General features: G+C 73.3%; 99 protein-coding genes and 4 pseudogenes (1 of these 103 running past the window's edge). 53 read left to right on the top strand and 50 right to left on the bottom strand.

Features of this window, described 5'->3' with window-relative positions; genetic code table 11:
• The 4 genes from IE260_RS12495 to IE260_RS12480 all read left to right on the top strand — a co-directional run.
• Positions 1-926, top strand: the 3' portion of a protein-coding gene (locus tag IE260_RS12495; RefSeq protein WP_189870966.1) for an FAD-binding oxidoreductase. It extends 730 nt beyond the left edge of the window; only the last 926 of its 1,656 coding nucleotides appear in the window; the start codon falls outside the window, past its left edge; it ends in the stop codon at positions 924-926.
• A gap of 73 nt (positions 927-999) precedes the next feature.
• A complete protein-coding gene (locus IE260_RS12490) occupies positions 1,000-2,274 on the top strand; it encodes a GNAT family N-acetyltransferase (RefSeq protein WP_189870963.1) in 1,275 nt (424 codons plus the stop codon).
• 69 nt (positions 2,275-2,343) lie between these two features.
• Entirely contained in the window at positions 2,344-2,940 is a 597-nt protein-coding gene (locus IE260_RS12485; RefSeq protein WP_189870961.1) for a TetR/AcrR family transcriptional regulator, read from the top strand.
• Between the two features lie 126 nt (positions 2,941-3,066).
• Positions 3,067-4,293, top strand: coding sequence for an MFS transporter (locus tag IE260_RS12480; protein ID WP_189870960.1), 1,227 nt, complete (start codon positions 3,067-3,069; stop codon positions 4,291-4,293).
• A 105-nt stretch (positions 4,294-4,398) separates the two neighbouring features.
• On the opposite strand, the gene IE260_RS12475 is transcribed toward IE260_RS12480, so the two are convergent.
• Positions 4,399-5,286, bottom strand: a complete 888-nt coding sequence (locus tag IE260_RS12475) for a ScbA/BarX family gamma-butyrolactone biosynthesis protein (protein WP_189870958.1) — start codon at positions 5,284-5,286, stop codon at positions 4,399-4,401.
• A 164-nt stretch (positions 5,287-5,450) separates the two neighbouring features.
• Here IE260_RS12475 and IE260_RS12470 point away from each other — a divergent pair, with 164 nt between their 5' ends.
• The 3 genes from IE260_RS12470 to IE260_RS12460 all read left to right on the top strand — a co-directional run bounded on the left by IE260_RS12470 (position 5,451) and on the right by IE260_RS12460 (position 7,807).
• Positions 5,451-6,074, top strand: a complete 624-nt coding sequence (locus IE260_RS12470; RefSeq protein WP_189870956.1) for a ScbR family autoregulator-binding transcription factor — start codon at positions 5,451-5,453, stop codon at positions 6,072-6,074.
• The gene (locus tag IE260_RS12465) at positions 6,071-6,925 is read left to right on the top strand and encodes an NAD(P)H-binding protein (protein ID WP_229880682.1); all 855 of its coding nucleotides are present in this window, start codon (positions 6,071-6,073) and stop codon (positions 6,923-6,925) included. Before IE260_RS12470 ends, IE260_RS12465 begins: the two co-directional genes overlap by 4 nt.
• A gap of 123 nt (positions 6,926-7,048) precedes the next feature.
• Positions 7,049-7,807, top strand: a complete 759-nt coding sequence (locus IE260_RS12460) for an SDR family NAD(P)-dependent oxidoreductase (protein ID WP_189870954.1) — start codon at positions 7,049-7,051, stop codon at positions 7,805-7,807.
• 11 nt (positions 7,808-7,818) lie between these two features.
• On the opposite strand, the gene IE260_RS12455 is transcribed toward IE260_RS12460, so the two are convergent.
• On the bottom strand, positions 7,819-9,000 hold the full coding sequence (locus IE260_RS12455; protein WP_189870952.1) for an IS701 family transposase: 1,182 nt from the start codon (positions 8,998-9,000) through the stop codon (positions 7,819-7,821).
• Between the two features lie 255 nt (positions 9,001-9,255).
• On the opposite strand from IE260_RS12455, the gene IE260_RS12450 reads away from it, so the two are divergent.
• The 4 genes from IE260_RS12450 (at position 9,256) to IE260_RS12435 (ending at position 13,862) form a co-directional block, all read left to right on the top strand.
• Positions 9,256-9,864 (top strand): TetR family transcriptional regulator, encoded by a 609-nt coding sequence (locus tag IE260_RS12450; RefSeq protein WP_189870950.1) that lies wholly within the window; start codon positions 9,256-9,258, stop codon positions 9,862-9,864.
• 210 nt (positions 9,865-10,074) lie between these two features.
• The gene (locus IE260_RS12445; protein ID WP_189870948.1) at positions 10,075-11,463 is read left to right on the top strand and encodes a helix-turn-helix domain-containing protein; all 1,389 of its coding nucleotides are present in this window, start codon (positions 10,075-10,077) and stop codon (positions 11,461-11,463) included.
• Positions 11,464-11,996: 533 nt separating this feature from the next.
• Positions 11,997-12,854, top strand: a complete 858-nt coding sequence (locus IE260_RS12440; RefSeq protein WP_189871008.1) for an endonuclease/exonuclease/phosphatase family protein — start codon at positions 11,997-11,999, stop codon at positions 12,852-12,854.
• 258 nt (positions 12,855-13,112) lie between these two features.
• Positions 13,113-13,862, top strand: a complete 750-nt coding sequence (locus IE260_RS12435) for a hypothetical protein (RefSeq protein WP_229880676.1) — start codon at positions 13,113-13,115, stop codon at positions 13,860-13,862.
• Positions 13,863-14,207: 345 nt separating this feature from the next.
• Here the strand turns inward: IE260_RS12435 and IE260_RS12430 are convergent, their stop codons facing one another.
• The 4 genes from IE260_RS12430 to IE260_RS12420 all read right to left on the bottom strand — a co-directional run bounded on the left by IE260_RS12430 (position 14,208) and on the right by IE260_RS12420 (position 21,547).
• Positions 14,208-14,627 (bottom strand): hypothetical protein, encoded by a 420-nt coding sequence (locus tag IE260_RS12430; protein WP_189870946.1) that lies wholly within the window; start codon positions 14,625-14,627, stop codon positions 14,208-14,210.
• A gap of 202 nt (positions 14,628-14,829) precedes the next feature.
• On the bottom strand, positions 14,830-14,961 hold the full coding sequence (locus IE260_RS42575) for a hypothetical protein (RefSeq protein ID WP_268254922.1): 132 nt from the start codon (positions 14,959-14,961) through the stop codon (positions 14,830-14,832).
• Positions 14,962-15,076: 115 nt separating this feature from the next.
• Entirely contained in the window at positions 15,077-19,681 is a 4,605-nt protein-coding gene (locus IE260_RS12425; RefSeq protein ID WP_189870944.1) for a cation-translocating P-type ATPase, read from the bottom strand.
• A gap of 900 nt (positions 19,682-20,581) precedes the next feature.
• Positions 20,582-21,547, bottom strand: coding sequence for a pirin family protein (locus tag IE260_RS12420; RefSeq protein ID WP_189870942.1), 966 nt, complete (start codon positions 21,545-21,547; stop codon positions 20,582-20,584).
• 146 nt (positions 21,548-21,693) lie between these two features.
• Here IE260_RS12420 and IE260_RS12415 point away from each other — a divergent pair, with 146 nt between their 5' ends.
• Positions 21,694-22,041 carry a tetratricopeptide repeat protein gene (locus IE260_RS12415; RefSeq protein WP_189870940.1) on the top strand — a complete coding sequence of 116 codons (348 nt, stop codon included), beginning with the start codon at positions 21,694-21,696 and terminating at the stop codon, positions 22,039-22,041.
• Between the two features lie 88 nt (positions 22,042-22,129).
• Here IE260_RS12415 and IE260_RS12410 read toward each other — a convergent pair whose 3' ends face one another.
• Positions 22,130-23,533: a PepSY-associated TM helix domain-containing protein gene (locus IE260_RS12410; RefSeq protein ID WP_189870938.1), complete on the bottom strand. Its 1,404-nt coding sequence runs from the start codon at positions 23,531-23,533 to the stop codon at positions 22,130-22,132.
• Between the two features lie 136 nt (positions 23,534-23,669).
• Here IE260_RS12410 and IE260_RS12405 point away from each other — a divergent pair, with 136 nt between their 5' ends.
• Positions 23,670-24,314, top strand: coding sequence for a peptide deformylase (locus IE260_RS12405; protein WP_189870936.1), 645 nt, complete (start codon positions 23,670-23,672; stop codon positions 24,312-24,314).
• Positions 24,315-24,523: 209 nt separating this feature from the next.
• On the top strand, positions 24,524-26,110 hold the full coding sequence (locus IE260_RS12400) for an ABC-F family ATP-binding cassette domain-containing protein (protein WP_189870935.1): 1,587 nt from the start codon (positions 24,524-24,526) through the stop codon (positions 26,108-26,110).
• A 21-nt stretch (positions 26,111-26,131) separates the two neighbouring features.
• Here the strand turns inward: IE260_RS12400 and IE260_RS12395 are convergent, their stop codons facing one another.
• A complete protein-coding gene (locus IE260_RS12395) occupies positions 26,132-27,565 on the bottom strand; it encodes a dihydrolipoyl dehydrogenase family protein (protein ID WP_189870933.1) in 1,434 nt (477 codons plus the stop codon).
• A gap of 121 nt (positions 27,566-27,686) precedes the next feature.
• Here IE260_RS12395 and trxA point away from each other — a divergent pair, with 121 nt between their 5' ends.
• Entirely contained in the window at positions 27,687-28,073 is a 387-nt protein-coding gene (gene trxA / locus IE260_RS12390; protein WP_189870931.1) for a thioredoxin, read from the top strand.
• Positions 28,074-28,102: 29 nt separating this feature from the next.
• Here trxA and IE260_RS12385 read toward each other — a convergent pair whose 3' ends face one another.
• Entirely contained in the window at positions 28,103-29,131 is a 1,029-nt protein-coding gene (locus IE260_RS12385) for a LacI family DNA-binding transcriptional regulator (RefSeq protein WP_189870929.1), read from the bottom strand.
• 74 nt (positions 29,132-29,205) lie between these two features.
• Positions 29,206-29,874 carry a TetR/AcrR family transcriptional regulator gene (locus IE260_RS12380; RefSeq protein WP_189870927.1) on the bottom strand — a complete coding sequence of 223 codons (669 nt, stop codon included), beginning with the start codon at positions 29,872-29,874 and terminating at the stop codon, positions 29,206-29,208.
• Positions 29,875-30,022: 148 nt separating this feature from the next.
• Between IE260_RS12380 and IE260_RS12375 the strand changes: the two genes are divergently transcribed.
• Positions 30,023-30,586 (top strand): NADPH-dependent FMN reductase, encoded by a 564-nt coding sequence (locus IE260_RS12375; RefSeq protein ID WP_189870925.1) that lies wholly within the window; start codon positions 30,023-30,025, stop codon positions 30,584-30,586.
• An 80-nt stretch (positions 30,587-30,666) separates the two neighbouring features.
• Here IE260_RS12375 and IE260_RS12370 read toward each other — a convergent pair whose 3' ends face one another.
• The gene (locus IE260_RS12370; RefSeq protein WP_189870923.1) at positions 30,667-31,572 is read right to left on the bottom strand and encodes a LysR family transcriptional regulator; all 906 of its coding nucleotides are present in this window, start codon (positions 31,570-31,572) and stop codon (positions 30,667-30,669) included.
• Between the two features lie 135 nt (positions 31,573-31,707).
• Here IE260_RS12370 and IE260_RS12365 point away from each other — a divergent pair, with 135 nt between their 5' ends.
• From IE260_RS12365 to IE260_RS12350, 4 genes are all read left to right on the top strand, one after another.
• A complete protein-coding gene (locus IE260_RS12365) occupies positions 31,708-31,926 on the top strand; it encodes a hypothetical protein (protein ID WP_189870922.1) in 219 nt (72 codons plus the stop codon).
• A gap of 148 nt (positions 31,927-32,074) precedes the next feature.
• Positions 32,075-32,914: a helix-turn-helix transcriptional regulator gene (locus IE260_RS12360; protein ID WP_189870920.1), complete on the top strand. Its 840-nt coding sequence runs from the start codon at positions 32,075-32,077 to the stop codon at positions 32,912-32,914.
• Between the two features lie 161 nt (positions 32,915-33,075).
• Positions 33,076-34,290: a polysaccharide pyruvyl transferase family protein gene (locus IE260_RS12355; RefSeq protein ID WP_189870918.1), complete on the top strand. Its 1,215-nt coding sequence runs from the start codon at positions 33,076-33,078 to the stop codon at positions 34,288-34,290.
• A gap of 39 nt (positions 34,291-34,329) precedes the next feature.
• Positions 34,330-35,790: an FAD-dependent oxidoreductase gene (locus tag IE260_RS12350; RefSeq protein ID WP_189870916.1), complete on the top strand. Its 1,461-nt coding sequence runs from the start codon at positions 34,330-34,332 to the stop codon at positions 35,788-35,790.
• A gap of 18 nt (positions 35,791-35,808) precedes the next feature.
• Here the strand turns inward: IE260_RS12350 and IE260_RS12345 are convergent, their stop codons facing one another.
• The 5 genes from IE260_RS12345 to IE260_RS12325 form a co-directional block, all read right to left on the bottom strand.
• The gene (locus tag IE260_RS12345) at positions 35,809-36,831 is read right to left on the bottom strand and encodes a sigma-70 family RNA polymerase sigma factor (protein ID WP_189870914.1); all 1,023 of its coding nucleotides are present in this window, start codon (positions 36,829-36,831) and stop codon (positions 35,809-35,811) included.
• Between the two features lie 114 nt (positions 36,832-36,945).
• Positions 36,946-37,290 carry a DUF6343 family protein gene (locus tag IE260_RS12340; RefSeq protein ID WP_189870912.1) on the bottom strand — a complete coding sequence of 115 codons (345 nt, stop codon included), beginning with the start codon at positions 37,288-37,290 and terminating at the stop codon, positions 36,946-36,948.
• Positions 37,291-37,301: 11 nt separating this feature from the next.
• Positions 37,302-37,727 carry a CBS domain-containing protein gene (locus IE260_RS12335; protein WP_189870910.1) on the bottom strand — a complete coding sequence of 142 codons (426 nt, stop codon included), beginning with the start codon at positions 37,725-37,727 and terminating at the stop codon, positions 37,302-37,304.
• Positions 37,728-37,812: 85 nt separating this feature from the next.
• Positions 37,813-38,262, bottom strand: coding sequence for a PPC domain-containing DNA-binding protein (locus IE260_RS12330; protein WP_189870908.1), 450 nt, complete (start codon positions 38,260-38,262; stop codon positions 37,813-37,815).
• A 155-nt stretch (positions 38,263-38,417) separates the two neighbouring features.
• Positions 38,418-39,194, bottom strand: coding sequence for an IclR family transcriptional regulator (locus IE260_RS12325; RefSeq protein WP_189870906.1), 777 nt, complete (start codon positions 39,192-39,194; stop codon positions 38,418-38,420).
• Between the two features lie 75 nt (positions 39,195-39,269).
• On the opposite strand from IE260_RS12325, the gene IE260_RS12320 reads away from it, so the two are divergent.
• Genes IE260_RS12320 through IE260_RS12305 form a run of 4 tightly spaced genes read left to right on the top strand, consistent with a single transcriptional unit; the run spans position 39,270 to position 43,337 of the window.
• Positions 39,270-40,442, top strand: coding sequence for a cupin domain-containing protein (locus tag IE260_RS12320; protein WP_229880669.1), 1,173 nt, complete (start codon positions 39,270-39,272; stop codon positions 40,440-40,442).
• Positions 40,439-41,278, top strand: a complete 840-nt coding sequence (locus IE260_RS12315) for a fumarylacetoacetate hydrolase family protein (protein WP_189870903.1) — start codon at positions 40,439-40,441, stop codon at positions 41,276-41,278. Before IE260_RS12320 ends, IE260_RS12315 begins: the two co-directional genes overlap by 4 nt.
• Positions 41,278-41,985, top strand: coding sequence for a maleylpyruvate isomerase family mycothiol-dependent enzyme (locus tag IE260_RS12310; protein ID WP_189870901.1), 708 nt, complete (start codon positions 41,278-41,280; stop codon positions 41,983-41,985). The genes IE260_RS12315 and IE260_RS12310 overlap by 1 nt, the downstream gene beginning before the upstream one ends.
• A gap of 50 nt (positions 41,986-42,035) precedes the next feature.
• A complete protein-coding gene (locus IE260_RS12305; protein ID WP_189870899.1) occupies positions 42,036-43,337 on the top strand; it encodes an FAD-dependent oxidoreductase in 1,302 nt (433 codons plus the stop codon).
• 133 nt (positions 43,338-43,470) lie between these two features.
• On the opposite strand, the gene IE260_RS12300 is transcribed toward IE260_RS12305, so the two are convergent.
• Positions 43,471-45,435 carry an AfsR/SARP family transcriptional regulator gene (locus tag IE260_RS12300; protein WP_189870897.1) on the bottom strand — a complete coding sequence of 655 codons (1,965 nt, stop codon included), beginning with the start codon at positions 45,433-45,435 and terminating at the stop codon, positions 43,471-43,473.
• Between the two features lie 119 nt (positions 45,436-45,554).
• Here IE260_RS12300 and IE260_RS12295 point away from each other — a divergent pair, with 119 nt between their 5' ends.
• Entirely contained in the window at positions 45,555-46,433 is an 879-nt protein-coding gene (locus IE260_RS12295; RefSeq protein ID WP_189870895.1) for an alpha/beta fold hydrolase, read from the top strand.
• Between the two features lie 20 nt (positions 46,434-46,453).
• On the opposite strand, the gene IE260_RS12290 is transcribed toward IE260_RS12295, so the two are convergent.
• Together IE260_RS12290 and IE260_RS12285 are read right to left on the bottom strand one after the other, a co-directional pair.
• Positions 46,454-47,575, bottom strand: a complete 1,122-nt coding sequence (locus IE260_RS12290; RefSeq protein WP_189870893.1) for a hypothetical protein — start codon at positions 47,573-47,575, stop codon at positions 46,454-46,456.
• Positions 47,576-47,667: 92 nt separating this feature from the next.
• The gene (locus IE260_RS12285; protein ID WP_189870892.1) at positions 47,668-48,096 is read right to left on the bottom strand and encodes a VOC family protein; all 429 of its coding nucleotides are present in this window, start codon (positions 48,094-48,096) and stop codon (positions 47,668-47,670) included.
• A gap of 162 nt (positions 48,097-48,258) precedes the next feature.
• On the opposite strand from IE260_RS12285, the gene IE260_RS12280 reads away from it, so the two are divergent.
• The gene (locus tag IE260_RS12280; RefSeq protein WP_189870890.1) at positions 48,259-48,897 is read left to right on the top strand and encodes a LysE family translocator; all 639 of its coding nucleotides are present in this window, start codon (positions 48,259-48,261) and stop codon (positions 48,895-48,897) included.
• Positions 48,898-48,965: 68 nt separating this feature from the next.
• On the opposite strand, the gene IE260_RS12275 is transcribed toward IE260_RS12280, so the two are convergent.
• Together IE260_RS12275 and IE260_RS12270 are read right to left on the bottom strand one after the other, a co-directional pair.
• Entirely contained in the window at positions 48,966-49,391 is a 426-nt protein-coding gene (locus IE260_RS12275) for a PPOX class F420-dependent oxidoreductase (RefSeq protein ID WP_189870888.1), read from the bottom strand.
• A 52-nt stretch (positions 49,392-49,443) separates the two neighbouring features.
• Positions 49,444-50,334, bottom strand: coding sequence for an NAD(P)-dependent oxidoreductase (locus IE260_RS12270; protein ID WP_189870886.1), 891 nt, complete (start codon positions 50,332-50,334; stop codon positions 49,444-49,446).
• 41 nt (positions 50,335-50,375) lie between these two features.
• Here IE260_RS12270 and IE260_RS12265 point away from each other — a divergent pair.
• The 3 genes and pseudogenes from IE260_RS12265 to IE260_RS12255 form a co-directional block, all read left to right on the top strand.
• A pseudogene (locus IE260_RS12265) lies at positions 50,376-51,195 on the top strand (LysR family transcriptional regulator); the annotation flags it as partial.
• Between the two features lie 82 nt (positions 51,196-51,277).
• Positions 51,278-52,732, top strand: a complete 1,455-nt coding sequence (locus IE260_RS12260; protein WP_189870884.1) for an amidase — start codon at positions 51,278-51,280, stop codon at positions 52,730-52,732.
• A gap of 668 nt (positions 52,733-53,400) precedes the next feature.
• The gene (locus tag IE260_RS12255) at positions 53,401-53,847 is read left to right on the top strand and encodes a type II toxin-antitoxin system PemK/MazF family toxin (RefSeq protein WP_189870882.1); all 447 of its coding nucleotides are present in this window, start codon (positions 53,401-53,403) and stop codon (positions 53,845-53,847) included.
• Here IE260_RS12255 and IE260_RS12250 read toward each other — a convergent pair.
• Positions 53,832-54,656, bottom strand: coding sequence for a TIGR02452 family protein (locus IE260_RS12250; RefSeq protein ID WP_189870880.1), 825 nt, complete (start codon positions 54,654-54,656; stop codon positions 53,832-53,834). The two genes, IE260_RS12255 and IE260_RS12250, sit on opposite strands and share 16 nt — an antisense overlap.
• Positions 54,657-54,944: 288 nt before the next feature.
• On the opposite strand from IE260_RS12250, the gene egtA reads away from it, so the two are divergent.
• The 4 genes from egtA to egtD are packed head-to-tail and all read left to right on the top strand — an operon-like array spanning position 54,945 to position 59,330.
• Positions 54,945-56,246, top strand: a complete 1,302-nt coding sequence (gene egtA / locus IE260_RS12245; RefSeq protein ID WP_189870878.1) for an ergothioneine biosynthesis glutamate--cysteine ligase EgtA — start codon at positions 54,945-54,947, stop codon at positions 56,244-56,246.
• Positions 56,243-57,571, top strand: coding sequence for an ergothioneine biosynthesis protein EgtB (egtB, locus tag IE260_RS12240; protein ID WP_189870876.1), 1,329 nt, complete (start codon positions 56,243-56,245; stop codon positions 57,569-57,571). Before egtA ends, egtB begins: the two co-directional genes overlap by 4 nt.
• The gene (gene egtC / locus IE260_RS12235) at positions 57,571-58,365 is read left to right on the top strand and encodes an ergothioneine biosynthesis protein EgtC (RefSeq protein ID WP_189870874.1); all 795 of its coding nucleotides are present in this window, start codon (positions 57,571-57,573) and stop codon (positions 58,363-58,365) included. The genes egtB and egtC overlap by 1 nt, the downstream gene beginning before the upstream one ends.
• Positions 58,362-59,330, top strand: a complete 969-nt coding sequence (gene egtD / locus IE260_RS12230) for an L-histidine N(alpha)-methyltransferase (protein WP_189870871.1) — start codon at positions 58,362-58,364, stop codon at positions 59,328-59,330. The genes egtC and egtD overlap by 4 nt, the downstream gene beginning before the upstream one ends.
• An 18-nt stretch (positions 59,331-59,348) precedes the next feature.
• Here the strand turns inward: egtD and IE260_RS12225 are convergent, their stop codons facing one another.
• Positions 59,349-60,611: an extracellular solute-binding protein gene (locus IE260_RS12225; RefSeq protein WP_189870869.1), complete on the bottom strand. Its 1,263-nt coding sequence runs from the start codon at positions 60,609-60,611 to the stop codon at positions 59,349-59,351.
• Between the two features lie 247 nt (positions 60,612-60,858).
• On the opposite strand from IE260_RS12225, the gene IE260_RS12220 reads away from it, so the two are divergent.
• Positions 60,859-61,074, top strand: coding sequence for a dodecin (locus tag IE260_RS12220; RefSeq protein ID WP_189870867.1), 216 nt, complete (start codon positions 60,859-60,861; stop codon positions 61,072-61,074).
• A 46-nt stretch (positions 61,075-61,120) separates the two neighbouring features.
• Here the strand turns inward: IE260_RS12220 and IE260_RS12215 are convergent, their stop codons facing one another.
• Positions 61,121-61,612: a phosphatase domain-containing protein gene (locus IE260_RS12215; RefSeq protein ID WP_189870865.1), complete on the bottom strand. Its 492-nt coding sequence runs from the start codon at positions 61,610-61,612 to the stop codon at positions 61,121-61,123.
• 77 nt (positions 61,613-61,689) lie between these two features.
• Here IE260_RS12215 and IE260_RS12210 point away from each other — a divergent pair, with 77 nt between their 5' ends.
• Both IE260_RS12210 and IE260_RS12205 read left to right on the top strand, forming a co-directional pair.
• Entirely contained in the window at positions 61,690-62,727 is a 1,038-nt protein-coding gene (locus IE260_RS12210; protein WP_189870863.1) for an LLM class flavin-dependent oxidoreductase, read from the top strand.
• A 133-nt stretch (positions 62,728-62,860) separates the two neighbouring features.
• Complete coding sequence (locus IE260_RS12205) at positions 62,861-65,206, top strand: ATP-binding cassette domain-containing protein (RefSeq protein WP_189870861.1); 2,346 nt, start codon at positions 62,861-62,863, stop codon at positions 65,204-65,206.
• A 343-nt stretch (positions 65,207-65,549) separates the two neighbouring features.
• Here the strand turns inward: IE260_RS12205 and IE260_RS12200 are convergent, their stop codons facing one another.
• The 5 genes from IE260_RS12200 to IE260_RS12180 form a co-directional block, all read right to left on the bottom strand.
• Positions 65,550-66,428: a lysophospholipid acyltransferase family protein gene (locus IE260_RS12200; protein WP_189870859.1), complete on the bottom strand. Its 879-nt coding sequence runs from the start codon at positions 66,426-66,428 to the stop codon at positions 65,550-65,552.
• On the bottom strand, positions 66,425-67,198 hold the full coding sequence (locus IE260_RS12195) for a GNAT family N-acetyltransferase (RefSeq protein ID WP_189870857.1): 774 nt from the start codon (positions 67,196-67,198) through the stop codon (positions 66,425-66,427). The genes IE260_RS12200 and IE260_RS12195 overlap by 4 nt, the downstream gene beginning before the upstream one ends.
• A 236-nt stretch (positions 67,199-67,434) precedes the next feature.
• Positions 67,435-68,184: a succinate dehydrogenase/fumarate reductase iron-sulfur subunit gene (locus IE260_RS12190; RefSeq protein ID WP_189870855.1), complete on the bottom strand. Its 750-nt coding sequence runs from the start codon at positions 68,182-68,184 to the stop codon at positions 67,435-67,437.
• Positions 68,181-70,130 carry a fumarate reductase/succinate dehydrogenase flavoprotein subunit gene (locus IE260_RS12185; protein WP_189870853.1) on the bottom strand — a complete coding sequence of 650 codons (1,950 nt, stop codon included), beginning with the start codon at positions 70,128-70,130 and terminating at the stop codon, positions 68,181-68,183. Before IE260_RS12185 ends, IE260_RS12190 begins: the two co-directional genes overlap by 4 nt.
• A gap of 1 nt (position 70,131) precedes the next feature.
• On the bottom strand, positions 70,132-70,803 hold the full coding sequence (locus tag IE260_RS12180; protein WP_189871004.1) for a succinate dehydrogenase: 672 nt from the start codon (positions 70,801-70,803) through the stop codon (positions 70,132-70,134).
• Positions 70,804-70,934: 131 nt separating this feature from the next.
• Here IE260_RS12180 and IE260_RS12175 point away from each other — a divergent pair, with 131 nt between their 5' ends.
• Together IE260_RS12175 and IE260_RS12170 are read left to right on the top strand one after the other, a co-directional pair.
• Positions 70,935-71,819 carry a LysR family transcriptional regulator gene (locus tag IE260_RS12175; protein ID WP_189870851.1) on the top strand — a complete coding sequence of 295 codons (885 nt, stop codon included), beginning with the start codon at positions 70,935-70,937 and terminating at the stop codon, positions 71,817-71,819.
• Positions 71,820-72,149: 330 nt separating this feature from the next.
• A complete protein-coding gene (locus IE260_RS12170; protein WP_229880666.1) occupies positions 72,150-72,470 on the top strand; it encodes a hypothetical protein in 321 nt (106 codons plus the stop codon).
• A 28-nt stretch (positions 72,471-72,498) separates the two neighbouring features.
• Here the strand turns inward: IE260_RS12170 and IE260_RS12165 are convergent, their stop codons facing one another.
• From IE260_RS12165 to IE260_RS12155, 3 genes are all read right to left on the bottom strand, one after another.
• Positions 72,499-74,643, bottom strand: coding sequence for a putative bifunctional diguanylate cyclase/phosphodiesterase (locus IE260_RS12165; protein ID WP_189870849.1), 2,145 nt, complete (start codon positions 74,641-74,643; stop codon positions 72,499-72,501).
• Positions 74,640-75,452 (bottom strand): SAM-dependent methyltransferase, encoded by an 813-nt coding sequence (locus IE260_RS12160; protein ID WP_189870848.1) that lies wholly within the window; start codon positions 75,450-75,452, stop codon positions 74,640-74,642. The genes IE260_RS12165 and IE260_RS12160 overlap by 4 nt, the downstream gene beginning before the upstream one ends.
• A gap of 299 nt (positions 75,453-75,751) precedes the next feature.
• Entirely contained in the window at positions 75,752-76,699 is a 948-nt protein-coding gene (locus IE260_RS12155) for an SCO0930 family lipoprotein (RefSeq protein ID WP_189870846.1), read from the bottom strand.
• Between the two features lie 787 nt (positions 76,700-77,486).
• Between IE260_RS12155 and IE260_RS42570 the strand changes: the two genes are divergently transcribed.
• Entirely contained in the window at positions 77,487-77,618 is a 132-nt protein-coding gene (locus tag IE260_RS42570; RefSeq protein WP_268254921.1) for a hypothetical protein, read from the top strand.
• 16 nt (positions 77,619-77,634) lie between these two features.
• Complete coding sequence (locus IE260_RS12145; RefSeq protein ID WP_189870844.1) at positions 77,635-78,399, top strand: bestrophin-like domain; 765 nt, start codon at positions 77,635-77,637, stop codon at positions 78,397-78,399.
• A gap of 122 nt (positions 78,400-78,521) precedes the next feature.
• Here IE260_RS12145 and IE260_RS41630 read toward each other — a convergent pair whose 3' ends face one another.
• Positions 78,522-78,947 carry a hypothetical protein gene (locus IE260_RS41630; RefSeq protein WP_229880698.1) on the bottom strand — a complete coding sequence of 142 codons (426 nt, stop codon included), beginning with the start codon at positions 78,945-78,947 and terminating at the stop codon, positions 78,522-78,524.
• 658 nt (positions 78,948-79,605) lie between these two features.
• Here IE260_RS41630 and IE260_RS12135 point away from each other — a divergent pair.
• Positions 79,606-80,274, top strand: coding sequence for a class F sortase (locus tag IE260_RS12135; protein WP_189870840.1), 669 nt, complete (start codon positions 79,606-79,608; stop codon positions 80,272-80,274).
• Positions 80,275-80,314: 40 nt separating this feature from the next.
• On the opposite strand, the gene IE260_RS12130 is transcribed toward IE260_RS12135, so the two are convergent.
• Entirely contained in the window at positions 80,315-81,151 is an 837-nt protein-coding gene (locus IE260_RS12130) for a polysaccharide deacetylase family protein (RefSeq protein WP_189870838.1), read from the bottom strand.
• 154 nt (positions 81,152-81,305) lie between these two features.
• On the opposite strand from IE260_RS12130, the gene IE260_RS12125 reads away from it, so the two are divergent.
• Together IE260_RS12125 and IE260_RS12120 are read left to right on the top strand one after the other, a co-directional pair.
• Positions 81,306-81,776, top strand: a complete 471-nt coding sequence (locus tag IE260_RS12125; RefSeq protein ID WP_189870836.1) for a universal stress protein — start codon at positions 81,306-81,308, stop codon at positions 81,774-81,776.
• A 102-nt stretch (positions 81,777-81,878) separates the two neighbouring features.
• Positions 81,879-83,294, top strand: coding sequence for an amino acid permease (locus IE260_RS12120; protein ID WP_189870834.1), 1,416 nt, complete (start codon positions 81,879-81,881; stop codon positions 83,292-83,294).
• A 6-nt stretch (positions 83,295-83,300) separates the two neighbouring features.
• On the opposite strand, the gene IE260_RS12115 is transcribed toward IE260_RS12120, so the two are convergent.
• Positions 83,301-84,116, bottom strand: coding sequence for an alpha/beta fold hydrolase (locus IE260_RS12115; protein WP_189870832.1), 816 nt, complete (start codon positions 84,114-84,116; stop codon positions 83,301-83,303).
• A gap of 58 nt (positions 84,117-84,174) precedes the next feature.
• Between IE260_RS12115 and IE260_RS12110 the strand changes: the two genes are divergently transcribed.
• On the top strand, positions 84,175-84,648 hold the full coding sequence (locus tag IE260_RS12110) for a MarR family winged helix-turn-helix transcriptional regulator (RefSeq protein ID WP_189870830.1): 474 nt from the start codon (positions 84,175-84,177) through the stop codon (positions 84,646-84,648).
• A gap of 1 nt (position 84,649) precedes the next feature.
• On the opposite strand, the gene IE260_RS12105 is transcribed toward IE260_RS12110, so the two are convergent.
• Positions 84,650-85,801: a CapA family protein gene (locus tag IE260_RS12105; RefSeq protein WP_189870828.1), complete on the bottom strand. Its 1,152-nt coding sequence runs from the start codon at positions 85,799-85,801 to the stop codon at positions 84,650-84,652.
• A 228-nt stretch (positions 85,802-86,029) separates the two neighbouring features.
• On the opposite strand from IE260_RS12105, the gene IE260_RS12100 reads away from it, so the two are divergent.
• The 3 genes from IE260_RS12100 to IE260_RS12090 all read left to right on the top strand — a co-directional run bounded on the left by IE260_RS12100 (position 86,030) and on the right by IE260_RS12090 (position 88,089).
• Positions 86,030-86,575, top strand: coding sequence for a sigma-70 family RNA polymerase sigma factor (locus IE260_RS12100; RefSeq protein ID WP_189870826.1), 546 nt, complete (start codon positions 86,030-86,032; stop codon positions 86,573-86,575).
• Between the two features lie 142 nt (positions 86,576-86,717).
• Complete coding sequence (locus tag IE260_RS12095) at positions 86,718-87,242, top strand: hypothetical protein (RefSeq protein ID WP_189870824.1); 525 nt, start codon at positions 86,718-86,720, stop codon at positions 87,240-87,242.
• Positions 87,243-87,438: 196 nt separating this feature from the next.
• On the top strand, positions 87,439-88,089 hold the full coding sequence (locus IE260_RS12090; protein WP_189870823.1) for a zf-HC2 domain-containing protein: 651 nt from the start codon (positions 87,439-87,441) through the stop codon (positions 88,087-88,089).
• A 4-nt stretch (positions 88,090-88,093) separates the two neighbouring features.
• Here the strand turns inward: IE260_RS12090 and IE260_RS12085 are convergent, their stop codons facing one another.
• The 3 genes from IE260_RS12085 to IE260_RS12075 all read right to left on the bottom strand — a co-directional run bounded on the left by IE260_RS12085 (position 88,094) and on the right by IE260_RS12075 (position 92,056).
• Positions 88,094-88,912 carry a SigB/SigF/SigG family RNA polymerase sigma factor gene (locus tag IE260_RS12085; RefSeq protein ID WP_189870821.1) on the bottom strand — a complete coding sequence of 273 codons (819 nt, stop codon included), beginning with the start codon at positions 88,910-88,912 and terminating at the stop codon, positions 88,094-88,096.
• Between the two features lie 134 nt (positions 88,913-89,046).
• Positions 89,047-89,910, bottom strand: coding sequence for an Fpg/Nei family DNA glycosylase (locus IE260_RS12080; RefSeq protein ID WP_189870819.1), 864 nt, complete (start codon positions 89,908-89,910; stop codon positions 89,047-89,049).
• A 55-nt stretch (positions 89,911-89,965) separates the two neighbouring features.
• The gene (locus IE260_RS12075) at positions 89,966-92,056 is read right to left on the bottom strand and encodes a SpoIIE family protein phosphatase (RefSeq protein ID WP_189870817.1); all 2,091 of its coding nucleotides are present in this window, start codon (positions 92,054-92,056) and stop codon (positions 89,966-89,968) included.
• Between the two features lie 116 nt (positions 92,057-92,172).
• Here IE260_RS12075 and IE260_RS12070 point away from each other — a divergent pair, with 116 nt between their 5' ends.
• On the top strand, positions 92,173-93,594 hold the full coding sequence (locus IE260_RS12070; protein ID WP_189870815.1) for a lipase maturation factor family protein: 1,422 nt from the start codon (positions 92,173-92,175) through the stop codon (positions 93,592-93,594).
• A gap of 3 nt (positions 93,595-93,597) precedes the next feature.
• Here IE260_RS12070 and IE260_RS41625 read toward each other — a convergent pair.
• Positions 93,598-93,846: pseudogene (locus tag IE260_RS41625) on the bottom strand (aldo/keto reductase); the annotation flags it as partial.
• On the opposite strand from IE260_RS41625, the pseudogene IE260_RS43035 reads away from it, so the two are divergent.
• Positions 93,808-93,891 (top strand): annotated as a pseudogene (locus tag IE260_RS43035) (GntR family transcriptional regulator); the annotation flags it as partial. The pseudogenes IE260_RS41625 and IE260_RS43035 sit on opposite strands and share 39 nt — an antisense overlap.
• Before the next feature lie 19 nt (positions 93,892-93,910).
• Here the strand turns inward: IE260_RS43035 and IE260_RS12065 are convergent.
• Positions 93,911-94,978, bottom strand: a pseudogene (locus IE260_RS12065) (glycoside hydrolase family 38 C-terminal domain-containing protein); the annotation flags it as partial.
• Between the two features lie 406 nt (positions 94,979-95,384).
• On the opposite strand from IE260_RS12065, the gene IE260_RS12060 reads away from it, so the two are divergent.
• Positions 95,385-96,737 (top strand): amidase, encoded by a 1,353-nt coding sequence (locus IE260_RS12060; protein ID WP_189870813.1) that lies wholly within the window; start codon positions 95,385-95,387, stop codon positions 96,735-96,737.
• An 8-nt stretch (positions 96,738-96,745) separates the two neighbouring features.
• Here the strand turns inward: IE260_RS12060 and IE260_RS12055 are convergent, their stop codons facing one another.
• A complete protein-coding gene (locus IE260_RS12055; protein ID WP_189870811.1) occupies positions 96,746-97,228 on the bottom strand; it encodes a GNAT family N-acetyltransferase in 483 nt (160 codons plus the stop codon).
• A gap of 56 nt (positions 97,229-97,284) precedes the next feature.
• Positions 97,285-97,458, bottom strand: a complete 174-nt coding sequence (locus IE260_RS12050) for a hypothetical protein (protein ID WP_189870809.1) — start codon at positions 97,456-97,458, stop codon at positions 97,285-97,287.
• Positions 97,459-97,930: 472 nt separating this feature from the next.
• On the opposite strand from IE260_RS12050, the gene IE260_RS12045 reads away from it, so the two are divergent.
• Positions 97,931-98,371 (top strand): hypothetical protein, encoded by a 441-nt coding sequence (locus IE260_RS12045; protein ID WP_189870808.1) that lies wholly within the window; start codon positions 97,931-97,933, stop codon positions 98,369-98,371.
• A 197-nt stretch (positions 98,372-98,568) separates the two neighbouring features.
• Here the strand turns inward: IE260_RS12045 and IE260_RS12040 are convergent, their stop codons facing one another.
• The 6 genes from IE260_RS12040 to IE260_RS12015 all read right to left on the bottom strand — a co-directional run bounded on the left by IE260_RS12040 (position 98,569) and on the right by IE260_RS12015 (position 107,799).
• Entirely contained in the window at positions 98,569-100,062 is a 1,494-nt protein-coding gene (locus IE260_RS12040; protein WP_189870806.1) for an SDR family NAD(P)-dependent oxidoreductase, read from the bottom strand.
• A gap of 105 nt (positions 100,063-100,167) precedes the next feature.
• Positions 100,168-101,508 (bottom strand): wax ester/triacylglycerol synthase family O-acyltransferase, encoded by a 1,341-nt coding sequence (locus tag IE260_RS12035; protein WP_189870803.1) that lies wholly within the window; start codon positions 101,506-101,508, stop codon positions 100,168-100,170.
• Between the two features lie 258 nt (positions 101,509-101,766).
• Positions 101,767-104,376, bottom strand: coding sequence for a PA14 domain-containing protein (locus tag IE260_RS12030; RefSeq protein ID WP_189870801.1), 2,610 nt, complete (start codon positions 104,374-104,376; stop codon positions 101,767-101,769).
• A 176-nt stretch (positions 104,377-104,552) separates the two neighbouring features.
• Positions 104,553-105,773 carry a glucose-1-phosphate adenylyltransferase gene (gene glgC, locus IE260_RS12025; RefSeq protein ID WP_189870799.1) on the bottom strand — a complete coding sequence of 407 codons (1,221 nt, stop codon included), beginning with the start codon at positions 105,771-105,773 and terminating at the stop codon, positions 104,553-104,555.
• Positions 105,774-105,823: 50 nt separating this feature from the next.
• Positions 105,824-106,975: a glycogen synthase gene (gene glgA / locus IE260_RS12020; RefSeq protein ID WP_189870998.1), complete on the bottom strand. Its 1,152-nt coding sequence runs from the start codon at positions 106,973-106,975 to the stop codon at positions 105,824-105,826.
• Positions 106,976-107,013: 38 nt separating this feature from the next.
• Positions 107,014-107,799 carry a (2Fe-2S)-binding protein gene (locus IE260_RS12015; RefSeq protein WP_229880696.1) on the bottom strand — a complete coding sequence of 262 codons (786 nt, stop codon included), beginning with the start codon at positions 107,797-107,799 and terminating at the stop codon, positions 107,014-107,016.
• A gap of 210 nt (positions 107,800-108,009) precedes the next feature.
• Here IE260_RS12015 and IE260_RS12010 point away from each other — a divergent pair, with 210 nt between their 5' ends.
• Positions 108,010-109,206, top strand: coding sequence for a DMT family transporter (locus IE260_RS12010; protein ID WP_189870797.1), 1,197 nt, complete (start codon positions 108,010-108,012; stop codon positions 109,204-109,206).
• On the opposite strand, the gene IE260_RS12005 is transcribed toward IE260_RS12010, so the two are convergent.
• Complete coding sequence (locus IE260_RS12005) at positions 109,196-110,446, bottom strand: transglycosylase family protein (RefSeq protein WP_189870795.1); 1,251 nt, start codon at positions 110,444-110,446, stop codon at positions 109,196-109,198. The genes IE260_RS12010 and IE260_RS12005 overlap by 11 nt on opposite strands.
• 284 nt (positions 110,447-110,730) lie before the next feature.
• On the opposite strand from IE260_RS12005, the gene gnd reads away from it, so the two are divergent.
• On the top strand, positions 110,731-112,170 hold the full coding sequence (gnd, locus tag IE260_RS12000; protein WP_189870793.1) for an NADP-dependent phosphogluconate dehydrogenase: 1,440 nt from the start codon (positions 110,731-110,733) through the stop codon (positions 112,168-112,170).
• Positions 112,171-113,172 lie beyond the last annotated feature (1,002 nt).

Here is a 113,172-nt window from a genome sequence, read left to right as displayed (position 1 = left end):
GCCGGCCCGGCGACCAACTGGTCAACCCGCCCTCCCGGGTGTGGACCAGCGCCCTCGACTTCCCCTGGGAGCAGCTCGACGAGGCCTCGTTCGGCCGGCTGCTGAAGAACTTCGGCGACTGGCACGAGCGGCACAGCGGCCCGGACGACCGGTACCGCCACCTGAGCAGCCTGTTCAACGTCAACGCCAAGGGGTTCGGCCGGCTGAGCCTGTACACCCAGATCGACGCGACGATCCCCGACGCGCGCGCCCTGCTCGACGCCTATCTGGAGGAGCTGCTCGACGGCACGGGCATCGAGCCGGTGCCGATGGAGTGTCCCAGCGGCGAACTGGCCGCGATGCCCAACCAGTTCCGGCCGACCGAGCTGCCGTGGCTGGCGGCGGCGCGGATGCTCGGTGCCCCCGACCCGGTGGGCGCCAACCCGATCGCGCGGGTGGGGCTGAAGTCGGCTTACTTCCGGCGCAACTTCACCGACCACCAGGTCGCCTCGCTGTACCGGTTCCTGTCCGACCCCGAGCTGGACAACCCGGACACGACCCTGGTGCTGCTGTCCTTCGGCGGCCGGATCAACGGCGTCGAGCCGCAGGCGACGGCGAGCGCCCAGCGCGACTCCGTCTTCAAGGTGATCTTCCAGAACATCTGGTCGGACCCGAAGCACGACGCGCGCTACATGCGCTGGATCCGGGACTGGTACCAGGACGTCTTCGCGGAGACCGGGGGCGTTCCGGAGATCGACGGCGTGACCGACGGCTGCTACATCAACTACCCCGACACGGACATGGCCGATCCGCGCCACAACCGCTCCGACCTGCCCTGGCACACCCTGTTCTACAAGGGCAACTACCGCAGGCTGCAGGCGGTCAAGGACCGCTGGGACCCGTCGAACTACTTCCGCCATTCGCTGTCCGTCACAACGGGGCGCTGACCCTTCGCCGGTGAGGCGCACGGCCCACGGCGGCCGTGCCGTCTCCCCGGCGGCGACCGGAGGTTGAGCAGCAATGACCGATTCAGCGGTGATCGACATACGTTCCGTCACCGAGGACGACCTGCCCGGCTGGACCCGTACGTGGGGCAACGGTTACCTGCGCCCGTACACCGACGGCGGCGTCGACGCCATCCGGTCGACGGCCGCCCGGGACCGGCTCATCGGCGCCTTCGACATGGACAGGTGCGTCGGTACGTACCGCAGCACCGCCCAGGAACTGACCGTGCCCGGTGGCGCCTTCGTTCCCGTTTCGGCGATCTCCAGGGTGAGCGTCGCCGGCACGCACCGCCGCCGCGGGCTGCTGAGCAGGATGGTGGCGATGGATCTCCGCGGTGCCTTCGAGCGCGGTGAGCCCGTCGCCGTCCTCGATGCCGCGCAGTACCCCCTCTACGGCCGTTACGGGTTCGGTCCCGCCACGGCGATGGCCTGGTTCGAGATCGACGTCAACCGGGCCCGGCTGGACCCGCGGCGGACCGCCGACACCTCCGGGGTCCTGCTCGTCGACGCCCGGGAGTACTCGAAGGCCGCCCCCGCGGTCTACGAGCGGCTGCGCGCCGTCCAGCCCGGCACGCTGCGCAGGGACGAGCTGTGGTGGCAGGAGGCCACCGGGCAGCGCGCGGGATCACCGTCCGGCCGGCCCGAGCCGTTCTTCGCCCTGCACCTGGACCCGGTGACGGGCGAGGCAGACGGACTGCTCTGCTTCAGCGCCGAGGAGCGGTGGGGGGCCATGCTGCCCCAGTCGCCCCTGTGGATACGCGATCTGATCGCCGTGTCCCCGCAGGCCGAGGCGGCCCTGATCCGGTTCGCCGTGACGACCGACTGGGTGACCACGGTCCACCTGCCCTACCGCGCACCCGACAGCCTGCTGCCGCTGTGGCTGGGCGATCCACGGTCGGCGCGGGTCAGTGCCCTGAGCGACTACATGTGGCTGCGCGTCCTGGACACGCCCCGCGCCCTGTCGGCCCGTACCTACGGCGTCGAGGCGGAGCTGGTCCTGGAGGTGACCGACGCGGCCGGGTACGCCGCGGGCACCTGGCTGCTGGAGGGCGGTCCGGACGGTGCCTCCTGCACGCGCACCAGGCGCGCCGCGCAGCTGCGCATCGACGTGCGGGACCTCGGTTCGCTGTACCTGGGGGACGACTCGGCCACGCGCCTGTCGGTGCTCGGCGGCACCGAGGAACTGCGGCCCGGGGCCCTCGCCCGGGCGGACGCGATGTTCCGCACCGGACGCCGGCCGTGGTCGCCCCGCGCCGTGCTGGGGCCGCGCTACCAGGCCGGCGCCCCGTGACCACGCGGAGGCCGGCCGGACCCACCCCACTATTGGATAGCACGATCCAAAACATGCTACGCTCGGGACATGGCCCGACCGAGGACCTTCGACGAGGAACGGGCCCTGGACGCGGCGATGCGCACGTTCTGGGAGAAGGGCTACGAAGCCACCTCCACTCAGGACCTGTGCGACGCCACCGGACTGGGGCGCAGCAGCATCTACAACACCTTCAAGAGCAAGCACGACCTCTTCGAGCGTGCGCTGGCCCGCTACATCGACTCGATGACGACCGCTCAGCTGGCCGTCATGGAGGACGTGCGGCTCAGCGCCGCCGACCGCATCCGCACCCTGTTCGCCATGGTGATCGACGGCGAGACGGAACACCGGGCGGACGGACGCGGCCTCGGCTGCCTGACCGTGAACACCACGGTCGAGCTGGTCGCCCGGGACGCCCGGGCGGCTGGCATGCTGGAACGCGACACCACCCGCCGACTGGCGGCGCTCCGGGCGGTGTTCGAGGAGGGCAGGCGGGACGGCAGCATCACCTCGTCCCGCGACCCCGGAGCGCTGGCCCGCTTCGTCAACGCGGCGATCGGCGGTATGCGCATCTCCAGCCAGGGCGGTGCCGACCGGGCCACGCTGGAGTCGATCGCCGAGATCACCATGGACGCGCTCACCGGCTGACGGCGTACGCCGCCCCCGGGCCGGGTCCACGCATGCCCAAGTTTTGTACTGACCAATACATAACCTGACGAGACGCCGTCCCGCCGGACACCGCCGGGCGGCGCGACCCCCGAAGGAGACCGAACCGTGCCTCGTGCCGTATACGTCCTGGCGCTCGGCATCTTCGCCATGGTGACCAGTGAGTTCGTGGTCGCCGGGCTGATGCCGCAGATGGCCGAAGGACTGGACGCGACCATCCCTCAGATCGGTTACCTGATCACCGCGTTCGCGGTGGCCATGGCGGCCGGCGGCCCGTTCCTGACCGTGGCCCTCATGAAGTTCCCGCCGCGTACGGCACTGATGGTGCTGTTCGTCATCTTCCTGGCCGGCAACGTGCTGGCCGCCACCGCGACCGGCTACGGCACGATGATGGCCGCGCGGATCATCACCGGCATCGCCTCCCAGGCGTTCTTCGGCGTGGGCATCTCGATGTGCGCCCAGATCACCCGCCCCGAGATCCGCGGGCGCGCGATCGCCGTGGCGATGAACGGCCTCATGCTCGGCACCCTGCTCGGCCTGCCCATCTCCACCCTGGTCGGCGAGCGCTTCGGCTGGCGCGCGGCGTTCTGGACCATCACCCTGATCACCGTGATCGCCGCCGTGGCCACCCTGTTCGGCGTGCCCCGCATCGACCGCGCGGAGGGCGGCGGCAGCTTCCGCCAGGAGGTCGGCGTCTTCAAGAAGCCCAAGATGTGGCTGGTGCTGTCCAGCAGCACGCTCATCATCGGCGCCACCTTCTCGGCCTTCAGCTACTTCAACCCCATCCTCACCGACGTCACCGGCTTCTCCACGGGCACCGTTCCGCTGCTGCTGATCGCCTACGGTGCCGCCACGGTCATCGGCAACAACGTCGTCGGCCGCTTCGCCGACGGGCACACCGTCCCGGTGCTCACCGTCGGCCTCGTCCTCAACGCGGTGTTCCTGACCGGCTTCGCCCTCCTGGCCGACCTGCCCGCGCTGGCCGTCATCTGCATGATGGGCATCGGCCTGGTCGGCGTCACCATGAACCCGGCCATGGTCACCCGCGTCCAGCGCACCGGCAACGCCGGCCCGCTGGTCAACACGGTGCACTCGTCCTTCATCACCCTCGGCATCATCCTCGGCTCCTCCATCGGCGCCGTGGTGATCGACGCCTGGGGCCTGCGCGCACCGCTCTGGCTCGGCGCGATCATGGCGATCATCGGCCTGGCCACCGTCCTGCCCGACCTCGGCCGCCGCTCGGCCACCGCCGGCTCGACGGCGGCGCCGGAGCCCGCCCCCGTGGCCGCCGCACCGGACGGCGGTGCGCCCGCCAAGCAGACCGAGCAGGTCTGACTCCAGGCAACGCACAGTGGGCGGCCGGCCCCTGCCGGCCGCCCACTGCGGTGTGCGATGCGTTGTCACCTCACCGCTTCAAGGCGGGTGTTCGGGCGCTGGGACCTACGCCTGCTCCGTGAACCCCTCGGCGAGGGTGACCGTGCAGGAGAACAGCCCGTGGCCGTCCTGGCTGCCGGTCACGGAGAACCGCGAACGCCCCAGGGCGTCCTGCCCGGACCGCCGCGCCTCGATCCAGCTCGGGGCGTCCAGTTCCGCGTACCGGTGGAACCGGGTGTCCATTGCCGTCACGCACGCGGCCGGCCTACCCGACAGGGCATGGACCGCCTGCCTGGCCGCTTCGAGCATGAGCATGCCCGGGGCGTGATCGACGGGGTGGTCGAAGAGCACGGGATGCCCGGTGTCGACCCTCAACTGCCAGCGGTGCGGGGCGTCGCCGGGCGCCAGGACGACGTGGCGGGGATCCGTCCGGCCCGTCTCGTGGGCGGGGATGCCGGACGGCACCGGTATGGGCCGCACGGCTGCCGGGTCGCCGTGGTCACCGCGCAGCCGCAGGTAGACCTGCGGAGTCTGGACCGTGAAACGGCTCGTGGCCGCCGCCAGGGGCATCCCGTCGCGCACGACGTCGTAGGTGAGCGAGAGCGCCACGACGCTCCCCCGGCGGCGCACCACCTCGTCCGCCGCCACCCGGAGTTCGAGTTCGGCGGACGCGCCGTCGGCGCGCAGCACCTCGGGGTTCGCGCACCAGGAGTACGTGTCCCAGACCAGGTGGTGACCGAAGGGGACACCGTACGCCTCGTGGCAGAGCAGCGGGAACGTCTGGCGTATGGTCTCGCTGAGCAGCAGCGGGTCGCGGTGGCCGTCGCGCACCGCGTAGAAGAAGTGGTCCCCCGGCCAGCGGGCGGTGACGACGAACCGGTCTTCCGCGGTACACCGCCATCCGGTGAGCAGTACCTCCGCGGCGTTCCTCTTGTGTACGGATTGCTGCGACACCCTGGGCAGGCTCTGAACGACAGGAACGAGGGTCAACGGCCTGGACAACGTCACTCCCAACCGAGCGGAACACGGCAGAAACGGTGGCTGCGCTGGACTGCGTGATCAGTCGGTGCAAACATAAAGGACGTTCTATTTGTTGTCGAGGATGGCTAGGCGGAACGATGACGCGACCGACCCAGGAGAGAGCCCTGCGCACCCGCGAGGCGTTGATGCACGCCGCGGCGGAGGTGTTCGACGAGTACGGCTACGCGGGAGCGGGCATCAACCGCATTCTCGAGCGGGCGGGAGTCACCGCCGGAGCCCTGTACTTCCACTTCAAGTCCAAGGAGGGCCTGGCCGTCGCCATCATGGGCGCACAGCCCCAGCAGATAGAGTCGAAGCTGACCTCCCACGGTCTGCAGCGCCTGGTCGACATCACCTTCGTGTGGGCACACGAACTGCAGGTGAATCCCCTTCTCCGCGCGGGTGTCCGCCTCTCGGTGGAGCAGGGGAGCTTCGGTGTCCACGACGCCTCTTCGTATCTGGGCTGGCGGGAAATAATGGCCGAATGTCTTCAGGTGGCCGAAGACGACGGCGAGTTGCTGCCCGGGGCGCACACCGAGGACATCGCGGAGTTCCTGGTCGGCGCGTGTACGGGCATCCAGCTGTACTCCCAGCTGGTGAGTGCCCGCCGGGACCTGCCGGAGCGGACCGTGCGCATGTGGCGGATGCTCCTGCCCGGGATCGCCCCCTCCGAGACGATCGCCCGCATCGACCTGGACGTCCGCCGAGGTGAGGGGACGTGAGCCTGCGCATCGCCGTCGCCGGGGCAGGTGGCACCGTCGGGCGCCGCCTCACCGCGATCCTGGCCGCCGACCACAACGTCCTGGCCCTGACCAGGTCCCCGGTACGGGCGGCACGGCTCGGTGTCCGGGGCCGCCTCGTCCCCGCGGACTTCGGGGTCCGCGCCGGCCTGAACCGCGCCCTGGACGGGGCGGACGCGCTCTTCGTCGCGACCTTCGACCCGACGGACCCGCGTCACGACGAGCACCTGGCGTCCGCGGCCAGGGCCGCCGGGGTCGCGCACGTGGTGAAGCTGAGCGCCCTCGCCGTCACCGACCCGGACGCACAGGACCTGGTCACCCGCTGGCAACGGGAGTGCGAGCAGCTCTGGCAGGCGTCGGGTCTGACGTGGACGTTCCTGCGGGCCCGCGCCTTCATGTCCAACTGCCTGTCCTGGTCGGGAGCCGTGCGCTCCGGTGCGCCGGTGGCGACCCTCTACGGCGACGCTCCCAACGCCTGTGTCGACCCGGCGGACCTCGCCGAGACCGCGGCCCGCGCGCTCACCGGCCCCGGGCACGCCGGCCGCGCGTACGCCCTGACCGGACCAGCGGCCGTCTCGGCGCGCGAGCAGGTGGCGCACCTCGCGAGGCTGCTCGACCGTCCGGTGCGCCACGAGGAGCTGACCGAGCGACAGGCCCTCGACAGGTGGTGCGCCCGGCATCCGCGGGCGCTCGCCCACGCGCTGCTGGAGAGCGCCCGCCGCCAGGCCGCCGGCGCGAAGGCGTCCGTCGCGCCGGACGTGAAGCTGGTGACCGGCCGCACGCCGGCCACCTTCGACGCCTGGGCCCGTCGGCACCTCGACGCGTTCCGCTGAGCGCGCGGCCGGCGGGGAACGGACCGGGCGCGAACGACCGCCGCACGGCACGAACCGCGCGCGAGCACAGGACATCGGACGACCCCGCCGGGGAGGAACTCCGGCGGGCGGAAGGACACGCACATGTTGCTGGACGGCAAGACCATCATGATCACCGGTTGCTCGAGCGGGATCGGAGCGGCCGCGGCCCGGCTCTTCGCGGCCGAGGGCGCCAACGTGGTGCTGATGGCCCGGCGCGAGGAGCGACTGCGCGCCCTGGCGAAGGAGATCGAGGACGAGGGCGGGGCGGCACTGGTGGCGGCGGGCGACGTGGCGCGCGCGGACGACGTCGACCGTGCCGTGACGACCGCGGTGGAGCGGTTCGGCCGGCTCGACGGGGCGTTCAACAACGCCGGATGGGCGTCGGTCGGCCGTCTGCTGCACGAGACCGACGAGGCGGACTTCGACCGCGTCATGGACGTGAACGTCCGGGGGGTGTGGAACTGCCTGCGCCGCCAGATCCCCGCGATGCTCGCCGACGGGCGCGGCGGATCGATCGTGAACACCTCCAGCGTGGCGGGGGTCCAGGCACCCGGTTCGGGCGCGCCGTACGTCGCCGCGAAGCACGCGGTCCTGGGGCTGACGCGCGCGGCGGCGGGCGAGTACGGCGAGCGGGGCATCAGGGTCAACGCGCTGGTGATGGGCAGCGTCCGGACCGAGCTGATGGACGAAGTCCTCGGCAAGGCACCCGAGTTGGAGCACGCCTTCGTGCACCGCTCCACCCAGAAGCGCATGGCGGCACCGCGTGAGGCCGCCGAGGCCGCGGCCTGGCTGTGCAGCGACCGGGCGTCGTTCGTCACCGGCGCCGCCATGGCGGTGGACGGGGGCTGGACCGCCGCGTGATCCACGGTCCGTCATGCGCTCAGACGGTCCGTCACGGGACGGGACAGCCTGCTGTAGGTGTACGCGGCGGACACCATCGTCATGTGGTGGTGCCAGCCCGGGAAGGACCGCCCCTCGAAGTCCGTCAGTCCGAAGCCCTCACCGAGGACGCGGACGGTGGACCGCACCACCCGCACCCGGCGCATGAGGGACAGCACATATCCCGTGTCCCGCCGGCGCAGGGTGCTGAGCCAGTACTGGGGCTCGTCCGCTCCGCCCGGGTGACCGAGGGAGAACAGCCGGTACAGGGGCGGGGCGGCGCCGGGGACGGCCTGGCGGGCTCCGGGCAGGTGCACCGGCGCGGAGCGCAGCCGCAACGGACCGCCCCCGCCGGCGTACCGCCCCGGCAGGCCCCGGGGCCGTCCGGTGCCGCCCCGGCCGAGCAACTGCTCGGCCGTCGAGACCGCGCCGGGGACGGGCGAGCCCACCCTGCGGGCGGGCGCCACGGGCTGGTCCGGACGGACCCGGGCGAGGATCTCCCGGTTGCCGTACGCCGTGGCGGCGGTGACGTCGGCGAGGTCCCCCGTGGATGTCAGGTCGGCGACGAGCGGCGCCCGCCCCGCGCCCGACAGCGCGTCGGCGGCGTCCGCCATGCCCACGGCCCGCTCCCACGCCGATGCGGCGCCCACCGTGTCGGGAATCCGCGCCCGCCGCCGCAGCGCCGCGTCGTCGCACCACCCCCCGTCCAGTACGAGACTCCAGTCCACGGGAATCGCCTCCTCGTCGGAGGCGAGGAACAGGCCCACGCCCACCTGGCAGTTGACCGTCGCGCCCAGCTCGGGTACGAAGCGGCGGTGGACGCCGACCGACCGGCCTCCTCTTTTCTCGGACACGAAGGTCCCGGTGACCCAGGCGTGGTCCGGCAGACACCGGGCCGCCGCCCGTGCCAGTGCGGCCCGGGGCTCGCGCCAGTCCCACGGACTGGACGTGATGAACTGCTGCAGCGCCTGCCCGGCGGCCTCCACCCCGGACACCTGCAGCGCGATCCGCTTCATCGTCTTGCGGCCCGGCGTGTTCAGCAATCCGGACAAGTACACGCCTGCCCAGCGCCGTTGGTCGGCGCGGGGCAGACTGCCGAATACGTCCTGCGTGAACTCGGCCAACGGCCGCCCGCCGCGATCCGGCAGCGGGCCTGCGATGCAGGGAGTGAGCATGGTGTGCGCGTCCCCCTCGAAGCGGTGATGAGATCCTCGACCGCGAGAAACATAGCAAACATTCTCTTTCTTTTGGGCCCCGTTTCGGTCGACCACCTGGTGGTCCGACCCTTCGGACTTGCTTCGAGCAAGGAAAAGATGAAATGTTTGTCTCAGCATTCGGACTTCCGTCACGGTCCCGTCACCCGCGCCTGCCGCGCCACGAAGGGCCGCGCCGAGCCGTGCATCAGGGCATCCATTGGGGAGAAGGTCGGAGTGAAGCAGGTACGAGCCGTGCGGACGCGTCGCCTGATCCTGCAGGCCGCCGCCGACGAGTTCGACCGCCAGGGGTACGCCGGCACACCGCTGACCTGCGTGACGAAGACCGCCGGCATCTCCATGGGCGCGCTGACCTTCCACTTCCCCGCCAAGCAGGACCTCGCGGACGCCGTCCAGGCGGCGGGCATCGAGATGACCCGGCAGGTCATGGCCCACGTCGCAGAGCTGCCCGTCTCCCCCCTGGCCCGGGCGCGAGCGCTCGTCCTGGCGATCGCCCGGCTCCTGGAGGAGTCCACCGTGGTGCGGGCGGCTGCCCGGCTGACCCGGGAGCGTTCGGTCGAGCGTCCCTGGACGGGCGCGTGGTTGACGTGCATGACCGAGCTGCTGAGCAGGGCACACGAGGAGGGACGGCTGCGCGGCGAGGTCACCCCGCAGGCGTTCGCCGAATCGGTGCAGTTCCTCATCACGGGCATCGAGGAGTACGTGCGGTGTGCCCTGCCGGGCGCGAAGGGGGGCGCCACGGCCGTGTGCCGCGCGGCACGCGCCTGGGACATGCTTCTGTACGGCGCCATGTGTCCCAACCAGGCACGTGAACCCTCGACTTGACCAAGTAGGCACGAGCTGACCGTCCGGCCTTGCGCCGCGGTCCGCCCCGCGTGAACGTTTACTCGGCAACGACGCCGACGTACGGCCTTTCGCACCGCCACCACCTCCTTGTGCGGTGACCGCCCTGGCGCACCCTCGACCGACCAGAGCACTGGCTCTACGGCCCAGTTCTCCTCTCTCCATTCCTTGTCGACAGAAGGTGACTGACACGTGAACACAGTGCTGGAGGCCGGAACACGCCCTCTGCACGGTCGAGCGCCGGAGGTCTCCGCGCTTCGTCATGCGATCCGGTCCGCGCACCGGACGGGGGGCCTGCGGATCTCCTTCGAAGGGACACCCGGCCTGGGCCGGTCCCGCCTGCTCGCCGAGGCGGGCGCCGTGGCGGAGGCGTCCGGTGCGACGGTGATCCGCAGCCTGCACGAGGCGCCGGAGGTCTTCGACCGCCCCCTCGTCGTGCTGCTGGACGACATCCACTGCTCGGACGCGGCGGACGTGCGGGCTCTGGCGCAGGTGCGGCTGAACGCCGCGGACGTACCCGTCGTGTGGTGCACCGCCCGACGCTGGGGCAGGCCCAACAGCCCGCTGGACGTGGCCCTGGGCTCCCTGCCGGACCCCCACCGGCTGTTCCGGCTGCGTCCACTGGACGACCGGGCGGCCCGGGAGATGGCCCACGACCTGCTCGGCGCCGAGCCGGAAGGGGCGCTCGCCCGGATGGTGTCGTGCGTGTCCGGCCACCCACAGGCCCTGCGGGTGCTGCTCGAAGGGCTGCTGGAGGAGGGCCGGGTGGAGGTCGGCACGTACGCACGCCTGACGAGCAGCGGTCTCCCCGAGAAGTTCCGCGGGCTGGTGCGACGGTATCTGCAGGACTGCTCGCCGTCCTGCGATCACATGCTCCTCGTCGCCTCCGTCCTCGGCACCCACCTGGCCTTCGGGGAACTCGCCGAGGTGCTCGGGACGAAGCCGTCGCGTCTGCTGCCCGACCTCCAGGAGGCCGTCGTCTCCGGCCTGCTGAGCCAGGACGGCGACGACGTGCGGTTCGCGAACGGACTGTTCCGCAACGTGATCCTGAGCGCCGTCCCCGCCACCGCGCAGGCGGCCGTGCGGGAGCAGGCGCACCACTACCGTGCGGCGCCCAGGGGCACGGCGGCCGAGCACTCCGGCAGGCGCACCCCGCACGTGGCGTACGACTTCTCCGCCCGGCCGGCGAGGAACCTGATGGCTCTGCCCCCGCTCAACGGGAACACCGCCGCCCCCGCTCCCCGTCGCCTCCCCAAGGTCGTGACCGTCCTGAACGACCACCCCGCGGCCGCCGCCCGGAACGCCTCCGCGGAGGGCCACGCGGCACCGGTCGCGCACGGCATCCCGGGCTGGGACCGGCTGACGGAGAAGCAGGTCGTCATCGCCGGCCTCACGGTGCAGGGACTGACGAACAAGGAGATCGCCGAGCGCCTCTACCTGTCACCGCACACGGTCAACTACCACCTGCGCAAGATCTTCCAGGCCCTGTCGATCCGCTCCCGCACCGACCTGGTGCGCCTCACCCACACCGACTCCGCCGGCCGCGGCCCGGCTCCCGAAACCCGTCCGGCGGCCGGCTAGGCCCTGTCCCCACGCTCCCGTCGTCCGCCCGGAGGGCGGCCCGTGCGGCGTCGGGTGCGTGCCTGGCGTCGCGCGGCGGGGCGCGAGTCCGACGACAGGACCTGGCGGCGCCAGGCACCGGGGACGGTATCGCCGGCGAAGGTGACGGACCGGCATTGGCGACGAGCCCGACAGACGCTGGACCTTCTTCGTCATCGCCCCCTTCGCCGTCCTCGCGGTCAGCCGCCCCCGACGCATCCGCGCCACAGCCGACGGCTCTCTCGAGCGGCTGCGCACCGAACCGACCGCGCCCTGGATGCTCCCCATCCCCTGCCCCGCTTGGAGGACACCTCGCCTCTGCCGACCTCACGCTGTCCTCCGCGGAAGTCGCCGAGATCGACTCCCGCTCCGAGCAGATCACGGTTGAGTGGGCGGGGCCGCAGCGGGAGTGGTTCGTCCGCTCCGCCGGGGGGCCTCGGACCGAACAGCTCCAAGGACCTGCGCTGTTGTCGGCTCCGACCCGTAACCTGGTGCTCGGACACGTCGAGGAGGCGATGGTGCTCAGAAGGAAAACGCGGTTGCTCGCGGGCGCCATGGTCGTGGTCTGCACGGTGCTCGTCGGCTCGAGTGCACCGCGCTGTGCCCCCTCGGGCAGGTCGCTGCCAGCCGGTGCCGTCAGGGAGGTCGTTCCGAACCGGGTCATGACATGGAACCTCTGCAACCCTTGCGAGGTGAGCAACGTCGACCGGGCATCCGAGATCGCCACGCATGCTCCCCAAGTCATCGGCATGCAAGAAGCATGCGTGCGTGACGTCGAAAGGATCCGGGCCTATCTGAAGGATCTGCACGGGCTCACTTACCACGTCGAGTACGGGATGGTTCTCCGGAATCGGAGCCGGTGCGGGGGAGCGCCGTGGAAGCCGGGAGCCTTCGGCCAGGCGATCCTTTCGGCCGCACCGATGAAAGACCGCACACACGTGGAGTACCCCGACGGCGGATCCGAAGACCGTGGGTACATGGCAGTCACCACCGTGGTGGGTGGCCAATCCGTACGGGTTTTCAACACACACCTCGCCCACCGACGCCAAGAAGCAGTCCGCGCACACCAGATCGGTGTACTCGCCCCAGAGGTCGGCCGGCACGCCCGCGCCATCGTTCTCGGCGACTTCAACGCGCTGCCAGACGCTCCCGAACTCGCCCCGATGTGGGCAGTGGCCGCGGATACGGATCCCCGGTGTCGCACCGCGGCCGGCACCTGCCGGCCGACGACCGACTGGCAGAGCAAGTTCGACTACATATTCCTGAGAGGCATGGCCCCCCTCAAGCACCGCGTGCAGCCCACCCCGTACTCGGACCACCACCTGCTTCTCACCGAACTGGACCCGACTCAGAGGTCCAGTGCCCTTTCGTGATCCATCAAGTGGATCCGTCGGCGGTCCGACGTCGGTGGCGGCTGCGTCGGGCCGTTGCCTGGTGGCGTCTGCGCCAGTAGTAGATGGCGAAGGCTGATGACATGGCTCGCCCCCACGGCCGAATGCCCCGGGCCACGACACCGACAAGGGCGGCGACCGCGCCCCTGACAGCGACACCAACGCCCATGGGCTGCGCGGGCGAACGTCCGTGTCCGTCGTCATGTGGGTGGCTCCTTCCGGTCACGGTACGGTCCTGCCATGTCCCGATCAGCCGATGTCGGCCTCTCCCAGCCCCCCGTCACCGCAGATGACGTCGACCTCGCCGTGCAGCTTGCTGTGGCAGTCCTTCGCGAGGCGCCCCCAGCTGCTTGGGAAGGCAAGGCCGGTTCGCTGGAATGGGACTGCTGGGAAACCGTCGAGCACCTCAGCGACGACCTCTTCGCCTACGCCGCGCAACTGGGCCCGAAAATCCCGCCCTTGGATGGTGAGGTGCCCTTCGTATGGGAGAGCCGGCGGCTCGGCGGCCCGGCGAATGCCATTCACGCGAACCGCGAGGCGGGACCCGTCGGCCTGCTGCAGGTCCTGGAAGCGAGCGGCGCGCTGCTGGTCGCCATGGTGCGCACGACGCCTCCGCAGTCCCGCGCTCACCACGTCTTCGGCGTCTCGGACCCCGAGGGTTTCGCCGCGATGGGGATCGTGGAGACGCTGGTGCACACGCACGACCTCGCACAAGGGCTCGACCTCGCATGGAATCCGCCTGCCGATCTGTGCTCGCGGGTGCTCGCCCGGCTGTTTCCGGACGCACCGTCGTCCACGGACCCCTGGTCCACCCTCTTGTGGGCCACCGGACGCACCGAACTACCCGGACACCCTCGTCTGACCACATGGCGCTGGGACGGCACACCCCGGGCACAGGCTCAGGTGGAGGCGCTCGTCCACCCCACCGAGCGAGGCCCCGCTGCGGGGAGCGGCGCCTACCCGCCCCAGCAGAGTGACCTCGATCCCTGAGCGGGCCAGTGCGAGACCGGTCACCGGGCGCGGTCAGCCCTTCGATCTTCCCGTAGTGGCCGATCATCGACAGGTCACGGATCGTCCGGGCGGTGACCGGAGCACGTGCACGGTGGCCGGGGACGCGTAGTACGGCCGCAGCGCGAAGGGCACGAGGACCTGCACGACGGCCGAAGGCCGCCAGGGTCACCGCCGTGGGGCGCACAGTACGACGCAGGAAGAGTCCGGCCGTTGAGCACCCTGTCCGAACGACGGGCCACGGTCCGCCGTCCGGCTGTGACGCCGGAGGATCCCGGTGCCGGACAGTCTCGGGACCCACCGGCGTCCACAGTGTGAATGCACCGGTCACGCCATCGCCGTTTGCCCGGGCTGGGCGGCCTGCGTCCGGACCGGCGGCTCGGTGCCGGGCTGCCGGCCCTGCTCCTTCGCCTGCTCGGCTCGCTTCCGTGCCGCCTGCTCGCGGGTGATCACTTCGGTGGCGACGCCGACAGCCACGGCGATCGGCCACTCCAGCGCTCCGGCGACCGCCATGCCGCCAAGGATCCCGTAGCCGGTCAGCTTGCGGAGCGAAGGGGTCCGCGAGGTGGCCCCGCGGGCTCCCTTGAACATGTCGCCCGGGGTCACGTAGGGAATCGCGACTCGGGGATGGGCAGTGTGCAAGTGCACCACCTTTCCCATCGGGCTCGCCTGGTCCTGCGCCTCCTCCTGGCGGCGCTCGGTAGCCGCCTCGGGGGCCTGCGGCATCGGTTCTGCCGTGGGAGGCATCTGTGCCATCGAGGGCCCGGTCGCCTCCGTCCGGGGTGTCTCACCCGGAGTGGCTGCTGATTCTTGCTGATATCCCGGCCGCATCTCTGGGGAAGTCATCTCGTCCTCCCGCCGTAGGGAGCTTGGTCTCCCTACGGTCACGTTCCATGCTTGGAGGTCGATAAACGACAGAGACCGATGAGAAGGGCCGGACGCGCGCCGATCAGGCGTAAGCCGTCGTCGGCTGCCCGCCGGCGGTGAACGCCTTCCAGATCTGGACGGACAGGCGGAGCAGGGCGGCCTCGAGCAGGGCGACCGCCACCTGGGTCAGAATCGTGGTGAATACGTGCGGCATGACCGGCCGTCTTTCGTGAGGATTGTGCTGTGGACCCCTCCTTTGTCCGCTCCCACGACTTCGGGGAGGCGGCAATGACATGGCCTGCAGGTGAACTCTCCCTTACCGGAATGGGTCACTCCCCGTCCCGCCCCAGCCGACGGGTGACGCCGGTCACCACAGCAGGCAGCACCACGGATCCCGCCGCCGACGTCAGCGCGATCGTCCAGCCCGCGGGGCCCAGGGGCCGACTGCCGAAGAAGTGGCTGAGCCCCGGCACCGTCACCACCATGCCCAGCGCCACCAGAGATCCCGCCACCGCCGCGGCGACCACCGGGTCGCGGCCCGCGTCCTGCAGCGTCTGAAGCAACTGGGACGTCACCAGGGCGACCAGGGCGACGGTGTCGGCGCGCCCCCGGGTGCCGGTCGCCCGGGCGACCACCCAGGCCACGGCGGCCGCCGCTGTGGTGGCGGCGGCACGCAGCCGGATGTGGCGCGTGAGAGCCGTGCCGAGCGAAGCCTCGGGTCCCTCTGCGAGCAGTTTCCCCGCGTGGTCGGCCGGCGGCCGGGCGGCGATGGTCATGGCGGGCAGCATGTCCGTGAGCAGGTTGACCAGGAGGAGCTGGCGGGCGTTCAGCGCACTGCGCCCGGTGAGCAGGCTGGTCGCCAGGGTGAAGGCGATCTCGCCGAGATTGCCGCCGAGCAGGATGCCCAGCGCCTTGCGCACCGAGGCCCACATGGCCCGGCCCTCGACGATGGCGTCGACGATGGTCTCGATACGGTCGTCGGTGACGACCACGTCGGCGGCGGAGCGGGCCGCCGGAGTCGCCCGGGTGCCCAGCGCGATACCGACGTCGGCGATCCGGATGGCGGGCGCGTCGTTGGCGCCGTCGCCGGTGACGGCGACGATCCGGCCGGCCGAGCGCAGCGCGGTGACGATGCGGACCTTGTGCGCCGGGGTCACCCGGGCGAACACCGTGATGTGCGGCAGGGTCCGTACGAGCGCGGCATCGTCGAGAGAGTCCAGTTCCGTTCCCGTCATCAGCCGCGGTTCCTCCTCGGGCCGCAGTTCCCTGGCGATCGCGGCGGCGGTGCTGGGATGGTCGCCGGTGACCATGACGATCCGCACCCCGGCCGCGGCGAGCCGGTTGACGCTCTCGGCCGCGGCGGCCCGTACCGGGTCGGCCAGTCCCAGGAGGCCCAGCAGACACATACCGTCGCGGTTCCCGTCGCTGACGTCCGCGAGACCGGCGAGCGCGGTGTCGTCCTGCGGCGCGTCCGGAGACAGCACCTGCTCGGCGACCGCGAGGACCCGCAGGCCTTGCCGGGCCAGCCGGTCGACCTCCGCCTCGATCTCCTCCTTCCGCCCGTCGTGGAAGGGCTCGCTGCCGGCGCCCCTGCGGATCCGGTCGCAGCGGGCCAGGACGACCTCGGGTGCGCCTTTGACGACGATCCTCGCCCGGTCGCCGGAGCGCCCCAGCACGGCGTGGAAGCCGCGACCGGGCTCGAACGGCAGCTCGGTGATGCGGTCCCACATGGCCGAGGGGAGCCCGGCCGCCCGGGCGGGGGGTGCACCGAGCGACTCGGCCCCGGCCGCGATGGCACGGTCGGTGGGGTGGGCGAGCGTCGCGGCGGCGCCCGGCGGAACCGCCAGGGCCGCTGTGGCGAGGACCAGGCGCAGCGCCGGGGTGAGCCTGTCGGGCGGCCGGCGCTCCAGCCCGTCGGAAACCTGCTGGAGGCTGATCCTGCCCTCGGTGAGCGTGCCGGTCTTGTCGAAGCACAGCACGTCGGTACGGCCGAGCGCCTCGATGGTGGAAGCGCCACGCACGAGGGTGTTCCGGGTGGACAGCCGGCGGGCGGCTCCCAGCTCCGCGACCGTGGCGACGAAGGGCAGTCCCTCGGGCACGGCGGCGACGCACAGGCTGATCGCGGACCCCAGTGCGGCACCCAGGGGCCGCCTGCGCAGCAGGTCTACGGCGAAGAGGGCGACCCCCGCCGCGACGGACAGCGGCAGGAACCATCGGCCCAGGGCCTTCAGCCGCCGCTCCACACCGCTGTCCGGCGGCCCTTCCAGAGGGGCCGCAGCCGCCTCCGCCGCCCCGCACGCCTCGGTGGCGGTCCCCGTCGCGACCACCACGGCGAGCGCCTGACCGGCCGCCACCGTCGTGCCCTGGTAGAGCATGGACGTCCGGTCCGCAACGGCCCGGGCCGCGGACGGTGCCGCGGCCTTCGCGACCGGCACAGACTCTCCGGTGAGGCTGGACTCGTCGGCCTCCACGCCCTGCGCCCGCACCACCCGGCAGTCGGCCGGGACCGCGTCACCGGCCCTCAGCTCGATCACATCACCGCGCACCAGATGCTCGGCGGCCGCCTCGACGGCCTCGGCCCGGCCCGGGCGGCGCACCCGCACCCGCACCGAGGTCGCCTCGACCAGCCGCCCGGCCGCCTGGTCGGCCTTCTGCCGCTGCACCCCGCCCACCAGCGCGTCCACTCCCAGGACCCCGCCGATGAGCACGGCGTCCAGAACAGAGCCGAGCGCGGCCGAGATGCCGCCGCCGATCGCCAGGACGGGGGTGAGCGGGTTGGCCATCTCCTCCGCGAACCTGCCGATCAGCGTGACGGCGCGGTCGGGCCGGTCCCGGCCCTCGAACTGCCGGCGCCGGGCGGCCTCGGCCTCGTCCAGCCCTCGGGAGGAGGTGCCGAGCCGTGCCATGACCTGACGTACCGTCATGGCATGCCAGGGTGTCCGCTCGATGGCCACCGGGGCCGGGCGGCCGCTCAGCTGCCTGGCCGCCCAGAAGCCGGCCACGAGCCCGGCGACGGTCGTCGCGTCGGTCACCAGGCGGGCCCGCGCCCAGGCCCCCGGGCGGGGGGCGAGAAGGGCGAGGGCCGAGCCCACGAGAGCACCGGCGCCCTCGATGCGGGTGCACAGCCCGATGACCCGCCGGGCCTCGGGCAGGGCGGTCAGCAGCAGATGGACGACTTCGGGTGGGGCGGCGACATGGGCCTCCCACGGCACATGCCGCGGGGTGGTGAGCACTCCGATCCCCAGGTCCGCGCACATGAGGGCGCGCCGGGTGCGTGCCGACACCACGGCCACACCGTGGCCCTGCGCCTGCAGGGAGCGGACCAGCGCGGCCGTGCGGCGGTGACCGGTGGGAGCCGCCTCGGGGAGCCCGAGCCGGCGGTGCAGCCCAGGCGGGCCGCCCACCAGCAGCACGCGGTCGCACTCACGCGCCGCGCTCACCAAGTAGTGGGCCAGGCCGTGCAGTTGGGGGATCAGGCCGGCGACGGCGAGCGGCGTGCCGTTCCGCAGGACGAGCAGGACCTGCGCCCCCTCCTCGGCCCAGCGCGCCGCCTGCGCGGCCGTCTCCTCGGGCACCACGACGCCACCGGGGACAGTGTCCGCACCGGTGTACGGCCGCAGCGCCCAGCCCGCCCGCTGAGCCGGCCCCGCGGGGCCGGCGCCGTGCCGGGGCCGCCACCCCGGAGGGCCTCCCGGCTCGATCAGTTCAAGGATGCGTGCGTGGATCTCGTCGTCATCCGGGCCGGCCTCGGCGTCGTAGGGGTGATGCCCGCCGGTCGGTTCGGGCTCCCCCCCGCCCGGCCGCCCGCCGGACGGCGCCAGACGCACCAGGCTCTCGACAGTCCACCCGCCGGTCGCCAGCACCCGGGCGTCGAGGACGACGGTGTCGATCCGGTCGAGGCGGCGGACCGCTTCGGGCCGCAGCACCAGCGCTCCCCCGTCGGAGACCGCCCGCGCCACCGAGCAGGCGAACGACTCCCGACCGAACCGGGGGCCTCTCGGTGTCCCGGCGGTCAGTAGTGCCAGTGCCCGGTCGTGGCTCAGCGTGCCGACCCCGGTGAGCCCGTAGGCGGCGAGGGACACCGGCACGGCCACATTGGCGTACCGCTCGCTCGCCCCGGGTGGCAGCGGGACGGGCCGCTCCCGCGCCGGCACCGTGACGTGTCGGTACGCTCCCTCGAGCACGGCCAGCCTGCGCGACCAGTTCCCCCAGGCCCTGCGGCGGGCCCGCACCTCCGTGTACCGGGCACCGGCCAGCACGGTGGTCACCGCGGCGCCGACCGGCCGGTACGTCAGCGTCGTCAACATCAGGTTCGTCGCGGCCCAGGCCCGCTCCGCGGCCCTCTCGCCGAGCCGGCCGGCGATTCCCTCGCGCAGCCGCGGCGTGGCCTCGGCGAGCTGCACTGCTGAGATCACCACAGGGGGAAGGCCGCGCAACCGCAGCGCGCTGCCGACCGACGCCACTCCGACCGCCACCAGGCCCGCACCGAGGTGAACGGCCGCCTCGACCGCCTGCCCCGCCGCACCGGGGAAGCCGACCGGACGCCGTACCCGCCGTGCGCCGGCACCGGGCTCATCCTCGCCGTGGGTTCCCGCCTCGGGCGCGACGCGGTCCGCCGCCGAGACCACCGCGACGACGCGCTCCAGATCGGCCTCCGGCCGGCAACCGACGTATACGCAGCCCAAGGTGCCGTTCACCTCGGCGCGGCTCACTCCCGGTATCCCCTTCAGCGCGGTCTCCACTTCGCGTGCCGCGCCGGCCGTCCCAGGCCGTCCCAGGCGAAGGACCTCGATCTGTACACCGCCGGGCGTCCGCCAAAGCCGGGGCGCACGGGATCGCAGCCGCGACCCGACCACCGGCAGCGCCGCCGGTACGCCCATCAGCCACGCGGAGGCAGTGCGGACCGGTCCGAACAGCGCGGGACCGGACGGCATGAACCGGGAGGGTGGGGACAGGGAGAGCGCTGGCCAGAACACGTGGCCTCCACCATCGGCGGACAGGGTCCAGGGCCGGCACCCGAAGGACACACGCCCCATACCAGTATGAACCGCTTTTGATCGCATTGTTCCGCCTGGCCCACACCGGACAGGCCCGCGCGATCTCCTGGCGGGGTGCCGACGCGTCCAGACAGACGGGTCCATTTTGCGGCTATCGCCTGATCTTGCGATGCGCTTCTTCCTCATGCCTGCGGCGCCATGACGGTCTTGGACGTCTACGCGTGGACCGTGTTCCGGCGAGTGCAGTGCCGTCGCAGGACGAATGAGAGCAGGAGTTGCCGGTGCCGCAGTGGAGCGGGCTTCCTCTTTCCTGGCTGGGCGTGGTTCTCCGGACGGTTCCGCCGGCGTTCACCGCGCCTGTGGGAACCGCCGCGTCGGCCGCCGGACAGACGCGGGCCGCGTTGGCCGATACGGCGCAGAGGGGGCGCCGTGCGGTGGGCGGCACGGTGCGGCCTTCCACGCCCGGTTCGGCGGCTTCAGGGCCGCCCGCCGCGTCATTCGGCCTTGTCACCTCTCTACCACGCCATGCGGCGAAAGCCTGACGCTCCGCCCTGGCGAAGCCCGGAGGTGCCCGGGGCGGCATTCGCCCACCCGAGGCCCTGAACTGCAGACCACACCACCCGCCAGAATGACGGACAGAGCACATCGACCGCACCCGACCAGGCGTCAGCAAAGTCAGCATGAGGTCAGCAAGTGTCCTGCCACAGCTGCCCACGGATGGCCACACTCCGGAATCGCCCTCCACGCGGATTCAGCCCTACGATCCACCGAGGCGCCCCAGGGCGACACCGGAGCACATACCGCTCACCAGCTGCCGAGCTCAGGCATTTCTGCAGGTCAACGGACTCTGCCACGAGGCTTCAGCGGGACTGCCGGTAGCTCGGGGGCAGGCAGCGGAGCACCGTCGTACCCCTTGACCTCCCCGAACCTCGACCCTTCCATCCAGTCCCGGCGGGCCTGTGCGATCTCCTCCTGCGACCGTCCGATCCAGTTCCAGAACATGATCAGTTCCTCCTCGAACGGCTCGCCGCCCAGGAGCATCAGGCCCGCGTCGGACTCGGCGCGCAGGGGGAGTTCGTCGCGGCCGCAGCCGAGGTAGAGCATCGAGCCCGGCAGCAGCGGTACCCCGTCCACGTGGGCCTCGCCGGACATGGACAGGACGGCGTACTCGAAGTCCGGCTCCAGCGGCACGCGTACGTCCGCGCCCCGGGCGAGAGTCAGGTCGGCGCCGACGATGGGGGTGTACGTCGTGCCGGGCGAGGTCGTGCCGTCGAGGGTGCCGAGGAGCAGCGTGGCGGTCAGGCCCGGGGCCGTGACGACCGGCAGTTCGGCGTGGAACTCGAAGTGCGGGTCGGTGTGGCGGTGGGTGTCCGGGAGGGCGACCCACAGCTGGGCGCCGTGCAGGAAGCGGGCGTGCGGCCTCGGGCTCTCCTCGGAGTGGCTGATCGCGCGGCCCGAGGTCATCAGGCCCAGCTGACGTGGCCGGATGGTCTGCAGGCTGCCGGTCGAGTCGCGGTGGAGCACCTCGCCCTCGTGCAGCCAGCTCACCGTCTGCAGCCCCATGTGCGGGTGCGGGGGCACCTGCATGCCTGGCTCGTCGGCGACGTCGTCGGGACCGTAGTGATCGACGAAGCACCAGGCGCCCACCATGCGCCGGCCCAGATTGGGCAGGAGCCGGCGCACCTCGGTGGACTCGCCGAGCTTGACCTGGCGAGGACTGAGGAGCTCGCGCACGGGCTCCGTCACCACGAAGCCGCGGCCGCCGCACACGGCGGGAACCGCCTCGCGATCAAGATTGCTCATGACGCCCAACCTAGACCCGGACGGACCATTCCGTCAGTCCGTCGGACGGGTGTCCACTCCGACCGGGGACGGCAAGCCCCCGGGGACACAGGTCGTGGAATTTTCAACCAGGTGTGCTGGTTGCAGTGCGGCGAAGGAGGTCGGAAGTGGAGACGACGTACTACGACCACGGAAGTCCGGCGGAGCGCTGGGAGCGGGCCCGGATGTTCTTCGACGCCAAGGACTACGCCGCCGCGGCGCGCGTCCTGGGTGGCCTGGTCGAGGAGGTGCCCGAGCAGACCGGGCCGCGGCTGTTGCTGGCGCGCGCCTACTACCACTCGGCCCAGCTGCAACGCGCGGAGGCCGAACTGCGCGTCATCGTGGAGCGTGACCCCGTGGAGCACTACGCCCGGCTGATGCTGGGCCGCACCCTGGAACGGCAGGGGCGGAACGAGGAGGCCGAGTCGCACCTGCGCATCGCCTCCGCGCTCGCCGGCGACTTCGCGGAGGTCTGAGCGGCCGTCCGTCAGTGCCCGGTCCCCGACGGGGGCCGGGCACTGTGCTGCCCGGCCCCGCCGTCCTGCCGCGGCCGCGCTCACCGTTTCACGTCCGCCCCGCTCCGTACGTCCGCTGCCCCCGTCGGTGGGCGATCTCCCCGAGGACGACGTCGACCACGACGAAGGCGGCGAGCGGGATGCCGAGCAGCGGGACGAAGTAGCCGAGGACGGCGATCGCGGCGAGCAGGGGTACAAGGATCTGGGGAGGCACCTGCTGCCAGGCGCCGCGTGGGATCGGTCGTCCGAAGGCGTTGCCTCGGCCGCGCTGCCACCACATGCGGTAGCCCCAGACGATGAGCAGGATCAGACAGAGCGCGAGCAGCATCAGGGCGATCTGGTTGACCAGGCCGAACAGGGTGCCGGTGTGCAGGTCGATGCCCCAGCGGGTGAGCTTGGCGAGCAACGGGTGGTCGGCGAACCGGAGCACGTCGGTGACCTCGCCCGTGGCGGGGTCGACGGCGACCGAGTCCTGCTTCTCGGGCCAGCTGCGCTGCACCTGCTTGACGACGTAGGCGGAGGACGCGTCGGCGGGCGGCACGATCTCGACGGGGTCGCCCAGCCCCTCGGCGCGCGCGGCGGCGAGGACCTTGTCGAGGCCGACCCCGTGTCCGGCGTCGCCGCCCGAGGACGCGGCCGGGCCGTGGCCCGCGTGGTCGCCGCCCGCGTCGGCGGACACCGACGGGGTGGACTGGCCGAGCGAGGTCCGCAGTTCGTCGATGTTCGCGCCGGCGTACGTCGACCAGGTCAGTCCGGTGGCCGACAGGAAGACGAACCCGGCCGCGGCCCAGGCGCCGACCGTGCCGTGCAGGCCGAGCGTGCGGCGCCGGCCGGCGGTGCCCCGCACCGTCCGCCGGGCCCGGCGGCGGGAGAACCACAGCACCAGGCCGCCGCCGGCGATGACCCACAGCCAGCTGGCGGCGAACTCGCTGTAGAGGCGGCCCGGTTCACCGAGGTGCAGATCCCGGTGGAACTCGTCGATCCAGGTGCGCAGCGGCAGCGCACCGGTCGAGCCGTACTGTTCGAGGGCGCCGCGCACCTTGCCGGTGTAGGGGTCGACGAACACGGCCAGCGTGTGGTCCGCGTCGACCCCCTCTACGCCGGACAGCAGCACCCTGGTGGTGGCGTCGGCCTCGGGCGAGGGACGCACGGCCGACACCGTGCCCTCGGGGTGGGCCTCCCGGGCGGCGCTCACCTGCGCGGAGACCGGCAGCTTGCGGTCGCCGACGGGGACGGTCAGCTCGTGGGCGTACACGATCTTCTCGGCCTGGAACGAGGCGGCGTACAGCAGACCGGTGACCGCGGCGACGAGCAGGAAGGGGGCGACGAACAACCCCGCGTAGAAGTGCAGGCGCAGGATCAGGGGGCGCAGTGTTGCCCATCCTCGGGACGGGGGTGGTGGGGTTGCCGGTTGCGGGGCCTCGTCCGTGGTGGCCGGGGAGGTCGTGGTCATCGGTGGGCTTCTCCGGGCGTCGTGGGGTGTGGCGGTGCAGTGGTCGGTGCCGGAGGGCGCGGAGTTCCCCCGCATCCATGTGGCGTGCGTCACATGACGGGCCGGTGGGTGCGGGGGCGCGTGACATGCTGGCGCGATGGGAACTCCGAGTGATCGCACTCCGCTGGCCGAGCGGGTCGAGGAACTTCTCGCCGGCGGCGGGCCTCTGCCGATCGTCGCGGCAGGCGATCCGGTCCTGCGGCGCGCCGCGGAACCCTTCGACGGTCAGCTGGAGCCCGCGCTGCTGGCGCGGTTCGTCGAGGCACTGCGCCTCACCATGCACGCGGCGCCGGGTGTCGGCCTGGCCGCGCCGCAGGTCGGTGTGGGACTCAGGATCGCGGTGATCGAGGACCCGGCGCCGGTGCCGGAGGAGGTGCGGGTGGCGCGCGGACGGGTGCCGCAGCCGTTCCGGGTGCTGGTGAATCCGGCGTACGAGCCCGTCGGCACCGTTCGGGCCGCCTTCTTCGAGGGGTGCCTGAGCGTGCCGGGCTGGCAGGCCGTGGTGGCGCGGCACGCGACGGTACGCCTGACGGGCCGGGACGAGCACGGCGGCCCGCTGGACGAGGTGTTCACCGGCTGGCCCGCACGGATCGTTCAGCACGAGACGGATCACCTGAACGGCACCCTGTATGTGGACCGGGCCGAGCCGCGGTCACTGGCGTCCAACCGGGCGATGGCGGAGCGCTGGACGCAGCCGACCCCCGCCGAGGCCGCGGCGGAGCTGGGCTTCGACCTGCCCTGAGACCCTGAGATCCGTCTCGAAACCCGTCCCGAGATCCGTCTCGAGACCCGCCCTCAGCCCCTTCCCGGGCTCCCTCTGACGGAAAACGGGAGGCGGCCGGCGCGCCGCCTCGTCTAGCCTGACCGCATGTCTACGCCCCGAATCTCTTAGCCGAAGGACCCGCTTCCACGCCACCCGTGTGTCCTTCTGCTTGTTCGGAGCGTTTTCTCATGATCACCGTGCGTGACGTCGACGTGCGTGCCGGCGCCCGTCTGCTGCTGTCCGGCATCTCCTTCCACGTCTCCCCCGGCGACCGCATCGGCCTGGTGGGCCGCAACGGCGCCGGCAAGACGACCCTGCTCAACACCCTGGCGGGCACGCTGCGACCCGCCGCCGGCACCGTCACCCGCACCGGCGACGTCGGCCATCTCCCGCAGGACTCGCGCGCCGCCGACCAGTCGGCGACCGTCGCCGACCGCGTCCTGTCCGCCCGGGGCCTGGACCGGGCCGTACGGGCTCTGCGCCGGGCCGAGGCGGCGATGGCCGACGGGTCGGAGCGGGCGATGAACGCCTATGTGCGCGCCGAGGCCGAGTTCCAGGCACGCGGCGGATACGCCGCCGAGGCGGAGGCCGCCCGGGTCGCCGCGGGCCTGGGCGTGCCGGCCCGGCTCATGGACCGTCCGCTCGGCGCCCTGTCGGGCGGTCAGCGCAGGCGGGTGGAGCTGGCCCGCATCCTGTTCGCGGGCCATGACACCCTGCTGCTGGACGAGCCGACGAACCACCTGGACGCGGACTCGATCGCCTGGCTGCGCACCTTCCTGACGGGCCATCAGGGCGGACTGGTGCTGATCAGCCACGACGTCTCACTGGTCGCGCAGACCGTGAACCGGGTCTTCCACCTGGATCCCCGGCGGGCCGCGCTGGACGTCCACAACACCGGCTGGGACGCCTTTCTCGCCCGGCGGGAGGCCGACGACCGGCGCCGGGCACGCGAACGCGCGAACGCCGAGCGCAAGGCGGCGACGCTGCGCGCCCAGGCCGACAGGATGCGGGCGCGGGTGTCGACGGCGGTCGCGGCACGGAACATGGCCCGCCGGGCCGACCGTCTGCTGGCGGGGCTGGAACCGGCACGGCGCGCCGAACGTGCCGCCCGGATCCGGCTGCCGGAGCCCGCGCCCTGCGGACGGGTCCCGCTGGGCGCGGTCGCCCTGAGCCGGTCCTACGGCGGTCACCGCGTGCTGCACGGGATCGACCTGGCCGTCGACCGGGGCAGCAGACTGGTGGTGCTCGGACCCAACGGCGCCGGCAAGACGACCCTGCTGCGCCTCCTCGCCGGACACGACACGCCCGACGGGGGCCGGGTGGTCCACGGACACGGCCTGCGGCTCGGCTACTTCGCGCAGGAACACGACACGCTGGACACCGATCTGACGGTACGTCAGCACCTGGCGTCGGTCGCCCCGCACCTGACCGACGGTGAGGTGCGGCACGTGCTGGGCTCGTTCCTGTTCACCGGGGACGACGCCGGCAAACGGGTCGGTGTGCTGTCCGGCGGTGAGAAGACCCGCCTGGCACTGGCGGGGCTCGTCCACTGCGGCGCCAACGTCCTGCTGCTGGACGAGCCCACCAACAACCTGGACCCCGCGTCCCGCGCCGAGGTGCTGGCCGCGGTGGGCACCTACCCCGGCGCGATCGTCATGGTCACCCACGACGCCGGCGCCGTCGAGGCCCTGCGCCCGGACCGGGTGCTGCTGCTGCCGGAGGCGGACGAGGACCTGTGGAGCGAGGAGTACCTGGAGCTGGTGTCCCCCGCGTGACCAGGCCGGGCGGCGGGCCGGTCAGCTGTCCCGGTACGCCTCCAGCAGCCGCAGCCACGCCTCACTGATCGTCGGGTAGGACGGCACCGCGTGCCACAGGCGGCTGAGCGGGACCTGCCCGGCGACGGCGATCGTCGCGGAGTGGATCAGCTCGCCGACGCCGGGACCGACGAACGTCACGCCGCGGACGATCTCGTCCTCCAGGTCGACGACCATGCGGGCGCGGCCCTTGTACCCGTCGCCGTACAGGCTCGCGCCGGCGACCGTCGACAGGTCGACGTCGACGGCGCGGACGCGGTGGCCGGCCTGTTCCGCCTCGGCCAGGGACAGGCCCACGGACGCCGCCTCCGGGTCGGCGAACACGACTTGGGGGACGGCGGCGTGGTCGGCGGTCGCGGCGTGCGCGCCCCACGGGTCGGACTCCAGGATCGGTACGCCGGAGGCCCGGGCGGCGATGGCGGCGCCCGCGATCCGCGCCTGGTACTTGCCCTGGTGGGTGAGCAGGGCCCGATGGTTGACGTCGCCGACGGCGTACAGCCAGTCGTGGCCGGTGACGCGCAGGCTGTCGTCGACCGGCAGCCAGGAGCCCGGCTCCAGGCCGACGGTCTCCAGGCCGATGTCGTCGGTGCGCGGTGCGCGGCCGGTGGCGAAGAGGATCTCGTCGGCCTCGATGCGGTCGCCGGCGTCGGTGACGGCGACGACGGTGCCGTTCTCCCGGGTGACGGACTCGACGGAGGTGCCGGTGCGGATGTCGGCGCCGGCCTCGGTGAGGGCCTCGGCGACCAGTTCACCGGCGAACGGCTCCATGCGGGCGAGCAGTCCCTTGCCGCGGACCAGCATCGTGACCCTCGCGCCGAAGGCCTGCCAGGCCGTGGCCATCTCGACGGCGACCACGCCGCCGCCGACCACGATCAGCCGGCCGGGCACGTCCTTGGCGCTGGTGGCCTCGCGGCTGGTCCAGGGGTTCACGTCGGCGAGCCCGGGCAGGTCGGGCAGGGCGGCGCGGGAGCCGGTGGCGACGGCGACGGCGTGCCGGGCGGTCAGCAGGCGCCGGCCACCGTCCGGCCCGGTCACCTCCACGGTCCGCGGGCCGGCCAGCCGTCCTTTGCCGCGGTACAGGTCGGCCCCGATGCCCTCGACCCACCCGACCTGGCCGTCGTCCTTCCAGTGGGAGGTGAACTCGTCCCGGCGGCCGAGGACCGCCGGTGCGTCGAGGGGTGTCTGTACCGCCTCGCGCACGCCGGGCAGGCGGAGCGCGTCCGCACGGGCGATGACCGGGCGCAGCAGGGCCTTGCTGGGCATGCACGCCCAGTAGGAGCATTCGCCGCCGACCAGCTCGCTCTCCACGATCGCGGTGGACAGGCCGGCCGCGCGGGTGCGGTCGGCGACGTTCTCCCCCACGGGGCCCGCGCCGATCACCACGACGTCGTACGCGTTGGTTTCCGTTTCCGTCATGGGGCCAGTCTGGTGGGTGGTGTGCGGCGTGGCCACATGGGTACGTGCGCGGAATACCTGCCCGGTCGGCCGTGTTGTGGCCGACGGCTTGACGCCGACACCCAGGAAGAGGGATCACGCCATGAGCAGCACCGTGGAGCTCACCAAGGAGAACTTCGACCAGACGGTCACGGACAACGAGTTCGTCCTGATCGACTTCTGGGCGTCCTGGTGCGGGCCGTGCCGGCAGTTCGCCCCGGTCTACGAGAAGGCGGCCGCCGAGAACCCCGACCTGGTGTTCGGCAAGGTGGACACCGAGGCGCAGCCGGAACTGGCCGCGGCCTTCGACATCCAGTCGATTCCGACGCTGATGATCGTCCGGGACCAGGTCGCGGTGTTCGCGCAGCCGGGTGCGCTCCCCGAGGCCGCCCTGACGGACGTCATCGGGCAGGCCCGGAAGCTGGACATGGACGAGGTCCGCAAGGCGATCGCCGAGCAGCAGGCCCAGGCCGGGCAGGACGGGCAGTAGGCGAAGGGGCGGACGGGGGTCGCCGCGGGTCAGCTCGATTCGCGGTGGACCACCGTCGCGCCCAGCACCTCGTGCCGTTCGGGCCTGGCACCGGGGTCGTGGACGGCGCGGTCGACGAGGGCGGCCAGCTCGCGGCCGGACGGCAGCTCCAGGTGGACGGTGCTCAGCCGCGGACGCAGCAGCCGGCCCAGCATGAGGTCGTCGGCACCGATCACGGCCGTCTCCGCGGGGACGGCCACGCCCTCGTCCTGCAGGGCCCGCATCAGCAGCATGGCGTACTCGTCGTTGTAGGCGAAGACCGCGTCCAGGCCGAGTGAGCGCCAGCGGGCGGCGAGCCGCGCGGCGGAGTGCTCTTCGTAGGCGAGGTGGAGTTCGGTGACGGTGGCGTCGGTGCCCCGCACGGCGCGGCGGACCCCTTCGAGGCGGGGCGCGGAGAAGACCTCCAGCCCGGGTTCGGCGGGCAGGACCACGCCGATGCGACGGCGCCCGCGGTCGTACAGGTGGCGGCCCGCGCGGTGGCCGACGGCCTCGTGGTCCATGAGCAGGGCGTGCGCGCCGTCGACGGGTTCCGGGCCGAGGGTGACGACCGCCCGGGCGCCGGAGCGTTTGAGTATCTCCACTCCCTGTGGTCCGAGGCCGGAGCCGGGCACCAGGACGGCGACGGGCCGCAGTTCGGCCCAGGCGCGGGCGGCGTCGTCGCCCTGCGGCCCGGCGGTGCCGTACTGCACGACGGTGTAGTCCAGACGGCCGAGCGCCCACTGGAGTTCGCCGATGAAGCGGCTGTAGAGCGGGCCGACCGGGAAGCCGGGCGCGGGCATCAGCACCGTACGGCTGTGTCCGGCCCGCAGGCTGCGGGCCGCGGCGTGCGGGACGTACCCGAGTTCCCTGGCGGCCTCGTGGACACGGCGGCGGGTGGGTTCGCTGATCCGGACGGCACTGGAGTTGTTCAGGACGTAGGAGACGGTCGCGCGCGAGACGCCGGCCAGTCGGGCCACATCGGCGCTCGTGGGAACGGAGCGCGGTGCGGAGGACGCGGGCGTTTTCGGTATCTGCACCATGACGTACGGCATCTTGGCAGAAGCCCGCGGCCGGGCACCGGGCGGGGGAACGTCGTCCGGAACGGACGAAAGACTCACCCGGGCGGATCGGTACGGGTGACACGCGAGACGAGGTCCTGCCAGCCCGCCTCCAGCCGCTCCAGGGGCATCCCGCACTGTGCGGTCAGGTGGTGGATCAGGGCGGGGTCGAGGTACGCCATGAGCGTGTGGGCGAGGAGTTCGCCGTCGGCGTCCGGGAGCGCCTGCCGCAGCAGCAGGGCGACGTGGCCGCGCAGGAACCGGCGCGGCGGGATGGTGTAGCGGCGGTCCGGGCTCGGTTCGGCCGCCAGCTGGAGTTCCATCTCCTCGACGCAGCGCCGCAGCATCGCGCAGCCGAAGGCCCTCAGCCGCTCCACGGGCGGCGCTCCGGGTCCCAGCGGTGCCGGACCGGCGAGCAGCGCGGCCTGGAACTTCCTCTCGGAGTGGTCCAGCAGCGCCGTGAGCAGGCCGGTGCGGTCGCCGAAGCGGCGGAAGACCGTGCCCTTGCCGACCGAGGCGGCCGCGGCCACCGCCTCCATCGTGAGGCCGGCCGCGCCGTGCTCGGCCACCAGCCGCGCGGCGGCCTCCAGCAGCCTGGCCCGGTTGCGGGCGGCGTCGGCGCGCAGACAGGGCTCGTCCACGTCGGGTTCCGCGCCGAGCTGGAGCAACTCGGGCGGATCGACGGGCTCCTGGGGTCGCGAAAGGGGCGGCAGGGCGGCGGACATGAAGCCAGCGTAAAGCATGGGGAAGAAAACTGGACCGTGGTCCGTTTAAGGTGCTACAACGATAAGCGGACCTCGGTCCGGATCGTTTCGGCAGTGTTTCGGCACGGCTGCTCCAGCACCGTCTGTTCAGCATCATCTGGGAGTTCTCATGTCTGTCCGCATCCTTGCGCTCGTCGGCAGCCTTCGCGCCGGTTCGCACAACCGCCAGCTCGCCGAGGCGGCCGTCAAGCTCGCGCCGCAGGGCGCCGAGGTGGTGCTGTTCGAGGGGCTCGCCGAGATCCCGTTCTACAACGAGGACATCGACGTCGAGGGCAGCGTCCCGGCCGCCGCGACCCGGCTGCGCGAGGCCGCCCAGGGCGCCGACGCCTTCCTGCTGTTCTCTCCGGAGTACAACGGCACCATCCCCGCCGTCCTGAAGAACGCCATCGACTGGCTGTCCCGTCCGTTCGGCGCCGGCGCCTTCGGCGGCAAGCCCGTCGCCGTGGTCGGCACCGCCTTCGGCCAGTACGGCGGCGTGTGGGCGCAGGACGACACCCGCAAGGCCGTGGGCATCGCCGGCGGCAAGGTGATCGAGGACCTCAAGCTGTCCATCCCCGGCTCCGTGACCCGCTTCGCGGAGACCCACCCGGTGGACGACTCCGAGGTCGCCGCCCAGCTGACCGAGGTCGTCGCGCGGCTGCACGGCCACGCCGGCGAGGCCGCTGCCGCCTGACGCCGCCACGCGCCCGCGCCACAGGGCTGACCTGTGGTCCCAGGGGCCGGAGCCCGTTCGGGTTCCGGCCCCTGGGCGTGTCAGGCGACCGTGGTCGGCGCCAGGGCCCGCAGCTCCTCCAGCGCCGCGGCGACCGCCGCGCGCCGGTGGCCGCCGCGGCGGGTGCACGTCAGCAGCTTGCGGTGCGGCCGGCCCGTCAGACGCACCCGGGTGATCGGCAGCTGCGGGGTCAGCCGGGCGAGCCGCGGGATCAGCGCGACGCCGAGCCCGTGGGCCACGAGGTGGCCGGTGACGTTCCAGTCCAGCGCGTGGTGGACCACGTCGGGGGTGAACCCGGCCGCCCCGCACGCCGACATCACGTGCGGACGGCAGGGGCTGTCGGGCACGGGGGCGATCCACGGTTCCCGCGCCGCCTCCGCGAGGTCGGCCCGGTCCCGTCCGGCGAGCGGGTGGCCGTCCGGGACGACCAGGTCGAACGGATCGTCGAGGAGCGGCCTCTGGTCGAAGCGGGCGTCGGACGGCGGCGGATTGAGCGGAGTCGCCTCCACCACCCCCAGATCGGACTCGCCCTCGAAGAGCAGGTCGAAGCTCTCCGCCACGCCGGTCTCCCGGATCCGGACGGAAAGCTGCGGATGCCGCTCGCGCAGGCGCGCCGCCATCGGGGCCAGCAACACCGAAACGGCCACCGGGAACCCGGTCACCCGCAGCGGGCCGGCCGGCCTGCCCTCCCCCGCCCGCAGATCCAGCTCCGCCTGCTCCCAGCGGGCCTGGATCGCGTCGGCGTGCGCGAGCAGACTCTCGGCGGCCGGGGTGAGCCGTACCCCGCGGCCCTGCGGCTCCAGCAGATCCACGCCCAGGTCCCGGGCGAGCTGCCGGATCTGCTGCGAGGCGGCGGACGGGGTGAAGTGCAGGGCGCGGGCCGCCGCGGTGACCGTGCCGTAGTGGGCGACCGCCCTGAGGACGTGCAGCCGACGCAGGTCAATCATGAAGCCCACGCTTCACGGTGAGGTCCACAAAGTCAACCTGGACGTGTACGGATCCTTGGACGCACCCTGTCTGTGTCGCGACGGTCGATCGACCCGGCGCCGACCCGACGTACACCCGACGCACGAGGAGTCGCCATGACCAGCACGACCGGTACCGTCTGCCCGCACTGCGGGTGGCCGGACGGTGCCGAGCCCTTCCAGGTGGTGTCCACGCACACCACCGCGGCGGGCGGCACGGTGTGGACCCGGTGCGCCTGCGGATCGCTCCAGGTCCGCGTCGTCGACGACCGCGGCTCGCGCGTCGTCTCCCGCAGCGGACCCTCACCGGCCCGTTCCGGCCCCGCGGCCCTCTGAAGCGCCCGGCTGCTCCCCGCCCCCACGTCTCCCCGCCCCCCACGTCTCCCCGGCGGCCCGCGGTCTTCCGGACCCGCGGACGGGCGTCCCTGTGCCTGGGACTGCGGGTACCAGGTCGGCCGGACGCCGGCGGTGTTCACTGGGGGACATGACGGCAACGGAGTTCGGACGGACCGTGCGGCGCTGGCGGGACCGGGCCTCCCCCGGGTCCGCGGGGCTGCCCGCCGGTGGCCGGCGGCGCGCGGCCGGGCTGCGCCGCGAGGAGCTGGCCCTGCTGGCGGGGATCTCGGTCGACTACGTCACCCGCCTCGAACAGGGCCGGGCGAGCAATCCGTCGGCGCAGGTCGTCGAGGCGCTCGTCCGGGCGCTGCGGCTGGCGCCCCAGGAGCGGGCGCATCTGTTCCGGCTCGCCGGGCTGGTGCCGCCGGGGCCGGAGACGGTCCCGGCGTACATCCCGCCGAGCGTCCACCGGCTGCTGGACCGGCTGGCGGACAGCCCCGTCGCGGTGTACGACGCCGCCTGGACGCTGCTGCTGGCCAATCCGCCGTACGGGGCGCTGATGGGCGACCCGTCCGATTGGCGCGGCCCGGAGCGCAACGGCGTGTGGCGCAACTTCGTCGGTCCGGGCGGCCGGGTCCGGCACACCCCGGAGGAACGCCGGGCGTTCGAGGAGGGGCTCGTCGCCGATCTGCGGGCGACCGTCGGCCGCTACCCGGACGACCGGGGGCTGCGCGCCCTGGTCGCGGAGCTGCGGACCCGCAGTGAGCGGTTCGCCGAGCTGTGGGACGCGGGCGCAGTGGGCCGGCACACCGCCGCGCGCAAGACCGTCGACCATCCTCAGGTGGGCCCCGTGACGCTGGACTGCGACGTGCTCGGTGTGGCGGGCAGCGACCTGCGGATCATGGTCTACACGGCCGAGCCGAACACCCCCGACGCCGAACGCCTCGCGCTGCTGACCGTGCTCGGCACCCAGGCGCTCGTGGGGTAGGCGCTGCGGAGCGCCTCGCCCGGATCCCCTCCGGCCGGCCGGAGAAGAGGTGGGGTGTTTCCGGGCGGGCGGCCGAGGCAACCCGGGACCGTACGCGAGGCGTCACCGCCCGCGTACCAGGGCCGGCGGGCCGGCCGACTCCGACATGACGGGAGCCCCGGATGACCACTGCCCCCTCGCATCCGCACCCCGCCCGGTCGGGCCCGCGCATCGGCGTGCTCGGTTCGTACGGCGGCTTCAACATCGGTGACGAGGCGATCCTGACCTGTGTCCTGGGCTGCCTGCGCGCCCAGCGGCCGGGAGCGCACCTCGTCGTGTTCAGCCGGGACGAGGCGCACACGCGCGCCCACCACCCCGAGGCCGACGACGTGGTGGCCTGGGAGGGCGTGAGCCGGAACAACGTGCTGGACGTGCTGCCCGGCCTCGATCTGCTGGTGCTGGGCGGCGGGGGCGTGCTCTACGACGGGGAGGCACGGCGCTACCTGCGGCTGGTGCGGGCCGCGCAGGACCGGGACGTGCCCACCTTCGCGTACGCGGTCGGCGCCGGCCCGCTGCGGGACGCCGAGGACCGGGAGGTGGTGCGCACCGTCCTCGCGGACATGGACGACGTCGTGGTGCGGGACGAGGAGTCCCGGCTCGTCCTGGAGGAGGTCGGCCTGGAACGCGAGGTCACCGTCACGGCCGACCCCGCCCTGCTGCTGCGGCCGGAGCCCTTCACCGAGGCCATGCTGCGCGACGAGGGCCTGCCCACCGACGCCCGGCTGGTGGGGATGTCCGTACGGGAGCCGGGCCGGGCCGCCGAGAAACTCGACGAGGGCGACTACCACGCGCTGCTCGCCGACGTCGCGGACTTCCTCGTGCAGCGCCTGGACGCGCACGTGGTGTTCCTGCCGATGGAGCGGCACGACGTACGGCACGCGCACGCGGTGCTGTCCCACATGACCGCGCCGGACAAAGGCCGGATCCTGCACGGCACCTACAGCCCGGGGCAGGTTCTCGGCTTCATGCGCCATCTGGACCTGGCCGTCGGCATGCGCCTGCACTTCGTGATCTTCGCGGCGCTCACGGGCGTGCCGGTGCTGCCGCTGCCGTACTCGGGCAAGGTCTTCGACTTCGCCCGCCGGCTCGGGGCCCCGGCCCTGGTGGGCGTGGCCCGGGAGCAGGCCGGGCTGCTGCTGGCGGAGGTGGACCGGCTCTGGGACGAGCACCCGCAGCGCCGCGAGGACCTGCGATTCCGTATCCGGGAGCTGTCCGTGGTGGCGCGGCAGACCTGCGTGCGCTGCGGCTCTCTGCTGGACGAGATCGGGTGCGGGCCGCGGTCGGAGGCGGAGCGGCACGCGCCCCCCGCCTCGGAACCGCGCCCGCTGCACGCCTGACCCCGCCCCCACCTCCGACCCCGCCGCCCGAGGAGTCCGATGCCGATCCTGAAAGAGCCCCCGGAGCCCCGCACGGTCACCCTGCCGCCCCGGCCCGCCCAGCACGGTGGGCGCTGTGACGTCCTGGTGGTGGGCGGCGGCCCCGCCGGGTTCGCCGCCGCGGTCGGCGCGGCCGACACCGGCGCCGACGTCGTGCTGGCCGAGCGCTACGGGTTCCTCGGGGGCAACGCGACCGTGGCGCTGGTGATGCCGCTGATGTCGTTCCACAACGAGCACAAGCAGGCCACGTTCACCGAGTCCGGGGACGCCTCCCGGCTGCTGCCCACCGACCACGGCGAAGGCGAACCGGTGGTCGCGGGCGTGCTGTGGGAGCTGCTCGACCAGCTCATGGGGCGCGGCGGCTGCCTGGCGCCGTCGCCCAGGACCGGGTACACGGTCCCCTTCGACCCGGAGCTGTTCAAGCTGGTCCTGCTCGAGATGATGGACGCGTCAGGGGTGCGGATGCTGTTCCACGCCTTCGCCTCGGGCGCGCTGCCCCTCGACGACGGCTCCGGCTGGCGGGTGGTGTTCGAGACGAAGTCGGGGCCGGTGGTGATCGACGCCGGCGTGGTCGTGGACGCCACGGGCGACGGTGACGTCGCGACGGCGTGCGGGGCTCCCTACGAGATCGGCCGTCCCGAGGACGGGCTGGTGCAGCCGATGACGCTGATGTTCCGCGTCGCGGACTTCTCCCGGCCCGACTTCGCCGAATACGTGCGGGAGCATCCCGACCAGTGGCGCGGTGTGCACGGCCTGTGGGACCTGATCGAGGAGGCCAGGGCGAACGGCGAACTGAGGCTTCCCCGCGAGGACATCCTGTTCTTCGGGACGCCGCATCCGCGTGAGGTCGCCGTCAACAGCACCCGGGTCAACCGTGTCCTCGGCACCAGCGTGTGGGACCTCACCCGCGCCGAGTACACCGCCCGGCGCCAGCTCGCCCAGATCGACCGTTTCCTGCGCACCCGTGTGCCCGGTTTCGAGGAGTCGTACGTGGTGCAGAGCGGTACGCACATCGGCGTACGGGAGTCCCGGCGCGTCCTCGGCGACTACCAGCTGACCGGCCACGACATCCTGGCGGCGCGCACCTTCGCGGACGTCGTCGCGCACGGCGCCTATCCGGTCGACATCCACAACCCGCGCGGCTCCGGCACCATCCTGAAGCGGGTGCCGCAGGGCAGCTTCTACGACATCCCGCTGCGCTGCCTCGTCCCCCGGGGGACCGACCGGCTGCTGGTGGCCGGGCGCTGCATCTCCGGGACGCACGTGGCGCACTCGTCGTACCGGGTGATGCCCATCGCCATGGCGACCGGCCAGGCGGCCGGTGTGTGCGCGGCTCTGACCGTCCGGCACGGGCGGGGGCCGCGCGGCCTGCCCTACCGGCTGGTCCAGCGCGAGCTGCTGCGGCAGGGCGCGCGGCTGCGGGTGGGGACGGCCGGTGAGGCGGCGGTCCGGGGCGACTGAGGTGAGCGGCCGCTGGGGTCAGCTCGCCCACTCCAGCAGGCGCTCCCGGGTCTCGGGCGCCCTCAGGTGCGCGAGGGACGCCTTCTCCAGCTGGCGGACGCGCTCGCGGGTCAGGCCCACGTGCTTCGCCACCTCCTGCAGGGTGCGGGTGTGGCCGTCGTGCAGGCCGTAGCGCAGGCTCAGGATCAGCGCCTCGCGGGGTGCGAGCGTGCCGACGGCCTCCCGCAGTTCCTCCGCGAGCGCCTGGTACTCGGCGACCTCCGGGGCCTGCAGCACCTCGGTGTCGGCGATGAGGTCGCCGACCACGGTCTCGCCGGTGTCGTCCACGGGTGTGTCCAGGCTGACGGCGTCCCGTCCGACGCGGCGCAGCCAGACGACCTTGTCCGCGGCGAGGCCGCTCTCGGCGGCCACCTCCTCGACGGTCGGCTCGCGGTCGAGGCTCACCCTGAGCTTGCGCTCGATCTTGGCGAGCTTGTGCAGCTGCTCGACGACGTGCATCGGCAGCCGCACCGTGCGGGCGTGGGTGGCCAGGCCCCGTTCGATGGCCTGGCGGATCCACCAGGTGGCGTAGGTGGAGAACTTGAAGCCCTTGGTGTGGTCGAACTTCTCCACGGCGCGGATCAGCCCGAGGTTGCCCTCCTGGATGACGTCCAGCAGGGGCAGCCCCCGGTGGGCGTGCCGCTTGGCCATCGACACCACGAGCCGCAGGTTGGCCCGCACCATGTGGTCCTTGGCCGCCTGTCCGTCGCGGACCGTCTCGTCGAGTTCCCTGCGCCGCCCCGGCGTCGGTCCGGGCTCGCCGGTGTCGGCCGCCTCCAGCTCCTCCATCGCCCGTATGCCGGCCTCCATGCGCTGGGCCAGCCGCACCTCGTCCTCGGCGGTCAGCAGCGGGGTGGCGCCGATCTGCGCCAGGTACTGGCCCAGCAGGTCCGGTTCCTCGTCGGGTTCGGGGATGCGGGTGCGCAGCCGCGCGGTGCGGGCGGAGGCCCGGCGGTCCTCGCGCCGGGTGTCTGCCGCGGGGCTTTCTGCCAGGGGAGCCATCTCGCGTCCCTCCGTCCCCTGCTCGTGCCGGACGACTACCGAACACCTGCGGGTACCCGAGGTGCCGGGGGTCGAACCGCCCGGATCGCTCGGACGTGCGCCGCCGTCGACGGGTCAGCGGCGGGACGGTCCGGTGCCCCGTTCCCGCCGGAGCCGGCGTGACACGGCCAGCAGGTCCGCCGCCGCCAGCAGGGCGAGCGCCGCGCACACGGCGGCGAGGGCGACCAGGGTGTCGCGGCCGGGGCTCTCGCCCGGGCCGGTGTCCGCGGCCCACACGCCGAACAAGGCCGCCCCCGCGGCGAAGAGCGGCAGGAAGACGGCCGACAGCAGCCGGCGCAGCCGCAGGGGGCTGCGGGCGGTGACCGGTTCCGTGCCGGTGCGCGGGAAGCGGCGGCCGATCGCGCCGGACCGCTCCCGGGGAACCGGGTCCGTCGCCCCGCGAGGACGTCGGTCGTTCATGCGCTCCCCTCTCAGTGGTCGGGGGCGGCGGCGCTGATGTCGGCCAGGGCCGACCGGGAGCCCTCCAGGGCGGCGAGGTCGCCGAGGCTGACGACGCCGACCGGGCAGCCGCCGCGCTCGACGACCGGGAGCCGCCGCACGGCGTGCCGCCGCATCAGCTCGACCGCCCGGTCGGTGGTGTCCTCCGGTGCCAGGGTGACCACGGGCGGCGGCGTGCACACCGAACCGACCGTGGTGTCGTCGGGGTCGCGGCCGTCGGCGACGGTCCGCAGCACGATGTCGCGGTCGGTGAGCACACCGAACAGGTCGCAGTCGTAGGCCACGAGGACGTCGCCGATGTCCTGCTCGCGCATCAGCCGAGCCGCCCGCGTCACCGTGGTCATGGGCTCGACGGACACCGCGGCGGGCGACATCACGTCTCGGATCCGTTGGGTCATGGCGCCTCCCGACGCTGCGTGGGACAGGGTTCCGTGACGCCCGCGTAGCCCGCACCCCGGCGGGTAAACCGCCGGGCGGCACTCGTCACCCGGCTGTGGGCCGGTCCAGGTCGATCAGCGCGAGGCCGAGCTCGGGGCGGTGGGTCTTGGCCAGTTCCGCCGGGCTGTCCCGGACGACGACCTCGAGCGTCGGCCACACCCTGCCCGACAGCAGGTGGCCGCCGCGGGTGGAGCCGTCCGCGAGGCCCAGTACGGCGTGCAGGTGCGGGGTCGGGCCGTCGTCCGCGACGGCGATGTCCCCGAGCAGCGAGAGCACCTCGCACTGCTCCTCGACGGGGATGTGCCGGTAGTCCTTGGCGGCGCGGTCGAACCAGCCGACGACCGCCTCCGAGAAGGCGCCCACGGCGGTCACCTGGGAGGCCCCGAGGGAGCGGTCGCGGGCGAAGGCGGTGAGTGCGGCGACCGGGTCCTCGCCCGGGTCGAGCACCACCACGTACACCGCCGACGGCCCCTGCTGCACCTCTCGCCACCTCATGGGCGGCCGGGTACCCGGCCGCCGGCCGGGGCAACCCCGGCGCCGGATGCCGCTCCCCGGGCGCCGCCCCGCGGGGCGGCGAGCACGGCCGGGAGGGTCGTGAGGACGCCGGCGGAACGCGTCGGCGGCGAGCGCGTCCGGGGTGACCGGTCCGGTCAGCGGCCCGCCGCCAGGTCCGCCTCCAGGGCCCGCGCCGCCGCGTCGAGGGTGGCGACCAGGGAACGGAGCCGGCGCGGCTCGTAGCGCACGCTCGGCATGGACACCGACAGGCCCGCCACCGCGCCGCCGTCCTCGTCACGGACGGGCACGCCGACGGCGACCAGCCCCCGCTCGGAGCGTTCCTGGTTGACGGCGAAGCCGCCGCGGCCGATGCGGTCCAGCTCGGGGCGCAGCACGGCGAGGTCCGGACGCTCGCCGGGGCGGTCCCCGTAGCGCTCGGGGGCGTACACGTCGTCCAGCTCCTCGTCGGTGAGTTCGGCGAGGAGGAGCAGGCCGGCCGTCGTGCGGTGGGCCGGGAAGACCATGCCCTCCCGGGAGCCGACCCGCAGCGCCTGGGTGCACTCGACGCTGGCGATGAAGCGGGCGGTGTCCCGGGTGCGGACGGTCAGGTTGGCCGTCTCGTTCAGCAGGTCGACGATCCGCTGCAGGTGGGGCAGGGCGGCGGCCCGCAGCAGGGAGACCTGGGAGCGGGAGTGCGCGGCCAGTTCCAGCACGGGCCCCGCGTGGTAGACGCGGTCGTCGTCCTGCACGGCGAAGTCCCGGTAGACCAGCATGGCCAGCAGCCGGTGCGCGGTCGACCGGGCCACGCCGAGGCGTTCGGCGATCTGCGAGACGGTCAGCGGCCCCTCCATCTGGAGGATCGTCGCGGCCCGCAGGGCGTGGTCGACACTGGCGATGGCGTAGGCCGGCGGCGTCTTGAGCGGCTTGTCCATGGAAATCCCCACGACTCGGTTCTGCTCTCCAGAATCTACATGTCCTCCATGTGGACACGGGAGCACGCTGAGCGCGTGACTTCCTCCATCGCTTCAGACACCGTCACGGGCTCCCCCGTCCGGCTCCAGGCCGTATCGGCGGCGGACCAGCCCGAGGTCACCCCGGCGCTCGAGGAGCTGTACCGGGGCTTCGAGCAGGAGCTGCTCGTTCCGCTGTGGACCGAGATCGGCGACCTCATGCCCGCCCATCCGCGCTCCCGCGCGGTGCCCCATCTCTGGCGCTGGGAGCGGCTGCGCGCGCTGGCCGCGCAGGCCGGTGAGATCGTGCCGGTCGGCCGCGGCGGTGAGCGCCGCGCGATCGCGCTCGCCAACCCGTCCCTGGGCGGCAGGCCGTTCGCGACGCCGACGCTGTGGGCGGCGATCCAGTACCTGATGCCGGGCGAGGACGCCCCGGAGCACCGGCACACCCAGCACGCGTTCCGCTTCGTCGTCGAGGGCGAGGGCGTGTGGACCGTGGTCGGCCGCGACCCGGTGGCCATGCGCCGCGGCGACTTCCTCCCGCAGGCCGGCTGGAACATGCACGCCCACCACAACGCCACCGCCGAGCCGATGGCCTGGATCGACGGCCTGGACATCCCGTTCCAGTACACCTCGGAGGCGCAGTTCTTCGAGTTCGGCCGGGACGAGATCAGCGACGCCGAGCGGATCACCCCGGAGCGTTCGCGCGCCGAGCGGCTGTGGGGTCACCCGGGTCTGCGTCCGGTCTCCGCCGCCCCCGGTTCGACCGGGCCCGGCTCCCCGCTGCTGGCCTACCGCTGGGAGCACACCGACCGGGCGCTGGCCGACCAGCTCGCGCTGGAGGCCGAGGGTTTCGCGGGCACCGTCGGGCCCGGTCACGCCGCCGTCCGGTTCAGCGACCCGGCGACCGGCGCCGACGTGCTGCCCACCGTCCGCGCCGAGATGCACCGCGTCGCGCGCGGCGCGGAGACCGTGCCGGTCAAGGAGACCGGTTCGTCCGTGTACCAGGTCTTCGACGGGTCCGGCACGGTCACCGTCGGCGAGAAGACCTGGTCCGTGACCCGCGGCGACCTGTTCGTCGTCCCGTCCTGGCAGCCGTTCTCGGTGCGCTCCGAGGCCGGCGCCACCGACTCCGACTCCGGCGCCCTGGACCTGTTCCGATTCAGCGACTCGCCGATCTTCGAGGCGCTGCGCCTGGACCGTACCGAAGTGGAAGGAACCACCCGATGAAGCTCGCCACCCTCCGTGTCGACGGCGGCACCCGCGCCGTGAAGCTGGACGGCGACGTCCTGGTCGACCTCGGCGCGCCCGACGTGGGCGCCCTGCTGGCCGAGGAGGGCTGGGCCGAGCGGGCCGCCGCGGCGACCGGGACGACGTACCCGGTCGAGGGCGCGGACTACGCGCCGGTCGTGCCCCGGCCGTCGAAGGTGGTGTGCGTCGGTCTCAACTACCGCAACCACATCCAGGAGATGGGCCGGGACCTGCCCGAGCACCCCACCCTGTTCGCGAAGTTCGCGGACTGCCTGATCGGCGCGAACGACGACATCCAGCGGCCCGACGAGACCGAGAAGTTCGACTGGGAGGTCGAACTCGCCGTCGTCGTGGGCTCGCCGGTGCGCCGCGCCCGCGGCGAGCAGGCGGAGAAGGCGATCGCCGGGTTCACCGTGCTGAACGACATCACCTGCCGGGACTGGCAGTTCCGCACCCGGGAGTGGCTCCAGGGCAAGATGTGGGACTCCAGCACCCCGGTCGGCCCCTGTCTGGTCACCCCGGACGAGCTGCCCGGCGGTGTCCGTCCCGTGCTCGACGTCCGCCTGACCGTCGACGGTGAGGTCATGCAGTCGGACTCGACGGGCGACCTGCTGTTCGACCCGGTGGACCTGGTGGAGTACGTCTCCACGATCGTGCGCCTGAACCCGGGCGACGTCATCGCCACCGGCACCCCCGGCGGTGTCGGCCACGCCCGCAGGCCGGAGCGCTACCTGCTGGGCGGGGAGACCGTCGTCACCGAGATCCAGGGCATCGGGCGCCTGGAGAACAAGGTCGTCAAGGAGAAGTCCGTCTGATGGCCCGCACGTTCGACGAGGCACGCGACTGGATGCGGCTCGGCACCGCCCTGCTGGTCGGGGCGGCCGACCCCGACGATGCGGTGCTCGACGCGCCCAGCACGCTGCCCGGGTGGAGCCGCAAGCACGTCGTCGCGCACGTCGCGGCCAACGCCGAGGCCCTGGGCAACCTGGTCCACTGGGCCGCGACCGGGGACAAGACCCCGATGTACGCCTCCCCCGAGGAGCGCGCCGCCGGGATCGAGAAGGGCGCGGCGCTGCCGGCCGCCGAGCTGACCGCGTGGCTGCGCCGGTCGGCCCAGGAGCTGGAGACCGCGATGGCCGCGCTCGGCGACGAGCGGTGGCGGGCGGAGGTCGTCACCGCCCAGGGCCGGACCGTGCCCGCGACGGAACTTCCCTGGATGCGCTCCCGCGAGGTCTGCGTGCACGCCGTCGACCTGGCGAAGGGCGTCACCTTCGCCGACCTTCCGGCCCGTTTCCTCGCCGCGCTCTGCGACGACGTCGTGGCCAAACGGGCCGCCGGGTCCGGCCCGGCACTGGTCCTGGTCCCGACGGACTACGAGGCCCGCTGGGAGCTGCCCGGCACCGGCGACCCCGTGGAGGTCACCGGCCCGCTGCACGAGCTGACCGCCTTTCTCACCGGACGGCCGGCCTCGCCCACCACCCGCCACGGCGGCCCGGTGCCGGTGCTCGGCCCCTGGCTCTGAGCCCGCACGCGCCGACCCGCCACCCTTCGACTCGACTCGAGGAAGAGACGATGAAACCTGCACAACCCTCCACCTCGCACAACCCCGACGTGATCGTCGTCGGAGGCGGCATCGGTGGCCTCAGCACCGCGTTCGCCCTGTCCCGGGTGGGGCTGCGGGTACGCGTTCTGGAGCGGGCCAAGGAGTTCGGCGAGGTCGGCGCCGGCATCCAGATCGCGCCCAACTGCACCCGCATCCTCGACGAGTACGGCCTGCTGGACGAGGCGAAGAGCCTGGGCGTGCTGCCGGAGAACATGGTGATGCGCGACGCGCTCGACGCCCGGGAGCTGACCCGGCTCGACCTGCGGGACCTGGAGAGGCACTACGGCTTCCCGTACATGGTCATCCACCGCAGCGACCTGCACGGCATCTTCCTGCGTGCCTGCCGCGCCGCCGGGGTCGAGCTGCTGACCGACCGCACGGTGGTCGCCTACGAGCACGGCGACGGCGGCGCCCGGATCCTGCTGCAGGACGGCGGCGCCGAGGAGGCGCCGCTCGTGATCGCCGCCGACGGGCTGCACTCGGTGGCGCGCAGGCAGCTGGTCGGCGACGACGTGGTCAGCTCCGACTACGTCGCCTACCGGGCGGCGGTTCCGATCGACCAGGTGCGGGACAACGGCATCGCGGAGAAGGACGTCACCGTCTACGTCGGCCCGCGCTGCCACTTCGTCCAGTACGCGCTGCGCGGCGGCGACATGTTCAACCAGGTCGCCGTGTTCGAGTCGCCGAAGGCGCTGGCCGGGAAGGAGGACTGGGGCACGCCGGACGAGCTGGACGCGGCCTTCGCCGCCACCTGCGACACCGTGCGCAAGGGCATCCCGCTGATGTGGCGCGACCGGTGGTGGCAGATGCTCGACCGCGACCCGATCGAGACGTGGGTGCACGGCCGGATCGCCCTGCTCGGCGACGCCGCCCACCCGCCGCTGCAGTACATGGCGCAGGGCGCGATCATGGCGATCGAGGACGGCTGGGTACTGGCCCGGCACGCCGCCCGGCACACCACCGACGACGGCGTCGACTGGGACGCCGCCCTGGCGGCGTACGAGGCGGTCCGCGTCGAGCACTGCCGCAGGGTGCAGACCACGGCCCGCGCCTGGGGCGAGCTGTGGCACCTCGACGGTGAGCAGCGGCTCCGGCGCAACACGGTCATGCGGGAGCTGGACCCGTACGGCTACGCCTTCACGGACTGGGTGTACGGGCCGACCGCACTGAGCCCGGACGAGGAGCCGGCGATGTTCACCCCGATCCCGCTGGCCTCGGCCCGGATCGGGGAGCCGGACGCCGCGGCCGCCCTGGTGCCGGGCGGGCAGTGAGCGTGGCGTGTCCGTACGCGGCGGCCCGCACGCCGTCCGGGCACCCGCCGGCCGCTTCGGACGGCACGCCGTCCGGCACCTGACGAAGGTGCCGCGCGACGCCTCCAGGTACATCTCCCGAACCGCCCCGTGGTCACCGGGCCCGGTCGAGGGCGGCGAGCCAGCCGTCGACCGGCCCGAACGTCACCAGCCCGCTGCCCGCGCCCGCGATCTCGCCGGACGCGGGCAGCAGGCGTTCGTACGCCCGCCGCATCGCCGCCCGGTCGCCGACGGCGAGGGCGAACGCGGCCTCGGCGCAGCACAGGGCCTCGTACAGCAGGTCGGGCGGCGGTTCCGGCAGGGTCCGCAGGGCCGGCCCGGCCTCGGCGGCACGGCCCTCGGCCGGCAGGGCGAACAGCTCGGCCCAGGGGCGGTAGGGCCCCCAGTCGTCCCGCGGATCGACCTCCGGCGGCCGGTCGTGGGCCAGGCGCAGGCCGAGCAGGGCGAGGGGGAGCAGTCCGCGCGCCAGGCCCGGCATGCCGGTGCCGTCGAGGGTCGCGGCGGCGGACCGGTAGGCGGCCTCCGCCCGGTCGTACGAGAAGTCGGTGGCGGCCCCGCGCAGGGCCCGGTACCAGGTGGTGAAGACGGCGACCAGCGGCCGCTCGTGCCGCTCGGCCAGCCGGTCCACGGCGGCGGCGTGCTCGTCGGCGGTCGCGAAGTCGCCGCGCGCCGCGCATGCCTGGACGCGGATCAGGTGGCCGAGCACCTCATGGGTGGCCAAGCCGTGGCGGCGGGCGAGCGCGACGAGCTCGGCGCCGATCGCGTCGCGGCGCGGGGCCAGCCCGGCGCGGGTGCAGGACTGCATGAAGGTGCCGTTGAGGGCGAACGCCAGCAGCGCGGGGTCGTCCAGGCGGCGCGCGATCCGCTCCGCCCCGGCCGCGGCTTCGGGGCCGCGCGGGGAACGCAGGCCGCGGGACTCCACGGCTATGGTGGCCAGCAGCCGGCAGCGCGCCGGAGCGCCGGCGGCGTCGTCCGGCAGGGCGGCGAGGGTGCGTTCGGCCGCCGCGACGATCCGCCGGGCCGCCTCGGGGTCGTCGCTGCGGGTCCAGACGGCGGGGACGTCGTAGGCGCCGATCACCCGGGCCGTCAGTTCGGCGTCGCCGGTCTCCTCCGCCGCGACCACCGCCGCCGTACGGTGCTCCCGGGCCGCCTCCAGGCCACCGCCGCCGGTGACCGCGAGGTTGCGCAGCAGGCCGACCGTCGACTCGAGACGGGCGCGGGAACCGGCGGCGACCGTCCGGTCGTACGCCTCGGTGGCCCGGGTCCACAGGCGGGCCGCCGCGTCCGCGGGTTCGGCGGGCGGGTCGAGGGACGGGTCCTGGGCGAGCACGTCCGCCTCCAGACGGCGCAGGCGCGGGCCGGGGTCGACGCCGAGTTCCCCGGCGAGCAGGGCGCGGGCCCGGCGCAGTACCGCGAGCGCGTCCGCCTGGCGTCCCGTCCGGTACAGGGCGAGGGCGAGCAGCCGCCACGCCTCCTCGCGCCAGGGGTGGTCGGCGAGGTGCGCGTCCAGGTCGGGGACGGCGTCGGCCGCGCGGCCCAGGTCCACGAGCAGTTCCGCCCGCCGTTCGACCACGCGCAGCCGCAGTTCGGTGAGCCGGGAGCGCTCGCCGCGCGCCCACTTCTCGCCGCCGAAGTCGGCGTAGGCGGGTCCCCGCCACTCCTCCAGTGCCGCTTCGAGACGGGCGGGCGCCCGGTCGGCGGGGAGCCGGCCGGCCTCGGCGACGGCCGTCTCGAACCGCCACGCGTCCACCGCGTCCGGCGCGGCGCGCAGCGCGTACCCGGGCCCCTCGGTGACCAGCAGCCGAGCCGGGGCGCGGCGCGGGCGGTCGGGCTCCAGGGCGCGGCGCAGATCGGCGACGAAGGTGCGGACCGTGCCCACGGCGCGGGCGGGCGGTACGTCCCACAGGTCCTCCACCAGCCGGGCCACCGGGACGACCCGCCGCCGGGCCAGGACCAGCCGGCCCAGCAGCGCCCGGTGCCGGGGTCCCCTCAGGTCGACCGGGTCGCCGCCGCGCCCGGCCGTGACGGGCCCGAGCACCCCGAAGGTGACCGCTTCCATGTGTCCTTCCGCCCTGTCCGGCTCGTGGTCGTCACCACGGTACGCGCGCTGATCGGATGCTGATTCGCCCGCGGCAGGCTCGAAGACGTTCGCGACCTGCTGAAAGGAACAGATCAGTCATGACACCGACCATTCCCGGCTTCGCCCGCGACCGGGTGACCGTCGCCGACGGCGTCGCCCTCGACGTGGCCGTCGGCGGCTCGGGCAGTCCCGTCGTCCTGCTGCACGGCTTCCCCCAGACGCACCTGATGTGGCGGCACGTCGCCGCCGACCTCGCCGACGGGCACACGGTCATCTGCCCCGACCTGCGGGGCTACGGCGACAGCGACAAGCCCGCCGATCCGGACGGCACCGCCTACGCCAAGCGGACCATGGCCGCCGACGTGGTGGCCCTGGCGCGGGCGCTGGGGCACGAGCGGTTCGCGCTGGCCGGACACGACCGGGGTGCCCTGGTCGCCGTCCGGGCCGGGCTCGACCATCCGGACGCGGTGACGCACCTGGCCGCGCTGGACGTGCTGCCGACGCTGGACATGTGGGACGTCCTGCACGGCACCTCGGCGGCCGTGGGCTTCCACCTGTACCTCATGGCCCAGCCGCCGGGGCTGCCGGAGCGGTTGATCGGGGGTGCGCCGGACGCGTTCTTCGGGCACTTCCTCGACGTGTGGACCCGCGACCCGGCCGCGCTGCCCGCCGACGTACGGGCCGCCTACCTGAAGGCGTCGCGCGAGGCGGTGCCGTCGATCGTCGCCGACTACCGGGCCTCGGCCGGCATCGACGTCGTCCACGACCGGGCGGACCGGGAGAGCGGCAACCGGCTGCGGATGCCGGTGACCGTGCTCCAGCAGGACTGGGGAGCGGCCCTCGGCTACGACGCGGCCGCGCTGTGGCGGGCCTGGGCGCCGGATCTGCGTCATGTCACGGTCGGCTGCGGGCACTTCATGGCGGAGGAGGCCCCGGACGAGGTCGCCGGGGCGCTGCGCGACCTGCTGGCCCGGTAGGCCCGTGGGCGGCGGCGCGCTCAGCGCAGCACGGGGAACTCCCGGCGTGCCCGCGCGAACAGGGCCGGGTAGTCGGTGCCGTGGGTGACCGCCGCGGCGAAGAGGGCGTCGAGCGCGGCGCGCAGCGGGTCCGGTCCGGCCGCGGCGAGCAGGGCGGGCATGGCCATGGCCTGTTGCAGAAGGTTGTCGTGGTGCCCGTCGAGGGAGCCGACCACGGTGTGGGTGATGCGGTCGTCGGCGAAGAAGCGGTCCCAGGTCCGCCGGGGGTCGCCGAACGGTGCCGGCAGGCTCTCCCCGCGGTCCAGCGCCGCCAGGGCGGGCGCGATCCAGTCGACGTCGGTCAGACCCGCCGCGTCGAAGGCCCGCCGGGCGGCCCAGCGGGCGATGTTCCGCTGGGCCGCCGGGTCCGCCGCGTCGACGGCGTCGAGCAGGTCGCGGTCCAGCGGTACGAGTCCCCTTGCGTTGCCGCCGACCTCGCGCAGGCGCCGGCTCGGCAGCCGTCCGCCCCAGGCCAGGGTCTCCGCGCGCTCCCGCGCGGCCTGCGCGGCACGCTCGGCGGCCCGCCGCTCGGCGCGCCGGCGGCGCCCGGCCGCGGCCCGCTCCGCGGGCGTGGGAGGCGGCGGCAGGCTGCGGGCGTGCCGGTGCCAGTACGCGGCGATCCGGGAGGTCTGCCGGACCACCAGGTCGGGGGCGGGCGGGGCCGGCCAGAACTGCAGCAGGTAGTGGTCGACGGGGTCCGGGCCCTCCAGGACGGCGGGTTCCTCGTCCCGGCCACGGTCCATTCCGCGTCCGCAGTAGCGCACCCGGTGGTCGGTCGTGGGCAGGTCCAGTGTGCACAGCGCGCCGTCTCCCCAGGGCAGGACGACGGTCGAGGGGGAAGCAGGCCGGAAGGATGCCTCCACCACGTCCTCCCAGCCGTCGTCGAGCGGGGGCGCCGCCCGGTGCACCTCGACGGTCAGGCCGACCCGGCCGGTGTGCAGGCCCGTCGTCAGGAAGAGGTGGCCGGGGACGGCCGCGCCGCACAGACCGTTGGTCTGCCCGGCGCGGACGTCCCACCAGGCCGGGTCACACCCGTCGCTGCGACTGTCCACGTAGAACTGCCCGTAGCTCACCGCCAGTTCACCGCTGTACACCGTCCGCACGGCCGCCCCCTCCTCGCCCCTGGGCCCCTGGCGCCACCCAGTATGGGCAGGGGCACTGACAACGGCGGTTCCGCGCGGTGCGCCTCATGGCCTCAGTGGGCCCCGGGGACCTCCTCGGTCACACCGTTCAGCGGTGAGGACGGGTCGCTGCCGTAAGGGCGGGTGAACGCCTCCAGGCCGTGGCCGGACGGATCGGTGAAGTACACGCCTCGTCCCCCGTCGTTGCGGTTGATCCGGCGCGGGTGCCGCCCGTGCGGGTCGGCCTGGATGGGGATCCGGGCCTCGACGAGCCGGGCGAGGACGCCGTCGAAGTCGTCCTCGGAGACGAGGAACGCGTAGTGCTGCACGGGAATGTCGATGTCGACGGTGGCGAAATCCAGGGTGACGCCGTTGGCGGTCGTCACGGGCAGGAACATCCCGGCCGGCTCGCCGACCTCCAGCCCCAGGATCCCGGCGAGGAAGCGAGCGGACTCCTCCCGGTCACGGGAGAGAACGATGGTGTGGTTGAACTCGACTGACACGGGTCAATGCCTCCACGGGCATCTCCGCGGCGCCTCCATGCCTCACCCGGTCGGTGACCGGCACGCGATGCCGCGCCGTGGATGGTAGGCGCGCCCCCCGGTGCGTGTCGATCGTTTTTCCGCCCCCTGTCCGCCGTGCCCGTCCCGTGCTTGCATGGCGCCATGGTGTCCACCGACCGTCTGCTCGCCTTCGCGGCGCTGTCGTTCCTGCTGATCGTGATTCCCGGCCCGAGCGTGCTGTTCGTGGTCGGCCGGGCGCTGGCGCAGGGGCGCCGCGCCGCGCTCACCACGGTCGTGGGGAACACGCTCGGCGCGTACGTCCTCGTCGTCGCCGTGGCCCTGGGGGTCGGGTCGGTCGTGGAACGCTCGGTCCTCGTCTTCACCGTGCTGAAACTGGCGGGGGCCGCCTATCTGGTGTACCTCGGGATCAGGGCGTGGCGTGAACGCCGCTGCCTGCGAGCCGCGTTCGCCGGAGCCACGGAGGGGCACGGCGGTCGGCGCACCTTCTGGGAGGGGTTCGCGGTCGGGGTGACCAACCCCAAGACCATCGTCTTCTTCGCCGCCGTGCTGCCGCAGTTCGTCGACCGGGAGCAGGGCGGTGTCGCCGTGCAGATGTTGCTGCTCGGTCTGGTCTTCAACGTCATCGCGGTGGCCTGCGACAGCGTGTGGGGGCTGGTCGCGGCCACGGCGCGCGACTGGTTCGCGAGTTCCCCGCGGCGGCTGTCCGCGGTCGGCGGTGCGGGCGGCCTGGCCATGATCGGCCTCGGCGTCACGGTGGCCACGACGGGGCGCAAGGACTAGCGGCGCCCGCGCCGGGCCCGGCACCGGGCCGGTGCCGTGCCTCTCCCGCCGCTCGCTCGGGAAGTTCCTCAGGTGGACGCCTGGTCGCTGTCCTTCAGCGCGCCCCAGCCGTGCCAGCGCTCCACCTCGATCCAGGCACTGACCCGGGCCCGGACCCGGTCCGGGTAGGGCTTGCCCGCGTAGTGCGTGGAGAGGCGGTCGATGTCGGCCAGGCCCTCGTCGTCGCGGGTCTTTACGACCCGGCCGATGAGGGTCACGTGCGTGTACCAGTCGTCGCCGTCGAGGACGGTGAGGGTGACGCGCGGGTCGCGGCGCAGGTGCCTGAGGCGGACGCGGCCCTCGTCGAGGCTGATCAGGACCCGTCCGTCGTCCTCCCACAGGTACCAGGTGGGCGTGGACACGGGTGCCCCGTCCGAGCGGAGGGTGGCCATGACACAGGGGTTGGGGCGGCGCAGCAGGCCGACGGCCTCGGTCGGCAGCGGCGGCTTGGACATGCGGACTCCTCTGTTCTCGGTGGGTGCCGAGGCTGGTTCGGCGTTCTGGTTCTCAGTCGGACGGCTGCCCGTCGAAGCTGGCGTAATACGCCGCGGCCATGTCCTCGTCGCCGTGCCCCTGCGCGGCGGCGCGTGCCAGACGCTCCGCGCCCGCGGCGGCGACGTCGAGGCGGACGCCGCCCCGTTCACCGGCCTCGACGATCAGCCGGGCGTCCTTGGCGGCCGTGGTGACCGCGAACTGGGGCGGGGTCAGTCGGCCGTCGCGGATCAGGTCCGCCTTGACCCGCAGGTAGCCCATGTCGAGCGGACCGCCGGCGATGGCGTCGAAGAAGCCGTCCGGGTCCACGCCCAGTGCCTCGGACAGGGCCAGGACCTCACCGACGGCGTTGGTGGCGGCGATGACCCAGCTGTTGGCCACCAGCTTCAACCGGGTGGCGGTGCCGGCCGCGCCGTCCTCGCCGGTCCACACCGTGCGGGAGCCGACGGCGTCGAACACGGGCGTCACCGCGTTGCGCGCGTCCGCCGGACCGGCGGCCAGGACGAGGAGCTGACCTGCCTCGGCGGGCTGGCGGGTGCCGAGCACGGGGGCGTCGAAGAAGACGAGGTCGTGTTCGCGGGCGAAGGCGGCCAGCTCACCGACGGCGTCGATGCCCGCGGTGGTCGACTGCACCCAGGAGGCGCCGGGGCGCAGGCCGGGGGCGGCCTGCCGCATGACGTCGAGGGCGGCCGGGCCGTCGTACAGCATGGTGAGGACGACGTCGGCGCCCCGCACCGCGTCCTGAGGGGTGTCGGCGATGTGCGCGCCGTCGGTGGCGAGCGGCTCGGCCTTGTCCCGGCTGCGGTTCCAGGCGCGGACGGTGTGTCCGGCGCGGGCGAGGTTGCGGGCCATCGCGGCACCCATGATGCCGGTGCCCAGGACGCTCACGGTGAGCTTGTCGGTCATGACGTCAGCTTTCTGCGCTCGTACGGTGGGTGACCGGGGATCAGCCTGCCACCTCGCCGCAGGCTGCGCGGACCCGCGCGCTGGAGCAGCAGACGGGCCGGGCGCTGTTCACCCGGCTGCCGCGGGGCGTGGAGCCGACCCCGCTCGCCCACGAACTGGGCGGCCGAGATCGCCGGCCCGCTGGATGCGCTCGCCGCCCTGGAGGGCCGCGGTGGCGCCCTGGCCGGGCACGTCTCCCCGGTGCATCTGGCCGGCCCCTCGGAGCTGCTGTGCGTCCGGGTGCTGCCGGCGCTCGCCCCGCTCGTCGCGGACGGGGTCCAGCTGCGCGTCGCCCAGGGACTGACCGAGCCCCTGCTGGGGGAGATGCGGGCCGGCCGGCACGATCTGGTCATCGCCACCCGGCGGCCCCGGGGCCGGGCGCTGGCCTCGGTACCGCTGGCCGACGAGGAGTACGCGCTCGTCGCCGCCCCCGCCTGGGCCCGGAAGGTCGCCGAACACCCCGAGGCCGACGATCCCTGCGCCACGCTGCGGGACGTCCCGCTGGTCACCTACGCGGAGGATCTGCCGATCGTGCGCCGCTACTGGCGCACGGTCTTCGGCAAGCAGCTCACCGCGCGCGCCGCGGTCACCGTGCCGAACCTGTACGCCGTGCTGGCGGCGGTCGCCTCGGGCGCCGGTTACAGCGTGCTGCCCCGCTCGCTGTGCGAGGAGCACCTCGGCTCCGGGCGTCTCGTCCTGCTGTGGGAGCCCGAGGAGCCGCCGCTCAACACGCTCTTCCTCACCCAGCGGCCGGGCGCCGAGACCAACCCCGACGTCGTCCGCGTCCGTGACTGTCTCCGCACCGCTGCTCGCGGTTGGTGACTGCCGCTTCCCGTCGCCGGTTCCACCGCCGCCCTCTCGGGGTTACTGTGCGGTAGACATCGCGCTCGACGGAGGTGCCCGCATGTCGTTCGACCGTGTCGCAGGTCTGGCGGAGTCCGCCCGTGCGCTGGCCGCCGGTGAGGTGACGTCCCGGGCGCTGGTGGAGGAGGCCCTGGCACGGATCGAGGCGACGCAGGGGGCGACGGGGTCCTCGCTCAACGCCTTCCGGATCGTGCGGGCCGAGGCCGCGCTCGCCGAGGCCGGGGCCGCGGACCTCGAACTGGCCGCGGGCGTACGGAAGCCGCTGCTCGGGGTGCCCGTGGCGGTGAAGGACGACATGGACGTGGCCGGCGAGCCGACCGCCTTCGGCTGTGCCGGGGAGCACCCGCCGGTCGCCGAGGACGGGGAGGCGGTACGGCGGCTGCGCGCGGCCGGGGCCGTGATCGTCGGCAAGACCAACACCTGCGAGTTCGGGCAGTGGCCGTTCACCGAAGGACCCGCGTTCGGGGCGACGCGCAATCCGTGGAACCCCGAGCACACGCCGGGCGGCTCCTCCGGCGGGTCCGCCGCCGCCGTCGCGGCCGGTCTCGTGCCCGCCGCGCTCGGCTCGGACGGTGCCGGGTCGGTGCGGATCCCGGCCGCCTGGACGCACCTGATCGGCATCAAGCCGCAGCGGGGCCGCATATCCACCTGGCCGCGAGCCGAGTCCTTCAACGGCATCACGGTCAACGGCACCCTGGCCCGGACGGTCGCCGACGCGGCACTGCTGCTGGACGCGGCGGCCGGCAATCACGCGCGGGACCCGCACCGGCCGCCGGCCGTCGAGGCGCTGGCCGCGGCGGGCCGGGACCCGGGCCGGCTGCGCGTGGCGCTCTCCCTGAAGCCGCCGTTCACCGCCCTGCCCGCCCGGCTGTCACCGGAGGTGCGCGCCCGGGTCGTCGAACTCGCCGACCGCGTCGCCACGCTGGGGCACGATGTGGAGGAGGCCGATCCGCCCTACGGGCAGATCGGGCTGGCCTTCGTCCCGCGGGCGGCGGCCGGTGTCGCCGAGCAGGTCCGCGAGGCGCCGTTCCCCCAACTGCTCGACCGGCGTACCCGGGAGGCGGCCCGGCTGGGCCGGCTGCTCGCCGGGGCACCGCTGCGGGCGGCACGCCGGGCCGAGGCCGCGCTGCACCGTCGTATCGGCGCGTTCTTCACGACGTACGACGTGATCCTCGCGCCGACCACCGCCGCTCCCCCGCCGCGCATCGGCGCGATGCTGGAGCTGAGCGGTCTGGCCACCGACCGGGCGATGATCGCCGCCTGTCCCTACGCCTGGCCGTGGAACGTGCTGGGCTGGCCCGGCGTCAACGTCCCGGCCGGCTTCGTGACCGGCGGACTGCCCGTCGGGGCCCAGTTGCTGGGGCCGGCGGGCAGCGAGCCGCTGCTGATCGGGCTGGCCGCCCAGATGGAGGCAGAACTCCGCTGGCACGAGGCGTGGCCGCCGCGCCGGCCGAACACCCCGCACCGCAGCCCCGCCCCGTCCGACGGCGCCTGACCGCGCCGACGACGGACCCGCCGACGCCACAACTCCATGTCCGCCGGCCCCCAGACCAGGAGCGCCGAAAACCGACCCGGTGGCGGGCCCGCTCGAGAAACCCACCACCCCGCGCCCCGCCTCACCAGACCCAGACACGCGGACCTCCTCGACGGGCGCGGCGCAAAAGCCGACGACTGGCCGGACACGCCCCGCCACCCCCAGCCCCCGGCACGGCAGCCCGCCCGGAGGTAGGCCCGGCCGGGAGACCCACCGCGCCGACACGGACGCCACCCCGCGCCCCGCCTCACCAGACCCAGACACGCGGGCCTCCTCGACGAGCACGGCGCAGCAGCGGACAACTGGCCGGACATGCCCGCCAGCCCCGGCACCAGACCGACCCGGTGGTGGGCCCGCTCGAGAGACCCACCACGCCGACACGGACGCCACCCCGCGGGCCGCCTCACCAAGCGCAGACACGCAACCCCGTCGACGAGCGCGGCGCAGCGGCGCACGTCCGGTCGGACGCGACCCGGCAACCCCGGCCCCCGGCACGGAAACCGGTGGCGGTCGGCCCCGTACTCGGCCCGGCGCGCGGGCAGGCCGGGCGGCGGGTGTCCACGTCGGCTCCCGGCCGACGACCCCGATCCGGGCACGGCCGCCTCGGTCGCGTCCCGTACGGTACGGCCGTGACCGCGTTTACCGATGAGAACGCCCCCGGCCGTCACGGCCCCTCCGCCACCGTGGAGGCCGACCCGCGAGACGTGGGCCGGGTGCGCACCGAGTACTCCCCCGCGCACGACGGCGATCCCGACCCGGGCGAGATCGTGTGGACCTGGGTGCCCTACGAGGAGAACGACGGGCGGGGCAAGGACCGCCCGGTGCTCGTCGTCGCCCGTGAGGCGGCCGGCACGCTGCTCGCCGTGCAGTTGTCCAGCAAGCGGCATGACGGGGACCGGGAGTGGGTGCCGATCGGGAGCGGGCCGTGGGACCGGTCGGGGCGCGACTCGTGGGTGGACGTGGACCGGGTGCTGCGGCTGCACGAGGCCGGCATGCGCCGGGAGGCGTGCGCCCTGGACCGGATGCGGTTCAACCTCGTACGGCAACGGCTGCGGGAGCGTTACGGCTGGAGCTGACCCACCTCGAACACCCGCGCGAACGCCGCCCGGACCGTACTGCCCGGCGTACGGTCCAGAATGCCGAACGCCACCTGCTCGAAGGCCGTCGCGAACCGGCCGCCCGGCCCGAGCAGTACCCGGAACGCGCCCGCGACCTGGGCGGGGTCGTTGCGGAACACCCCGCAGCCCCAGGCGCCGAGCACCAGTCGCCGGTAGCCGTGGGCCGCGGCCGTCTCCAGCACCCGCTCGGCGCGCGCGGCGAGCGCGTCGGGCAGTTCGGGGGCGCGGTCCGGAGCCGTGCGCAGCACCACGCCCGCGTTCGGCGCGGCGGCCGTGAGGAAGCCGGCGGTGTACGGCTCCTCCAGCAGACGGCCCCGGTCGTCGCGGAAGACGGGCACGGCGGGCGAGTGGATGACGCGGTCCGTGTAGAACGGGTCGCGGTGGGCTCGGTGGTGGTCGTAGAACTCGCGGGCCCGCAGCAGGCACGTGTACAGGGCGGAGGCCCGGCACAGGGCCTCCTCCTGGGCCTGGGCGCCGTTGAGGTAGCCGCCGCCGGGGTTGCGGGCGGAGGCGAAGTTCAGCACGGCGACCCGGCCGCCGAGTCGGCGGGCGGCCTCCAGGCTGCTCTCGCCCGTGACCTCGAGGACCGTCCGCGCCGGGGCGAACGGCGGCACCTCGACGGGCCCGGGTCCCCGCATCCGGGTGCCCTCGCGTGCGGCCTCGACCGCCGCGGCGATCGACACCTCGCACCCGCCGGGCGTGCGGTAGGCGCCCGCCGTCACGATCTGCTCGGTCTGCTGTGCGATTCCGCGCAGGCGCGCGCTCATGGCGCCACCCCCGTGCGCGCCACGACCGCGCGCCGCGCGGCCTCCCCCGTCGTGCTCATACAGAGATCCTGAGCGATGCTGGTGATGCCGCGCAACGGAGTTTCCCGGTCCCGGAAACGCCCGGGAAAGGCCCCGGGAACCCTTGGGACATGGAGATTGCGGGGCCGGAACGCCCAGGTATGCACCCTTGTGCGGAGCGGCACGAGGGACTTGGGTGGGACGAGTGTGCCGAGCCGGCCCCCCAACGAGCGGGCCGGCGGCATGGTGGAATCTCAGGAGGATCCCGACATGTCCGATTCGGTAAGTGGCTGTACCCGGCCACGCACCGCGGTCACCGAAGCCGAGGTCGAGGCCCTGGTCCGCGGCATCTGCTTCAAGACCGGCCCACCCCGGCGCCTCGGCGTCGAAGTGGAATGGCTCGTCCACGAGCTGCGCTCCCCGCGGCTCCCCGTGACCACCCGACGACTCGACGCGGCCTACGCCGCCCTGCGCACCGTTCCCCTCTCGTCGGCGCTCACCGTCGAGCCCGGCGGTCAGCTGGAACTCAGCTCACCGCCGGCGACCTCGCTGATGGAGTGCGTCGGAACCGTCTCCGCCGACCTCGACGCCGTTCGCGCGGTCCTGCGCGAGCAGGGGCTGACCCTCGTCGGCCTCGGCCACGACCCCTGGCACTCCCCCCGCCGCTTCCTGCGCCAGCCGCGCTACGACGCGATGGAGGCATGCCTCGACCGCACCGGCCCGGCGGGCCGCGCCATGATGTGCACCTCGGCCTCCGTGCAGGTCTGCCTGGACGCCGGGCACGAGGAGCCCGGCCCCCTCGGCCATGTGCGGCGCTGGTGGCTGGCCCACCAAGTCGGCCCGGTGCTGGTGGCCGCCTTCGCCAACTCCCCGCTGGCCGGTGGCCGGCCCACCGGCTGGCTGTCCACCCGCCAGCTGCGTTGGACGCAGATCGGCCCCGGACGCGCGGGTGGCCCCCCGCTGGACAGCGACCCGCGCGGCACCTGGGCGCGGCACGTCCTGGATGCCCAGGTGATGTGCGTGCGGCGCGACGGCGGGCCCTGGGCCGTGCCCGAGGGGCTGACCTTCCGGGAGTGGACCAGGTCGCGGGCGCCGAGGCCGCCGACCTGGGAGGATCTCGACTACCACCTCACCACGCTGTTCCCGCCGGTCAGACCGCGCGGTCACCTGGAGCTGCGCATGATCGACGCGCAGCCCGGTGACGACGGCTGGATCGTGCCGCTCGCCGTGACGGCGGCGCTGTTCGACGACCCGGAGGCCGCCGAGACCGCCTACCGGGCCGTGAAGCCGCTCGCCGAGCGCACCCTCGGCCTTCCCGCCCCGCACAACCCCCTGTGGCGGGACGCCGCCCGGCACGGGCTCGCCGACACCGAGCTGCGCGAGGCGGCCGTCACGTGCTTCACCGCGGCGCTCGACGCCCTGCCCCGGCTCGGCGCCACCGCCGGGGTGACGACCGCCGTCTCGGCGTACCTGGACCGCTACGTCGTCCAGGGCCGCTGCCCCGCCGACGATCTGCTGGACCGGCCGGACGGCGCGAGCCGTGGCCCGCACGGGAGGGACATCCGCCCATGACCGACCCCGCCACCGATCACCTCGTCGACCCCGAGACCCTGCGTGAGCGGGCCCTGACCACGCTCGTCACCGCCCGCGACCGCACCACGCTGCTGACCGACTGCGTGGAGGAACCCGATCTCACCGCCCAGCACTCGCCGCTGATGTCCCCGCTGGTGTGGGACCTGGCGCACATCGGCAACCAGGAGGAGCAGTGGCTGCTGCGGGCCGTCGCCGGGCAGGAGGCGATACGGCCCGAGATCGACAGCCTGTACGACGCCTTCGAGCACCCGCGCTCCGAACGCCCCCGCCTGCCGCTGCTGCCGCCCGACGAGGCCCGCCGGTACGCGGCCGAGGTGCGCGGCCGGGCCCTGGACGTGCTGGAGAACACCGCGCTGCACGGGACGCGGCTGACGGAGGCGGGCTTCGCCTTCGGCATGATCGCCCAGCACGAACAGCAGCACGACGAGACGATGCTCATCACCCATCAGCTGCGCAAGGGCCCCCAGGTCCTGACCGCCCCGGACCCGGACCCCGGACCGCCGTTCACGGGACCGGCGGAGGTCCTGGTGCCCGGCGGCCCGTTCACGATGGGCACCTCCACCGAGCCGTGGGCGCTGGACAACGAGCGGCCCGCGCACCGGCGCGAGGTGGCGCCGTTCTTCATCGACACCACACCGGTGACGAACGCCGCGTACCAGGCGTTCGTCGACGACGGCGGCTACGACGACCGGCGCTGGTGGACGCCGGACGGCTGGGACCACATCCGCCGGCACTCCGTCACCGCCCCGCTGTTCTGGCGCCGGGACGGCCGGCAGTGGCTGCGGCGCCGCTTCGGCGTCACCGAGGTGGTGCCGCCGGACGAGCCGGTGCTGCACGTGTGCTGGTACGAGGCCGACGCCTACGCCCGCTGGGCGGGGCGGCGGCTGCCCACGGAGGCCGAGTGGGAGAAGGCCGCCCGGTACGACCCGGCCGGTGACCGTTCGATGCGCTACCCGTGGGGCGACGCCGACCCGGGCCCGGAGCACGCCAACCTCGGCCAGCGGCATCTGCGGCCGGCGCCCGCGGGCAGCTACCCGGCCGGTGAGTCGCCGCTCGGGGTACGGCAGTTGATCGGCGACGTGTGGGAGTGGACGTCGAGCGACTTCGCGCCGTACCCGGGGTTCGCGGCGTTCCCGTACAAGGAGTACTCGGAGGTGTTCTTCGGCCCCGGGTACAAGGTGCTGCGCGGAGGTTCGTTCGCCGTGGACGCGGTGGCCTGCCGGGGCACGTTCCGCAACTGGGACCTTCCGATCCGGCGGCAGATCTTCTCCGGGTTCCGCACGGCTCGCTCGGAGACCGTCTGATGTGCCGCCACCTCGCCTACGTGGGCCCCGCGGAGCCGCTCGGCCGGCTCCTCGTGGAGCCCCCGCACGGGCTGTACCGCCAGTCCTGGGCGCCCAGGCGGCAGCGGTACGGGACGGTCAACGCCGACGGGTTCGGGGTCGGCTGGTACGCCGAGGGCGACCCGGTGCCGGCGCGGTACCGGCGGGCCGGGCCGATCTGGGCGGACCAGTCCTTCGCCGACCTGGCCCGGGTGGTGTCCAGCGGCGCGCTGCTCGCCGCCGTACGGGACGCGACCCTGGCGGGCGCCGACGCGGAGGCCGCCGCGGCACCGTTCGCCGCCGGGACCTGGCTGTTCAGTCACAACGGTGCCGTGACGGGCTGGCCGGGATCGCTGGCGCCGGCGGCCCGGACGCTGCCGCCCGAGGACGTGCTGTCGCTGGAGGCCCGCAACGACTCGGCGCTCGTGTGGGCGCTGGTCCTGAACCGGCTGCGCGCGGGGGACGAGGCAGGGCAGGCGCTGGCCGACACGGTGCTGGAGGTGGCCGAGGCGGCTCCCGGCTCCCGGCTCAACCTGCTGCTCACCGACGGCGAGACGATCGCCGCCGACGCCTGGGGCGACACCCTGTGGTACCTGGCCCTGCCGGGCGGCGGCACGGCCGTCGCCTCGGAGCCGTACGACGACGACCCGCACTGGCAGGAGGTGCCCGACCGCACCCTGCTCGTGGCGAGCCGCACGGACGTGCTGCTCACCCCGCTGAAGGAACCCGGCGACACCGCCCTCGCACCCGCATCCGCGAAGGAGCCCCGCACGTGAGCCCGTTCCACCTGACCCGCACGCTGCCCGAGGACGCCACGGACGCCGCCCTGCGCGCCGACGTCCTGGCGGGCCTGACCGGCATGCCCAAGACACTGCCGCCGAAGTGGTTCTACGACGCGCGCGGCAGCGAGCTGTTCGAGCGGATCACCGACCTGGACGAGTACTACCCCACACGCGCCGAGCGGGAGATCCTCGTCGGCCGGGCCGGTGAGATCGCCGCCGCGACCGGTGCCCGCACCCTGGTCGAACTGGGCTCCGGTTCGTCGGAGAAGACGCGGTACCTGCTCGACGCCCTGACGGAACTGCGCTGCTACGTGCCGGTCGACGTCAGCGAGAGCGCCCTCACCCAGGCCGGGCGGGCGCTGGTCGCCCAGCGGCCCGGGCTGGACGTGCACGCGCTGATCGCCGACTTCACCGAGGGCCTCACGCTGCCCCGCACGGCCGGCCCCCGGCTGGTGGCGTTCCTCGGCGGCACGGTCGGCAACCTGCTGCCCGCCGAACGCGCCGCGTTCCTGTCCTCCGTCCGCGAACTGCTCTCGCCCGGGGACGCCCTGCTGCTGGGCACGGACCTGGTCAAGGACGAGCGTGTGCTGGTCCGGGCCTACGACGACGCGGCCGGAGTCACGGCCGCCTTCAACAAGAACGTCCTGTCGGTGATCAACCGCGAGCTCGACGCCGACTTCGATCCCGCGGCCTTCGACCACGTGGCCCTGTGGAACGCCGAGCGGGAGTGGATCGAGATGCGGCTGCGCGCCCGCGCGGCGCAGACCGTGAAGGTCCAGGGCCTCGACCTGGCCGTCGACTTCGCGGCGGGCGAGGAACTGCGCACCGAGGTGTCGGCGAAGTTCCGGAAGGACGGAGTCCGCGCCGAGTTGTCCGCGGCCGGCCTGGACCTGACCCACTGGTGGACGGACGGCGAGGGACGCTTCGCGCTGTCGCTGAGCATGGTGCGCCGGGCGTGAGGTGCCGAGGCGTCGGCGTCACCGCGCGTCGAGGTCCAGGAGTTCGGTGATGCGGTCGGAGGCCCGGCGGGCCTCCGACCGCGCGTCCGCGCCGCTGAGCACCCTCGTCATGTACTCCTTGATCGGGTTGTCCGCCTCGACCGCGCCCCACCGCGGCGTACCGGGGGTCGCCCTGCCCTGGGCGGCGCCGGCCGCCATGGCCGCGACGCCCTCCTCGTCCGCGACGGCCTTGGCGAGCGACTTCTTGTTCGGGACGTAGTTCATGGTCCTGGCCAGTTCGGTGTTCCACTCGGCGCCCGTGAGCGCCTCGACCACGGCGAGGGCGCCCTCCCGGTCGTCGGTGTTCTTCGGGACGACGAGGTCGGAGCCGCCGGTGAAGACCGCCCCGGGCTTGTCGGCGCTCTTGCCCGGCACGGGGAAGAAGCCCAGCTTGCCCTTGAGTTCGGGGTTCTGCCGCACGATGGCCTGCGCGAGTCCTGGCACCGCCACGATCTGTGCGACGTCCTCCTGCGCGAACACGCCGGCCTGCGGCGGGTGTTCCTCGTCGGCGTCGACCGGACCGTCGCCCAGGGCCTGCAGCCGGCGGTAGAAGTCCATGCCGCGCAGGGCCGCCTCGGAGTGCAGGGCGCCCGCCCAGACGCCACCGCTCTGCTTGGCCAGGTCCCCGCCCTCGTCCCAGATGAAGCCGGAGAGCGTGTACCAGTCCTGTCCGGCCAGGTAGATGCCCTGGTCGCCGCCCGAGTCGAGCCGCTCGGTGGCGTCGAGCCACTCGTCACGGGTGCGGGGCGGCTCGGTGATGCCCGCCTGTCGGAACAGGTCCTTGCGGTAGATGACCACGCGGTTGGCGGCGTACCAGGGGATGCCGAACTGCTGGGACATCCACTGCCCCGGTTCGGCGAGGCCGGGCAGCCAGTCGCGGATCCCCCAGTCCCGCATGGACTCCAGCGTGAGGTCGAGCAGCCGGCCGCCTTCCGCGTACTGCGGGACCTGCGTGTTGCCCACCTCGATGACGTCGGGCCCGTCCCCGCCGTCGGCCTCCAGCGCGGTCTGCACCTTCTCGCCGATGCCGGTCCACTGCTGGATGCGGATGTCGAGGTCGAGGCCGGGATGGGCGCGCTCGAAGTCCTCGGTGAACCTGCGCAGGAACTCCTGCGAGGCGCTGTCCTTCATCAGCCAGACCGTGAGGGTGCGCCGCTCGGTCCCGCCGTCCTGCGACACCAGACCGCAGCCGCTGAGCAGGGAGGCGGACACACAGACAAGGGCAAGGAGGCGATGTCTCACGAGGGGTCCTTCTGACTCGGACGAGGGGGTGGCGGACAGGTGTCCGGCGCACGCGAAGGAAGACCCGACGTGGGGGGACGAGCGGGGGGCTCGTACGGGTGTCTGGGATTTTGGTATGGACCAATGCGAAGGTCAAGGGCCCGGCCCGGCCGGCACCGCGCTGCCTCGCGCTCCACCGCGACTTGGGGCACGGTGGAGTGACGCGTGACACACGCGGCAACGCCGCGCCGCGGAAGGGAGCACCCGCATGTCGCACCACACCTACCGGGTCACCGAGATCGTCGGCAGCTCGCACGAAGGCGTCGACCAGGCCGTCCGCAACGGCATCGCCCGGGCCTCGCAGACCCTGCGCCACCTGGACTGGTTCGAGGTGACACAGGTGCGCGGCCAGATCGAGGAGGGGCAGATCGCGCACTGGCAGGTCTGTCTGAAGGTCGGCTTCCGCCTGGAGGACACGGAGTGACCCTCCGGCACACGGACCCGGCCACCGGGCCCGCCGCCGCCTGACGTCAGGTCCGGCCCTCCCGCTCCTGCGCGATCCTCAGCTCCGCCGACCGGGCCGCCCACCCCGCGCGGACGACGGTGAACCCCGCCCGTTCGGCGTCCTCGCACACCAGCTCGTCGTCGTCCACCAGGACGCGGATCTCCCGGGTCGTGGCGAGCCGGCGCAGGATCTCCAGCTTGGTGCGCCGGGCGGGCCGGCGGTCGCTGTTCCGCCGCATGTAGACGCGCCCGTCGGGCAGCCCCTGGGCGGCCAGCCAGTCGAGCGTGTCGCGCCGGCAGCGCTCGGGCCGCCCGGTCAGATAGACGATCTCGCACTCGTCGGAGCTGTCGCGCACCAGCGCGATCCCCTCGGGAAGGGGCGGGTCCTGCGGCGCGGCGGCGAAGAAGGCGTCCCAGTCGCGCGGCCGGCGCTCCAGGAACCGCTGCCGGTGCGCGGTGTCGGCGAGCGTGTTGTCCAGGTCGAACACGGCCAGCGGGGGCCTGCTGCTGTCGGTCACCCCCTCACCCTAGAACGACGGCGTCCGCCGCCCGCGGTCTCCGGGAATCCCCGCGGCGCCCCTGCGTTGAACTCCATGTGAGCTCTGTGATCGCGGCGACCCGCTTCTCCGTCCTCGACCGCTCCCGCATCCGCGAGGGCGGCACCGATGCGCAGGCGCTGCGCGACACCGTGCGGCTGGCGCGGGAGGCGGAACGGCTCGGCTACCACCGCTTCTGGGTCGCCGAGCACCACGGTGTGCCCGGGGTGGCCGGCTCGGCGCCGACCGTGCTGGCCGCGGCCGTCGCCGGTGCCACACGGACCATCCGGGTCGGCACGGGAGGCGTGATGCTGCCCAACCACCGGCCCCTGGTCGTGGCCGAGCAGTTCGGTGTGCTGGAGTCGCTCTTCCCCGGGCGGATCGACATGGGGCTCGGCCGCTCGGTGGGATTCACCGACGGCGTACGCCGGGCGCTGGGCCGCGACAAGGAGGACGCCGAGGACTTCGAGGCGCAACTGGCGGAGCTGCTCGGCTGGTTCCGGGGCACCTCCCCCACGGGAGTGCACGCCCGGCCCGCCGAGGGGCTGAGCGTCCCGCCGTTCGTGCTGGCCATGGGCGAGGGCGCGGCCGTCGCCGCCCGCGCGGGTCTGCCGATGGTCGTCGGGGACCTGCGCGACCGGGAGCGGCTGCGGCGCGCCGTCGACCGGTACCGCGCCGGCTTCCGGCCCTCCGCCTGGGCGGCGGAGCCGTACGTCGTCGTCTCCGGCACCGTCGCCGTGGCCGGCACGCCCGAGGCGGCCCGGAGGCTGCTGGTCCCGGAGGCGTGGTCCATGGCGCAGGCACGCACCCGCGGCTCCTTCCCTCCGCTGCCCCCGGCGGAGGACGTCGAGGCCCGGGCGATGACCGTGAAGGAACGCGACCTGTACGAGGCCGGTCTCGCCGGTCACATCGCCGGCACCGAGGAACAGGTCGCCGACGAGCTGGAGTCGCTGCTGAAGGACACCGGTGCGCAGGAGGTCCTCGTGACCACGAGCACCTACGACCGTGACGCCCTGCTCGACTCCTACCGGCGGCTCGCCCACGTCGTCGGTGCCGGCTCGTCCCCCGAACGGGAGACCGCAGGACTCACCCGCTAGGCAGCGCCACGCCTCCCATGCGCGAACGCGCCGTCCTGCGGCCGGCTCCATCGGTGCGCCCCGCTCCTCCGGCGTAGAATCGCGGGGTTTGTCCAGCCTGGCCCCGGCCGCAGACCGTACGGAGTTCCCCGTCATGCACAGCCCCCACGACCCGTACGTCCGGGTCCGCGGCGCCCGTGAGCACAACCTCAGGGGCGTGGACGTCGACATCCCGCGGGACGTGGTCGCGGTGTTCACCGGCGTGTCCGGCTCGGGGAAGTCCTCGCTCGCCTTCGGCACGATCTACGCGGAGGCCCAGCGGCGCTACTTCGAGTCGGTCGCGCCGTACGCCCGGCGGCTGATCCACCAGGTCGGCGCCCCGAAGGTCGGCGAGATCTCCGGCCTGCCGCCGGCGGTGTCGCTCCAGCAGCGCCGCGCGACGCCGACGTCCCGCTCCTCCGTGGGCACCGTCACCAACCTCTCCAACTCCCTGCGGATGCTGTTCTCCCGTGCCGGCGACTACCCGCCGGGCGCCGCACGGCTGGACTCCGACGCGTTCTCGCCCAACACGGCGGCCGGGGCCTGCCCGCAGTGCCACGGGCTCGGACGGGTGCACCGTACGACCGAGGAGTTGCTGGTCCCCGACCCGTCGCTGTCCGTCCGCGACGGCGCGATCGCCGCGTGGCCGGGAGCCTGGCAGGGCAAGAACCTGCGGGACGTCCTGGACGCGCTCGGGTACGACGTGGACCGGCCCTGGCGCGAGCTGCCCGCCGAGCAGCGGGAGTGGATCCTGTTCACGGACGAGCAGCCGGTGGTCACCGTGCACCCGGTGCGGGAGGCCGGCCGCATCCAGCGGCCGTATCAGGGCACGTACATGAGCGCCCGGCGGTACGTGATGAAGACGTTCTCCGATTCCAAGAGCCCGACGCTGCGCGCGAAGGCGGAACGCTTCCTCACCAGCGAGCCCTGCCCCGTGTGCCACGGCAGCCGGCTGCGGCCCGAGGCGCTGGCGGTGACCGTCGGCGGCCGGACCATCGCCGAACTGGCCGCGCTGCCGCTCTCGGAACTCGCCGGATCGCTGCCGACGGGCGACGAGACGGCCCGGGTGCTCTCCGCAGACCTCACCTCCCGCATCGCGCCCGTCGTCGAGCTGGGCCTCGGCTACCTGAGCCTCGACCGGGCGACGCCCACCCTGTCGGCGGGGGAACTGCAGCGGCTGCGGCTGGCGACCCAGCTGCGGTCCGGGCTGTTCGGGGTCGTGTACGTGCTCGACGAACCGTCCGCGGGACTGCACCCGGCGGACACCGAGGCCCTGCTGACGGTGCTGGAGCGGCTGAAGGCCGCGGGCAACTCGGTGTTCGTGGTCGAACACCACCTCGGTGTGGTGCGTGACGCGGACTGGATCGTGGACGTGGGGCCCGGGGCGGGCGAGCACGGCGGGCGGGTGCTGCACAGCGGTCCGGTGGCGGAACTGGCCGGGGTCGAGGAGTCGGCGACGGCCCGCCACCTCTTCGACCGCTCCCCCGCCCCCGCCCGTGTCGTCCGCTCACCCCGCGGCACGCTGACGGTCGGCCCGGTCACCCGGCACAACCTGCGCGGGGTGACCGCCGAGTTCCCGCTCGGCGCCTTCACCGCGGTGACCGGCGTCTCCGGGTCCGGCAAGTCCACGCTCATCGGTGAGATCACCGAGGAACTGCCGGGCGTGGGCCGGCTGGTGTCCGTCGACCAGAAGCCGATCGGGCGCACCCCGCGCTCCAATCTGGCCACCTACACGGGCCTCTTCGACGTCGTACGGAAGGTCTTCGCGGCCACCGACGAGGCTCGGGAGCGCGGGTACGGCGTGGGCCGCTTCTCCTTCAACGTGCCCGGGGGGCGGTGCGAGACCTGCCAGGGCGAGGGCTTCGTCAGCGTCGAGCTGCTGTTCCTGCCCAGCACGTACGCGCCGTGCCCGGACTGCGGCGGGGCCCGCTACAACCCCGAGACGCGGGAAGTGGCGTACCGCGGGCGGGACATCGCCCAGGTGCTGGACCTGACCGTGGAGGACGCGGCGGACTTCTTCGCCGACGTCCCTGCGGCCGCCCGGAGCCTCGGCACGCTGCTCGACGTCGGCCTGGGCTATCTGCGCCTCGGCCAGCCCGCGACGGAGCTGTCGGGTGGGGAGGCGCAGCGCATCAAGCTGGCGAGCGAGCTGCAGCGCGGCCGACGCGGTCACACGCTGTACCTGCTCGACGAACCGACGACCGGTCTGCACCCGGCCGATGTCGAGGTGCTGATGCGGCAGTTGCACGGGCTGGTCGACGCCGGGCACACGGTGGTCGTGGTCGAGCACGACATGACCGTGGTGGCGGGCGCCGACCGGGTGATCGACCTGGGGCCGGGCGGCGGTGACGCGGGCGGACGGATCGTCGCCACGGGTACGCCGGCCCAGGTGGCACGGGCGACGGGCAGCGCCACGGCACCGTATCTGGCGGAGGCCCTCACCGGCGGCTCACCGCACTGAGCGGTGCTTCGGCTGTGCGGTCGCCCAGGACCCCACCGGGTGTGGTCCTCGACGCCCACCATCCGCACCGGCTGTGGCTTGCGGCGCCTCCGCCCCCACACCGGTTGCGGCCCCCGCTCGCCCACCACCCCCACCAGCAACGACCCACAGCACCCACCACCCCCACCGGCAAGGACCCACGGCACCCACCGCCCCCTGCCCGCGCACCGGCCCCGCCGCTCTCCGCCGCGCGGCCCCAGCACACCACCGCGCCCGGTACATCACCAACGGACCGCCTCGTCCCTCCGGGCCAGCCCGGCCGCACCCGCGCCGGCAAGCCCCGGCGCGTTCCGCCCCGGAGCGGTCAGGGTGTCGTCGCCGCCGCGGGTGCGGGTCGGCCCGGTCGGTTCTGTCCGGGCAGCCGGGCCTGCCCGGCGCCGTGCCGCAGCGCGGGGCTCACCGTCTGCGCCGCCTCGGCCAGGGAGCGCCGGTCGGCGTGGCCGCCCGGCGCGATGACCGGGCGCACGTCCAGCTCGGCCGTCAGCCCACGGGCCGAGGCGACCCGCCACAGGGAGGCCAGCAGGGTGTCGTCGCCGACGAACGCGGGCGCCGTGCTCAGCGACCGACCACCGGTCCGGTAGCGGATGCGGACCGGCTGGACCGGCACCCCGGCGTCGAGCGCCGCCTGGAAGACGGCCCGGTGGAAGCGGCCCTGGGCGCGTCCGCACCAGGTGCTGCCCTCGGGGAAGGCCGCGACCGCGGCGCCCTCGCGCAGCACAGCCGCGATGGCGGCCACCGTGTCCGGCAGGGCCCGCAGCCGGTCCCGCTCGATGAACAGGGCGCCCCCGCGCGCGGCCAGGGCGCCCGCCACCGGCCACCGCCGGATGTCGCTCTTCGCCAGCATCCGCGCCGGGCGCACGGCGGCGAGCAGCGGGACGTCCAGCCAGGAGACGTGGTTGGCGACGAGCAGCAGCCCGCCGGTGGGCGCGGCGGCGCCCGTGATGCGGACCCGCACGCCGGCGGCCCGCACGATCCACCGGCACCACCACCGCACCGCACCCGCGGGGATGCTCCCCCGCAAGCGGGGGGACCCCCAGCCGAGCGGCGACAGCGCGATCCCGGCGAGGAGCAGCACGGCGACGGCCGTGAGCCGCAGTACGGCGCGCGGTACGGCCCGCGGGGTCCGCGTCGGCTCCACGCAGGCCCCGGGAGTGCAGGGCGCGGCGGGCAGCCAGACGCTCATCGGGTCGGGAGGAGCGAGAGGAAGTGCCGCAGATAGCGCGGGTCGACCCGGCTCATCGGCAGCAGCACGTACAGGTCGGCGACCCCGAAGTCCACGTCGTGCGCGGGTTCCCCGCAGACCCAGGCCCCGAGGCGGAGGTAGCCGCGCAGCAGGGCCGGCAGTTCGGTGCGGCCGGCCGGCGGTTCGGCGTTCGGGGCCCACGGCAGCAGGGGCCGTACGCGGTACTCCTCGGGCGCCAGGTGCTTGGCCCGCACCCGGTCCCAGGTGGCGGTCGCGAGGGCCCCGCCGTCGGCGAGCGGGATCGAGCAGCAGCCCGCCAGCCACTCGTGACCGCGTTCGGTCATGTAGCGGGCTATGCCGGCCCAGACGAGCCCGATGACGGCGCCGTCGCGGTGGTCGGGGTGCACGCAGGAGCGGCCGACCTCGACCAGCCCGGGCCGGATCCCGTCCAGCGCCGCGAGGTCGAACTCGCCCTCCGCGTAGAGGCGGCCGGCGATCGCCGCGCGCTCCGGCGGCAGCAGCCGGTAGGTGCCGACGACCTGCCCGGTCGTCTCCTCGCGCACGAGCAGGTGGTCGCAGTAGGCGTCGAAGGGGTCGATGTCGTACCCGGGCTGCGGGCTCGACAGCAGGGCACCCATCTCGCCGGCGAAGACGTCGTGCCGCAGTCGCTGCGCGGCACGCACGTCCTCCTCGTCGCGGGCGAGGGTGACGGTGTAGCGGGCGGGTGCGGTCGGCTGCGGGGGACGGTCTGCGGTCAGTACGCCGGTCATGGCACTCTCCTGGTCACGGGCCGGGGCGGCGACGGCGGACCGACGGTGTGCGGTCCGCCGTCCCTGTTCTTCCGCCGCCGGTTGGCCGGCGTGTGACCTGGGCCGGGAGAGCGGATGTGGGCCGGTTGAATGCCAGGGGGCGAAGGCGAGACGGGGCCGGGAGGAGCACCTCTCCCGGCCCCGTCCGTCCGCACCTGTCGGCGAACGTTCAGTGCAGCGCCCTGCGCGAGACGGCGCTACCGCTTGGACACCTTGCGGGTGGCCCGCAGCCACTCCTTGTTCATGCTGGTGATGGACATGAGCGGAATGCCCTTGGGGCACGCCGTCGCGCACTCGCCGGTGAGGGTGCAGCCGCCGAAGCCCTCCTCGTCCATCTGCGCCACCATGTCCAGCACCCGCGACTCGCGCTCGGGCGCGCCCTGCGGCAGGACGTTGAGGTGGTTGACCTTGGCGGAGGTGAACAGCATCGCCGCACCGTTCGGGCAGGCCGCCACGCAGGCGCCGCAGCCGATGCACTCGGCGTGCTCGAAGGCGAAGTCGGCGTCCGGCTTCGGCACCGGGGTGGCGTGCGCCTCCGGCGCGGCACCCGTGGGCGCGGTGATGTAACCGCCGGCCTGGATGATCCGGTCGAAGGCGGAGCGGTCGACGACCAGGTCCTTCACGACCGGGAAGGCGGAGGCCCGCCACGGCTCGATGTCGATCGTGTCGCCGTCCTTGAAGGACCGCATGTGGAGCTGGCAGGTGGTGGTGCGCTCGGGGCCGTGGGCGTCGCCGTTGATGACCAGCGAGCAGGCGCCGCAGATGCCCTCGCGGCAGTCGTGGTCGAAGGCGACCGGGTCCTCGCCCTTGAGGATGAGCCCCTCGTTGAGGGTGTCGAGCATTTCCAGGAAGGACATGTCGGGCGAGATGCCGTCCACCTCGTACGTGGACATGGCGCCGTCGGCGTCGGCGTTCTTCTGCCGCCAGACGCGCAGGGTGAGCTTCATGCGTAGCTCCGCTGAGTGGGGTGGACGTACTCGAAGACCAGGTCTTCCTTGTGCAGGGTGGGGGCCTCGCCCGTGCCCGTGAACTCCCAGGCGGCGGCGTAGCCGAACTCGTCGTCCTTGCGGGCCGCCTCGCCGTCGGGGGTCTGGGACTCCTCGCGGAAGTGGCCGCCGCAGGACTCGGACCGGTGCAGCGCGTCGAGGCACATCAGCTCGGCGAGCTCCAGGTAGTCGACGATGCGGTTGGCCTTCTCCAGGGACTGGTTGAACTCCTCGCCGGTGCCGGGGACCTTGATCCGCCGCCAGAACTCCTCGCGGATCTGCGGGATCCGCTCCAGCGCCTTGCGCAGGCCGGAGTCGGTGCGGGCCATGCCGCAGAACTCCCACATCAGCTCGCCGAGCTCGCGGTGGAAGGAGTCCGGGGTGCGGTCGCCGTCCACGGACAGCAGCAGGTTCAGCCGGTCCTCGGTCTCGGCCAGCACCTCCTGGACCACCGGGTGGTCGTCACCCACCTCGTCCTTGTGCGGGTTGCGGGCGAGGTAGTCGTTGATCGTGGCCGGCAGGACGAAGTAGCCGTCGGCCAGGCCCTGCATCAGCGCGGAGGCGCCGAGCCGGTTGGCGCCGTGGTCGGAGAAGTTGGCCTCGCCGATGGCGAACAGGCCGGGGACGGTGGTCTGCAGGTCGTAGTCGACCCACAGGCCGCCCATCGTGTAGTGCACGGCGGGGTAGATGCGCATCGGCACCTCGTACGGATCCTCGTCGGTGATCCGCTGGTACATGTCGAAGAGGTTGCCGTACTTGGCCTCGACCGCCTTGCGGCCCATGCGCTTGATGGCGTCGGCGAAGTCCAGGTAGACGCCCTGGCCGCCGGGCCCGACGCCGCGGCCCTCGTCGCAGACGTTCTTCGCCGCCCGGGAGGCGATGTCACGGGGGACGAGGTTGCCGAAGGACGGGTAGATGCGCTCCAGGTAGTAGTCGCGCTCGTCCTCGGGGATCCTGTTCGGCGGCCGGTCGTCGCCCTTGGCCTTGGGCACCCAGATCCGGCCGTCGTTGCGCAGCGACTCGCTCATCAGCGTCAGCTTGGACTGGTGGTCGCCGGTGCGCGGGATGCAGGTGGGGTGGATCTGGGTGAAGCAGGGGTTGGCGAAGTAGGCGCCGCGCCGGTGCGCCCGCCAGATCGCGGTCGCGTTGGAGTTCATGGCGTTCGTCGACAGGTAGAAGACGTTGCCGTAACCGCCGCTCGCCAGGACGACGGCGTCCGCGAAGTAGGTGGAGATCTTCCCGGTGATCAGGTCGCGGGCGACGATGCCGCGCGCCCGCCCGTCGACGACGATCACGTCGAGCATCTCGGTGCGCGGGTGCATCTCGATGTTGCCGGCCGCGATCTGCCGGGACAGCGCCTGGTAGGCGCCGAGCAGGAGCTGCTGACCCGTCTGGCCGCGGGCGTAGAAGGTGCGGGAGACCTGGACGCCACCGAAGGAGCGGGTGTCGAGCAGGCCGCCGTACTCGCGGGCGAAGGGGACGCCCTGCGCCACGCACTGGTCGATGATCTCCACGGAGATCTGCGCCAGGCGGTGCACGTTGGACTCGCGGGCCCGGAAGTCGCCGCCCTTGACGGTGTCGTAGAACAGGCGGTGGACGGAGTCGCCGTCGTTGCGGTAGTTCTTGGCCGCGTTGATGCCGCCCTGCGCGGCGATCGAGTGGGCGCGGCGGGGTGAGTCCTGGTAGCAGAACTGCACGACGTGGTAGCCCTGTTCGGCGAGCGTGGCACCGGCGGAGCCGCCCGCGAGACCGGTGCCCACGACGATCACCGTGTGCTTGCGCCGGTTGGCGGGGTTGACCAGCTTGGCCTCGAAGCGGCGCTTGTCCCAGCGCTCGTTGATCGGGCCGGCGGGGGCCTTGGTGTCGACGACCGGCTCACCGGTCGTGTAGTCGGCGTAGGTAGTCATGTCAGCTCACCACTCCGGTCATGACGCCCACGGGTACGGCGATGAAGCCCACCGTGAGCAGCAGCGCGAGGACGTTGGCGACGGTCTTCAGGGCGCGGTCGCGGGTGCGGCTGCCGGCGCCGAGGGTCTGGGCGGCGCTCCAGAAGCCGTGCCGGATGTGCAGGCCGAGGGCGAGCATCGCGACGATGTAGATGACGTTGCCGTACCAGGTGGAGAAGGTGTCCAGGATGTTCTGGTAGGGCTTGCCCGTCTCGAAGCCGCCCGGGTGCACGGTGCCGGTGGTCAGGTCCAGGATGTGCCAGACGATGAAGAGACCGAGGATGATCCCGCCCCACCGCATGGTGCGCGTCGCGTAGCTCGCCCGGGGCTTCTTGTGGACGTACTTGCTGGGCCGGGCCTTGATGTCGCGGCGGCTGAGCTGGTACGCGGACGTGGCGTGCGCGACGACGGCGACGACCAGCACGACGCGGATCACCCAGAGCGTCCACTCGTAGTGCATGAAGGGTTCGCCGACGGTGCGCAGCCAATGGGCGTAGTGGTTGAACTCGCCCGCGCCGAAGAAGATCTTCAGGTTCCCGATCATGTGGGCGACCAGGTAGAGCAGCATGACGAGACCGCTGACCGCCATCACTGTCTTCTTGCCGACGGTCGAGTCCCACACGGTGCGCGCCATGGACGGCCGTCGGTCCGTCCGCGTTGCCAGAGCCATGTCACAGGACGTTACGGGGGGAAGAGCCCATCGGTCCAAGACATGGTCTGCCTTGTTTCCATAGGAGCTGACTATCGACGGCGTATGCTTGCAGGATGCAGTTCCAGCAGCTCCAGTACTTCGTGGCGGTCGCCGAGACCAGGCACTTCACCCGGGCCGCGGAGGCCGTCCACGTGGCGCAGCCGTCCCTGTCCCAGCAGATCAAGGCTCTGGAGCGGGAGCTCGGCGCGGACCTGTTCCTGCGGGCCCGCGGCAACATCACGCTGACGGACGCCGGGGAGGCCCTGCTGCCGCTGGCCCGGCGCATCCTGGCCGACGCGGACACCGCGCGGCACGAGGTGCTGGAGCTGGTGCAGCTGCGGCGCGGCCGGGTCCGGCTGGGCGCCACCCCGAGTCTGTGCACCGGCCTGCTGCCCGACGTGCTGCGCGCCTTCCACGACCGCTACCCCGGCATCCAGCTGCTGATCGAGGAGGGCGGCTCCCACGACCTCGTGCGGGGACTCGCGCGCGGTGCGCTCGACCTCGCCCTGGTCGTGCTCCCTCTGCCGACCGCGTCTCCGGCGCTGACCACCGTGGAGCTGCTGCGCGAGGACCTGGTGGTGGTGTCGTCCCCGGAGGCGCCCCGGCCGGGCGGCGGGCGGCGGGCGGTACGCATCGCCGACCTGGAGGGCGAGCGGCTGGTGATGTTCCGGCACGGCTACGACCTGCGTGAGCTGACCGTGGCGGCGTGCCGCGCGGAGGGCTTCGAACCGGATCTCGCCGTGGAGGGCGGGGAGATGGACGCGGTGCTGGGGTTCGTGCGGGCGGGGCTGGGCATGGCGGTCGTGCCCCGCATGGTGGCCGCGCGGTCGGGCCGCGGCCTGCGGGTGACACCGCTGGCCCGGCCCGGACTGCACCGCACCATCGCGCTCGCCCACCGCAGCGACGTGGCTCCGCCGCGGGCGGCCCGGGAGCTGCAGCGGATGCTGCTGGAGCGGTGAGCGGCCGCCGTGCCGGGGCTGCCCGCGCATCCCCGTCGTCCGCCGGAGGAGCGCGCCCCTGCGGCGTCCTGCAGCGTGATCGGGTCCCCCGCGCGAAGCCGTTCGGGAGTGGGGTGGCTCCGTAAGCGATCCGGCGAACGCGAAGCGATCCGGCGAACGCGGCTGGGGGTCCCCGCGCCGTCGAGGCAGCGGGGGAAGTGCGTGCCAGGCGTCGCGGGGCGGGCGGGAATGTGCCGGCAGGGCCGAGGGGACGGGAACGAACCGCCGGCGCCGCGACACGACCCGGAAATGCACCGCGTTCGGCGGGCTCTTCCCGCGTACCCTCGCGCTGTGAGCGACGAGCAGTATCTGCGGTACGAGGACGACGTGAAGGTGCTGGCGGCGATCGGCGCCCGGGTCGCGGCACAGACCGACCGGGTCACCGTCCGTCTGCCCGGGGCCCTGGCGGAGGCCGCCGTGGCCGCGTGGCAGCGCGACGAGAACGTCGAGCCCGGCCCGGAGAGCCCCGGGCGGTACGCGCTGCGTGACGCTGCCGCGGAACTGGCGCTCATCGGACTGGCGATCACGGAGCGCGGCCGCCGGGAGGGCGAGGAGGTCGTGGTCGACCTCGATGTCGCCTCCGCCGGTGCCGCCGTGCGCGCCGCGGAGTAGTCCGCCGGTCGCCGCCGGGCCGGCCGGGTCAGCCCGAGGCGTCCACCAGCGCCAGCTCGTGCAGCCGGTCCGGCGGGCCGGGACGGGCGTAGTACCAGCCCTGGGCGGTGTCGCAGCCCAGTATGCGCAGCTGCTCGGCCTGGGCTCCGGTCTCCACGCCCTCCACCGTGACCGCGAGATCCAGGCTGTGGGCCAGGGAGACGATGCCCTCGACGATCTTGAGGTCCACAGGGTCGGCCGGGAACTGCTGCATGCTCTGGGTGAAGGAGCGGTCCAGCTTCAGGACGCTCACCGGCAGCCGGCGCAGGTTTGCCAGGTTGGAGTAGCCGGTGCCGAAATCGTCCAGGGCGATGTCGACACCCATCTCGGCCAGGCGGCGCAACGGCTTCAGCAGATCGTCGTCGGCGCCGATCAGCGCCGACTCCGTCACCTCCAGGCACAGCGCGTCGGGGGCGACACCCGCCCGCTCCAGGATGTCGACGGTGTCCTGCACCAGGCCGGGGTGGTTGAGCTGGCAGGGCGAGAGATTGACGTTGATGCGCAGCGGCCCCGCGGCGTCCGCGCCGCCGTGGCGCTCCCGCCACTCGCGGGCCTGGCGCACCGACTGCTCCAGCACCCAGCGGCCCAGCGGCACGATGAGCCCCGTGTGCTCGGCGAGCGGGATGAACCGGTCCGGTCCGAGCACCCCGTGCTGCGGGTGCAGCCACCGCACCAGTGCCTCGGCTCCGCGCACGGTGCCGTCGCCGAGCCGGACCAGCGGCTGGTACTCGATGAAGAACTCGCCCCTCTCCAGGGCGGCCGGCAGCGCGGTCGTCAGCCCGTGCCGGGTGATGACGCGGGCGTCGGCCTCCGGGTCGGCCAGCTCGAACCGGTTGCCGCCCGCCGACTTGGCCCGGTACATGGTGATGTCGGCGCTGCGCAGCACCTCCGCCGGGCTGCGCTCCCCCGCCGGGCCCTCCACGATCCCGATGCTGCCCCGGACGGTCAGCTCCCGGCCGTCGATGCTGATCGGGGCGAGCAGGGCGTTCATGATGCGCCCGGCCAGCTCGTCGACCTCGTGCGCGGTGTCCGGGCCGGTGGTGAGCGCCACGAACTCGTCGCCGCCGAGCCGGGCGACCATCTCGCCGGGCGCGGTGGCGCACGCCTGCAGCCTGTCGGCGACCTCGACGAGCAGCCGGTCGCCGGCCGCGTGACCGAGGCTGTCGTTGACGGTCTTGAAACCGTCGAGGTCGAGGTAGCACAGGCCGAAGCGCTGGCCCGGACCCGCGCTCAGTGCCTTCTCCAGGCGTTCGAAGAAGAAGCTGCGGTTGGGCAGGCCGGTCAGGGCGTCGTGCGTGGCCTCGTAGCGCAGCCGCAGATTGAGCAGGCGGCGCTCGGTGGTGTCCTCCATGAGGGCCAGCTGGTAGCGCGGGGCGCCGTCGGCGTCGCGCAGCAGAGAGACCGTCAGATTGGTCCACAGGACCGTGCCGTCGGGCCGGTAGAAGGCCTTCTCCACGTGGTAGTGCTCGCGCTGGCCGCGCACCAGCTCCTCGTAGAGCCGCCAGGTCTGCGGCGCGTCGTCGGGGTGGGTCCACTCCTTGGCGTTGCGGCTGCGCAGTTTCTGGTCGGTCAGGCCGAACATGCGTGTCAGTGCCCCGTTGACCTGCAGCACGTTGCCGTCCAGGTCGGCGATGCCGATGCCTATGGCGGCGCCTTCGAAGACCGCGCGGAAGCGCGCCTCGCTGGCGTGCAGCGCCTGGGCGACCACGCCCTGCGCCTTCAGGGCGGCCTGGGCGATGGCCTCCTGCTCGGCCAGGGTGCGCTCCCGCAGCGCCTGCGCGAACCCGGCCGCCATGGCGTGCTGCAGCCGTGCCGAGCGCGCCCGCAGGTGCTCCGGGTCGCCGTCGTGGCCGCAGTAGAGCACCAGGTAGGCGTCGACGCAGTCCAGCGTCCGGCTGAGCGCCTCGGGGTCGGTGCAGTGGGCGCCGACGAGCGCGGCGCCGACCGCCTTGGCCTCCTCCTGGTCGAAGGCCCGGGCCCGCAGCGCCTCGCTCAGCCGCCGGGCCAGCGGCAGCAGTTGCCCCTCGAACTCGGGCCGGGTCGACGACGTCGAGGTCACCGGGAACACCGCCCGGCTCCAGATCGTGGCGAACCGACGCAGTCTGTCCTCCGGCCCGTCCGGCTCAGCCATCACGCGGTACGCCCCACGCCCGCGAAACCGGAGAACGCGTAGGGGTCCTCGTCCTCCGGCGCCGTCTCGGGCCGCCAGCGCGGCATCGGCACCAAGCCGGGTTCCACCATGTCGTACCCCTCGAAGAACCGCGCGATCTCGTCGCGCGAGCGCATGATCAGCGGATTGCGAATGTCCTTGTACACGTCCACCGCACCCCCGGCCCGTTCGGCGGGCAGCGGGATTCCCTCGTACGAGGCATGCGTGAGGACGATCAGGCTGCCGGGCGCGAGCGCGTCGCGCAGTTCGGCCACCGCCCCGTACGGGTCGTCCGCGTCTTCCACGAAGTGCAGTATGGCAACGAGAAGGAGGGCAACCGGCCGATTCACGTCGATCAGCCGCTCCACCTGGGGGCTGGAGAGGATCTCCCGGGGCTTGAGGAGGTCCGCGTTCACGACGTCCGCGTCGGCGTTGTCCTCCAGGACCGCCTGGCTGTGCGCGACCGCCACCGGGTCGTGGTCGACGTACACCACGCGTGCGCCGGGCCGGACCGCCTGGGCCACCTCGTGGACGTTGCCGAAGGTGGGGATGCCGGAGCCGATGTCCAGGAACTGGGTGATGCCCTCACCGGCCGCGAAGCGCACCGCGCGGCGCATGAAGGCCCGGTTCGCCTGCATGATCTTCGGCAGCCCCGGCATGAACTCCAGGGCCTTGCGGGCCGCTTCCCGGTCGACCTCGAAGTTGTGCGAACCGCCCAGGTAGAAGTCGTAGATCCGGGACACGCTCGGCACCGAGATGTCGATGCTCCGTGGAGCCCAGGCGGGACGCTCCATCTATCTCTCCATGGCATAGGCGATCCGGTGTTCGAGCCGAGGCTACTGATCGCCCGCCAATGGAGCGAGCCCAAACGGAAATTGACCATCCGTTCCCGGTCACTGCCTGCGGCACGTGCCGCTCGCCCAGGCGGCGACGAAGCACCCGAAACGGGTCCGTCCCCTCCGCCTGGGTGCGGAGGGGACGGACCCGTGGTCGCGCGCCGCGGGGTTCGTACGGCACTCTCGCTCGCCCTCGTCCCTCCCTTCGCGTGCGGTGGTGCCCGTCCGGGCGAGGCGAAACCCTGGGGAGGGGGTTTCTACTTCTCCGGCGCGCCGACCGGCTTTCCGTCGGGTGCGACGGCGTACCAGGTGCCGCCGACGCCCTGACCGTTGGTGTCGCCGGGCTTCTTGTCACCGGCGAAGGTGTAGATGGGCCAGCAGTCGACCGTCTGCTGCTTGGCGCCGTCGGAGCGGGTGAAGCTCATCAGGCCCTTCTTCTCCACGCCCTTGGTGTCGGCCGCGGCGACGGGGGCCACGGCCGGCCACTTCTCCAGGCAGGCGCCGTTGCACGCCGACACCGGCTCGGGCCACGCCTCGTCCTTCATGAAGCGGTAGACGGTCATGCCGTTCTTGTCGACGACGATCTCGCCGAGCTCCGGGTCGTCGCGCGTGGACAGACCGGGCAGGTCGGCGGCCTTCGCCTTCTTGCCGTCCGGGGCGAGCGCATACCACTTGCCGCCCACACCCTGGCCCTTGACGTCCCCGGCGGCGGTGTCCTTGGCGTAGCGGTACGCCGGCCAGCCGCCGATGGTCAGCTGCTTGGTGCCGTCGGCCCGGGTGACCTCTCCGAGCAGGGCCTTGTCGATGCCCTCGCCGGCGATGGCGTCGTCCGCGGCCACGGGCGGCCAGGCGGTGGCGCAGTCCCCGTCGCACGTCGTCTTGGGCGGCTGGGCCGTGTCCTGGTCGAAGCGGTACAGGGTGCGGCCCGAGCCGTCGGTCACCAGCTCGCCGAGTTCGGCGTCCTCGGAGACGGACAGCTTGCCCGCGGAGGCGGGCGGACTCGCCGCCTGCTGCCCGTCGTTCGTGCCGGTACCGAGCCCGTCACCGGCCCCGGCACCGATGCTGCCGACGTCGCCGGGCGCGGCCGTCGCACCCACGTTCTGGCTGTTCGCGGCGCTGCCGCCGTCCTGACCGCACGCCGTCGTCAGCGCCAGCACCGCCGCAGCGCTCGCCACGAGTGAGGCGCTCCGCCAGGAGGTCTTCATCGTCGATTCCCCGATCGTCACAAGGTGTTGCGGCGCCCTGCTGCGCCGCCGCACGACACTGGGTACGCAGCGGGGCGCGGGTTGTGTTCAACCGGGGACCGGATTTCTTTCCGGAGCCGGTCGGGCGCGGCGGGGGCCGTCGCGGCGCGGCGCGGGATCCGGCGCGCCATGTCCTCGTACGCCTGCTCCTCGTACGCGAGTGCGGGATCGCGGAGAGGAACGTGCCGGCCGATCAAACCGCCGGTCGACGACTGTCCCTCCTTCGGGGCAATCCCCCGGCACTCGGGTGTGGCCCGGCGTGCCAGGCTTCATGATCTCCGTCGTGCATGCACCCGAACCGACCCGATCCGCCTTCGCCGGGCGGGTGTTGGCCCTGGTGACGCTGGCGTTGACGCTCGTCGGCGCACCGGCCGGCGCGGCACGGGCCGACGCCTGTGCGTACGCCTCGACCGGCCCGGGCGGGACCGAGGCCGTGGCGGTCGCCGGGAGTGACTCCTGGCCGACCTTCCCGCCGTGCCCGAAGCCCACGCCCACGCCGACACCGACTCCGACGCCCCCTCCGCCCGAGCCCACGCCTCCACCGCCCGAGCCCACGCCCACCCCGAAACCCGAGCCGCCGCCTCCCCCGCCCTCGCGGCCCGCACCGGCCCGGCCCACACCGACACCGACGCCGACGCCGACACCCACACCGACACCCACGCCGAGGCCCACGCCGGCATCGGTCCGGCCCCCGGCTCCCGCGCCCGCGCCGTCGGCCACCCCCACGCCCCGTCCGTCGCTGACCCCGGTGCACTACCCCCGGTACCGCGCCGACCGGCCGCACCGGCGGCCCACCCGCGGCGCCCCGTCGCCGCTCGTCTTCGTCCTGCTCATCACGGCACCCGCGGTGGTCGCCGTCGCCGCGCTCCGCCCGCGCTGATTCCTGGAGGCTCCTCTTGCCGGAATGGCTTGTTCTCACCCTCGCGATGCTCGCCGCCTGCGCCGTGGTGGTCGTCGTCACCGTCGTACGGCACCGGACGGCGTCCGACGACGAGGACATCACCGAGACCCCGGACGTCATCGAGTACATGACGATGTGGATCGGCGTGGTGTACGCCATCGTCCTGGGTCTGGCCATCGCGGGAGTCTGGGAGGCGCGCAGCGCCGCCCAGGACCACGTGCAGGCGGAGGCGGTGGCCCTGCACGAGATCTCGGAACGCGTCCGGGTCTATCCGCCCGAGGTGCGTGACCGGATCCGGGACGATGTCAACGCCTATGTCGGACACGTCGTGACCACCGAATGGAAGGCCATGGCCGACCACGGCCGGGTCACCGAACGCGGCACCGAGCTGCTCGACCGCGTCCGTGCCGACGTCACCGACTACGAACCGAGGACGGACTTCGAGGCGCAGGCCTACCAGCCGCTCGTCGACCAGGTGACGGCGGCGGACCAGGCCCGCAGTGCCCGGGCGGAGTCGACCGGGGCGACGATGCCGGGGGTGGTGTGGTTCGGGCTCATCGCCGGAGGCGTCGTCACCGTCGGCATGGTCTTCGCGCTGCAGATCCGCCGCACGGCGCGTGAACTGGTGCTCGCCGGGATGTTCTCCGCGCTGATCGCCTTCCTGCTCTTCCTGATCTGGGACTTCGACGCGCCCTACAGCCGCGGCGTCGCGGCGTCGACGGGGCCGTTCCTGAGCCTCTTCCCGGGCGTCCAGGGCTGACACGCGTCCTCGGTCGCCCACCGCGGCGCCCGGCACCGGAGTTGCTCGACGGGGTTCCCCCGGACCTTCGAAGGTCCGGGGGAGCCCCTTCGGCATGTGCTGCGGGGTCGTTGGGACGGAGGTCACGTCCGCCGTTCGGCCCGGCGGCGCATCCAGAACAGCCCGCCGCCGCCGACGGCCGAGGCGACGAGTCCGCCGCCGATGGCGATGTCGGCCGCGGTCGCACCGCCGGTTCTGCTTCCGCCGACACCGCCGCGGACACCGCCGAGGACGGTGAAGGCAGCCGGGCGGGTCAGCCTTCTGCCCGAGCAGCCGACCGTGATGTCGTACGAACCCGGCCGGGCGGTGCTGTTGACGGTGGCGGTGCCCCTCGATGTCTGGTTGGCGCTGCTGACCGGGGTCAGGCGGGCGGTCCCGAAGGCCCGCGAGGTCATCGTGCCGCCCTCCGGGCAACCGTCGACCGTGACGGTCAGCCGACCGCCGGCGGCGATCACGCTGGGCAGGGCGACGATGTTGCTCGGGATCCCGTGACCGCCGTTGCCTCCGATGCCGTTGCCGCCGTCGTCGCCTCCGAAGCCGTTGTCGCCGCCGTCGCCGTTCCCTCCGAAGCCGTTGTCGCCGCCGTCGCCTCCGAAACCGTCGTCGTTCCCGTCTCCTCCGAAGCCACCGTCGTCGCCGCCGAAGCCGTCGTTGTCGTTGCCCCCGAAGCCGTCGTTGGCACCGACTCCGCCGACTCCGCCCCCGGCACCGCCGTCGGTCCCCGGCAGGGCGACGGTGCCGCTCGGCACATCCCCCGCGAAGGCCGTGGGGGCGGCGAGCCCGAGAACGGCGACCGCAGCGCATGCGGCCGCCAGGGCACGAGAGTTACGCATGTGATCCTCCGCTGAAGACGCCCCGGGACCCAATGCCCGGTCGATCGGCGAGAAAGCGTCTTCCATACAAGACCCTCAGTCGCCTTGCCCGGGGCCGCATGTCGGGAATGGTCCGTCCTGGTGAGCGCACCTGCCCGGCCGGACCGCGCGAGCACGGATCACCGCAGGTCACACACTGTCGATAAGGTTCCCGCACAGGGATTCCCGAATGGCGTACCGAAGGTCCGGGGGACCACCCGTTCGCCTCTCTCCCGTCGCGGTGCGGTCGCGCGGCGCTTAGCGTGCCCGTATGCGCGAGTGACACGGCGACGGCCGTGCCGAGAGGGGATGGTGGATGTCTGCGTCCGGGCTGGCGGAAGAGGAGGAGCCGCGGAGGAGGCGCGCGCCCTGGGGCGTGATAGCGCTGGTCCTGCTGACCGGCCTCGCGCTGATCCGCAACGGTTCGGGGGAGTTCGACGTGGGCCCGCCGCAGCCCGCGTCGGCGGCCGCCGCCTCCGACACTCGTGCGCCCGGCGCCACGCCTCCCGCCGGGGGTCTCGCGCCTCTGCCCTACTCGGTCCCCGACCGGGTCAGGATCCCCGCGATCCAGGTCGACGCGCCGGTCACGGCGGTCGGTCTGGACGCCGACGGCTGGGTCGACGCGCCGCCGCCCGAGGACGCGAATCTGGCGGGCTGGTTCACCGGCGGCGTCACGCCGGGCGAGAAGGGCACCGCGGTCGTGGTCGGTCACGTCGACAACGACCAGGGCCCCGCCGTGTTCTACGGACTCGGAGCCCTGAAGAAGGGCGACAAGGTCGAGATCACCCGCCAGGACGGGAGGACCGCGGTGTTCGAGATCTACGGCGTCGAGGTGTTCGAGAAGGACGGCTTCCCCGGCGACCGGGTCTACGCCTCCAAGGGCAGCCCCGAACTGCGGGTCATCACCTGCGGCGGCGGCTTCACCGAGGAGAACGGCTACGAGGGCAACGTCGTCGCGTTCGCCCGCCTGGCCGGAACCCGCTGAGCGTTCCGAGCCTGGCGGGCCCGGGCCGGGCGGGCGTCGGTCAGGCGTGCCACCGCCGGGGGACGGTGATGTGGTAGCCGGCGTCCAGCAGCTGCGGCAGGTAGGAGCGCAGGGCGCGGACGCTCTGGGAGCGGTTGCCCCCGGCGTCGTGGGAGAGCACCACGACGCCGGGACCGGCTCCGTCGTCGACCCGCTCGACGATGGTGCCGGTGCCGGGCGTGGTCCAGTCGAGGGTGTCGACGGTCCAGGCGAGCGGCTCCATGCCGAGTTCCGCGCCCACCTGGAAGGCCGCGCGGTTCCACGCTCCGTACGGCGCGCGGAACCACCTGGGCCGCTCTCCCCAGCCCTCCTCGATGACATCGCTGGTGCGTTCCATCTCGGAGCGGATCCGGCGCCGGGTGAGCCGGGTCAGCAGGGGGTGGGACCAGGTGTGGTTGCCGACCTCGTGGCCCTCGTCGGCCATCCGGGCCAGCAGGTCCTGGTTGCCGACGGTCATCTCCCCGCACACGAAGAACATCGCGCGGACCTCGTACTTCGCCAGCGTGTCCAGGATGTCCGGGGTGTAGCGGGGGTCGGGTCCGTCGTCGAAGGTCAGCACCATGACGCGGCCTCGTCCCGTCAGGCGCAGCAGCGGCTCGCGGCGTACCGGGGTCCGGCCGGGCCCGGTACGCGGCGCGCCGTGGCCGGTCAGGGGCTGGAGGCGGTAGGCGGAGGGCTTGAGCGGGCGGTGCGCCTGGGCGCCCGGGCCGGGGGCGGCTGGACGGACCGGCCCCTCCCCCTGGCCCGCCGCGAGCACTCCGGCGGTGCCCGCCGCCCCCACAGCGACGGCACCGGCGATCAGGGCGCGGCGCCGCGTGAGCAACTGATCCGTCTTCATGACTCATCAGTCGCCCGGCGTGGGACCGGCGCTCCTGAGCAACACCGGGGCGGCGGTACGAATCCACTCGCGCGGCCCAGTGATCACTTCGCCGGGGGTGTGACCGGAGGGACGCGGGAGGGCCGGACGCGCGGGTTCCGATAGCCTCACCGGCGTGACGGAACAGCAGCACTCGCACCCCCATCGGTTCGAGCGGGGCACGGACGGGCCGAAGGTCATCGTGGTCGGGGTGGACGGCTCCGACTCCTCGCTCCGCGCGGCGGCCTACGCCGGTGGGCTGGCCAGGCGGCAGCGGGCCCTGCTCGCCGTGGTGTACGTGCAGCCCGTGATGGCGGCGGGGGCTGCTCTCGGCGCGCCGGTGGTGGAGACGACCGACGAGATCGCCGAGGACCTGGTGGCGCAGATCCGTGCCGCGGCCGAGCGGGCGAAGGGGATATTCGAGGTGCGCTGGGAGTTCCACACGTTCCGCGGCGATCCCTACAACGGCCTGGTGACGGCGGCCGACCAGCTGAAGGCGGACGCGGTGGTCGTGGGCGCCTCCGAGCAGGCCGGGCACCGGATCGTGGGTTCCGTCGCGGTCCGGCTGGTGAAGGCGGGGCGCTGGCCTGTGACGGTGGTGCCGTAACGCCCGTCGGCGCGGTGTGTGCGTCGTGCCTTCCGTCGGGGACGCGCGTGAGCCATCATGATCCACCGTCAGCCGTTTGCCGATCACAAAGAGGTGAGGCGCATGGCCGGGCTCCGCATGGGCGAGGGCATTCTCCGTCGCAAACCCATCGAGCACATCGAGGAGACGGAGGTCGGTGAGGGCCCCCGGCTGGAACGGTCGCTGGGCCTGTGGCAGCTGACCGCGATCGGCGTGGGCGGCATCATCGGGGCGGGCATCTTCACCCTGGCGGGCACGGTCGCCAACGGCACGGCCGGTCCCGCGGTCCTGGTGTCCTTCCTGATCGCCGGTTTGGCGAGCGCGGCGGCGGCGCTGTCGTACGCCGAGTTCGCCGGGCTGATCCCCAAGGCGGGCTCCGCGTACACCTACGGCTACGCGGTGCTCGGCGAGCTGGCGGGCTGGTTCATCGGCTGGGACCTGCTGCTGGAGTACACGGCGATCGTGGCGGTGGTCGCCATCGGCATCTCGGGCTACTTCAGCTTCCTGCTCGGCGAGACGGGTGCCGAACTGCCGGCCTGGATGCTGGGCGCGCCCGGCACCGGCGACGGGCACCGGGTCGACCTGTTCGCGGCGGTGCTGTGCCTGCTCATCGCGTACCTGCTGAACCTCGGCATCAAGAACGCGGCCCGCTTCGAGATGGTGGTCGTCGTACTGAAGGTGCTGGTGGTGCTGTTGGTGATCGCCGTCGGTTTCTTCCACATCGACACCGCGAACTACAACCCGTTCTTCCCGTACGGGATCGGCGGGGCGTTCACCGGCGCGGCCACGGTGTTCTTCGCGGTCTTCGGCTACGACGCCATGTCGACGGCGGCCGAGGAGTCCAAGGACGCCCAGCGGCACATGCCGAAGGCGATCATCTACTCGCTGGCGATCTCGATGGTGCTGTACGTGCTGGCCTGCCTGGTCCTGACCGGCATGCAGAACTACAAGGACATCGACCCGGAGAGCGGCTTCTCGACGGCGTTCAAGTCGGTGGGGCTCAGCGGCCTGGCCGACGTCATCGCGGTGGGCGCCATCATCGGCATCCTCACCGTGATGTTCACGTTCATGCTGGGTGTCACGCGGGTGTGGTTCAGCATGAGCCGGGACGGGCTGCTGCCCAGGTGGTTCGCCAAGACGCACCCGACGCGGCACGTGCCGACCCGGGTCACCTGGATCGTCGGGTTCGCGTCGGCCGCCATCGCCGGGTTCCTGCCGATCGGCGAGGCGGCCGAACTGACCAACATCGGCATCCTGCTCGCGTTCGTGGTGGTGTGCGCGGCGGTGATCGTGCTGCGCTACCGGCAGCCGGACCTGCCGCGCACCTTCCGCACGCCGTGGATGCCGTTCGTGCCGGCGCTGGGGATCGTCTTCTCGATCTGGCTGATCACGTTCCTGCAGTGGCAGACGTGGGCGCGGTTCGCCGTGTGGTTCGCGGTCGGCCTGGTCGTCTACTTCGGCTACTCCTACCGGCGTTCGGCGCTGGCCCGGGGCCGGTAGGGGCCGTCACAGGGTACGGAGGAAGTCGAGCACGATCTTGTTGAACTCCTCCGGCCTCTCCAGGTTCGTGTAGTGACCGACGCCGTCGACGGTCACGGACCGGCCGTCGCGCACGGTGCGGACGAGCAGTTCGGCCGCGCCGGTCAGGTCGTCCGGTTCGAGCGATCCGTTGACGGCGAGGACCGGCACGTCGATCTCCGGGACCCGGGACCACGTGTCGGTCATCGGCACGTGCAGCTGGGGCTCGCCGGGGCTGTGCTTGGACATGGTGTGGAGGGCCATCTCGCGCAGGCGGCGCAGGATGCGGGGGTCGATGTCGGCCTCCGTGCGGCCGGGGCCGGGCACCACGCGGAGGAACGCGGCGAGCCAGCCGTCGAGGTCGCCGGCCGCCAGGGTGCGGGCGTACTCGGCCCGGATGTCCCGGTACCAGGGATCGGTGTACTCGAAGTCGCTGGCCGCCGCGCCGCAGGCGACCACCGCCCGGACCAGTTCCGGGTACTCCAGGGCCGTGTCGGTGGCGATCGCGCCGCCCATCGACAGACCGACGAGCACGGCGGGGCCGGCGTCGAGGTGCCGCAGCAGCCCGGCGAGGTCGTCCGCCCAGCGGAACGGCTCGGTGGCGTTGGCAGAGAAGCCGTGGCCGCGCACGTCCGGGGCGATCACGCGGTGGTGGGCGGCCAGGGCCGGGATCTGGGCGTCGTACAGGCGGTGGTCGACGAACCCGGAGTGGAGCAGCACCACGAGGTCACCGGCCCCGGTGTCGCGATAGGCGAGGTCCCCGTCGGACGAGGCGAAGAAACGCAGATCCGGAGAAGCAGTCATGACAACCAAGGTGTCATCTTGTTCCCAGGCTTGGCAACCCAGGTGTCATGATGGGTGGGTGACCACTACCGACGCACCCCTCTCGCCGGACGAGCTCGGCCGGCGCCTCACCGAGGTCTACGACCTGGTCGGCCCCCTCTACCGGCGCGCCCAGCGCAGCGTGGAGCAGGGCCTGACCGGCGACAGCCTGTCCGTCGGCGTGCGCGCCGTGCTGACCCTGCTGCACCGCAACGGGCCGATGACCGTGCCGCAGATGGGCCGCGCACAGGCCATCAGCCGCCAGTTCGTGCAGCGCATGGTCAACGACGCCGCGGCCGACGGCCTGGTCGAGAGCACGGCGAACCCCGCGCACCGGCGCTCGTCGCTGATCCGGCTCACCGCAGCGGGCCGGGCGACGATCAGCGCCGTCCTGGAGCGGGAGCACCTGCTGCTCCGAGAGGTCGCCGGGGATCTCACGGACGCCGACGTGACGACGTGCCTGCGGGTGCTCGGGGCCATGCTGACGGCCCTCGACCACGTGGACGTCGCCTGACCTACTTCCCCATCACCAGGCCGTCCTGAGCCGCGCCCCGACTCAGCACCACGGCCCGGATGCGGTCGCGCACACCGAGCACATCGGCACCCTGGTCGAGCGCCCGGCCGAGGTTCACCACCCGGCCCGCGTCCAGGTCGTACAGCTGGGGGACGAATTCGGCCCTCGTCACGCGCCAGCGTCCGCCGGACCGCTCGGGCGGGGCGAAGGTGAAGCGGCCGATCGTCGACTGGTTGCCGCGCGGATCGCGGGCGCCCCGGGCGTCGGTCCTCTCGCCCGCGATCTGGTCGCCCAGCCCGTAGACCACCCAGGTGCCGTTGACCTTCTCGTACGCCTGCGGCACATGGGCGTGGGTGCCGAGGATCAGATCGATGTCCGGCCGGTCGCCGGTGGCCGCGGCGGTGAGCCGGCCGGCCAGCGCCAGTTGCATCTTGTCGGGCTTCTCCTGCCCTTCCGTGCCCCAGTGCAGCGACACGACGACGACCTCCGCACCGGCCTTCCGGGCGGCCCGGGCGTCCGCGAGGATCTTCTTCTCGTCGATGAGGTCCACCGCCCAGGGCTGCCCCAGCGGCAGGGGGTTGCCGTTGGTGCCGTGGGTGTAGGAGAGGTGGGCGACCTGGACGGCGGGGGCCGCGTTCAGGATGGCGGCCGTGCGCCCCTCGGCCGCGACCCGCGCCGTTCCGGCGTGCCGCATCCCGGACCGGTCGAGGGTGTCCAGGGTGCGGTGGATACCGTCGACGCCGTCGTCGAGGCTGTGGTCGGAGGCGGTGGAGCAGCCGTCGTAGCCGGTGACGGCCAGCCCGTGGGCCACCTCCGGCGGGGACTTGAAGAGGGGGTCGCCGGCGTAGTCCCCGTCCGCGCCGATCACCGTCTCCAGGTGGCACAGGGCGAGGTCGGCGCGCGAGACGACGGGCTCGGCCCCGGCGAGCATGGGGCGGAAGTCGTAGCCCGTGCCTCCCCCGTCGAAGAGCGCCCGGTCGAGGACCGAGGCGTGCGGCAGCACGCCCCCGGAGGCGACCAGCGTGAAGGCGCCGGTGCCCGCCGGGGCCGGGGCCGGGCGCGCCGACGGCTCGTGGTCGCGGGCCTGGCAGGCCGCGCCCGCGGTGAGAAGGACGGTCAGGGCCAGGGCCACTTGCCGACTGCGTGTGATCATCCGTTCACTCCGCTGTGGTCGCACACACGGGAAAGTCGCATTTACACATGAACAGGAAAGGAGTTGCACCCGGCCAAGGCCGACTCCGACACGCCCATTAGCCCGTCCGGCGTCCCGCAACGGCCGCGGCGACCGTTCGTCGAACCGTTCGTCGACGCGATCGACCGTCCGTCGCACATCCGTGCGCGCGCCCTGTCCGCGAGCGGCGCCCTGCGATGCCATACGGCCATGACGGCCGGAACCACCCTTCCCCACGGGACGACCGCCGAGCACGAGCTCGCCGCCCTGCAGCGCGAGCACGGCCGGCCGCTCTTCGCGCTGCTGCTGCGGCTGAGCGACGGCGACCGGCAGCGCGCCGAGGACCTGGTGCAGGAGACCCTGGTGCGCGCCTGGCAGCACCCCGAGGCCCTGCGCGCCGACGACTTCGACTCCGTACGGCCCTGGCTGCTCACGGTCGGCAGACGGCTCGCGATCGACGCGCGCCGGGCCCGGCAGGCACGGCCCGCGGAGGTCGGCGACGCGGTGCTGGAGAACGCGCGCGTCTGCGCGGACCACGCCGAACGGGCGGCCGCGACCCTCGACGTGCGCGAGGCTGTGAAGACACTCACTCCGGAACACCGTGAAGTACTGGTGCTCGTGTACTTCCAGGGGGCGAGTGTGGCGGAAGCGGCGGCGACCCTGGGAATCCCGCCCGGTACGGTGAAGTCCCGCGCGTACTACGCGCTGCGCGCCCTGCGCCGGGTTCTGCCGGGTTACGCCGCCGACCTGCGGTGAAACCGACGGCCGAGTCAAACCTCCGTAAAGCGCCTTGCCGTGGACCCCGGTTGAGTAATCGGCTGTCCTCATCCGTGTTCCGGACGGGGGCCCACGAACCCGGGTCGGGCGACGCGCACGCACCGGAGGAAGGCAGGAAGGGATGCTGCACAGAGGTCAAGAGAGCACGGACGGCACCGGTGGCGGTGAACTGACCGTCCCCATGGCGTGGTTCTACGCCGAGTACATCGCCGACGAACTGCTGCGCACCGGCGATCTGATGCCGCCGACGTCGTTCGAGTTCCGCGCCGGACGGGACGCGCTGGCGCTGACCGTGTTCCTGTCCGACACCGAGGGCGAGCTCTGCGGCATCCGGGTCGTCACCCGGCTGGAGACCTGGCTGTCCCTGACGGCCTACGACCAGCCGTGGCACGAGTGGGTGCGCGAGCGCTTCGCCGAGATCGACGCCCTGGCCGCCGCTGATCCTGCCGACGCCCTGCGATCGCCCGACCTGGAGCTGGCCCGGGCGGCCTGGCGGTGGCTCCAGGAGACCGAACTGCTCGCCCCCGACCTCGACGCGGTGCCGGGCGGCACGTCCGGGGCCGACGAGGACGAGGGGCCGAAGGTGTGGACGCCGGCCTGGCAGCTCGGCCTGCCACTGGGCCACCTCGCCATCCACCTCTTCTAGCCACGGCCTTCGGCGGGACACCGGGGGTTCGACCGGGGCGGGAGAACTTTCTTCCGCACGGACCAATCCGCGGGCCGGGCCGCTCCGAATCCCTTGGTTGCGATTCTGCGCGTGACTTGAGTGATTCGACTCTCCGGTGCGTACGGGTGGGAGCAAGGAGTGACCCCGCACCCACCCAACGGCACGAGGATTCGGCATGAGGTCCCTGGAGAGGCATCGCGACGTCGGCGCCTACGCGCTCGGCGTGCTGGACGAGGCGGATGCCTTCCGCTTCGAGGACCACCTCATGGAGTGCCCCCGCTGTGCGGCACAGGTGACCGAGTTCGGCCCCACCACCCGGCAGCTGATGCTGTACCGGCGGGCGACCCCGCGTCCGGTGCATCCCCTGGCCGCGCCCGGACCGAGGCTGCTGGACCGCCTGCTGTCCGAGGTCGCGTCCCGGCACCGGGCCGGGCGCAGGCGCCTGCTGTACGCCGTGGCCGCCGCGGTCGTCCTCGCCGTGGCCGGGCCCGGTGCCGCGCTCCTCGCCGTGCAGGGCGACCCGACGGCGCCGATCACCGCGACCGACGAGCGGTCGGGGGTGTGGGCGCAGGTCACGGCCGAGGACGAGGCCTGGGGAAGCGAGGTCGAGCTCAGGGTCAAGGACGGGGCGGGTCCGCGCCCCTGCCGGCTGATCGCCGTCGGCCACGACGGGACGGAGCAGACGGTCACCAGCTGGAGCGTGCCCCGGCGCGACGCGCGGCCGAACACCATGCGCGGCGGCGCCGCCCTGCACCCGGAGGAGATCGCCCGCTACGAGGTGCGCACGACGGACGGGGAGCGCCTGGTGACGCTCCCCGCCGGCTGAGCGGTCACCGCGGGTCGAGCGTCTCCCGGCGGATCCGGGCGCAGGTCTGGCTGAGCAGCCGGGACACGTGCATCTGGGAGATGCCCATGCGTTCCGCGATGCGGCTCTGCGACCAGTCCTCGAAGAAGCGCAGGTAGAGGATGGCCCGTTCGCGGGAGGGCAGCCGGCGCACCGACTCCTTGACGCTCTCCCGGTCGACCACGAGCTCGAAGGAGTGGTCCGTCTCCCCCAGTACGTCCGCCAGAGGCGGCCCCTCGGCCTCCGCGCCGCCGTCCCCTCCCGCCGCGTCGAGGGACAGGGCGCGGTAGCTTTCCAGGGCCTCCATGCCGTCGCGGACCTCCTCCTCGGAGAGTCCGGTGTGCCGGGCCAGGTCGGCGGCGGTGGGACGGGGGCTGCCGGGGACGAGGGTCAGTTCCACGTAGGCCGCTCGGACCCGGTTGCGCAGTTCCTGGACCCGGCGCGGCACCCGCACGCCCCAGGTGCGGTCGCGGAAGTGCCGTCGTATCTCGCCCCTGATGGTGGGTATCGCGAAGGGTTCGAACGGCCCCCGGTCGGGATCGAACCGGCGGATCGCCTTGAGCAGCCCCAGGGCGGCGACCTGGCGCAGGTCCTCGGGGCTCTCGCCCCGGTCGCGGAAGCGCGCGGCGAGCCGGTGGGCCATCGGCAGCCAGGCCCGCATCAGCTCCTCCTGCAGCCGTTCCTTCACGGGCCCGTCGTCCAGGGCGGCGAAGCGGTGGAAGGCCGCGGTGACGGCAACCGGCGCGGCCGGGTGGGGCGCCTGGTCGGCGGAGGGGCACGGGCGGGCGACGACATCGGTCGGCATACTGCTGGATCCTCGCTGTGGGCTCGGTCACGTAGCTTCTCCGACCTTCTGTGCCCATCCGACCCCCGCGACCATTCGGGACCTTTGTCCCTTTTATTCGCAGGGTGGCCACTTGAGTGGTTCGTGCGGGATTCCTACTTGAGCAACCGCGACATCCTCCGGTCCGCCAGCGGCTTGCCGCCCGTCTGGCAGGTCGGGCAGTACTGGAGCGAGGAGTCGCTGAAGGAGACCTCGCGGATGGTGTCACCGCACACCGGGCACGGCTCGCCGGTGCGGCCGTGCACGCGCAGCCCGCTCTTCTTCTCCGCCTTCAGCCGGCCCGCGGCCAGGCCCCGGGACCGCTCGACCGCCTCGGTGAGCGTGACGCGCAGGGCCGCGTACAGCCGAGCGGTCTCCTCCGGGGTGAGCGACGAGGCCAGTTTGAACGGGGACATCTTCGCCGCGTGCAGGATCTCGTCGCTGTAGGCGTTCCCCACCCCAGCGATCAGGGACTGGTCCCGCAGGGCTCCCTTGAGCTGCCGCCGCTCGCCGGCCAGGAGCGCGGTGAAGCACGCCTCGTCGAAGTCGTCGGCGAGCGGGTCCGGGCCGAGCCGGGCGACGCCCGGCACCTCCAGCGGGTCGCGCACCACGTACACCGCGAGCCGCTTCTGCGTGCCCGCCTCCGTGAGGTCGAAGCCGGCGCCGGTCTCCAGCGCGACGCGTAGGGCCAGCGGGCCCTTGCCGGGGCGGGGCGCGCCGTCGGGCAGGCTGTCCCTCCACTGCAGCCAGCCCGCGCGCGCCAGATGGGTCACCAGATGCGGGCCGTCCGCGGTCTCGACGTCGAGGAACTTGCCGTACCGGTGCACGGCGGCGACCTGATGGCCCTCCAGGGCCGCGAGCGGCGGGTCGTACGTCTTCAGCACGCTGATCGCCACGGGCAGCACCCGTACGATCTCGTGGCCGACGAGGTGCTCGGTCAGGAAGTCCCTGAGCGCCTCGACCTCGGGCAGTTCGGGCATAGGTCAAGGGTGCCACCCGGCACCGGGGCCGCCATCCGGGACCGGCACGACGGGGCTACGGCTCGCGGTGCGGGACGACGAACTCGGACCACACGCACTTGCCGCCGCCGCGCGCCTCCACGCCCCACACGTCACCGAGCACCTCGACCAGCAGCAGCCCCCGTCCGGAGACCCCGGACGCGCCCGCCTCGCGGCGGCGCGGCAGGGCGCTGGAGGAGTCCTCGACCTCCACGCGCAACCGGCGGTCGGTGCCGGTGAGGACCCGCAGGGTGACGACCGCGGAGCCCTCGGTGTGCATCAGGGCGTTGGTGATCAGCTCGTCGGCGACCAGCTCGATCTCGTCGGCGTGGTCCGCGGCGCCCCAGGCGCGGACGGCGGCGCGGATCATGCGCCGGGCCTCGGTCAGCGCCTCGGGGTCGCCCGGTGCCACGTGCTGCTGGAGCCGGCCACCGGACTGCGGGGTGTCCAGGCCCCGCCGGCGCAGCAGCAGCAACGCCACGTCGTCGTCACCGCCGCGCTCCTCCGCCTCGTGGATCAGCCGGTCGGCCAGCTCCCGTACGTCTTCGGGGCCGGTGGCGACATGCGCGGCGAGGGCCTGCATGCCGTCGTCGAGGTCGGCACCGGGCTGCTCGACCAGGCCGTCGGTGCACAGCAGCAGGGTGTTGCCGGGGTCGAGCTCGATGGTGCCGACCGGATAGTCGAGGCGACCGAACTCGGCGGACAGGCCGAGCGGCAGCCCGCCCTCGACCGGGATGCGGCGGCACGTGCCGTCGCCGTGCCGCACCAGCGGGTCGATGTGCCCGGCCCGGACCACCTGGACGACCCCGGTCGCCATGTCGGCCTCCGCGTACAGGCAGGTGGCGAAGCGGTCGGTGTCCAGTTCGTGCAGGAAGACGGAGGCCCGCGCCATCACGGTGGCCGGGGTGTGGCCCTCGGCCGCGTAGGCGCGCAGCACGATGCGGAGCTGGCCCATGACGGCGGCGGCGTGCGTGTCGTGGCCCTGGACGTCGCCGATGACGGCTCCGACGCGTCCGCCGGGCAGCGGGATCAGGTCGTACCAGTCACCGCCGATGTCACGGCCGAGGGAGCCGCCGATGGTGGCGGCCCGGTAGCGGACGGCGACGTCGCTGCCGGGCACGCTGGGGATGGTGCGCGGCAGCATGGCCTGCTGCAGGCCCTCGGCGAGGTCCATCTCCTGCTCGTACAGCATGGCCCGCTGCAGGCTCTGCGCGATGCTGCTGCCGAGCGCCACGATGAGGTCGCGGTCCTCGGGCGAGAATCCGCGCCGGTCGCTGTAGAGCAGCCCCATCGCGCCGATCGGCCGGGCCTGGGCGATGAGCGGCAGATAGGCGGCCGACGTGACCTGCAGATGGGTGATGTCCGGCCACAGGACGGGGTAGCGCTCCGCGAACTCCTCCGGTGACTCGATGAAGCGCGGACTGAGGGTCCGGACGGCCTCGCTCATCGGGTAGGGCTCGTCGATCCGGGTGATGCGGGTGCCGGGGACGAAGCTGTTGTCGGGGCCGTCGGAGACCAGCCGGATGCGGCCGGCCTCGACGAGGCCCATGACGAGGCTGGTGGCGCCCAGGCGGGTGATGCCGTGGGTGTCCTTCAGGACGTGGATGACGTCGTCCACGGTACGGGCGTGGGCGAGGGCGGCCGTGGCCACCTGCACCACGTTGGTCTGCCGGCGTCGCACCTCGTTCTGCGCGGCCTGCTCGCGGCGCGCCTCGATCTCGGCGATCTCGTCGGTGGCGTCGCGGAGGATGCCGATGATCCGGCGGGGGCGTCCGGTCTCGTCGCGCCGGATGTAGCCCTGGGTGTGGGTCCAGCGCAGGGTGCCGTCGCGGCGTCGCAGGCGGAAGTACGTGCCGTAGTTCTCGCTGCCGTCCTTCATGGCCTGGGCGACCAGGGCGTCCAGGCGGCTGCTCTCCGCACGCGGGACGCGCGTTGCCAGGGACTCGGGGCGGCCGTCGTACTCCTCGGGGCGCAGGTCGAAGACCTCGTGCGCCTGGGCGTCCATGTGGAACAGACCGGAGTCCAGGTCCCAGTCGAAACTGCCCATGCGGTTGAGCGCCAGGATCGGCTCCGGGTGGGCGGGCCAGTCGTCCGGGAGTGACAGGGCGCTCGCTCCCCGATCAGCCATGAGCCCCACCTTGCCAGGAAATGTCCGATTCTTCGACTCCTGGTTGACGACCTGGGCCGCCGGGACGGCCACCGTCCGACCGGGTACACGAAGCGTGACACGAGAGGAGCGCGTCCGTGGAGTGGTTCACCGCACCCGACTACTGGCTGACCCGGCTGGTCTTCCAGCGGGCCCTGGCCGCGCTGTACCTGGTCGCGTTCCTGACGGCGGCCCTGCAGTTCCGCGCGCTGATCGGCGAGCGCGGCATGCTGCCCGTGCCCCGCTTCGTGGAGCGGGTGCCGTTCAAACGGGCGCCGAGCCTGTTCCAGCTGCGCTACTCGGACCGCCTGTTCGCGGGCTGTGCCTGGGCGGGCTGCGCCGTGTCGGCGGCACTGGTGGCGGGACTGGACTCACTCCTGCCGCTGTGGGGCGCCATGCTGCTGTGGCTGGTGCCGTGGGCGCTGTACCTGTCGATCGTCAACGTCGGGCAGACCTGGTACTCGTTCGGCTGGGAGTCGCTGCTGCTGGAGACCGGCTTCCTCGCCGTCCTCCTCGGCAACGACGAGGTGGCCCCGCCGATCGTCGTCCTGTTCCTGCTGCGCTGGCTGCTGTTCCGGGTCGAGTTCGGGGCGGGGCTGATCAAGCTGCGCGGTGACGAGTGCTGGCGGAAGCTGACCTGCCTGGACCACCACCACGAGACCCAGCCGATGCCCGGCCCGCTGAGCTGGTTCTTCCACCGTCTGCCCCGGCCGCTGCACCGCGTCGAGGTGGCCGCCAACCATGTCACCCAGCTCGTGGTGCCCTTCCTGCTGTTCACCCCGCAGCCCGTGGCGACGGCCGCCGCGGCCCTGATGATCGTCACCCAGCTGTGGCTGGTGCTGTCGGGCAACTTCTCCTGGCTGAACTGGGTCACCATCGTGCTGGCCCTGTCGGCGGTGCGGTTCCCGGTGGAGCCGCCGTCCGCGGCCCCCGCCCCGCTGTGGTACGAGGTCGTGGTCCTGGCGGTGGCGGCGCTGCTGGTCCTGCTGAGCTACCGGCCGGCCCGCAACATGATCTCCCGGCGTCAGGTGATGAACCGCTCCTTCGATCCGCTGCACCTGGTCAACACCTACGGCGCCTTCGGGACCGTCAGCCGGGTCCGCTACGAGGTGGTGATCGAGGGCACCGCCGACGACGTGCCGCGCGAGGACTCCGACTGGCGGGAGTACGAGTTCAAGGGCAAGCCCGGTGATCCTCGGCGCTGGCCGCGCCAGTTCGCGCCGTACCATCTGCGGCTGGACTGGCTGATGTGGTTCGCCGCGCTCTCGCCGGCGTACGCCGGTTCGTGGTTCGGCACCCTCGTGGAGCGGCTGCTGGAGAACGACCGCGACACGCTCCGGCTGCTGCGCCGTTCGCCGTTCCCGCCGGACGCGCCGCCCCGCTTCGTCCGTGCCCGCCTGTTCCGCTACCGGTACACGACCTGGAGCGAGCTGCGGGAGACGGGCGCGTGCTGGGAGCGGACGTATGTACGGGAGTACCTGCCGCCGACACGGCTGGCCGGGGTGGCGCAGAGGTCGTAGACGGGGGGACAGACGGCGGCCGACTTTGGTGGAGACCGTGTACGCGGCGCGGGGGCACGCGCGCAGGGCCGCGCCGAGGCGGCGTTCCGACACGCCGAGGCCCGTAGTGCGGTGCGGTGTCGAAGCAGCGGACGCCCCGCTGCCACGCGGCCCGCACGGCGTCGTGCGCCTGCTCTCGCCGACCCCGGTGTACAGCCCGGCGATCGCGGCGGCGCCCGGGATCCGGAGGCGGCCCGGGCGGCGGCAGCGCACGTGGGCGAGGTGGAGGAATGGCTGCGGGCCCGGCTCGCGGAGTGAACCGGGCCCCGGCCCGGGGCTAGGCGCGCTTCAGCCGCAGGGTCATCAGCTGGAACGGCCGCAGCCGTACGGTGATCCGGTCGCCCTCGGTCCGGGTCGCGGACCCCTCCTCGGCCGGCGGGCGTTCCAGCAGGTCCGTCACCGTCACGCCGGCGACCGCGAAGCCCGCGGTGAGCGTGGCCAGGACCCGGCCGCCGTGCGCCTCGTGGAAGCGGACGACCACGTCGCCGCTGCCGTCGTCCGCCAGTTTGACGGCGGTGATCACGACCGCGTCCTGGTCGACCGTCACCAGCGCCGCGACCTCCCCGGCGCCGGTGACCCTGCGCTCCGGCACGTTGATCCGCCAGCCCTCGCGCACCGCGTCGCCCATGCTCGCGCCGGGCACCAGCGCGTGCCGGAAGCGGTGCACGCCCTGGTCGGTCTCGGGGTCGGGGAAGCGCGGGGCGCGCAGCAGGGATACGCGAACAGTGGTGACGGTGGTGGTCGTACCGGCGTCGGCGCGGACGGTACGGGTCACGTCGTGGCCGTACGTCGAGTCGTTGACGATCGCCACGCCCCAGCCGGGTTCCTCCAGGTGGACGAAGCGGTGGTTGCAGGCCTCGAACTTGGCGGCCTCCCACGAGGTGTTGGTGTGCGTGGGCCGGTGGAAGTGACCGAACTGGGTCTGCGACGCGTACCGCTCGGCGCGCACGTCCAGGGGGAAGGCGAGCTTGAGGAACTTCTCCGTCTCCTGCCAGTCCACCTCGGTGTCCACCACGAGCCGGCGCTCCCCGGGCGGCAGCGCGAGGACCTGAGTGACGCGGGAGGAGCCGAAGCACCTGACGATCCGCACCGAGGCGCCGTCGTCGCCGGGCGCGACCTCGTCGGCATCGGTCAGGTCGGTGACCGAGTTGCGGTGGAACTCGTCGACGTCCCAGGCGTCCCACATGTTCGGGAGGTCGGGGTGCAGCTGGAGGAGGTTGGCCGCCGCGCCGGGTGCGACGGTCTCGCGGTCGGCTTCGACGTCGTACGCCGACACGACCAGACCCCGGGCGTCGATCTCGACCCGCAGCAGGCCGTTGTCCAGGAGGTGTCCCCCGCCGGGGCGCTCCGTGGTCGGGGGCGGGTGGTTGCCGATGTGACGGTTGCCGGGATGCGGGTCATGGTGACGGAAGCCGGGCCACGGCGGGAAGACCCGGGAGTGGTCGACGCCGAGGGCGGGGCGGAGTCGAGGGCGAGGGCGAGCCGGCGGTGACATCCTCCCCCTCCGGGAAGAGGGGGATTCCACCCCAGGGGTCGAGGTTCACGGGCGCTCGAACGGCTGGTGGCGGTGCCGCGCCCACGGCCCGGGGCCGCCACGTCCGGCGGACGGCGCCGGCCGCGAACGGCATGGGGCCGGAATCGGCCTCGGCCGGCATCTCGACGCGGGGGCCCTCCAGCGGGCACAGTTCTCCGTGCGTACTCGTCAGTAATCCCGCAGTGACCCCGCCCCACCGCACCCCGAGGAGCCCTCCGTGACCAGCTGGGCCGGCCGGACCGCCGCCGAGACAGCCGCCGCCGTACGCGAGAAGCGGGCCACGCCCCGTGAGGTCGTGGCCGAGCATCTGGCCCGGATAGCGCAGCTCGACGGCCGCGTCGGCGCCTTCCGCACGGTGCGGGCCGAGGCGGCGCTCGCCGAGGCCGAGGAGGTGGGCGCGCGCGGCGATCTGGGCCGGCTGCCGCTGGCCGGGGTGCCGGTGGCGGTCAAGGACAACCTCGCGGTGCGGGGCGAGTCCACCCGCAACGGCTCCGCGGCGACGCCGGACACCCCGGCCGAGGCCGACCACGTCACGGTGGCCCGCCTGCGGGCGGCGGGCGCCGTGGTCGTCGGGCTGACGAACGTGCCCGAGCTGTGTGTGTTCGGCACCACGGAGGGCGTGTACGGCACCTCCCGCAACCCGTGGGACCCGGCGCGCACGGCGGGCGGTTCGTCGGGCGGCAGCGCCGCCGCGGTCGCGGCCGGCATGGTGCCGATCGCGCTGGGCAACGACGGCATGGGCTCGCTGCGCATACCGGCGGCCACCTGCGGTGTGGTCACCATCAAGCCGGGCCACGGCGTGGTCCCGGCCGGGGTCGGCCAGGGCGACTGGTTCGGCATGTCCGAGAACGGACCGCTGGCCACCACGGTCGAGGACGCACGCCTGATGCTCGCGGTCCTCGCGGACGGCGAGCCGCCCCGCCGCGCGGACTCCGGCGCACTCCGGGTCGCCGCCTCCCTGCGCAGCCCGATCGCCGGCGTCACCGTGGCGGGGCCGTACCGGACGGCCGTCCGCGAGGCGGCCGCGGTGCTGATGAGGACGGGGCACCAGGTGCGCCGGGCGGACCCGCCGTATCCGGCGTCCCTGAGCCTCACCGCCGTGGCCCACTGGACGGCCGGTACGTCCGTGGACGCGCGCGGCCTGGACCCGCGGCGGCTGGCGCGTCGCACCCGGGTGCACGCGGCCGTCGGGCGGCGCTTCGTGCGCGGGGTGGCCGGTGGCGCGGGCCGGGAGCGGCTGCGCGCGCACCTGGAGCCGTTCTTCGCCGAGTACGACGTCCTGCTCACCCCGGCGCTCGCCCGCCGCTCCCCCGAGGCGGGGCCCTGGCACGAACGGGGCTGGCTGCGCAATCTGCTGGCCAACTCGGCCTGCTCGCCGTTCACACCACCGTGGAACCTGACGGGCTGGCCCGCGATGGCGGTCCCCTTCGGCACCCTGCCCTCGGGCGCACCGTGCGCCGTGCAGCTGGTGGGGCGGCCGGGGGCGGAGGCGACGCTGCTGGAGCTGGCGGAGCGGATCGAGGCGCTGCGTCCTTGGCGGCGGACAGCGCCCCTGGACGATCCGGCCTGAACGGTCCCCTAGAGGGCGCGGTACATGATGTGCAGGCCGACCAGCCCGTGCCGGGGATGCTCGAAGGCGTCCGGCACGGTGCCCAGGATCGTGAATCCGAGGGAGGTCCAGAGCTTCACCGCGGGGTTGGTCTCGACGACGGCGTTGAAGACCATGCCGCGGTATCCGTCGGCCTTGGCCGCGGCCAGGAGGTGTTCGCCGAGGGCGCGGCCGATGCCGCGGCCGGCCTGGTCGGGGTCGACCATGAAGCCCGCGTTGGCGATGCGGGCGGCGGGGCCGCCGTAGTTGGGGGTGACGTAGGCGGAGGCGACGACGGCAGCGGTGTCGTCCTGGACGACGTAGACGCGTTTCGCGGGGCTCATCCACAGGGCGCGCGCCTCGTCCTCGGTGGTGGCCGGGTCCCAGGCGTAGGTCTCGCCGGCCGCGACGATGCGGTGCCAGAAGGGCCAGATGTGCGGCCAGTCGTCGGCCGTCGCTTCCCTGATCAGCATGGGCGTGAGTCTCGCACGCCCATGCGGTCGGCGCGTCCGCGGGGCCGCTCGGCGTCTCAGTCGACGCTGGGCAGGATGTGGGGCTCGGCGAGGTCGTCCTCGTAGCCCGCGAGGCGGATGGGGGCGGACCGGGCCCACACGTCGAGGCTGCCGATCTCTCCGGGCCGGCGGGTCGCACGCTCCGTGCGTTCCTTGGGGCGCTGATCGCGATTCGTCTTCTCCGGTGTCACCGCGCACTCCTTATGTGTCGGGTCACCCTCGGGCCCGCCGGCCGGTCTGCTGTCCGGCACCCGGCGTCCGCTCGGGTCTGGTTCGAATGCAGTTCGGACGCGGTGGCGCCGGCAACTCGTGCGAGAGCAGGCCGTGGTGGATCGGCATGTCCCAGGACGGACCGTGGGTGTGGGTTGGGCCCCGTACTGCTGTCCGTCCGGTCCAGATTAACCAAATGAGCGGGGGTGCGCTCTATGGGGCTGAAAACATGGGGTAACCATTGCCTTCCGCTCCGTGCACAGTTGGCCCCTTTCTGCCCTTGTTCGTGGGTTTGTGCACCGTGCGTGACTCACCCGTCAGGGGGATCCGGTCGGCCACACCCCCGAATCCGGGAAACGAATGGTTGCGCAGTTCAATTGGCGTTGGCTGCGTCGCAAGCTCGTCATGGTCTGCTGCCGGTCGGCAACGGCCGTCTCACGGGAGGACCGAGGCATGGAACTGCGCAGCGTCGAGGAGCTCATGGACCTGCTGTACGCCTGCCGGGGCGCACGGCCCGCCGGCCCCTCCGGCGGAGCCGTCGACCTGCACGGCCACGCGCTGCGGACCGCGGCGCTGCTGCGCCGGGGCCGGCCCGCCGACAAGGAGCTCCAGGTGGCGGGACTGGTCTGTCCGGTGGGCCGGCTGCTGTGGCCCGGCGGCCCGGCGGACCGCACGGCCGACGCGGTGCGGCCCCTGCTCGGCGCTCGGGTCGCCCGCCTGCTGCGCCGCCACGCCCAGGCGGGAGCGGCCCTCCACGACGACGACCTGCTCAGGCTGCGTCAGGCGGACGAGGAGGCCCGCACCGCCGTGTTCGACGCCGGCGTCCTGGAGGACTGGCGCACGGTGCTGGAGCTGGTGGCGGCGCGGAACGCGCGGCTGGGCGCCGTCGACTGAGACGCCCGGTGTGCCCGAGATCGAGGTGGCCGCGCGGTGCCCCCCGACGGGGCGACAGGCCCGTGGGTGGGCCTGCATGGGGTCGAACCACGAAGTACGCGTGACCGGCGCACCGGGCACACCGGCGCTCGGACCCACCGTAGGACGGTGCCCGGTGAACGGGCCAACGGATTAGCGGCGTCGGCCCGTCGCGGCCGTCACCACTTGCCGGGCGCGTAGTCCTTGAGGAAGACGCCGTACAGGTCCTCGCCCGCCTCGCCGCGCACGATCGGGTCGTAGACGCGGGCCGCGCCGTCGACCAGGTCGAGCGGGGCGTGGAAGCCCTCGTCGGCCAGTCGCAGCTTGTCGTAGTGGGGGCGCTCGTCGGTGATCCAGCCGGTGTCGACCGACGTCATCAGGATGCGGTCGGTGTCGAACATCTCCTGCGCGCTGGTCCGCGTCACCATGTTCATGGCCGCCTTGGCCGCGTTGGTGTTCGGGTGGCCCGCGCCCTTGTAACCGCGGGCGAACACGCCCTCCATCGCCGAGACGTTGACGACGTACGCGCGTCCCGCGGACGCCCGGCGCGCGGCCTCGGCCATCACCGGGCGGAGCTTGCTGATGAGGATGAACGGCGCCGTGTAGTTGCACAGCTGGGTCTCCAGCAGCTCCACCGGGGAGATCTGCTCGATGGTCTGCACCCAGGTGTTGGTGTCGACGACGTCGGGGACCAGGCCGCCCGCGTCGATGGCGGTGCCCTCCCGGTGCCGGACCACGCTGGCGTTGCCGGCGACCAGGGCGAGATCGGCCACGGCCTGCGCGTCGAGCCCGCTGACACCGACGGGCAGCGCGGCCAGTCCGTCGACCGCGCCGGAGCCGTAGGCGCCGATGACGTGGTGGGCGGGCAGCTCACCGGCCGGCAGCGGGGCGCTCTCGCCCTCGACGAGCGCGGCGTACGCGGAGGGCAGGCGGCGCACGGTCTGGGTGGCGTTGTTGATCAGGATGTCGAGCGGGCCCTGCTCGGCGACCTGGTCGGCCAGGGCGACGGCCTGGGCGGGGTCGCGCAGGTCGATGCCGACGACCTCCAGGCGGTGCAGCCAGTCCGCGGAGTCGTCCATGGCCTTGAAGCGCCGGATGGCGTCCTTGGGGAAACGGGTCGTGATCGTGGTGTGGGCACCGTCGCGGAGCAGCCGCAGCGCGATGTACATGCCGATCTTGGCCCGGCCGCCGGTGAGCAGCGCGCGCTTGCCGGTGAGGTCGGCGCGGGCGTCCCGGCGGGCCCGGTTCTCGGCGGCGCAGTTCTGGCAGAGCTGGTGGTAGAAGTAGTCGACCTCGACGTAGCGCTGCTTGCAGACGTAGCAGGAGCGGGGACGCTGGAGTATCCCGGCGATCGTCCCCTCCTCCGTACGGGACGAGGGCAGGATGCCTTCCGTCTCGTCGTCGATGCGCTGGGCGGACCCGGTGGCGGTGGCCTCGGTGACGGCCTTGTCGTGGGCGGTCTTGGCGGCCCGGCGCTCCTGCCGGCGGCGCTGCTTGACCGTCCGGTAGATGTGCGAGGTGGCCCGGCGGACCAGGATCGCGTCGGGGTGGTCGACCTCCAGCTTGTCGAGTTCCTCGAGCACGCCGAGGCAGACGGCGAGCCGCTCCGGGTCGATGCCCGGGCCGTACACCACCTCGTCCGTGGTCGCCGAGCCGTCCTGTGTCACCGTCATCGCCGCAGCCGTTCCTTCGGTCACCGTCGCGGCGCTCCGAGACGCGTCCGCTTTCGAACGGGGGATTTTACGGAGCGCCGGGCCGTGCCGCCAAACCCGCGACGGTCAGGGACCGCAGGCAGTGATGAGCGTCTCCACCTCCTCGGACACGGCCCGGGCCAGCAGGTCGAGATCCGGCACCGCCTTCGCGTCGGCGACCAGGCCGTAGTGGACCCGTCCGCGGTACGTCGAGACCGCCACCGCCAGGGAGTGGCCGCGGGCCAGCGGCGCCAGCGGGTAGACCTCGGTCAGCGGATGCCCGCCGAGCCGCAGGCCGAGGCTGGGCAGGGGCACGCTGGTGACCAGGATGTCGAACCAGAGCCGGGCCGCCTGGCCGACCAGCGGGCCGCCGAGCCGGTGGCCCAGCGCCGGGACGTGGTCGGCGAGCAGGGCGACGGCTCCGGCGCCCCGGCCGGGCCCGGCGTCCTTGTTGCGGTCCATGGCGGCGCGCACCGAGCCGAGGCGGGAGAGCGGGTCCGGGTCACCGACCGGAAGCCGTATCAGGTAGCCGGAGAGCCGGTTGCCCGGTGGCTGGGCGGTGCGCGGGCGGCGCTTGGAGACGGGGATCAGGGCGCGGGGCGCCACGCCCTCGCTGCCGTCGCCGCGCTCGTCCAGCCAGCGCCGCAGGGCACCGGCGACGACCGCGATCAGCACGTCGTTGACGGTGCCGCCGACGGTCTTGCGGACGATGTGGACGTCGTCGAGATCGACGACCACGCCGGCGGTGCGGCGGGTGCCGGACGGCTCGGCGGTGAGCGCGGGCGAGGAACGCACGTCGAGGGTGGACAGGGCGACCGAGGCGCCGATGTCCAGGGCCCGGCCCGCGTCGGACAGGGCGCCGCGGAGCATCCCCGGCAGCCTGCGCACGTCCGGCAGGAGGCCACGGCGGGGCTCCTCGGGGCGGGGCCGGGGCGCGGGCATGTCCAGCGGGTCGAGGATCCCCGCGGCGAGCGTCAGCGCCCGCAGCCCGTCGGCCAGGGCGTGGTGGAACTTGAAGAGCACGGCGAAGGACACGCCGTCGGCCCCCGGCAGCACGTGGGCTTCCCACGGCGGCCGGCCGCGCTGCAGCGGGCGCTGCATGAGGCGGCCCGCCCGTGCGTGGAAGTCTGTCGTCGGGGCGTGCAGGCGGATGTGGTCGAGCGGGTCGAAGCCGGGGTCCGGCTCGCGGGTCGCGCCGCCGAAGGAGAACGGCTGCCGCAGGGCGAGCGGCGGCTGCCACACGTCCCGGATCCGCATCCGCAGTCCGGGCACGGCGGGCGCGCGGGCCGCGAGGAGGTCGGCCGCGTGGGCGCCCGCGGTGGGCGAGTGGGCCGCGAAGATGCCGAGCGCGCCGAGGTGCATGGGGTGCTCGGCGGACTCGATGTTCCAGAACGCCAGGTCGAGAGGAGCGAGCAGATCGGAAGTCAAGGGGGTGCCTCGCAAGGACGACGGGTGGACAAGCAGTCAATCGCCCTCCGCCGATTACGGTCAAGTACGATCAAGCTACGCACAGTTAACAGCAGATTAAAGTCCCGCCCCTCTGAAAGGGGCGGGACTCATGGGACATCTGTGGTGACGTCAAGGCTTTCGGCGCCGTCTGCGCCGGGGTGCCCCACCCGGACGGGTGCGGGCCGACCGTGAACCCGGGCGACCGGATGGAGCAGGTCCGGTGTGGCGACCGGACGCTCAGGCGGCCGGGCAGCCTGCCGGAGCGGGCCGGGACGCGTCGCGGATCAGGGCCTCGTGGGCGGCCTTCACCCGCGCGACGTCCGGTTTGAGGACCTTGCGGTCGTAGGTCGTCAGCCCGTTCAGCTCGCCCTCGACATCGGATATCTGGGTGTAGACGGCACCGTTGCCGCCCCGGCAGACGAGCGCGCGGACCTCGTCCAGCTTGGTGAGGTAGTCGTCGGTGTACGTCGCCGGGTCGACGTCGACGTAACTCTGCTGCACCGACCAGGCGTGTCCGGGCACCGCGAGGCCGAGGCCGCCGTACTCGCCGCTGACCAGGGCGCGTTCGCCGTCCGGGTGGGGCGGCAGGGCGGGGCTCGGGTAGCCGTGCTCGTCCATGATGTCGCCCGCGCCTCCGTCGGCGCCGAGGTTCAGGCCCGACTGGTTGTTGACCAGGCGGGTCGGGTCCCAGGCCTTGGCCTGCTCGGCGATCCGGCCGATGTCGTACTGGCCCCAGCCCTCGTTGAAGGTGACCCACATGACGACCGACGGGCTGCTGATGTGCTCGTCGATCATCTCCTTCATCTCGCGCTCGTACTCCGCCCGGGCGGCGGCGCTCGGGTTCACCCCCGCGGTCATCGCGGGCATGTCCTGCCACACCAGCAGGCCCAGTCGGTCGGCCCAGTAGAACCAGCGGTCCGGTTCGACCTTGATGTGCTTGCGCACGGAGTTGAAGCCGAGCTTCTTGTGCAGCTTCAGATCGTGTGCCAGGGCCTCGTCGGTGGGCGCGGTGTGCAGGCCGTCGGGCCAGAAGCCCTGGTCGAGGGTGGCCATCAGGAAGACGGGCTCCCCGTTGAGGAGCGTGCGCGGCACGCCGTTCACCTTCCCGACCGTGACGGAGCGCATGCCGAAGTAGCTCTCGACGCGGTCGTCGCCGACGCTCACCTTCAGGTCGTACAGGAACGGGTCGTCGGGCGACCACAGGCGCGGGTCGCGGATCCGCAGGGTCAGCGGCTCGCCGGTGCGGCCGCTCGCCGTGGCCACCTTGCGGTGTCCCGCGTACGCCGTCGCCGTGACGGGCTCGCCGTCGCGCACCCCCTTGGGCTCGACGGTCAGCGTGCCGGCGTCGACGTCCGGCGTGAGCTTGAGGGAGTCGACGTGGTCGCGGGCGACCGGCTCCATCCAGACCGTCTGCCAGATGCCGGAGCTGGGCGTGTACCAGATGCCGCTCGGGTCCAGGCGCTGCTTGCCCAGCGGCGGGTTCTCGCCGTTCGCCGCGTCGGTCGGGTCGTAGACGCCGACGATCAGCTCCTGGGTGCGGCCGGGCTTCAGCGCGTCGGTGATGTCGGCGCCGAACCTGTCGTAGCCGCCCTTGTGCTCGGCGACCTTGGTGCCGTTGACGTACACCTCGCTCTGCCAGTCGACGGCGCCGAAGTTCAGCTGCAGCCGCTTGCCGGAGCCGATGCGCCAGTCGGCGGGGACGGTGAAGGTGCGGCGGTACCACATGCGGTCCTCGTGCCGCTGGATGCCGGAGAGCTGGGACTCGACCGGGTACGGGACGAGGATGCGCTCCTCGAGCGTCCTGCCCACCGGCGGCTGCTCGCCGGCCTCGGCGGCGGCGAACTGCCAGCGGCCGTTGAGGTTCCGCCAGGCCTCACGGGTCAACTGGGGGCGCGGGTACTCCGGGAGGGCGTTGCCGGGCCCGACCTCGTCCGCCCACTGGGTGCGCAGCTCGTACGTGGAGCGGTTCGGTCCGCTGCTCCAGAACGGCTTGACAACGTTGCCGTCGGCGTCGGTGAGGCCACCCTCGCCGTCGTAGCGCACGTCGGCGCCGCCCCGGGCGGTGCCGGTGCTGTTGCCGACGACCGGTTCGTCGAGGGCGACGAGGAGGGCCGTGGGGTCGGCGGGGTCGACCTTCGCCGTTCCCAGGGGCCACCTGGCGCCGCCGATCACCGCTTCGAGGTGGTCGGTGAGGCCGGCCGGGGCCGCGCCGAGGGGCTGGGCGAAGTCGAGCCTGAGGGTGCGGCCGGTGGCGAGCACGGTGGTCGCCGTCGCCCCGTCGTAGTCGAAGCCGTCGGGCAGGCGGAACGCCGACTGCGGGACGGGCTCCTTGGCCCCGCCGGGCTCGGTCCAGCGCAGGTGGAGGTTGGACCCCCCGTAGTGCTCGAAGTACTCCAGCTTGATGTCGTACGGCTGACCGGCCGTCAGGTCGATCGGTTCGGCCGTCTGTTCGCGGTCCCAGTCGTCGACCCAGTGGTCGATGGCGAGCTCTCCGCCGATCCAGAGGCGGAACCCGTTGTCAGCGGTGACCGAGAAGGTGTGGGCGCCGGACTTCTCCGGCACCAGCTTGCCGGTCCAGCGGACGCTGACGTCGTCCGGCTGTCCGGTGGCGAAGGCCAGGCGCGGCTCCAGGTTGTCGAAGTCGAGCTGCGGGTCGAAGCCGGTGGCCTTGAGGTCGTGGAAGTCGAAGGCGCCGGGGGCGGAGTGGGTGTAGTACTCGCCCTTCAGGCCGTGGACCTCCACGGCGTCGTCGGCCGCGTTCGCGGTGGGCACGGCGGTGAGGCCCGCGATGCCGAGTGCGGCGGCGAGCAGCAGTGTGAGGCGGTCTCTGAGTCTTCTGGTGCGCACGGATCCTCTCCTTCGAGGACGGGTGGCGGCTCGTGCTCAGGTCTGTACAACGTTGTCAAACAACGGCAGTTGGCATGACAACACGAATTCCGCTTCCCGTCCAGGTACATGACAACGACCCCGGGCGCCTCTCCTGCCCGGGGCCGCCGCGCGGGTGCCGCGCCGCGGGACCCGCGCTACGGGACCCGCTGCCCCTTGCCCAGCGCGATCACGCCGCCCTTCGACACCGTGTACAACTCGGCGTCCCGGTCCGGGTTGACGCCGATGGTCGCCCCCGGCGGCACCTCGACGTTCTTGTCCAGCACCGCCCCGCGCACCACCGCGCCCCGGCCGACGTGCACGTTGTCGTGCAGGACCGAGCCCTGCACGACCGCCCCCGGGTCGACCACCACGCCCGGCGACAGCACGGACCGGGTGACCTGACCGCGGATGAGGCACCCCGCGCTGATGATCGACTCGCTCGCCATGCCGCCGGCGTTGAAACGGGCGGGCGAGAGCTGGTTGGAGTGGGTGTAGATCGGCCAGTCGCGGTTGTAGAGGTTGAAGGCGGGGCGCTCGGCGATGAGGTCCATGTGGGCCTCGTAGTAGGCGTCGAGGGTGCCGACGTCCCGCCAGTAGCCCTGGTCCCGGGTGGTCTCGCCGGGGACGTGGTTGGCGCTGAAGTCGTACAGGTGGGCCTCGCGCCGGTCGGTGAGCTGCGGAAGGATGGAACCCCCCATGTCGTGCACGGAGTTCGGGTCCTCGGCGTCGCGGTGCAGGGCCTCGACGAGGGCCTTGGTGCTGAAGACGTAGTTGCCCATCGAGGCGAAGACGCACTCGGGGTCGTCGGCCAGTCCGGGCGGGTCGGCCGGCTTCTCCAGGAAGCTCGTGACGGTCTGGCCGTCGGACCCCGGGCTGATCACGCCGAACGACGCCGACTCGGCGCGGGGGACGCGGATTCCGGCCACGGTCACACCGGCACCGGACTCGATGTGCTGGGCGAGCATCTGGCGCGGGTCCATCCGGTAGACGTGGTCGGCGCCGAACACCGCCACGTACTCGGGCTGCTCGTCGTACACCAGGTTCAGGGACTGCAGGATCGCGTCGGCGCTGCCCAGGTACCAGCGCGGGCCCAGACGCTGCTGGGCCGGGACGGGCGTGACGTAGTTGCCGAGCAGGCTGGACATCCGCCACGTGGTGGTGATGTGCCGGTCCAGCGAGTGCGACTTGTACTGGGTCAGCACGCAGATCCGCAGGATGTCGGCGTTGACCAGGTTGGACAGTACGAAGTCGACGAGCCGGTAGGTGCCGCCGAAGGTGACCGCGGGTTTGGCGCGGTCCGCGGTCAGGGGCATCAGACGCTTTCCCTCCCCGCCCGCCAGCACGATCCCGAGCACCGAAGGACCACCACGACGCATGGCCGCTCCCCTCACCCTCGTTCACCCTCGGCCGTCCCGGACGGGACGGCCTACGCCTGCTTGAGGACCTCTTCGTAGAGCCGGACCGTGCGGCGGGCGACCGCGTCCCAGCCGAACTCGCCCACCGCCCGCTCCCGCCCCGCCTCCCCCATCCGCCGGGCGGCTTCCGGATCGCCGAGGACGGTGTCCAGCGCCCGCGCGAGACCTGCCTCGAAATCGTCGTCCACGGGCACGAGCAGCCCGGTCCGGCCGTCCTCGACGACCTCCGGGATGCCGCCGACCCGCGAGGCCACGACGGGCGTGCCGCAGGCCATCGCCTCCAGGTTGACGATGCCGAGGGGCTCGTAGACCGAGGGGCAGACGAAGACGGCGGCGTGGGTCAGCAACTGGATCACCTCCGGGCGCGGCAGCATGCGCGGGATCCAGTGCACGCCCTCCCGAGCCCGGCTCAGCTCCTGGAAGAGGTCGCGGAACTCCCGGTCGACCTCGGGGGTGTCGGGCGCGCCCGCGCACAGCACGACCTGCGCGGCCGGGTCGATGTCCCGCACCGCGCGCAGCAGATGGGGCACGCCCTTCTGGCGGGTGATGCGGCCGACGAACAGGACGTACGGGCGGGAGCGGTCCAGGCCGATGCGGTCCAGGGCGTCGGTGCCGTGGTCGGGCCGGTAGAGCGCGGTGTCGATGCCGTTGTGCACGACGTGCACCCGGCTCGGATCCAGCGCCGGGTAGCAGCCGAGGATGTCCTCGCGCATGGCGCCGGAGACGGCGATCACGGCGTCGGCCGCCTCGATCGCGGTGCGCTCGGCCCAGCTCGACAGGGCGTAACCGCCGCCGAGCTGCTCGGCCTTCCAGGGGCGCAGCGGCTCCAGGGAGTGGGCGGTCATCACGTGCGGGACGCCGTGGAGGAGTTTGGCGAGGTGACCGCCGAGGTTGGCGTACCAGGTGTGGGAGTGGACCAGTTCGCGGCCCTGGAGGGCCGCGGCCATGGCCAGGTCCACGGAGAAGGTGCGCAGGGCGTCGTTGGTGCCGTCGAGCGCCGGCCAGGAGCGGTGGCGCAGCACGCCGTCGGTGCGGCCCTCGCCCCAGCAGTGCACGTCCAGGTCGACGAGCCGGGCGAGTTCCCGGGCGAGGAACTCCACGTGGACGCCCGCGCCGCCGTACACGTCCGGCGGGAACTCCCGGGTCAGCAGTCCCACACGCACCCGGAACCTCCCCGTCTCGGCGGCTGGTTCCCTCATGGTCACCCAGACGGGGCGCGCGGGGAAGAGCGCGGGGGCGTGGGAAACCGCGGAGGGCGCCGGAAGCAGCAGTCCCCGCAGACACCCCCGCCGGGCACGCGGTAGTAGAGGCAGCAACTGCGGCGCCGGAAGGCGGTGCCGGTGAGGGTGCCGGCCCGGGCGAGCATCGGGTGGGCGAGCAGGTCCGCGGTCAGGGCGCGGACGCGGGCGGCGGCTTCCGTACCGCCGTGGCGGTCCGGCCGGCGGTCCAGTTCCCGGGCGGCACCCGCCAGCGCGGAGGCCGCGTTCCCCCACAGCAGCCCGGCCGCGACGCGGTACCGTGCGCGCAGGGACGCGGTCAGCGGCACGAGGTGCGCGTGCAGGACGGTGTCCGCGACCGTCCCGGCGTCCGCCGGCCGTGCGCGGGCCTCGGCGAGCCACAGGTCGCCGGGGGCGGAGCCGTCGGGGTCCCAGTGCAGCAGGCGCGGGTCGAGGTCCGGGACGGCGCCGTACACGGCGGCGCAGCCGAGCGTCACCGACCACAGGCGGGCCGCGAGACCCTGGTGGGCGACGGAGGCGGCGATCCGCGGCTCGGGTGCGCGCAGGGCGGCTTCGACCTTGCGGACGAGGAAGCCCAGGGGATCGTCGTGAACATCCGGGGCCCGGTCCCCGTACACCCGTGAGAGCGTGGGGAGCCGCCGGGGCGGCGGTCCGGGCGGCGGGAGGACGAAGAAGCCGCCGAGCGGGCGGAGCGCGGCGAGACCGTCGTCGAAGGCCGGGTCGAGGTGCACGAAGAGCAGTAGTACCAAGGCCCCTAGGGGCCGCCACCAGAGGGTCCCCACCCCGTGCGGCCCACCTTGGGGATGACGGGGCCCCTCCCGTACTCCATCGGCAGTAGGACCCAATGCGTGCTCAGGGACGACGACGGGAAGGCCCCGGGACGGCATCGTGTTGTCCATGGAAGACGACCGTTCGCCGCGCCGGGCCCGGGGCCCCCGCCTCACGCAGAGGAGCTGCCGATGAGCGCCCTCGCGTTGTCCGTGCTGCTGTCGCTCGTCTCCGCCGTCGCGTACGCGGGCGGGGCGATCGTCCAGGAGCAGGTCGCGGTGTCCTCCGCCCGCTCCGAGTACGCCCCGCTGCGCCGCCCGGACTGGTGGGCGGCGGTGGCGCTGAACGGCCTCGGCGGCCTGCTGCACGTCGTGGCACTCGCCTACGGCCCGCTGAGCCTGGTGCAGCCGCTGGGCGCGCTGACCATAGTGTTCGCGCTGCCCATGGCGGCGCTGTTCGTCGGCCGCAGGGCCGGTGCGACGGCTTGGCGGGGCGCGATCATGGCGACGGTCGGTCTCGCGGGCCTGCTGTCCCTGGTCGGCGCGTCCGACGCGCAGTCGCTGGACACGGCGCAGCGGGTGGCTGTGGCCCTCGCCACCGCCGGCGCGGTCGTGGCGCTGATGATCGCGGGCCGGGCCGCGCACCGGCACCCTGCGGTGCGCAGCATGCTGCTCGCGACCGCTTCCGGCATCGCCTTCGGCATGTCCTCGGTGTTCACCAAGACCGTCGCGGTGGACTGGACCGGCGGGGTGTCGGGCGCCGACCTGCCGTCCCTGGCCGTGATCGGCGTCCTGGCCACGGCCGGCATGCTGCTGTCGCAGGCCTCCTACCGTGGCGCCGGCCTGGCCGCGCCGCTGGCCACGCTGACGGTCGTGAACCCGGTGGTGGCGGCCGTGGTCGGCATCACGATGTTCGGCGAGACCTTCCGCTACGGCACGACCGGCACCGCGCTCGCCCTGAGCTGCGGTGTGGTGGCCGCGGGCGGGCTGATCCTGCTGACGACGGAGCGCATCGCCCGCACGGAGCGGGAGTCCGGTGCGCGGGAGGGGGCGGTGACGGCTGCGGAGTCCGCGGCGTCCGGGTCCCCGGCAGTGCTCGCCCCGGGCGGGTCGGTACCGGCGGTGGCCGCGCTCGCGCTGCTGCCCGAACCGGCCCCGGCCGACGGCGTGGCCGCGGCGCTCGGCACCGTGCCCCGGCAGCCGGTCGCCGCGCTCTCCGACAAGGTCCTGGTGTCTTCACCGGCTCCGGATTCCCCCGCCGGGGAGCCGTACGAGGGCCTGGAGGCACCGACGCCGGACGAGCCCCCGCTCACCTACGGCCCGTTCTACGGCGGTCCCTTCGTCCCGTTGCCCGTCCTGGACGGGCGCCGGGTGCGGATCAGATCCTGACGCCGCCGGCCCGCAGGTAGGCCACCGGGTCGACGTCCGAGCCGAAACCGGGCCCCGTCCGCACCTCGAAGTGCAGATGCGGGCCCGTGCTGTTGCCGGTGGACCCCGAGCGGCCGATCCGCTGGCCGGCGCCCACTGACTGTCCGTCCTTCACGGAGATCGCCGACAGGTGCGCGTACTGGGAGTAGCGGCCGTCGGTGTGCCGGATCACCACCTCGTACCCGTACGAGTCCGCCCAGCCCGCGCTGACGACCCGGCCCGCGGCGACGGACTTGACGGACGTACCGGTGGGGACGGGGAAGTCGACGCCCGTGTGGTAGCCCTTCGACCAGGAGGAACCCGCCTGGTGGTAGGGCGTGCCCGTGGCGGCGTCGACGGGGGACACGAGGGAGCGCCGGGGCACGGCGGTGTCCTCGGATGTGTTCTCGGCGCTGCTCTTCGCCCTCTTCGACGACGACTTCTTCGGCTGCTCGGCCTGCTTCCGCTTCGCCGGTTCCGGCTCGGGCGGCTTCGTCCCGGTGCGGGGAGCGGTGGCCGCTCCCTCGCCGCGCAGCGCCAGGCGCTGGCCCGGCACGATCAGGTCGGGGTCGGCTCCGACGGCGGCCCGGTTCGCGGCGTACAGCCGCTGCCAGCCGCCCTGCACCCGCTGCGCGTCGGCGATGCCGGAGAGTGTGTCGCCGGTGACCACGGTGTACATGCGGGCCTTGCCGGCCCGGGACTGCGGCGTGGTCTGGGGCTGCACGTCCTGCGCCGGGTCCGGCTTTCCGGCGGACTTCTCCGCGGGCCTTGCCGGGCCCTTCGCCGGGCTCTTCTCCGGACTCTCCCGCGGTCCCGCGTCGCCGGCCGGACGGATGTCGGGCGTGTCGCCGCCCCGGGTCAGTCCCGCCCGCCCCGAGCAGACCGGCCAGGCGCCGGGTCCCTGCCCGTCGAGCACCTTCTCCGCGATCGCGATCTGCTGGTCCTTGGTGGCCAGGTCCGCGCGCGGCGCGTACCGCGTGCCGCCGAACGCCTCCCAGGTGGACTGGGTGAACTGGAGTCCGCCGTAGTAGCCGTTGCCGGTGTTGATGTCCCAGTCGTTGCCGGCCTCGCACGCGGCGACCTTGTCCCAGGTGTCCACGTCGGCCGCCTGGGCGGTGCCGATGAGCGGGAGCGCCATTCCGGCACCGCTCGCGGTGACGGTCAGTGAGGCGCGGTTGATCCTGTTCGGCTGATACCGGCGGTGCCGGCCGCGTACGGCCATGAACATCCCCCTCGACACTGCGTCAGGAGTGGCAAAAGTATGCGGTGCGAACAGGCCGGGACAAGACAGCAATCGGCCGGTTGCCCCCGTCAAGTGGCGAAGAACCGGTCCCCGTTGGCCGGATGGGACGGCCGGCCGCTGAGGCGCCGGGGGCCTCCGGTGCGTACTGGAGTCCGCCACGCCCGGAAGTGCGGGCGGCGTACCGGCACGTCAGGATGGTCGAGCGGCATACTGGCGGGCATCACCGGCACCACAGACACCAAGGTCAGCAGGGAGCCAACCCAATGAGCACTACAGCGCAGATCGGCGTCACGGGTCTCGCCGTCATGGGCCGCAATCTGGCCCGCAATTTCGCCCGCAACGGCTACACGGTCGCGGTGCACAACCGGACCGTGTCACGCACGCACGCGCTGGTGGAGGAGTTCGGCGGCGAGGGCGACTTCGTCGCGGCCGAGACCGCCAAGGACTTCGTGGCGGCGCTGGAGCGCCCGCGGCGCCTGGTCGTGATGGTGAAGGCCGGTGACCCGACCGACGCGGTGATCCAGGAGTTCGCCCCGCTGCTGGAGCCCGGCGACATGATCATCGACGGGGGCAACGCGCATTTCGCGGACACCCGGCGCCGGGAGCGCGAACTGCGCGAGCAGGGCATCCACTTCGTGGGCACCGGGATCTCCGGCGGTGAGGAGGGCGCCCTGCACGGGCCCAGCATCATGCCGGGCGGCTCCCCGGAGTCGTACGACTCCCTGGGCCCGATGCTGGAGAAGATCTCCGCGAAGGCGGCGGACGGGGCGCCCTGCGTCACCCACGTGGGGCCGGACGGCGCCGGGCACTTCGTGAAGATGGTGCACAACGGCATCGAGTACGCCGACATGCAGCTGATCGGCGAGGCGTACCAGCTGCTGCGCGACGTCGCCGGGTACTCCCCCGCACAGATCGCCGAGATCTTCCGCACCTGGAACACCGGCCGCCTCGACTCGTACCTGATCGAGATCACGGCGGAGGTGCTGTCGCACGTGGACGCGGCGACGGGCAAGCCGTTCGTGGACGTGGTGGTCGACCAGGCGGAGCAGAAGGGCACGGGCCGCTGGACCGTGCAGATCGCCCTCGACCTGGGCGTGCCGGTGTCGGGCATCGCGGAGGCGGTCTTCGCCCGCTCCCTCTCCGGTCACGCGGCGCTGCGCGACGCCTCACGCGGGCTGGCGGGCCCGAAGGCGGCTCCCCTGGGCGAGTCGGAGGCGGCGGCCTTCGCCGACCGGGTGGAGCAGGCCCTCTACGCGTCGAAGATCGTGTCCTACACGCAGGGCTTCCACGAGATCGCGGCGGGCAGCGAGGAGTACGGCTGGGACATCGACCTGGGTGCGGTCGCCTCGATCTGGCGCGGCGGCTGCATCATCCGCGCGGCGTTCCTGGACCGTATCCGCGCCGCCTACGACGCCCGGCCCGACCTGCCGAGCCTGCTGTCGGACGAGACGTTCGCGCAGGAGATCGCCGACGCGCAGGACGACTGGCGCGAGGTGCTGGTCGCGGCGACCCGCCAGGGCGTGCCGACACCGGGCTTCGCGGCGGCGCTCGCCTACTACGACGCCCTGCGCGCCGAGCGGCTGCCGGCCGCGCTGACGCAGGGGCAGCGGGACTTCTTCGGTGCGCACACCTACCGGCGCACGGACCGGGACGGGTCGTTCCACACGCTGTGGGGCGGGGACCGGTCGGAGGTCTCCGCCTAGCCGTCCTCGCAACGAGGGGACGGCGGCGGTACGGGCGGTGGGCGGCCGGTGCGGGCGTCCACCGCCCTGTTTCAGGTCAGCGGCGGCCCGGGTTCCGGATTCGGCACCGGCTCCGGTCCCGGGGGGATCGGGGACGGTGGGGGCTCGGGGGGACCCGGGTGGGGAGGCGGCGGCGTGGGCTCCGGACCCGGGCCCGGCGGCTGTGGGGTCGGCTCGGGGCCCGGGCCGGGAGGCGGCGGAGGTGTCGGGGCCGGGCCCGGAGGCGGCTCGGGGGGCTGGACCGGATCCGGGTACGGCTGCGGATGCTGGGGATCCGGACCCGGGGTGGGGCCCGGCGGAACGGGGTCCGGATACGGGTTGGTCATGGCGGTGTCCTCCGGCCAGTCGGTCGACGTCGGCTCTGGACTTGTCCCCCGCCTACCCGACGGCCGCCACCGCACTCACTCCGCCGCATGAAACGGCGGGGGCCAGGTGGCTCAGGTGAACCTGTGGCGCCGGGGGACGCCTGGGCCGGGGAGGCGGCGTGCGGGCTGGGCGGGTGAGTGCCGGCGGAGGGTGCGGTACGGGACCGGGGCGGGGCACGAGCGGGGGTGGGCCGACGCGAGGTATCCGGGGTGGGCCGACCCGCGAGGCGTGCGGAGTGGACCGACCCGCGAGGCGTGCGGGGGTACGGGGCGACGCGGGCACGCGGATGCGGGCGGACGCGAGGCCCGGGTACGGGCCCGGCCCAGGGGGGCCTGCGGTCCGCCGACGCAGGGCGCGGCATGGGCCGGGGCGAGGGCCGGCCACGGACCGACCCGGGGCGCGCGGCACGCGCCGGCGCGGGGCGGCACGGGCCGGGGCGAGGGCCGGGCACGGACCGACCCAGGGCGCGCGACACGCCGGCGCAGGGCACGGCACAGCCAGCACGCGTGCACGGGCACCGACCGACCCAGGGCGCGCGACACGCCGGCGCAGGGCACGGCACAGCCAGCACGCGTGCACGGGCACCGACCGACCCAG

Source organism: Streptomyces viridiviolaceus (assembly GCF_014650995.1).
GTDB lineage: Bacteria > Actinomycetota > Actinomycetes > Streptomycetales > Streptomycetaceae > Streptomyces > Streptomyces viridiviolaceus.
This window is presented reverse-complemented; position numbering and strand designations above follow the sequence as displayed.

What these genes read in the sequence shown, in the direction of transcription:
- IE260_RS12490 (WP_189870963.1), top strand. Translation starts at nt 1,000, where the DNA reads ATGACCGATTCAGCGGTGATCGACATACGTTCCGTCACCGAGGACGAC.
- IE260_RS12485 (WP_189870961.1), top strand. Translation starts at nt 2,344, where the DNA reads ATGGCCCGACCGAGGACCTTCGACGAGGAACGGGCCCTGGACGCGGCG.
- IE260_RS12470 (WP_189870956.1), top strand. Translation starts at nt 5,451, where the DNA reads ATGACGCGACCGACCCAGGAGAGAGCCCTGCGCACCCGCGAGGCGTTG.
- IE260_RS12460 (WP_189870954.1), top strand. Translation starts at nt 7,049, where the DNA reads ATGTTGCTGGACGGCAAGACCATCATGATCACCGGTTGCTCGAGCGGG.
- IE260_RS12455 (WP_189870952.1), bottom strand. Translation starts at nt 9,000, where the DNA reads ATGCTCACTCCCTGCATCGCAGGCCCGCTGCCGGATCGCGGCGGGCGG.
- IE260_RS12440 (WP_189871008.1), top strand. Translation starts at nt 11,997, where the DNA reads ATGGTGCTCAGAAGGAAAACGCGGTTGCTCGCGGGCGCCATGGTCGTG.
- IE260_RS12435 (WP_229880676.1), top strand. Translation starts at nt 13,113, where the DNA reads ATGTCCCGATCAGCCGATGTCGGCCTCTCCCAGCCCCCCGTCACCGCA.
- IE260_RS12430 (WP_189870946.1), bottom strand. Translation starts at nt 14,627, where the DNA reads ATGCCTCCCACGGCAGAACCGATGCCGCAGGCCCCCGAGGCGGCTACC.
- IE260_RS42575 (WP_268254922.1), bottom strand. Translation starts at nt 14,961, where the DNA reads ATGCCGCACGTATTCACCACGATTCTGACCCAGGTGGCGGTCGCCCTG.
- IE260_RS12425 (WP_189870944.1), bottom strand. Translation starts at nt 19,681, where the DNA reads ATGCCGTCCGGTCCCGCGCTGTTCGGACCGGTCCGCACTGCCTCCGCG.
- IE260_RS12420 (WP_189870942.1), bottom strand. Translation starts at nt 21,547, where the DNA reads ATGAGCAATCTTGATCGCGAGGCGGTTCCCGCCGTGTGCGGCGGCCGC.
- IE260_RS12410 (WP_189870938.1), bottom strand. Translation starts at nt 23,533, where the DNA reads ATGACCACGACCTCCCCGGCCACCACGGACGAGGCCCCGCAACCGGCA.
- IE260_RS12405 (WP_189870936.1), top strand. Translation starts at nt 23,670, where the DNA reads ATGGGAACTCCGAGTGATCGCACTCCGCTGGCCGAGCGGGTCGAGGAA.
- IE260_RS12400 (WP_189870935.1), top strand. Translation starts at nt 24,524, where the DNA reads ATGATCACCGTGCGTGACGTCGACGTGCGTGCCGGCGCCCGTCTGCTG.
- IE260_RS12395 (WP_189870933.1), bottom strand. Translation starts at nt 27,565, where the DNA reads ATGACGGAAACGGAAACCAACGCGTACGACGTCGTGGTGATCGGCGCG.
- trxA (WP_189870931.1), top strand. Translation starts at nt 27,687, where the DNA reads ATGAGCAGCACCGTGGAGCTCACCAAGGAGAACTTCGACCAGACGGTC.
- IE260_RS12385 (WP_189870929.1), bottom strand. Translation starts at nt 29,131, where the DNA reads ATGGTGCAGATACCGAAAACGCCCGCGTCCTCCGCACCGCGCTCCGTT.
- IE260_RS12380 (WP_189870927.1), bottom strand. Translation starts at nt 29,874, where the DNA reads ATGTCCGCCGCCCTGCCGCCCCTTTCGCGACCCCAGGAGCCCGTCGAT.
- IE260_RS12375 (WP_189870925.1), top strand. Translation starts at nt 30,023, where the DNA reads ATGTCTGTCCGCATCCTTGCGCTCGTCGGCAGCCTTCGCGCCGGTTCG.
- IE260_RS12370 (WP_189870923.1), bottom strand. Translation starts at nt 31,572, where the DNA reads ATGATTGACCTGCGTCGGCTGCACGTCCTCAGGGCGGTCGCCCACTAC.
- IE260_RS12365 (WP_189870922.1), top strand. Translation starts at nt 31,708, where the DNA reads ATGACCAGCACGACCGGTACCGTCTGCCCGCACTGCGGGTGGCCGGAC.
- IE260_RS12360 (WP_189870920.1), top strand. Translation starts at nt 32,075, where the DNA reads ATGACGGCAACGGAGTTCGGACGGACCGTGCGGCGCTGGCGGGACCGG.
- IE260_RS12355 (WP_189870918.1), top strand. Translation starts at nt 33,076, where the DNA reads ATGACCACTGCCCCCTCGCATCCGCACCCCGCCCGGTCGGGCCCGCGC.
- IE260_RS12350 (WP_189870916.1), top strand. Translation starts at nt 34,330, where the DNA reads ATGCCGATCCTGAAAGAGCCCCCGGAGCCCCGCACGGTCACCCTGCCG.
- IE260_RS12345 (WP_189870914.1), bottom strand. Translation starts at nt 36,831, where the DNA reads ATGGCTCCCCTGGCAGAAAGCCCCGCGGCAGACACCCGGCGCGAGGAC.
- IE260_RS12340 (WP_189870912.1), bottom strand. Translation starts at nt 37,290, where the DNA reads ATGAACGACCGACGTCCTCGCGGGGCGACGGACCCGGTTCCCCGGGAG.
- IE260_RS12335 (WP_189870910.1), bottom strand. Translation starts at nt 37,727, where the DNA reads ATGACCCAACGGATCCGAGACGTGATGTCGCCCGCCGCGGTGTCCGTC.
- IE260_RS12330 (WP_189870908.1), bottom strand. Translation starts at nt 38,262, where the DNA reads ATGAGGTGGCGAGAGGTGCAGCAGGGGCCGTCGGCGGTGTACGTGGTG.
- IE260_RS12325 (WP_189870906.1), bottom strand. Translation starts at nt 39,194, where the DNA reads ATGGACAAGCCGCTCAAGACGCCGCCGGCCTACGCCATCGCCAGTGTC.
- IE260_RS12315 (WP_189870903.1), top strand. Translation starts at nt 40,439, where the DNA reads ATGAAGCTCGCCACCCTCCGTGTCGACGGCGGCACCCGCGCCGTGAAG.
- IE260_RS12310 (WP_189870901.1), top strand. Translation starts at nt 41,278, where the DNA reads ATGGCCCGCACGTTCGACGAGGCACGCGACTGGATGCGGCTCGGCACC.
- IE260_RS12305 (WP_189870899.1), top strand. Translation starts at nt 42,036, where the DNA reads ATGAAACCTGCACAACCCTCCACCTCGCACAACCCCGACGTGATCGTC.
- IE260_RS12300 (WP_189870897.1), bottom strand. Translation starts at nt 45,435, where the DNA reads ATGGAAGCGGTCACCTTCGGGGTGCTCGGGCCCGTCACGGCCGGGCGC.
- IE260_RS12295 (WP_189870895.1), top strand. Translation starts at nt 45,555, where the DNA reads ATGACACCGACCATTCCCGGCTTCGCCCGCGACCGGGTGACCGTCGCC.
- IE260_RS12280 (WP_189870890.1), top strand. Translation starts at nt 48,259, where the DNA reads ATGGTGTCCACCGACCGTCTGCTCGCCTTCGCGGCGCTGTCGTTCCTG.
- IE260_RS12275 (WP_189870888.1), bottom strand. Translation starts at nt 49,391, where the DNA reads ATGTCCAAGCCGCCGCTGCCGACCGAGGCCGTCGGCCTGCTGCGCCGC.
- IE260_RS12270 (WP_189870886.1), bottom strand. Translation starts at nt 50,334, where the DNA reads ATGACCGACAAGCTCACCGTGAGCGTCCTGGGCACCGGCATCATGGGT.
- IE260_RS12260 (WP_189870884.1), top strand. Translation starts at nt 51,278, where the DNA reads ATGTCGTTCGACCGTGTCGCAGGTCTGGCGGAGTCCGCCCGTGCGCTG.
- IE260_RS12250 (WP_189870880.1), bottom strand. Translation starts at nt 54,656, where the DNA reads ATGAGCGCGCGCCTGCGCGGAATCGCACAGCAGACCGAGCAGATCGTG.
- egtA (WP_189870878.1), top strand. Translation starts at nt 54,945, where the DNA reads ATGTCCGATTCGGTAAGTGGCTGTACCCGGCCACGCACCGCGGTCACC.
- egtB (WP_189870876.1), top strand. Translation starts at nt 56,243, where the DNA reads ATGACCGACCCCGCCACCGATCACCTCGTCGACCCCGAGACCCTGCGT.
- egtC (WP_189870874.1), top strand. Translation starts at nt 57,571, where the DNA reads ATGTGCCGCCACCTCGCCTACGTGGGCCCCGCGGAGCCGCTCGGCCGG.
- IE260_RS12220 (WP_189870867.1), top strand. Translation starts at nt 60,859, where the DNA reads ATGTCGCACCACACCTACCGGGTCACCGAGATCGTCGGCAGCTCGCAC.
- IE260_RS12205 (WP_189870861.1), top strand. Translation starts at nt 62,861, where the DNA reads ATGCACAGCCCCCACGACCCGTACGTCCGGGTCCGCGGCGCCCGTGAG.
- IE260_RS12200 (WP_189870859.1), bottom strand. Translation starts at nt 66,428, where the DNA reads ATGAGCGTCTGGCTGCCCGCCGCGCCCTGCACTCCCGGGGCCTGCGTG.
- IE260_RS12195 (WP_189870857.1), bottom strand. Translation starts at nt 67,198, where the DNA reads ATGACCGGCGTACTGACCGCAGACCGTCCCCCGCAGCCGACCGCACCC.
- IE260_RS12190 (WP_189870855.1), bottom strand. Translation starts at nt 68,184, where the DNA reads ATGAAGCTCACCCTGCGCGTCTGGCGGCAGAAGAACGCCGACGCCGAC.
- IE260_RS12185 (WP_189870853.1), bottom strand. Translation starts at nt 70,130, where the DNA reads ATGACTACCTACGCCGACTACACGACCGGTGAGCCGGTCGTCGACACC.
- IE260_RS12180 (WP_189871004.1), bottom strand. Translation starts at nt 70,803, where the DNA reads ATGGCGCGCACCGTGTGGGACTCGACCGTCGGCAAGAAGACAGTGATG.
- IE260_RS12175 (WP_189870851.1), top strand. Translation starts at nt 70,935, where the DNA reads ATGCAGTTCCAGCAGCTCCAGTACTTCGTGGCGGTCGCCGAGACCAGG.
- IE260_RS12160 (WP_189870848.1), bottom strand. Translation starts at nt 75,452, where the DNA reads ATGGAGCGTCCCGCCTGGGCTCCACGGAGCATCGACATCTCGGTGCCG.
- IE260_RS12155 (WP_189870846.1), bottom strand. Translation starts at nt 76,699, where the DNA reads ATGAAGACCTCCTGGCGGAGCGCCTCACTCGTGGCGAGCGCTGCGGCG.
- IE260_RS12135 (WP_189870840.1), top strand. Translation starts at nt 79,606, where the DNA reads ATGTCTGCGTCCGGGCTGGCGGAAGAGGAGGAGCCGCGGAGGAGGCGC.
- IE260_RS12130 (WP_189870838.1), bottom strand. Translation starts at nt 81,151, where the DNA reads ATGAAGACGGATCAGTTGCTCACGCGGCGCCGCGCCCTGATCGCCGGT.
- IE260_RS12120 (WP_189870834.1), top strand. Translation starts at nt 81,879, where the DNA reads ATGGCCGGGCTCCGCATGGGCGAGGGCATTCTCCGTCGCAAACCCATC.
- IE260_RS12115 (WP_189870832.1), bottom strand. Translation starts at nt 84,116, where the DNA reads ATGACTGCTTCTCCGGATCTGCGTTTCTTCGCCTCGTCCGACGGGGAC.
- IE260_RS12105 (WP_189870828.1), bottom strand. Translation starts at nt 85,801, where the DNA reads ATGATCACACGCAGTCGGCAAGTGGCCCTGGCCCTGACCGTCCTTCTC.
- IE260_RS12100 (WP_189870826.1), top strand. Translation starts at nt 86,030, where the DNA reads ATGACGGCCGGAACCACCCTTCCCCACGGGACGACCGCCGAGCACGAG.
- IE260_RS12095 (WP_189870824.1), top strand. Translation starts at nt 86,718, where the DNA reads ATGCTGCACAGAGGTCAAGAGAGCACGGACGGCACCGGTGGCGGTGAA.
- IE260_RS12090 (WP_189870823.1), top strand. Translation starts at nt 87,439, where the DNA reads ATGAGGTCCCTGGAGAGGCATCGCGACGTCGGCGCCTACGCGCTCGGC.
- IE260_RS12085 (WP_189870821.1), bottom strand. Translation starts at nt 88,912, where the DNA reads ATGCCGACCGATGTCGTCGCCCGCCCGTGCCCCTCCGCCGACCAGGCG.
- IE260_RS12080 (WP_189870819.1), bottom strand. Translation starts at nt 89,910, where the DNA reads ATGCCCGAACTGCCCGAGGTCGAGGCGCTCAGGGACTTCCTGACCGAG.
- IE260_RS12075 (WP_189870817.1), bottom strand. Translation starts at nt 92,056, where the DNA reads ATGGCTGATCGGGGAGCGAGCGCCCTGTCACTCCCGGACGACTGGCCC.
- IE260_RS12055 (WP_189870811.1), bottom strand. Translation starts at nt 97,228, where the DNA reads ATGCTGATCAGGGAAGCGACGGCCGACGACTGGCCGCACATCTGGCCC.
- IE260_RS12045 (WP_189870808.1), top strand. Translation starts at nt 97,931, where the DNA reads ATGGAACTGCGCAGCGTCGAGGAGCTCATGGACCTGCTGTACGCCTGC.
- IE260_RS12040 (WP_189870806.1), bottom strand. Translation starts at nt 100,062, where the DNA reads ATGACGGTGACACAGGACGGCTCGGCGACCACGGACGAGGTGGTGTAC.
- glgC (WP_189870799.1), bottom strand. Translation starts at nt 105,773, where the DNA reads ATGCGTCGTGGTGGTCCTTCGGTGCTCGGGATCGTGCTGGCGGGCGGG.
- IE260_RS12010 (WP_189870797.1), top strand. Translation starts at nt 108,010, where the DNA reads ATGAGCGCCCTCGCGTTGTCCGTGCTGCTGTCGCTCGTCTCCGCCGTC.
- IE260_RS12005 (WP_189870795.1), bottom strand. Translation starts at nt 110,446, where the DNA reads ATGGCCGTACGCGGCCGGCACCGCCGGTATCAGCCGAACAGGATCAAC.
- gnd (WP_189870793.1), top strand. Translation starts at nt 110,731, where the DNA reads ATGAGCACTACAGCGCAGATCGGCGTCACGGGTCTCGCCGTCATGGGC.